Genomic DNA, 111,529 nt, shown 5'->3' with positions numbered 1-111,529 from the left:
TCGTGAACGTCCTAACTCCCGAGCAAGGGTAGCGATTGAACTTTTACTTTTCAAAGTAGCATAAATTTCGTATCTTTCATCTTGAGAAAGTTGGGTGTATTTCTTCATTGTGTGCTTTCCAATTGCGAGTTGAAAAAGTCTAATGATTCTATGAATACACCTAACTTTTTCAACTAACTACAAATGTGTTGCACTTGGGATTTGAATCTGCGTTTTTGTAAATAGCAATTTGGAATAACTTATCGTTATTTTTACTTCAAATTTTAAAATTATTGCGACTACAAAAAATTAAAAGCACTCCATCTAAATCACTCAAATCAGATGGAGTGCTTTTTACGTTTATTCTTTATTCTGGTACATTTATTCTTCGTTCAGCCAAAGCTTGCTGAATCACATGATACCCCGCTGTTAAGCCCAAACTCGCCATAATCACGGCTACCACAAGATCTGGAATCAAACTACCCGTACCAAATACACCCACTGCCGCCAAAATAACTGCTAAATTACCAATCGCATCATTACGGCTACATAACCACACCGATTTCATATTCGAATCACCATCTCGAAATGCATATAAAATCAATACAGTAACCACATTGGCTAATAAGGCGATGATCCCAATAATACCCATGGTTATGGCTTCAGGTGGAATACCCTGTATATAGGCATAGATAACCTTGCCCATCACCACCACACCAAACAAGGCCATCGTGATGCCTTTGACCAAAGCCACAGTAGCACGCCAATACAAACTTGCACTTAACACCGCAAGTGAAATCCCGTAATTGACAGCATCTCCAAAGAAATCCAGTGAATCTGCCCATAGGGATGATGAATGGGCATAGGCACCACCTATCAACTCGATAAAAAACATGCTGAGATTGATCACCAATGCAATCCATAACGCGGTTCTAAATTTACTATTCGGTTTGATTGGCGCAGGTTCATGACTACACGTACATGCCATAGACACACCTTCTTTCAAAATGAAACTGTTTCGATTATGCTCATTTAAAACTATAGACTTAGTCCAAGGTCAAGTATGGCACAATATTTAATTCATGAATTAGCTAAAAAAGTTGGAGTCAGCACAGATACAATTCGTTTTTATGAAAAGAAACACTTACTCACCCCAAGCTTTCGTGCCGAAAATAATTATCGCTATTACAACGATGAGGCACTCAAGCGTTTGATTTTTATTAAGCGTTGCCGTGCTTTAGATATGAACTTAAAAGAAATTGAAGCCTTAATTGAATTAGAAAAACAGCCGAAACAAAACTGCTGCGCTGTGAATGAATTGATTGATGAACATTTAAGGCATGTAGAAGATAAAATTGCCGAGTTGCAGCATTTTCAGCTACAACTTCAGCAACTTAGACAAGCCTGCACCACGCAAACAACCATTGATGATTGTCAGATTTTAAAGCGACTTGAAGCCGAATAATCGCTCTCTAAGCCTTTTGTAATGCAGTATTTACGTATCTAAAATTGGATTATAAACACTTCTGATTAACACGCTTCGATAGCTGCTCGGCAGTTTCCACACGTTCAGAATAACGATCTACCAAATATGCTGCTTGCCCGCGAGTCAGCAAAGTAAATTTATATAACTCTTCCATCACATCGACAATACGGTCGTAATAGCTAGACGCTTTCATGCGGCCATCTTCCTCAAACTCTAAAAAGGCTTTAGGAATAGAAGACTGATTGGGAATGGTGATCATCCGCATCCAACGTCCTAAAATACGCAATTGATTGACGCTGTTAAATGACTGCGACCCGCCACACACTTGCATTAAAGCAAGCGTTTTACCTTGTGTGGCACGAATTGCGCCCGCGGCAAGCGGAATCCAGTCAATTTGTGCTTTGAAAATCGAACTCATTGAACCATGACGTTCTGGGCTACACCAAACCATACCTTCTGCCCACGCCAACAATTCATGCAGCTCTTGAACTTTGGGATGTGAAGCATCGCCATCTTCAGGTAAAGGCAAACCTTTGGGATGGAAAATTTTTACCTCAGCGCCAAAGTGCTCCAAAATTCTGCCCGCTTCCTGTACCGCCAAACGACTATAAGAACGCTCACGGTTTGAACCGTACATCAATAAAATACGTGGCGGATGGTTCAACGGCTTTGCCTGCACCTGTTCAAAACTTGGTGTAGGCAATAAATCTAAATCAATATTGGGTAATACCATGCTGCATACTCTTAAAACTAAAATGGGCAACGCATGCCCATGTTTTTATCTTAAACCTCAAAATGAAGAAAATTACTTTGAACTGACAATCGACTCATTTTGATAAAACTTTTTACGCAGCCATAAAGACACACTCACCAAAGCAATCAACACAGGCACTTCAACCAAAGGGCCAATAATCGTGGTAAATGCAACGGGAGAAGCCAAGCCAAACGTTGCAATGGCAACAGCAAGTGCTAATTCAAAATTATTCCCTGCTGCGGTAAAGGAAATGGCGGTCGTCCGTGGATAATCATTGCCCATCCATTTGCTCATAAAGAAGCTAATAAAGAACATGGCAGCGAAGTAAATAATCAATGGAATGGAAATGCGTAAAACATCCATCGGCAAGCTCAGTACTTCTGCGCCTTTTAGTGCGAACATCGCCACAATGGTAAATAGCAATGCCAACAGACTAAATGGGCTAATTTTGGGTAAAAAAGACGTTTGATACCAATCTAAGCCTTTGCTTTTCACTAAAATCAAGCGTGTTAAAAAGCCCATCAAAAAAGGAATACCCAAATAGATTAAAACAGCTTGGGTGATTGTCCAAAAACCAACATCAATCACTTGTCCTGCCACGCCAAAATACGGCGGCAAGAAACTCAGAAACAGCCATGCATAAGTACTAAAGAATATAATCTGAAAAATACTGTTAAACGCAACTAATGCAGCCACGTATTGGTTATCACCACAAGCCAAGTTGTTCCAGACCAAGACCATCGCGATACAGCGTGCCAGACCAATTAAAATCAAACCTGTCATATATTCAGGATAGTTTTGCAAGAAAATAATCGCCAAAGCGAACATCAAACACGGAGCAATCAACCAGTTTTGTACCAAAGACAACAACAAGGTTCGGCGGTCTTTAAACACTTCTGGCAAAGCTGCGTAATCGACTTTTGCCAATGGTGGATACATCATCAAAATCAAACCAATCGCAATGGGAAGATTGACTGTTCCCACACTCATTTGATCTAAGCTTGCCGATACTGCAGGAAATACCACGCCAATCGCAACACCTAGCCCCATGGCAATAAAAATCCATAAGGTCAGATTACGATCTAAAAAAGAAAGTTTGGACTGTGCCATGTGCTTACTCGCAATGTGTTGCAATTGTAGGGTTGATGTGCTTCATCGGGCTGACATCTTGCTGCGCGATAATATTTAAAACAGCAAACGCCCATTCGGGTAAATCTGGGTTCAAACGGTAATACACCCACTGCCCCTGACGTTGATCTAGCAAAATAGATAAATTCCGTAACAACGCCAAATGACGTGATATTTTCGGTTGATTTAACTGCAATTGTTCTGTCAATTCGCATACACAAATATTGTGTTGAGCCATCACCAATTTCAGAATGTCCAGTCGGGTTGGGTCTGACAAACATTTAAAAAAATCAGTTTGATTCATTTTTTATCTGCACTTCAATATTAACTATTGCGAATATACGCATATCCATATATAAATGCAATATTGAATTTTTATCGGACTAAAACGGGTCACTACACATGAGCAACAGCATCAAAATTTTTCATAACCCTGCCTGTGGAACGTCACGCAATACTTTAGAATTAATTCGTAATACAGGACAAGAACCTGAAATTATTGAATATTTAAAAACCCCACCTACACAAGCTGAACTTACTAGCATGATTCAACAAGCAGGTTTAAGCGTGCGCGATGCAATCCGCAAAAATGTAGAACCATACGAACAGTTGCAACTTGAAGGTAGTTCACACAGCGATGCGGAATTAATTGCATTGATGGTCGAGCATCCGATTTTAATTAATCGTCCATTTGTCGTGACCGAGTTAGGTGTGAAATTGTGCCGCCCTTCTGAACTGGTCTTAGACTTGCTCACTCAACCACAACTAAAAAGCTTCAGCAAAGAAGATGGTGAGGTGGTCATTGATGAACATGGGCAACGAGTACGTTAACACGCTTTTATCCATCAGAAATTGATTATAGGCAATGAGTCAAATTGGTATGAAAGTCCCTTCTCTTAGATTCTGTATGGCTCAGGATGAGGAACTTTCTATATCAAGATCATTTACAACAGATGCTCTCCATGTGATGGATAAAACATGCTTTCTAATTTCAGATCAAAACGACCTTGCAAAACCACTGATTGAATTTTTATCTCCCTTCCCAAGCAGCACGAGTTTTCTTCTGAATCCCGAGCTATTTACTAGGTTGAATCCTAAATTTAGATTCATACAATAAAGCCATATTTCTGCTATTGCTTTTTGATCATGACCATTTCCCACGTCACCGAACTTCTCTCTCCTGCTGGTTCTTTAAAAAACATGCGCTATGCCTTTGCTTATGGTGCAGATGCAGTCTATGCAGGTCAGCCGCGTTATAGTTTGCGCGTGCGTAATAACGAATTTGATCATGACAATTTGGCAATTGGTATTCAAGAAGCGCATGAATTAGGCAAAAAGTTTTATGTGGTGGTGAACATCCAGCCGCATAACAGCAAACTCAAAAACTTTATTCGTGACCTAGAGCCAGTGGTTGCTATGCAACCCGATGCACTGATCATGTCTGACCCTGGTCTGATTATGATGGTGCGTGAAAACTTCCCCGATATGCCTGTACATTTATCGGTACAAGCCAATGCAGTGAACTGGGCAACGGTGAAATTCTGGCAAAATATGGGTTTAACCCGTGTCATTCTTTCGCGTGAATTGTCGATTGATGAAATTGAAGAAATTAAAAACAACGTGCCTGGCATGGAAATTGAAGTATTTGTGCATGGTGCGCTGTGCATGGCCTATTCAGGTCGTTGCATGCTTTCAGGCTATATGAATAAACGTGATGCCAACCAAGGCGCATGTACCAATGCCTGCCGTTGGGAATATAAAATTCACGATGCAAAAGAAGATGAAACAGGTGACGTAATTCCTGTCAAAAATCTTTCTGAAACTGCCGATGCAGATGAACAACACATGCAGGCACAGCATCAATTTAACGAGCCTGTGTTATTACAACGTAATGACGAAGATATGTTTGCTGCCGAAGAAGATGAACACGGCACTTACTTTATGAATTCTAAAGATTTACGTGCAGTGCAGCACGTTGACCGTTTAACTAAAATGGGCATCCATTCACTAAAAATTGAAGGTCGCACCAAATCTTATTTCTACTGCGCACGTACTGCACAAATTTACCGTAAAGCCATTGATGATGCACTTGCAGGCAAACCATTTGACCCTGCATTAATGACTCAATTAGAAGGCCTAGCTAACCGTGGTTATACCGAAGGTTTCTTACGTCGTCATGTGCACAGCGAATACCAAAACTACGAAACAGGTTCATCAAGTTTTGATCATCAGCAATTTTGTGGTGAAGTCTTAGAACGCAATGGTGACTACATTAAAATTGATGTAAAAAACCGTTTTGTAGTGGGCGATTCTCTAGAATTGATGACGCCACAAGGCAATATCTATTTCACTTTAACTGAAATTAAAGATAAAAAAGGCAATCTGATTGAAGATGCCAAAGGTTCAGGGCATATTGTAGAAATCCCTATACCTGCAGATGTCGATATGCGTTATGCCCTGCTGATTCGCAACTTACCAAATTCGACTGCAGATATTTCTGCCTCATCGTTGGCTTATCAAGCCAACTAAGTGGCAATAAACTAAGCGAGTATTGCGATGGCACTCCTGATTACCGACCAATGCATCAATTGCGATATGTGCTTACCCGAATGCCCGAATGAAGCAATTTATGAGGGTGAAAAGGTGTATGAAATTGATGTGGCGCGTTGCACAGAATGTGTTGGGTTTTATGACTATCAAACCTGCGTTTCAGTCTGCCCAATTGAATGTATTATTCCGCATCCTGAGCATGTCGAAACCAAAGAGCAGCTACAGGAAAAGTTTAATCAGTTGAATTTATTTGGACAAAATAATAAGGCTAATTAGACTGAAATGAATCTAACTGCTGTAAATCAAACTGGATGTTAAAAATAAAAAAAGAACTGAGTTGTTAGCCGACTCAGTTCTTAAAACCAAAAATAGAATAAATAAACTTTTAATACTGTGCGATAACGCACTTTACTGAACATAGCGCCTGAGTATTGGGGAACTCAGGCGCTATCTTTTTAGCGAATACAATTTAAGGATGGTTAATCCGCGTATTCAGATGTATTCGTTCAGACTTATTGACCTGAACGGATGATGTAATCAAATGCTGAAAGTGATGCTTTCGCGCCTTCACCTGTTGCAATGATGATTTGCTTGTACGGTACAGTTGTACAGTCACCTGCCGCAAATACACCTTTTACATTGGTTTCATTGCGCTCATTTATCACAATCTCACCACGATTCGTCAGCTCTACTTTTGACTCTTTTAAGAAGTCCGTATTTGGTAATAAACCAATTTGTACGAAAATTCCTGCAAGTTCAACAGTATGCTCAACATCTGTCGCACGGTCTTTATATTTCAATGCAGTCACTTGTGCGCCATCACCAATCACCTCAGTCGATAATGCATTGGTAATTACAGTAGTATTTGGCAAGCTGTTCAATTTGTTTTGCAAGACTTGGTCTGCACGTAATTTAGTATCAAACTCTACCAAAGTCACATGCTCTACAATCCCTGCAAGGTCAATCGCTGCTTCTACACCTGAGTTACCACCACCAATCACTGCAACACGTTTGCCTTTAAACAACGGGCCATCACAGTGTGGGCAGTATGCCACGCCGCGGGTACGGTATTCTGCTTCACCAGGTACATTCATCTCTCTCCAACGTGCACCTGTAGACAAGATCACCGTTTTCGATTCAAGTGTTGCGCCATTTTCCAAAGTCACTTCGACCAAACCATTGGCAGTTTCATCAGCACCTTTAATGGCAGATACTTTTTGTAGATTCATAATATCGACATCGTATTCACGCACATGCGCTTCCATTTCTGCCGCAAACTTTGGACCTTGTGTTTTTTGGATAGAAGTGAAGTTTTCAATATCCATGGTATCCATCACCTGACCGCCCATACGCTCAGCCACAATACCTGTACGAATACCTTTACGTGCTGCATAGATTGCAGATGTATTCCCTGCAGGGCCGCCACCAATTACCAAGACATCAAACGCCTCTTTGGCATTCAGTTTCGCTGCATCTTTGCTCGCAGAATCTGTATCTAATTTAGCTACAATTTCTTCCAAAGTCATACGACCTTGACCAATGTGGTTGCCATCTTGGAATACCATCGGCACAGCCATAATTTTGCGCTGCTCAACTTCTTCTTGGAAGAATGCACCATCAATCATGGTTGCTGTTGTGCCAGGGTTGTAAATCGCAATGAGGTTCAAAGCTTGTACTACATCTGGACAGTTGTGGCAGCTCAACGATACAAACACATCAAAGTGAGATGAAAGATTCAATTCTTTGATTTGCGTTAATACTTCATCCGATACTTTTGGTGCATAACCAGAAGTTTGCAATAAAGCCAAAATTAATGAAGTGAACTCGTGCCCCATTGGTAAACCTGCGAAGAATACGCGCGGTTGCTCACCTACTTTTGCAATCCCAAAACTTGGTGCACGTGCGTTGTTACCGTCAAAACGTGCAGTAACTTGTGGCGAAAGTGCTGCAATTTCTTCAACCAATTCTTTAATTTTGGCAGATTTATCAGAACCATCTAAAGTCGCGACAAGCTCGATTGGGCTTTCAAGACGTTCTAATAAAGTTTTAAGTTGTGTAGAAGTATTTTGGTCTAACATGGCTAACGTCTCCAAGGGAGTAAATTTATTTGTTGATGTCATCTTACGAAAAATAGTTACATAGGGGAAACGGTTTATTTTTATATTTATGATCGTTTTTTTAAATGATAGTGAGTTTCAAGCTTACTATTTCATTTAAAATACCTAAAGCTATTCAATTTAGACATTAACATAAAAACTGAATGTCTGCCTTAAGCAATTGAGCCTAATCATTTTTTATTCAAGTTGTTGTTGAATCCGCAGAATACGCTGCTGTAAATGTCGCGATAAAAACCAGAGTACCGCAGACAGTATTAACATAAGCGCCATAACCGCGAGATTCATATAATAAACCAGCGTATTTAATTGCTGTGCTTGCTGCACTTGCTTATGTACGCTTTGCGCCATAGGCGTTAAAGCTTTGCCATAAACTTGCTGCTGCATCGTCCATAATTGTTCAGGTTTAAATCCATAATGTAAAAATTGCGGATCTTGCTGCTCTGCTTTGACCAAGGTCAACACTTGCGGAATGGCTGCATCTTTATCTGCGGGATGATGCATCAATGCCGTTTGCGCCAACAAATAGGCTTTAACAGGCGCTGCCATTTCTGCATTTTGTAAATAACGCGCCAATTCACTTTCTTGAATGTGCTTTTCATAATGCACAATTTTGGCATATACCTGCTGCGTATCATCTTGTCGGTCATGCTGAACATAACTCAATGCCGACCAAAGTAAAATAAAACTCAGCAACCAAGCTACAAATTTCAAGACAAAGGACTGAAAGCGAATATAAAAAAAACGAATTTTCTTGAGTAGATGAACTAGTACGAATGCACCAATAAATGACACCGACAGTTTTAAAATCAACCAACCCAACCAGTTCAACAAACTGAAAAAATAATCAGGTTGCTGCCCTAAATTTGCCAAAGTCGCATCGACACTTGCAGGCATGTGTAATTGCTGAACTTCAGTGCTTAAACCAAAGAAGCTATAAATCACATCTTGCTGAATAAAAAAGCCAATTGCCGATATAAGCACCACCGTCATAGACAGCACAGCCAAAAAACTGAGCTTTTTTTGACGCTGCTGTAATGCCACAACACCTGTTTTTAGCTGCTGTGGCTGAATGGCATATTCATCAAGTGGGGGCAAATCCGACTCCTTATCAGGTAAATTTCAGATTAAATGAAGTCATTGTCAAAATGCATTTATTGACCAGACTGTTGACTTGAACCAATCACCAATTGATTCAGATTCTCCTGTAAGGCTCGCAAACGCGTAGTCGCTTCTGCACGTTTTTGCATGCCTTCTTTTTGTACCTGGATCACATCGTTCACTGTTTTAATGAGGGTATTTTGTACGTGTTCAAGGGTTTCAATATCAATCACCGAACGCTGATTGGCTTTGGCAGTATCAACCGAGTTTTGATGCAATAAATCTGCATTACGGCGCAGCAATTCATTGGTGGCATCATCAATACTGTTGGCCAGTTGCACACTGTTTTTCTGCTCATTTAAAGAAATCGCCAAACTAATCTGGTTTTTCCACGCAGGTAAGGTAATGTTTTTAATCGCATAAAATTTATCGACCAACATTAAATTATTGGACTGGATAATCCGAATCATCGGCAAAGTTTGCATGGCAGATTGTTGCAACACCTGCAAATCACTCACCCGCTTTTCTAAATTATTAGCAAGATGATTGAGATCATAAATTTTTTGAGTCGTGGTCTGATCCTGCGGCTGCGCGGAAAATTCAGAAATTTGCTGCTGAATTTGCTGCTGTTTTAACTTACCTGCTGCAATATAAATCCCCAATTGTTTATATTCATCTTGCACACCATGAAACATTTTATCCAGTGTATCTACACGGTTTTTTAAACCATTTTGTGAGCTTTCAATTTCTGTGACCAGACTATCAATTTGCGCTTTGGTGCTGTTAAAGTTTTGATCAAAACTTTGTTTAGCGCCTTTTAACTTATTGAATAAACCACCCAAAAAGCCACTGCTTTTGTTTGGATTTAAAATACTGTTGGTATTTAACTGCTGTGCAACCTGCACCACCTGATTCAGCTTTTGCCCTGTGACATCCAAATCCTTATTTTGCACCAAACCTAAAAGCTCATCGGTATAACTTGACGTTTTAGTGGCGATATTTTTGCCATATTCTGCAACCGAATGATGGCTAAGATCGCTTAATTCTTTACGCGCAGCCAGCACCTCCTGAAAGTCATCAGGCTGTAAGCCAATTTCCTGCAAATTGAGTTGCTGAAATTGTTGCTGAGTCTGTTCATCACTCACTTGCACAGCGACGTTGCGTTGTTCAGAAGTTGTCATATTTCGCCTCTATCTAATCAAAACCATGCCTTATGATTGCGCAGGTTTTTCTAAGGATTTTCTTAATGTCTTAATTAAATGCTCACGACTTTGATCCAGCTTTTCTAGCTGACTGTGTGAGCCACTTTGCTGACTTTGTTTGACATGATATTGCCATGCAGGAATGAGTACCTGCTGCGCTTCTTTAAAGCGATCTAACAAACTAAAAGAGAGTTGCTGTGAAAGTTGCATTTGAGTAATCGCAATATCATTACTACTTTGCAAAGTCTTTAAACTATAAATTTTCTTGGCCAGTCGTTCGCTAAAATTATCCAAAGGATGCTGATTGCGCACAAATCGTGGATATTCCACTAAAAACTCATCGGCAGCTTGAATGTATTTCGCCATTTGCTCACGCAAACCAACCAACTGCTGAAAACGTGATTGTGATTTCTGAATTTCGATTTGCAGCTTTTGGCTTAAACGATCTGCTTGTCCTAATAAATGATCTAGGTTTTTATAATATTGCACTTGCCCCGCGCCATATTCCAAATCTATGCCTAGCCACTTTTGTAGTGCATTAAACTTACGTTGCTTTAACACTTTTTTAGATTTGCCAAGCGCCTGAATCAACTGCTCAATGGTCACACTCAATTGCTGAGTTAAATGTGGATCCACCCCATCCAATAAAACTGACTGCGCTTGAATCACCTGATCTGCATAATGATTTAGACGATATTGATCATTCAACAACGGAACTAAATCATTGCGTTGAATCGCCAAAAGCTCTGCACGATCCACCGTAATCTCTTGCAAAGGCAGTAACACTTCAAACTGAGCCATAGACCATCACAACCCTCTTTACATGATTTTATAGTACGTGTTTTTCGGCTAAGGTCATGTAATATTTTGCAATTTTTTATTTCGATCTGCTTAAATGCTTTTTTATAGATTCGCATAACATCAGTCACAAGATGCCTGATTCAAAACACCAGTGCTTGACATCCTCACCCCCTTAAAAGAGGGTGATTCCTACAGCTAGACGCTTATGCCCAAGCGCAAGAATGTTTAGAGCTGAGTTTATATCTCGATCATGAACTGTACCACAGCTCATGTACTCCCATTCTCTTATTCCAAGATCTGTCCTACCTTTGGGACTACTTGAGGTGATCTCACCGCAGCACGAACAGATTTGGGTGGTATAGGCTTCTTGGACTTCTTCAAACAATACGCCTGCGTTCTCGCATTTATACTTGAGCATTGTTTTTAGTGCCGAAAATCCTGTATCCAAAACAGATTTTGCCATTTTGGTTTTTACTAATTTTTTAGCACTCAAGTCACCTACAATAATCAATGCATTTTCATTCACAAGCTTGGTGCTTGCTTTATGCAAATGATCTTTTCGACTATTTGCAATCTTGGCGTGTAATGCACGAACACGCTTCTTATTCCTGGCTCTCTGAGCAATACATAATTTCTGCTCATATTTTCGATAGAATTTTGGATTTGAAATTACAGTGCCATCAGAACAGGTGGCAATATCTTTTAAGCCTAGATCAATACCAATCGATTTGGTTGCTGTCGATTTATCTTGCTTAGGCGATTCAACAACAAGACATACATACCAACGCCCACGGCTATCCTCTACAAATGAACCTGTTTTTAACGTGTATTTGCTTAAACCGTAGCTATCCCAAAGCTTAAATTGGTGTTTTCCATACTGGACATATCCATTGGCATATTTGATAGCCAACTTTTTAAAGGGAACCCATCCCAAAGAGCGCCTTGCTGATTTTTTATTGCTGACACGCCATTTCAGCTTTGCCTTTTTAAATTGCTTTCTTCGGGTGACTAATTCTTCAGTTACAGCCTGAATGGTTTGACTATGTAAATTACATTCTTTGGATGTGCCTTTCGTATATTTGGCAATATCAAAAGCAGAGAGAAATTCACCTTTCCGCTTCAAATGCCTAAACCCTAAATCATTGACATAATTCCAGACGAAGTTCACTTCTGATGCTAGTTAGTCTAACACCTTGCAATGTTTGTCTTTTATACGTAATTTAAGGGTTTTCATGTACTTATATTAACAATCAAAACTCAAGGAAAATAGTCCTTAGTTAAATCAAACGACACTTCATGTCGTGTCGCTTATATCTCTGACCTGAAGGACAGAGTTTTACGCTCCATTTGATAAAAAAGCCATGATCAACATGGCTTTCAATGTTCCTAACGCAGGATGATAAACAGATTATAAATAATCGCCTTCACGCTCTGGCTGATACAAAATCTTCTCAATTTTGACTTTCATCATATGACCATCGGGCTGTGGCCATTCAATTTCCTGACCTTCAGCTAAACCTAAAATGGCAGTCCCGACAGGTGCAACCACATTCACCTGCCCTTTCTCACCTTTAAAGTCATGCGGATAAACCAAGGTAATTTCAGTCGGTTCTTTTGCAGGTGCAATGGTAATCAATGCGCGGGCATTCATGCTCACCACATTATTCGGTACATCTTGTGGCGCAACCACTTCAGCACGTGCCAATTCATCTTCTAGATGTTGCATCGTTGGCGTCAATTTAGGTTGATGCTCAAGCATCGTTTCCAAACGGTGCAAATCTTGTTCTGAAATAATAATCTTTGGTCTAATCATTTACTTTTATTCCTGTCATTCCGACAATACTGTCATCATCAGCTTGCCTACAATCATATTCAATACGCTTAAGTTATAACAGAAATTCAGCTTATTGAACGAAAAATCAATTTTTTACATCCATAAAAAAAGCCCCCTTGAGGGGCTTTTCTCAAGGCTGTGCTTATTTTGCGTAAACTGGGAATTTCGCGCAAACAGCTTCAACTTTTGCTTTTACAGTATTAATTACAGCTTCGTCACCTTTGCTGTCAAGAATGTCTGCAATCCAACCTGCAAGATCACGTACTTCTGCTTCACCAAAACCACGTGTAGTTACCGCTGGAGTACCGATACGGATACCAGAAGTTACAAATGGAGAACGTGGATCGTTCGGTACAGAGTTTTTGTTTACAGTAATGTGCGCAGCACCTAACCATGCATCTGCATCTTTACCTGTAATATCTTGCTTGATTAAAGAAAGCAAGAACAAGTGGTTTTTCGTACCACCAGATACTACATCATAACCACGTTCAATAAGAACTTCAGCCATCGCTTGCGCATTTTTAACAACTTGTTGTTGATACGCTTTGTATTCAGGCGCCATTGCTTCTTTAAAACAAATTGCTTTTGCTGCAACTGCGTGTACCAATGGACCACCTTGGTTACCAGGGAACACAGCAGATTGTAATTTTTTCTCGATCTCTTCGTTTGCTTTCGCAAGAATTAGACCAGAACGTGGACCACGCAATGTTTTGTGTGTAGTAGTAGTCGTTACGTCAGCAATTTGCACAGGGTTCGGATATACACCAGCAGCCACTAGACCTGCTACGTGTGCCATATCTACAAATAAATAAGCACCAACTTTGTCTGCGATGTCGCGGAAACGCTGCCAATCTACAATTTGGCTATACGCAGAGAAACCCGCAACAATCATGCGTGGTTTGTGTTCAAGCGCTAAACGCTCAACTTCTTCGTAATCAATTTCGCCAGTTTCTGGGTTTAAACCATATTGGATAGCGTTATATGTTTTACCTGAGAAGCTTACTTTTGCACCATGAGTCAAGTGACCACCATGTGCCAAGCTCATACCTAACACAGTGTCGCCTGGGTTAAGTAAAGCTAAGTAAACTGCAGAGTTTGCTTGTGAACCAGCGTGTGGTTGAACGTTAGCATAATCTGCACCAAAGAGTTCTTTAGCACGGTCAATCGCCAATTGTTCAATAATATCTACGTATTCGCAACCGCCGTAGTAGCGTTTGCCTGGGTAGCCTTCTGCATATTTATTGGTAAGTTTTGAACCTTGAGCTTCCATTACTGCAGGTGAGCAGTAGTTTTCAGAAGCAATTAACTCAATATGAGCTTCTTGGCGCGCATCTTCATTGGTGATCGCTTGAGCTAATTCTGGATCAAATTCGGCAATAGAAATATTGGCAAACATTAGCGAGGTCCTATTAATTTAGGGCTTTTAAGCCGTGCTAAGATTGGCGCGTATTGTAGCATAAAGTTTGTGAACTGAGAGAATGAACTTTGCTCAGTTTTACATAAAAATAGCTCATGTTTCAGATAAAACACGAGCTATTTTAGGTCAAATCAATCTTTATCGTAATTCAACAACTTATTGAATAGGCATTAGTGATTGAACATCTTTGACAATCTCATCCATATTATTCACATACACAGTACCATGGTTCCATTTTTGCTCTACAGGTAAATCCTGATCAGTGACGTAATGAATTTTAGTTCCCATCCCTTGAGCTGACTGAACCAAGTAATCCGTGACTTGTTTCGGTACAGTTGGGTCAGCCGTTCCTTGATAAATAAATATAGGCGTACTGATTTTCACTTTTAATGGCTGTGAATCATTGGTTAAGAAATCTTTAACTTCAGGGATGGTCGTCATGAAATTTGGTTGAGTACGTGGATAACCATCCAATGTTCCATACGTCTTTACATGCGTTAGCATTGACTGAGCCATACTCTCACCTAATGCCTCATAACAGATAGACTCTGCCTGAGCAGCAAGTTGATCTGTTGGTCACACAAATATTTCAGAATATTGCAAGGTTGGAGCAGTATTTCTTAGCCCCGCAGCAATTAGAGCAGTAAACGTATCTAGTGACACAAGTGTCTGTGCTTTCTTTATTACATCTGGCTCTTGAGCCGCTTTTTGTTCACCACCCGCCAATACCAACGCTAAATTTGATGCAGGTGCGATAGCTATGGCACCCTTATAATTTAACTGCGCCCGCGATGCATACTGTGCTGCACCTAAAGCCGCATGTCCACCCTGTGAATGTCCAACTACACTCCATCGCGTTTCTGCAGTATTACCCAAAAGCTTGCTTGCAGCGACAACAGCATCTGTAATCGAATAAGCTGCACTTTTTAAATTCAAGAATGGATGTAATTCTTTACCACTCGGTTCGCCTAAACCTTCGTAGTCGGGTGCAACAACGGCATAACCTGCTGCCAATAGTTTAGCAATGAAGTACTCATTTCCATTTAAACCTTGACGACTTGGTGCACACGCATCTGCCACGCCTGTTGTGCCATGTGCCCAAACTACAAGTGGCCATCCGCCCGTAGGTTTAACTGTTTGAGGGGTAAAAACAAGTGCAGTTGCTTGAGTTTCCCGTCCATTTACACCTAACATTTTATATGTCATCAATGTTTTAGATGAACTCACTGCATTTAAAAGATTATTCGCATTTTCACCCTGATCCCGATAAAGCTCTGTTTTCACGACTGAGGCACTAAAATTATATTTCGGAATACCATCCTCAACAACCACAACACTCGTATCGTCATGATCATCATTACAGGCGGTTAAAAACAAACTGCTGCTGGCCAAAGCCACGCTTAACCATATTTTTTTCATTTGCTTACCCTTGTCTTCATATTCTTATTAATTGCATCCTTCGCAATCTTTATTTGTACGCTTTTTTATCGTATCAGGCAAGATTTCAACAATTAATATGCAAGTGTATTTTATTTAAAATTAAACACTTACGGTAAAAATCAGTAAATTGATCACATATACAAGTGCCTATTAAATTTCAATTCAATTTGTCATACGCAGCGGCTAATGTTAGATTGCATTTTTATTGAATGACGCAAGCGAATCAGGACATGCAGGCAATTATTCTCGACACTGAAACCCATACTTTAAATGGACAACCCATTGAGATTGCCTACGCCCCCATTCAAATTCAAGATGGCAAAATCAGTCTAGATAAAAGTCAAATTTTCGATCAGTTATATCAAGTCGATGAGCCAATTTCATTCGCAGCGATGGCGGTACATCATATTTTAGAATCAGATTTAATTGATCAACCGCATTACAGTAGTTTCGAATTACCTGCCGAAACCACCTATATTATTGGGCATAATATTGATTACGATATTCGCGCTTTAGAAAAATGTGGTGTGGATACTTCTAAAATTAAAGCCATTTGCACTTTAGCACTTGCACGTCGTGTATGGCCGAATGCTGAAGCACACAATATTTCAGCTTTAATTTATATGATTACCAAAGGCAGCGAAAAAGCGCGTGATATGATTAAAAAAGCGCATCGTGCCGATATGGATATTATTTTAACGGCCAATATTTTGATGCACGAAGTTCACCAATTACAAATTCAAAGTATTGAAGAACTCTACACTGCCTCAGAAGAAGCACGTATTCCACAAATTATCAATTTTGGTAAACATCGTGGTACGGCAATTGCTGACCTTCCTGCCGATTATGTGCAATGGTTATTAAGACAAGAAGATTTAGATCCTTACTTACGCAAGGCGCTCGAAAATACCAGTATTTTGACTTTATAAATGTTTCAAGTGAATCTTATTGCATTTACCTGTCATAAATTATTCATATTATTGTAATTTTCAAAGTCTATGCTTTGCCTTAATTTATTGGGGAAATAAATTAAGGCTCATGTTTAATTATCAAAAAACTCAACTCGGTCTAGATGCATTACAACAGCGCACACGTGATTTAAATGCACGTCAACGTCGTTTATTGGTACTGATTGGTACTGAAGATTTTGATTTACTCGGAGATCAGTTCAAGCAACGTCTTGCACCACCTGAATTGATTGAACAGCTATTAGATATGCACCTGATTGCCCCTGCTGCGCTTGAGCAAGACACTTTGCAACACCAAGAGCAAACGGCTGAGATTTTGCTGCAACAAGCGCCAGAGGCATCATCTACCACTTTACACACAGAAATTCATAGCCAACTTGCAAGCAGCACCCCGCAAGCGCATGCTGAAAGTTTGGCAGAACCAATCCACACCCAACATCTTCAAGTAAATTCAGTTCCTGCATATTTAGAAGCACGTGTTGCAGCTGCCATCAATACAGAACAGCCCGCTGAACAACCTGAACCCCAAGCAGAAATACAGCCTGAAATTACCGCTTTGAGTTTTGAAGATGTAAAATTTCTCATGATGGATACTTTGCAGCGTCATTGTGGATTAATGGCAAAACAACTGATTCAGCGAATTTTACAAGCTCAGGATATTCGCAGCTTAAAACTCTGCCAAATGCAATGGATTACCTCTTTACAAGAAACTCGTTTGCCGCCAAAAGCACTCAATCAGATTTTGCAGCAAATCAATCACTCCCTACAAAAGCTTAATCCGACTTAAAGCTTAGATTTTTTTACTTAGTTTTAAGTCTTTTTAACAATTAAAACCATGCTCAGGGATATATGGATTAATTTATTTTTATTACTTTTCAACACTTTAAAAACACATATAAATCCACATCTAAACCTTAGATTCATTATCCCTATAAAAGCTAAGACTTTAGCGGCATAGCCCCGACTCATAAAAATCAGCGATATAGTATTTTCCAGAATTGTTGAGGCACAGGGTCATGATGAATCATGCATTTTTTTTAGCGTTTGATGCTTATGACAATCCAATGCAACTCAGTAAAGTTGGCAATTGGGTGATTACCTTTTTAAGCCCAAAAGATCAGGAATGCCAAATACAGTTAGCGATTACCAATGTGTTGCCGCGTCAAATTTCAGCACATTTACAACCGCGACGCATAGTGATTCAACAAAGTACAGATGCCCAGCTCTGGCAAATCTTGCAAATTGAATGTTTTGATAGTCAAACCAATCAAGAGTTGAGTTTTCAACCCGATGATGACATTGGGCAAGCGGTCATTCAAAAAATTATTCAAGAGTTTGATAAATACGATGTAAATATCCAACTTGTAGAAGATCAGACGGTTTAAAGCGATATGTTTTACACTTAATGAGCACTTTATTTACGTGTGCTTTAAAAATCCTGCGCACAAAAAAGCTCATCGAAATGAGCTTTTCTAAAAATAAAGTAGTCTCACAAATATTTACTCCAACACACGGAAAATACTATCAGACTCGCGGCTTTCAAACAAAAGTTCGATGCTTGGTAAAATCACTTCACCTTCCACAATAATGTGTTCAATTTTGTGAAATAGTGCCAAACCCGCTGCCAATGAAGTTTCTGGGATATTACGTAGCAATGCTTTTGCTTCGTAAATATGGCTAAACTGGTCTTTAACTTTAATATCGATGATTTGCGTCATTGTTGTTCCCTTTTTCTTGACGGAAATTTTTTATACCATAGCTTATAAATTTTTTAAAAAAGTGAGTTGTTAGATTGTTTGACAATGTAGTATTTTTTTAAACTAAATTTAAATTATCTAATAAATTCAAACACATATTTTTTAAAATTTTATTTACAAATTACAAAACCACAGTAAATTTGCTTGTTTTTCATTCTAGCACAGAAAAAACTCGCATTGCTGCGAGTTTTTTATGTTGGAAGGCTAGTGCTGATTTTATTGTTTGAACAAGAGTTACAAACTCAACGAGCTGTCATTGATCCGTCCAACTGCATCGTAGCGTCTATTACATTGAATGACCTACTGTAGTTTTAATATAGTGAAACTTATTTTTTGCTGCAATAGCCCACTACATTTCAACACATTCACACAGCAAAATTTCAATTGATTTAATTTTCAGTTACGGCATAATTTTATGCGGTTAAAAGCTCCAGCTTTGCGATTAGCTTCTGCATAACTTGGCGATACTTTCAAATAATAAGAAGTCGACGATTATTCAATTAACTCAATTTCATAATCAACATCTTGCAGCATATCTTTATTGTATAGCTTTACCATTGCTGTTGCTTCAGCATAATCGTAGAACAAACCTTCTGCGACGGCTTTACTGCGAAATTCCGTGGTACCAATTTCATTATCATGCGGAACAAAATATAAGTTTTCTGGAATGAGTTTAACGATATAGCCCACGAAGCTGCCCTCAGATTTTTCAGTTTTAAAATATGTGAGTTTTATATGCTGAAAAACGTGATCAGGCTATGGCAAATAAGATCGAATGTTTATCTTAATTTTTTATATACTTTTCAACTATTTTTTATATTACAGTTCAATGCTTATATACTAATTTGGTGCGCTCAGCGGGACTCGAACCCACGCCACAGGCTTCGGAGACCTGTACTCTATCCAGTTGAGCTATGAGCGCGCGCTGCACATCATAACAAAAAATTGCTGAAGGTAAAGCAACTATATATAAGTTACGTATTTTTATGCTTATGCTTTAAACAATGTTCCAAACTTGCAACATAGAATTCCATCTAACTTACTTGGTTTATTGGCGCAGATCGCTCACAATAGTGGCTCTATTCCTCAAGTGAGAATTTCATGACTGATGCATTGACGTTAAGGGACGTGTCAAAGACCTATCGAAATGGTTTCCAAGCACTGAAAGGAATTAATTTGACCGTTCCTGAAGGCGAGTTTTATGCCCTACTTGGACCCAATGGTGCAGGTAAATCTACAACCATTAGCATCATCAGTTCTCTCACCAAAAAAACGGCAGGCACGGTAGAAATTTTTGGGCACAATCTGGATACACAACCATCTCAAGCCAAGCAGTGCTTAGGAGTTGTGCCGCAAGAATTTAACTTCGGTCAGTTTGAAAAGACGTTTGATATTTTGGTCACACAAGCAGGCTATTACGGTATCCCTAAAAAAATTGCCGAACAACGTGCCGAAGAATATTTAGAAAAACTGGGTTTGTGGGATAAACGTGCCACTCAATCGCGAATGCTGTCTGGCGGCATGAAGCGTCGTTTAATGATTGCACGTGCCATGATGCATGAACCGAAATTACTGATTTTAGATGAACCAACTGCAGGCGTTGACATCGAATTACGTCGTTCTATGTGGGATTTTCTCACAGAGATGAATGATAAAGGCACATCTATCATTCTAACCACACACTATTTAGAAGAAGCAGAAATGCTGTGTCGTCGCATTGCAATTATTGACCGTGGTGTGATTAAAGAAGACACCTCTATGAAAAACTTCCTCAATCAACTCAATGAAGAATCTTTTATTTTTGATTTAGCTGAACCAATTCAACCGATTGAACTGGACATTATTGGGGTTCGCTTCAATCTAATCGATGCAGTGACTTTAGAAGTGACTATGGATAAAGCCCATAGCCTAAACGATTTGTTCCAACTGTTAGAAGCACAAGGTATTCGGGTGCGCAGTATGCGAAACAAGTCGAACCGTCTAGAAGAGTTATTTGTCAAAATGGTCGAAAAGAATTTAGATGGAGCTGCGCAATGAATTTTACCCAACTGCGTATTGCACTCTACACCTTAGTTCATAAAGAAATTCGTCGTTTTATGCGGATTTGGCCGCAAACCTTATTACCACCTGCCATCACCATGAGTTTGTACTTCGTAATCTTTGGTAATTTGGTTGGCTCACGTATTGGTGAAATGGGCGGCTTTAGCTATATGCAATTTATTGTGCCTGGCTTAATTATGATGGCTGTCATCACCAACAGTTATGCCAACGTATCTTCAAGTTTTTTTAGTGCAAAATTCCAAAAAAGCATTGAAGAGCTGATTATGAGTCCTGTACCTTTACATGCCATTTTATGGGGCTATGTATTGGGTGGCGTCTGCCGTGGTGTATTGGTCGGCATTATTGTGACAGCAATGAGCCTTTTCTTTACAGACCTTTATATTACCAATTGGTTCGTGACTATTTATACTGTTTTAATCACCTCCTTTTTGTTTTCTTTAGGTGGCTTTATTAATGCAGTCTATGCCAAATCTTTTGATGATATTTCCATTATTCCAACGTTTGTTTTAACACCCCTGACGTATTTAGGCGGTGTGTTCTATGCAATTAGCGCTCTCAGTCCATTTTGGCAAAACTTATCTTTAATTAACCCAGTCGTGTATATGGTCAATGCGTTCCGTTACGGCATTCTAGGTCATAGCGATGTAAACGTGACGATTTCACTCACAGTGATTACACTATGCTGTGCCGCGCTGTATGGCATCGCCTATCATTTACTTTCTCGTGGCTCAGGAATGCGTGAATAATGAGTGTTGAACAATCTCTCCTTGGTAAAGACACCAACTACCCAACCGAATATCAACCCGATATTTTATTCCCTATTTCACGTGCGGCTGCACGTGAAAAATATGCTGACGTTGAAGGCATCCAACTCGGTCAGGACTGGTGGCACGTTTTTGAAATTTCTTGGCTAAATGCTGAAGGTGTCCCTCAGGTTGCGATTGGTCGTATTAGCTTACCTGCATCCTCGCCTAACCTGATTGAATCTAAATCGCTAAAGCTTTACTTCAACAGTATGAACTTTACCCGTTTTCAATCTCCTGCCAATTTTATTGAAACGGTAGAGCATGATTTAACTGCAGCAGCAGAAGCACCAGTTACGCTAACGCTATTTCAGGTTGATGATTTAGCCATCAGTCAGCCTGAGGGCATTTGCATAGATCAACTTAGTCCTGAACGCTTGGAGCAACATCCTGATCCAAGCTTATTACAGTTTGATTTAGAACAGGCAGAAGATGTAGAGGTACAACTTTACTCTCATTTATTGCGCAGTAATTGCCCAGTCACTGGACAACCTGACTGGGGTACAGTTTTTATCCGTTATCAAGGCAAAAAACCTTGTTATCGCAGTATTTTGGCTTATATTATTTCATATCGTCAGCATAATGGTTTTCACGAACAATGCGTGGAACAAATGTTTGCAGATATTTGGCAAAAATTTGCACCAGAAAAGTTGATGGTATATGCAACCTATACACGTCGTGGTGGTTTAGACATTAACCCATGTCGTGTATCGGACTTAACATGGATGCCTCGCCCTATTCGTTTAGCGCGACAATAAAAACATTGAGGTTTTACAATGCCATTTTTTGGATTTATTCCATCTGCAGAATTATTAAATACAATTGAAACTGCACAACAGAAAAAAAATTCAAGTGAACCGCTGTACCCGCTTCGTGACAAAACAGCACTCATGATTAATGATGAAATCATTGATGCAATTTTAACGGAGTTGGTACGCCGTTTTCCTGCCAGTGATAAGCGTGACACTGCCGAAAAACTTGCGGGTTATATCAAATCTACCGTTGCGGTATTGCTTAAACAATTATTAAGCAAAGCACCAAATGATGTCGTCAAACAATCGATTGAATTTTCTGAGCGTAGTAGCTTTAAAGATGCGGCAGGCAATGCACGCATCGGAGAAACACTAGATGCGAGTTTGGTGACCAGCCTTAAACACAACTATGCCGAAATTCAAGCAGGCAATGAAGTCAATAAAGCGGCTTTAACTGAACTGTATAAACAGTTCGCAGAAGCGACAGTACGTCACTTTATGAGCGACTTTAATAAAACCTTAGATTTAGGCATGATTAAACGTAAAGCTGCAGATATCGGTGCTGCTGCGGTAATTAAAGCCGTTCATATTGCTGTTGATAAAATCATTCCAAATCTTAACAAAGAAGAGCTGATGGTATTAGCGGAATATCACGACACTTTATTCCATCCTTAATATAGATACGTACATACATCTTAATCATGTAATGAACTGACAAAATGCCTGATTTCGATCAGGCATTTTTATTCGGAGAATAAATACTGTCAAATCTGTCCGTTTTTAGACAATTGCAGCAAGTTTTTGTGATGCGTTTTAACTTTGTTACAAATCCTGCGCGCTTTTTACACATTCTTTGTCTATTTTTGTATAAGTTTTTACAAAGCAAGCGCGCTTGAATGCTATCTTAGCCGCTGACTTCGCTTTAGCGCTTTAAGGTCAATCTAAGACCTCTTCTTCTATATAAGTACAAACTTATTTACTGCATATAAATAAGTTGTGCAAATCATCAATTTGGAATTTTGCCCAATATGTTCAAACTTGATTTTTATAACAAACTAAAACGTGTTTCTTTACTGATCGGTGCATTTTCTATCACCAGTTTCTGTCAGGCCAATGATTTTCAGCAACATCCGTCTTATGCCAGTTTTAAACAAAAAACGATGCAAACTTATGGCTTGAGCGAAGCGCAAGTTGACTGGGCAATGAATGGTTCTAAAAATTTACCCAATATCATCAATATTATGAACCGTCCAGGCGAAAGTAAGCCTTGGTATGCCTATAAAACGAATTTCCTTGCAGAAAGCACTATTCAGCGTGGTGTACGTTTTAAACAGCAGTATGCAGATACACTCAATCGTGCTGAGCAGCAGTTTGGTGTGCCACAAGCCATCATATTAGGTATATTGGGCGTAGAAACAGGCTTTGGCAGCAATAAAGGTTCATTTATTACTCGTGACGCTTTAGCAACGTTAGGTTTTGGCTACGAACGTCGTGCTGAATACTTCAAAGATGAACTCGCTGCACTCATTGCATGGTCATATAAAGATGGTATTCCAACCTCTTCTGTGGTCGGCTCTTATGCAGGTGCAGTCGGCTACCCTCAATTCATGCCAAGCAACATTCCAAAATTTGGGGTGGATTATGATGGCAACGGTCATATCGACCTTCGTAATTCAGCAGTAGATGCGATTGGCTCAATTGCAAATTACTTGGCACAGCATGGCTGGCAGCGAAATCAACCCATTGCATTTGCAGCACGTTATACAGGTAACAATCCTGACAGCGTGATTGCCAAAGATTTAACCTTACCTACACCTTATGGTGTCTTAAAATCGCAAGGCGTGATGCCAATGAATCCAATTGTGCAAATAGATGACCTCGACTTGGTCAATGTCATTCAATTACAAGAAAATTATGGTCATATCTACTATATAACCTACCCAAATTTTCAGGTGATTACGACCTATAACCGCAGCCGTATGTATGCAACTGCGTTATGGTTACTCGGTACTGAAATTGCCAGCCGATAAACCCCACACCCAAACCAAACAAGTAAAGTCAAGAAATATTTTTAACAATTTGATCACAAAATCATCTTTTTAAATATATTGTTACAATATTGATTATTTTTTAATCAAACAAAGTTGTTTTTTGGTACTTTTTGTCATTATTTTCGTATAAAGACTAGACACCTTTGGTAAGGGATGAATATTATCCATTTCGTCAAATGTAGTCAAAAAAGTGAAATTACAGACAGGATTACCACTATTTCAATCAGTTAAGAGCGAAATAAGTTAAAAATTCTGTCTTCAGGAGTTCAAACCATGCATAGTTCACTTAAATACTTACTTGCACTTTCTGCAGCTGTTGCCCTAAGTCAGTCGCAAGCTGAAATGGTGCAATCATCATTCAATAATGATAATGAGTCATCTAGCCTTGCTGCACGTGTACTCAATAAAGAAGCTCAAAGTTTTAATTCACATTTCTCAAATTTAAACAGCCTTTCAATCACCGAACGTTCAGGCGACCAAATTCGTCGTCAAACGATTGCAGCGAAAATTGAAATTCCTGCAGAAGAGCCTTCAGTGATTGAGAAGTTAAACACTGTGGCTTCAAATACTGTACGTAAATTTAGCCAAACAGGTATGGCGTCTTGGTATGGTCGTCAATTCCACGGTCGTAAAACTGCAAGCGGTGAAACGTTCGACATGAACGCAATGACTGCTGCACACCGTAGCCTGCCGCTAAACTGCTATATTCGCGTAACCAATAAAAACAATGGTAAAAGCGTTGTAGTTAAAGTAAATGACCGTGGTCCATTCCATGGCAACCGTGTACTCGATCTTTCTTATGGCGCTGCAAAACAATTGGGCATCACCAATGCAGGTACTGCCAAAGTAAGCATTGAGCGTATTGACGGTCCAAACTCTTAAGATTCGCTTACACGACTTCACATTTGACTTGAAAGCCACAGCAATGTGGCTTTTTTAATGCCTGTAAGATTTACAGTCATCCCATGCATGTCTGCACAAAGATGATCCACACAAATTTTGTTGCCACTTCATTTTGAAAATATGAATACTGTTTTGACCGCCTCACTGTTCTCAGTTATATTTTAGACAGTCAAACAATAACAACGGATGATCGGTCTACAGGAGTAGCACATGAAGACAGTAAGCGAGTGGCTAGATGAATACAGCGAGAGCCATCAAAATAAAACCAATAAATTAATTCACTGGGTGTGCGTACCTACGATCTTTTTTTCGATTGTCGGCATCTTGGCGCATTTCAGCGCTTTACTAACAACATTACTTCTGGTGCTCAGTTTTATTTTTTATGCACGTTTAGACTTGGTTCTTGCAGTTGCAATGGCAGCATTAATGCTGGTAATGGCATGGCTGATTTATGTTTTGCCTGTTGGAATGGGTTTTTATATCGCAATTTTTGTTTTGGCGTGGATTGGGCAGTTTTATGGTCACAAAGTTGAAGGGAAAAAGCCTTCATTCTTCAAAGACCTCCAATTCCTTCTCATTGGCCCAATTTGGTGCATGGATGCCTATTTAGGTAAAATCCTACCCTCTTGGAAAACACGTCGTAAAAACAGAATTATGAGCATTTAAACGCTATATCCTATTTTCGTTATCGGAAGAACCGTTATTGATAGGTTCTTCCTTGATGTTTTAACCATCCGCCCACGTGTTTATTTGCTGGATCATGATGCGTCCAGTGAATCACCCCACCCTTATCTGAGTATTCATATTCACCAAAAAACTCAACAGTATCACCTTTTGCAATATTGGTAATTCGTGGTGCAAGATCAATATTATGTGCAACCAATACAGTTTGCCCATTATTCAGTTTTAAAATAAATTTTTGATGACGTGAGCCTTCGTTGTCATCCGCTAACACTGCAATGACCTGCCCACTCGCACGGACTTGTAAATCGCTCTGTTTGCGCTCAAACGCACGTTCAATCAGCTGAACACCCTGAGCATCATCTTGCAGCGCATCTCGCTGTACGTCTAACTGCTCTTTTTCAGTTTGCGATGTGCGAGCAGTACTTGTAGATGGTGCATTTGATGTTTCAGACTGAAACTGCTGTAAATCTATGCCAAAAAATGCAGCAATTAGCACTACAATAATTGCGCCGATGCTTAAATTCTTTTTATTTGCCATATAACCTTCTTGTTCTGATTCCACCCTATACGATTAAGTCAATTATTCGTAACATACTGATTTAAAATTAATATCTTTAATCTTCATCTCAATATTTATGCCACGATTGCATATTGCCAAAATCTATATTCACAAAAAAGCCCCAAAATAAATTGGGGCTTTCCTTACAAAATATTTTACCTTAAGTAAAAATTATTTTGCAGCAGCTTGAGCAGCAGCAACTTCTTCAGCGAAGCTCATTTCTGCTTTTTTCTCAATACCTTCGCCTACTTCGAAACGAACGAATTGAGCAACAGTTGTACCAGTTGCTTTTAATACTTCAGCAACTTTCTTCTCGTTGTCAATTACGTACATTTGACGATCAAGCGCAACTTCGTTCAAGTATTTTTCAACTGAACCAGTTACCATCTTCTCTACGATGTTTGCAGGCTTACCAGATTCAACTGCTTTCGCTTCTGCAATTTCTTTCTCTTTAGCGATAAGATCAGCAGGAACTTGTTCAGCAGTAACAGCAACTGGGTTGAATGCAGCAACGTGCATTGCAATACCTTTACCAGTCGCAGCATCACCTGTGTAAGAAACAACAACACCGATTTTTAAACCGTGCTTGTACACAGCAAGGTTTTCACCTTCAACGATTTGTGCACGACGAACTTGGATGTTTTCACCAATTTTTTGAACAAGTGCAACACGTGTTTCTTCAACAGTTGCGCCATCTTCAAGTTTAAGTTCAGCAATTTTAGCAGCATCAGTTTCGTTTGCAGCAAGAGCAGCAGCAGCAACTTTCGCAGAGAAACCAGCAAAGTTTTCGTCTTTTGCAACGAAGTCAGTTTGACAGTTTACTTCTAAAAGAATCGCTTTGTTGCCTTCTTGAACGATTGTGATTGCACCGTCAGCAGCAATGTTACCTGCTTTTTTAGCAGCTTTTGCTTGACCAGATTTACGAAGGTTGTCAATCGCTAATTCGATGTCACCGCCCGCTTCTGTTAATGCTTTTTTACATTCCATCATTGCTAGACCAGTACGATCACGCAATTCTTTAACCATGCTTGCTGTAACTGCAGTCATGTTTATCTCCTAAAATCGGTAGAAAATGAATTCTTTTTTTAACAGAAACGGCCCAGAGGGTGTCTCTTGGGCCGTCTGCATACATGACGCTTACTTTGCCACCATCACATGTCGCAAAAATGACAAGCTTACGTCAAAACGCATTAAGCCTCAGAAGCAGGAGCTTCTTCGCCTTTTGCTTGAGCATTGGCTTGAGTTTGAGCGTATTCTTTACCAGCAATGATCGCATCAGCCATTGAAGAAGCGTAAAGTGTTACTGCACGGATCGCATCGTCGTTACCCGGAATAACGTAGTCTACGTTGTCTGGGTTAGAGTTTGTATCTACGATACCGATTACAGGAATACCTAAGTTTTTAGCTTCTTTAATTGCAATTGCTTCGTGATCAACGTCAATTACGAATAATGCGTCAGGTAAACCACCCATGTTTTTCACACCGCCTAAAGCGCGCTCAAGTTTTTCCATTTCACGGCTACGCTCTAAAGCTTCACGTTTAGTAAGCTTAGCAAAAGTACCGTCAGTAGACTGAACTTGAAGATCTTTTAAACGGCTGATAGATTGGCGAAGTGTTTTCCAGTTCGTCAACATACCACCTAACCAACGGTGATCTACATACGGTTGACCAGCGCGTTGAGCTTGTTCACGGATGATTGCAGAAGCAGCACGTTTTGTACCAACGAACAAAACTTTGTTCTTTTTGCTAGCCAATTGGTTTGCAAAGTTCAAAGCATCATTTAACGCAGGAACAGTGTGTTCAAGGTTGATGATGTGAATTTTGTTACGCGCACCAAAGATGTATTGACGCATCTTTGGGTTCCAGAAACGTGTTTGGTGACCAAAGTGTGCGCCAGCTTGAAGAAGGTCGCGCATGCTTACGTTGTAATCTGCCATTTTCTTTACCTTAAATGTTTGGGTTAGGCCTCCATATATCCGCATTCTCCACCCCAAAGGGCACCCAGAGTAATGTGACGATATATGTGCGGATTTTTAATTTCCCTTTTACCAAGCTCTTTGAAACATATTCATAAAAAGCATTTGATAAAATGGGCGGCTATTTATACCATAGTCACACACAAATTTCCAAAAGTTTTTAAAGATCATGAACACAACTTATCAAGCACCTCGTCGACTCATCAAAACCGCAGAAGATATTGAAAAAATGCGCGTGGCAGGACGACTGGCGGCAGAAGTTTTGGAGATGATCAAAGCACACGTTAAACCAGGCGTTACTACGCTCGAACTGGATACGATTTGCCATGACTATATTGTCAATCAACAACAAGCTATTCCTGCCTGTTTAGGTTATGGTGCTGCTCCGGGTCGTCCAGCATTCCAACACACCATTTGCACATCGGTTAACCATGTGGTTTGTCACGGTATTCCGTCAGAAAGTAAAGTGCTGAAGAAAGGCGATATTTTAAATATTGATGTCACAGTCATTAAAGATGGTTTCCACGGCGATACCAATATGATGTATATCGTGGGTGGTGAAACTTCCATTTTAGCCAATCGTTTATGCAAAGTTGCCCAAGAAGCGATGTATCGCGGTATGGCAACCGTTAAACCCGGTTCAACCATTGGTGATATTGGTCATGCGATTCAAAAATATGTTGAATCTGAACGCTTTAGCGTGGTACGTGAATATTGCGGTCATGGTATTGGGACGACCTTCCACGATGAGCCACAAGTATTGCACTATGGTCAAGCCAACACAGGCATGATTTTAGAAGAAGGTATGACTTTTACCATTGAACCAATGGTCAATGCAGGCGTATGGCAAACCAAATTACTTGGCGATAAATGGACAGTGGTGACCAAAGACCACAAATTATCGGCACAGTTTGAACACACCATTTTGGTCACCAAAGATGGCTTGGAAGTGCTGACTGCCCGCCCTGATGAAGATTTATCACGCTTTACTGCATAACGTGTTTGCAGCCAAAATCTGTCATTGGCTAAAAATTTAACCCGTATGTCAAAAAGATCAGTTCCGACTGGTCTTTTTTATTAATTTCAACGCATACAATTTCTATAAAATCTTTTTATTTCAAACCAATAGAACTTTAAAGCCATCCAATAAAACAAGCATTTTCACGTATTCAACAGTTTTGGATTTAACAAAACACCTGCACACTTTTCCAGTTATTCACAAAAGTTTAAAAAAATATCTTGTAAAAACAACAGTTTTATTTTTCCAGTCCATTTCATAATGCCTTGCATAACAATGCCGTAAATAACAACAAGCAAAATTGGACATGGAGTTCCACAATGAAAAAAACACTATGCTGTTTGGCACTGAGTAGTTTGCCAGTCATCAGTTATGCCAACTCACCTTATTTTAGTTTAAAAGATGGTGATGGTTTTAAACGCTTTTCTGTTTCGGTAGGTGCGCTGCACGTTATGCCACAAGGCAAAGCACAACCTTTTCGGGTCAATACAGCCATTCACAACGGCTACACAGCCGATGTCGGTGAGGTTCAATCTCAAACTGTAAGAGATAATTTACGTGACGGTTTTGAGCCACCCGTATTATTAAGCGGAGCATTAAATTTACTGCCTACCGTACCTGCCAACATGAGTGGACAAGCCACAATTTCAGGTTTGGAACAATGGGATAATCCCGGTACAGGTTTAGAAGCAGATGATGTCACTACACTGGGTATCATCAGTAACTATTTCTTTACCGATAATATTTCCTTTGAAGTTAAAGGCGGTATTCCACCTAAAGTTGATTTGCAAGGCAAAGGTAAAATTTATGCTCCCTTCTCCGCAATTGCACGTCCATTAGGCGGTGCGTTGGGTGAGCTAGAATTACAAAATGATATTCTCATTACCGATTTAGCAGCACATGGCCCTGCTGCTTCTGCCCGAGCATGGACACCTGCATTTGAGTTTCAATATCACTTTGGCAAAACAGGCGTAAATAAGTTCCGCCCCTATGTTGGCGTCGGTTTGATGTATGCCTATTTCAATGAGTTAGAAATTAATCCACGTACTGAGCAGCACTTGATTGCTGCGGGTCACATGATTGCCAATATTAAAGAAGGAAAATCGGGGGCATCTTTAGAAGGTACACCAAGTTCAGCCAATCCTAAAGTTGAGTTAGATGCGACCGATGCGTTTGCACCTGTTGCCAGCGTAGGTTTTACCTATGACTTCAATGAAAAATGGTTTGCAGTTGGCTCACTATCTTATGCACACCTTAAAAATGAAACCACCATTACGGTGACCGATGCCAAACACGGCGAATTAATTCACTCTAAAGCAGATATTGAAGTGAATCCAGTGATTGCCTATGCAGGTTTTGGTATGCGTTTTTAAGCATTAATAGCAGTCTTTGATCAGTCCTATTTAAGACGATAATCCCCTTCACTTAATCCTTCTCCCACAGGGAGAAGGATTTTTCAATATCCATTTGGCTTGTAGCTCATGATCATTTTTTGCTTAGAATATTCAAACTAATATCTATAACCAAATTTTATCATTTGATGAATTTTATTTTATCGCGATCTGCGGCTGAATCGACTACCATAACAAGCTGTTAGCCATACGTGGATGCCTTATGTCGAATGCTCAATTTTCCAAACCTCTAATTTATATGTTAATTGGAAGTGCCATTATTTTGGCATTATCGCTTGGGGTTCGGCATGCATTTGGTTTGTATTTGGTGCCTATGAGCCATGAATTTGGCTGGGGACATAATGTCTTTAGTTTAGCCATTGCCATGCAAAACCTAATTTGGGGTGCAGTCCAACCCATCACAGGTGCTTTTGCAGACAAATACGGTAGTAAAATTGTAGTTGCAGTTGGTGGCGCACTGTATGCACTCGGCTTATTGCTCATGGCCGTCAGCTCGACAGGCTTATTGCTAAATTTAAGTGTGGGTTTAATTTTAGGTTTGGCACTTTCTGCAACCTCTTTCCCTGTGCTACTTTCTGCAGTAGGTCGCGCTGCTCCTCCAGAAAAGCGTAGCCTTGCAATGGGTATTGCCAGTGCTGCAGGCTCGTTTGGGCAATTTATCATGTTGCCATCGACCTTATTGTTATTACAAAGTGTAGGTTGGTCGGGCGCATTAATTGTCAGTGCGATTTTAATTGTCTTGATTGTTCCTTTGGCATGGATGCTCAAAGCACCCATGTATCAAAACCCTAATGCAAGTTCAGTCAGCCAACCCGCTTTAGGCTTTAAACAAGTTTTGGTGATTGCCAAAAACCATAAACCCTTTTGGTTTTTAGCTTTGGGCTTTTTTGTCTGTGGTTTTCAAGTGGTGTTTATCGGGATTCACCTCCCTAGCTACTTAATTGATCATGGCTTTAATGCAACCACAGGCACAGTTTTTCTAGCACTCGTGGGTTTATTTAATATTGTAGGCACCTATACCGCAGGTTGGTTAGGCGGTCGCTATTCGAAACCGCACTTGCTGATGTGGCTTTACGGACTACGCGGTATTGCCATTATCGTCTTTTTAATCCTGCCTTTAAGCATCTGGACAATTTATGCATTCGGGATCATTATGGGTTTGTTGTGGTTATCTACAGTGCCTTTAACCAATGGTATTGTGGCAAATATGTTTGGGATTAAATACCTGACCATGCTCAGTGGCATTGTGTTTTTCACACACCAAGTCGGCTCTTTTTTTGGTGGATGGCTTGGCGGTTTAAATCACGACCTGACAGGTAACTATAATGTTATCTGGATTGTTTCTATTGCTTTAAGTGCGTTTGCGGTCTTGGTACATTTTTGGGTAGATGAGGAGCACGTCATTCATGATTAATTCTTTATTGAATTTTAAAGTATTGCTCACACTCGCAATCACTGCCCTTTTTGGCTTGTCGATTTTTTTATGGATGCAAACGCCACAACTGTTTGAATATTTTAATCAGGCGTTTTGTGCGCATTAAAACCCAATCTCTAAAATATTAAGTCTATTTTGCTATTCAAAATTCCGCTTTAGACATGGAGCGTCTTATGCAGATTCAATTGCATCGTGGAAGACTGATTGACCATATTCATCTTGTGGTGAGTGACCTTGAAGCAAGTCGAGCATTTTATACCGCCATCTTGGCAGTGTTGGATATTCCAGTTATGGGAACAGCCAAGGATCACTTTTGGGCAGATGAACTTTTTATCTCCTCAGTAAAAAGTCCTGCCGCACAAGGCATACTCACTGGGCGTCATCATCTCGCCTTTCAAGCTAAAAATCGTGAAATGGTCAATGCTTTCTATCTTGCAGCATTGGCACATGGCGGCAAGTGCAATGGCAAACCTGATGAACGTGCTTATCATCCTGGTTATTATGCAGCTTATGTACTTGATCCTGATGGTAACAATATTGAAGCTGTCTTTCATGGCGAAACGCCACGCAGTGCGGCATCAGTCATAATTGATATTTAACGCTCAATGTTCCACAAATCAACTTTCCCTCAATGCATAAATTTCCTTACAGCAAGTCAATAAAAAAACACCCCACAAGAATGATCTTATGAGGTGTTCTAAATTTTCTATTTTGCAGTCAGCAGAATCTGCTTAAAACAAACGATTCATCCCATTCAAGGTCGCCACACGATACGCTTCCGCCATGGTTGGATAGTTGAATGTGGTTTCCACAAAATACTTAATGGTATTGTTCGGGCTGTTCATCACCGCCTGACCAATGTGGATAATCTCTGCCGCATTATTACCAAAGCAATGCACACCCAATACTTCTAAAGTGTCACGGTGGAATAAAATCTTCAATTCACCCACTGTATCACCCGTAATTTGCGCACGCGCTAAATGACGGAAAGATGCCTGACCAACTTCATAAGGAATTTTTTCTTCCGTCAATTCCTGCTCAGTTTTACCAATCGAAGAAATTTCTGGAATGGTATAAATACCTGTTGGAATATCGGTCACAGGCGCAACATTTTCTTCGCCACTCATATTTGCACCCGCGCAACGACCTTGGTCATAGGCAGCTGATGCCAACGAAGGCCAACCAATTACATCGCCCGCAGCATAAATATTCTCTACTTCGGTTTGATATTGATCATTGACTGTTAACTGACCACGGCTGTTTGGCTTAAGTTCGACATTTTCAAGACCTAAACCATCGGTATTACCCGAACGACCGTTACACCACAAAATCGCATCGGCTTTGATTTTCTTGCCACTTTGCAAATATAAAACCACGTGATCATCAAAAGTTTCTAAATGATCAATTTGCTCATTGTGGCGAATCAGCACCCCTTGCGCACGCAAGTGATATGACAAGGCATCTGAAATTTCATCATCCAAATAGCTGAGCAATTTGTGCTGAGTATTAATCAAATCAACTTTATGATCTAAACCAATGAAGATGGATGCATATTCACAACCAATCACACCCGCGCCATAAATAATAATTTTTTGAATCGAGAAATCCAAATCCAAAATTTTGTCTGAATCAAATACACGTGGATGGTTGAAATCCAACATTTCTGGACGATATGGACGGCTACCTGTCGCAATCACAATTTGCTGACACATAATGGTTTCTTTAATGCCATCTGCACCAAATACCAAGACCGTATTTTTATCTTGGATATAAGCACGACCATGATAAATCGCAATTTCATTACGGTCATAAAAGCGAGAGTGCGTTTCAACTTGCTGCTGAATAACTTTATGCGCACTTTGCAACACTTGCTTCATGGTGAACTGACGCCAATCGCCCATTTTTTTAAACATTGGGTCACGGCGATAACGGATAATATTCGACACTGTCTGACGCAATGCTTTACTTGGAATGGTACCCACATGGGTACAGTTACCGCCAAGCTGCTCACGAACATCTACAATCGCAACACGCTTACCAGATTTGGCAAGTTTCATTGCCGCGCCTTCACCCGCAGGGCCTGAACCGAGAACAACCGCATCGTACTTCACGAAAGTTCCACTAACGACCTCTTTTTTACGTGGCATTCAACGCTCCTTTTCTTTAAATCTGTCTTTTCAATGGGCTATATTATGACGTAAATCTTTTGAATTTTCTGTATTTACTGTGCATATATTACGTGATAACCACATTTTTTATATGAATATCGTTTTTACCCAATTTAAGCACAATTTCGTTATAATAACCGTCTTATGATGAAGTTAAGGTGACATTTTACTTTTGCACTTAGATTCGGTTTAATCAGACTCTATTTCACGTAAAATCTAGCCTACACTAAATCTCTCCCCTTTCAAAAACAGTGGAAAAGTTGAATATGTCTGCAAACCGTAAACCAGAACAGGGTGTCAAACTTCGTGGTGCTGAAAAAGTCGCACGTATTCCTGTAAAAGTTGTTCCTACGGTTGAAACGCCTCGTAAACCTGACTGGATTCGGGTCAAAATGACGGCACCAGAAGAAGTTCAACGTATTAAAACCACTTTGCGTCAGCAAAAATTGCACACCGTTTGTGAAGAAGCCGCTTGTCCAAACCTTCCAGAATGCTTTGGTGGTGGTACAGCAACCTTTATGATCATGGGTGATATTTGTACCCGTCGCTGCCCGTTTTGTGATGTTGCGCATGGTCGTCCAAATGCACTAGATCCTGAAGAACCTCGTCACATGGCAGAAACCATTGCCAACTTAGGCTTAAAATATGCCGTGATCACCTCTGTAGACCGTGATGACTTGTTAGATGGTGGTGCACAACATTTTGTCGATTGTATTAAAGAAGCCCGCTCTTTAAGCCCAAATACGTTGTTAGAAATTTTGGTGCCAGACTTCCGTGGTCGTATGGATATTGCACTACGCATTATGACCGAATGTCCGCCAGATGTTTTTAACCACAACATTGAAACTGTGCCACGCTTATATAAAGCCATGCGTCCGGGTTCAGACTATCAGCACTCTTTGAACTTGCTGAAAATGTTTAAAGAATATTGCCCAGATATTCCAACCAAATGCGGTTTGATGGTAGGTATTGGAGAATCTGAAGAAGAAGTTATTGCACTGTTAGATGATCTTAAAGCGCACGATGTAGATTATGTGACCATTGGTCAATATTTACAGCCATCTAAAGAACATGCGCCAATTGACCGCTTTGTAACACCTGAAGAATTTGAGCGTTATACAGCGCATGGTCAAAAGTTAGGTTTTAAAAATATTTGGGCTGCGCCAATGGTACGTTCAAGTTATTTTGCAGACCGTCAATATTATGGTGAACCTGTACCAACAGTACGTCGTAAAGCCGACCCTGCTAAAAAAATTAGCGTGCAAACCATTGAAGCTTAACACTCGCTTATTTCAAAATTTGCGATAAAGCTAAAACAGCCCCGACTTTATGTTCGGGGTTTTTTATACCTTGTGGATATATTAAAAATAGATAGATGTGAATATTTTTTGATGGTCTACGACCAAGTGCGCATGGTGTCATCGCCATAAATTGTTAATCTATGCACTTAATCTATACACCGAGCTCAAACAATAAAACAGGGATAGTAAAATGTCACAACAAGACTATGACAATGGCTTAAAAGTTCGCACTGAAGTCATGGGCGAAAGCTTTGTAAAACGCGCACAGGACAACACTGTACCATTTACCCAACCTTTGCAGGACTGGATTAATGAACATGCATGGGGTTCAACTTGGCAACGTGAAGGTGTGTTACCACGCAAATATCGTTCCTTAATTACTATCGCCTTTTTAACTGCTTTAAAAAGCCCGACCGAGCTTAAAGGACATATTCGTGGTGCGCTAAATAACGGGGCAAGTGTCGAAGAAATTCAGGAAGTCTTGTTACACAGCTTGCCTTATTGTGGCGCACCTGCAACTCAGGAAGCTTTTCGCGCAGCTTTGGAAGTTTTGGCAGAACATACTGCAAATACTTAAACGCAATCTAAATCAAAAAATATAAACGCTCGACATTTCACTAAAACTATTTGGTGAAATGTCGGTAGAGTTGAGTTTTAAATCCAATACACATTAAAGCTATAAAAGAACTCATTTAACTCAAAGCGCACCTGATAACCCAAATCAGTCAGCTGTGCCGATAAATTTCGAATATCTTCTAAAGGTAAATGTTTTGGCAGCACAGTAAAAACTGCGGTATTGCCCTGCTTGGCATTCTCTTCGATTAAAGACGCCAAACGCTGCTTATATAATTCAATATCTAGCTTGGCATGATCTGAATAAACTTTTGCTTGTTCAGCAGTTAAAAAATTTGCCATCTTATTGTTCTCATTATGACCATGTTTAACATTCAGCATATTGAAACTTGACGATATGGCTCAAGTGATTTTTTGTTATTGTCTGCATAAACGCATGATCAATTAACCCTAATTTTTTAAAAAAAATCACACCGAAGATGGCTTTTTCCCAGCAGACCTTTTAGGCTATCGCACAATCTTATGTTGTAATTTTGCTGGATGACATTATGTCAGAATCTGTTTCAATCTCCCCTGCGCTAATGAACCGCGCCATTGCAGGACAAGCCGATGCCCAATTTGAAGTGGCGGTGCTGTATATGCAAAGCGATTTTAATGAAGATATTGAACTTGCCGAACAATGGGCGCTCAAAGCTGCCGCAAACGGACATATCGAAGCCATGTATTGGCTTGGTGAAGGCTATACCGTATATGCCAAAGATGTTCTAGAAGATGACCCTGAAGATGCCAAACAACATTTTGAAGATGCTTTTGTCTGGCTCAAAAAAGCCAGTGATGCACAACACCCTGCCGCTATTTTAGAGTTGGCAGGCTACTACCGTCGTGGTGATGTGGTTGAACAAGATGTCGCTCGCTCTGTGGCATTGGTACAGCAAGCAGCAGAATTGGGCGAAGTACAAGCCATGCGAGACCTTGCTTTTATTTATGCAAATGCTTTGGGTGTAGATGCTGACGAAAATAAAGCTGAATATTGGACACAAAAAGCAGACGCAGCGGAGTAATCCCTTTGTCTAGCCAATCAATTGATGGGCTAGACAATTTTTTGCATGACTCGAATCGTCATTGAATAAAGCTTAGACTTTGAATAACACTTAGACTTCGACCACAATTACTTGTCTGCAAATGCCCTCTTGCTGACGCTGTTGTTCAAACACAGCCGCAGGCATCGGCTCAAAACTGTCAAAGAAACAAATTTCAGCATCATCAATTGAATATAGCAATGAGTGATTGCCCACGCCTTCTAAAGTGTCGTAATAGACAATTATAAATTTATTTTCATCAAATGCGTGCTGAATTTGCTGATAGCCGATTGCCGCCAATACAGGCAATTTAAGCTGTTTAGCTTCGGCATAACTTAACTTTTCTGCATCTTGTAAATCTGGGTCAGGGTCAGTATAAAACTGCACATTAAAGCCAAACTTTTTCAGTCCAACAGCCAAGCCAATTGTGGTTGTGCCCTGCTCTGGCATATAACCACACACTTCAATCAATTGTTGAATATCGGCATCAATTCCTAAGTGTCGTAGCAACATCCACACTGCGTAAATCCCGCCGTTGGCTTCTAAATTTGCCAACTCTTGAGGAAGCTCTAAAGCCATCATTCAATCTCAAAAATATGTTTGTAGTGATAATAAACAAAACATGATTGGAACTGAATCAATTTCCAAGTACAATATCGCGCTAGTCGAGGGATGCTGCGACGTTTTACAGGCACGAAATGTAAAATCGCCAGGCTCGACCAGCATAGCAACGCGTTTGCTATGCAAGAAACGGCATCCGCGAACTGAATGATCAATTGTTTTTTATAAGGAGATCGTGATGAACGCGGTTAATGCTTCATTTACAGATTATAAAGTTGCCGATATCACACTAGCTGATTTTGGTCGTAAAGAAATCAAACTTGCAGAAGCAGAAATGCCAGCCCTTATGGGTTTGCGTAAGCGCTACTCAGCTGCAAAACCTCTTGCAGGCGCGAAAATTCTCGGCTGTATCCACATGACCATTCAAACTGCTGTTTTAATTGAAACGCTAGTTGAATTGGGCGCAGAAGTTCGTTGGACTTCTTGTAACATCTTCTCTACTCAAGACCACGCTGCTGCAGCAATTGCTGCTTCAGGTGTGCCTGTTTTTGCTTGGAAAGGCGAAACTGAAGAAGAATATGTATGGTGTCTTGAACAACAAATTAATGTAAATGGCACACCATGGGATGCCAACATGATTTTGGACGATGGCGGTGACTTAACTGCACTTGTTCACGAGAAATATCCTGCATTATTAGAGCGCATTCACGGCATTACTGAAGAAACCACTACGGGCGTACAACGTCTAATTGAAATGTGGAAAGATGGTTCTTTAAAAGTGCCTGCAATTAACGTCAACGACTCTGTGACTAAATCTAAAAACGACAATAAATACGGTTGCCGTCACTCACTCAACGATGCGATTAAACGTGGTACAGACATGTTATTGTCTGGTCGTCGTGCATTGGTTATTGGTTATGGTGATGTAGGTAAAGGTTCTGCACAATCTTTACGTCAAGAAGGCATGATTGTTCGTGTTTCTGAAATTGACCCAATTTGTGCAATGCAAGCATGTATGGATGGTTACGAAGTTGTATCTCCGTACAAGAATGGCGTACAAACAGGCAATAAAGCAGACGTCAACCTAGAGCTTTTAGAAAATACTGACTTGATTGTGACTACAACAGGTAACTATCACGTGTGCGACGCAGCAATGCTAGATACACTTAAAGCAGGCGCTGTTGTATGTAACATTGGTCACTTCGATACTGAAATCGACACCAACTACTTACGTGGTTATAAGTGGGTTGAAGTGAAGCCACAAGTACACCAAGTGTATCGTTCAGAAAACGAAAACGATTATTTAATCTTGCTTTCTGAAGGTCGTTTAGTGAACTTGGGTAACGCAACAGGTCACCCATCACGTATTATGGATGGTTCATTTGCTAACCAAGTATTGGCACAAATGCACTTATTTGCAGAGAAATTTGCCGATCTTCCTGCCGATCAAAAACAAGCGGCAATTCGTGTTGAAATCTTACCGAAAAAACTAGACGAAGAAGTTGCTGCTGCAATGGTTGCTGGTTTTGGTGGTGTATTAACACAATTGACTCAAGTACAAGCGGACTACTTAGGTGTAGCTGTTGAAGGTCCGTTTAAATCGGATGCTTATAAATACTAAGTTTTTAATCCTTCTCCCTAACCCTCTCTCATAGGGAGAGGGAATGATTCATTGTTTAATGAATGTATTCGAGGGTAAGTCCTCTCCTGAGCAAGTTTAAAGCACTGCTTTTAAACCCAGCGCAAGAGAGGATTTAGGAGAGGTGAAAAAATATAAATAAGTATTTATAACAAGGATTTAATCATGACCAAACAAGTTCCTATTTCATTTGAATTTTTCCCATCTAAAACCGATGTAGGTGCAGAAAAACTCAAAGTTGTGCATCAAGAATTACAACTTTTAAATCCAGAGTTTTTTTCTATCACTTATGGTGCAGGTGGTTCTACTCGTGAACGTACTTTATCGACCATTAGCGACTTCAATGGCAAAGGCACACCTGTAGCGCCGCACCTGTCTTGTATTGGTGATGACAAAGCGCGTATTGCTGAATTGCTTGATATTTATAAAGCACAAGGCATTGACCGCATTGTGGCTTTGCGTGGTGATTTACCTTCAGGTCAAGTTGGTTTAGGCGAATTGCCGTATGCGTCTGACTTGGTGCGTTTTATTCGTGAACATTCAGGTGATCATTTTCACATTGAAGTTGCGGCTTATCCTGAAATGCATCCACAAGCAGACCACTTTGATCAAGACATTAAAAACTTTGTCACCAAAGTAAATGCTGGTGCCAATGCTGCCATCACCCAGTTCTTTTTTAATCCAGATGCGTACTTTTACTTTGTAGAACGTATTCAAAAGCAAGGTGTGAATATTCCTGTTGCGCCTGGCATTATGCCGATTACCAATGCCAGCAATTTAATTCGCTTTGCAGATGGTACAGGTGCAGAAATTCCACGCTGGATTCGTAAGCAATTAGCAACCTATGGTGATGACACAGCTTCAATCAAAGCCTTTGGTCATGAAGTGATTATTAAACTGTGCGAACGCCTGATTGCAGGTGGTGCACCAAGTTTGCATTTTTACACCATGAACAACACCGAACCGACTCGTCAATTAGTGACAGATCTTGGTTTGGCTTAAGCTGTATTTTTCATATTTATTGACTTGAACGAGTAATCCCTATGCCCCGTTTTTATATTGAGGCTGAATTAGCAGTAGATACGCAAGTTGAACTGACTGAAACAGTATTTCATCACTGGGTGAAAGTACTACGCGCACAAGTCGGTGAAACCGCCACCTTGTTCAATGGGCAAGGTGGTGAATATGAAGTGGAACTGGTTGAAGTTACCAAAAAAACAGCGCAAGTGCAGATTAAAAGTTTTAATCCAGACAATCGCATCCCAAGCTTTAGCGCCTTATTAGGACAAGTAATGAGCAAAGGCGATCGTATGGATTATGCGATTCAAAAAGCGGTAGAGCTTGGCGTGACTAACATTCAGTTGCTCACCTCTGAACGCTGTGAAATGCGCTTAAAATATGACCGCGATCAAAAAAAATTAGATCATTGGCAAGGCATTGCCATTGCAGCCTGTGAACAATGTGGCATGAATATCGTACCGAAAATTTTAGCCCCACTACGTTTAGAGGACTGGCTGAATAGTGACCTTCCTACCACCAAATTAGTGTTAGCACCGAATAAAGATCAAGTAGATGTGCTAAACAATGTCAGTAAAGATTTGGCTTTATTAATTGGGCCTGAAGGTGGTTTAAGCGAAACAGAAATTAGCGCTGCCAATGCGGTTGGCTTTCAAAACTGGTGTATTGGTACTCGGGTATTACGCACTGAAACCGCACCTGTGGTTGCTTTAGCTCTCTTAAATTATCGCTTGGCTGAGTAATTTATCCGTTTTTACAGAAATCGATTGCCAATAACATTGCAATTTATAAAGTACAGGATTAATCTCGAACAATATATTAAAAAATTTGCATAAAATTTAAACACAAAACAGCAATATTTTATGCATGAAAGTGATGTTATTTAAAAATATAAATGATGGAATCATTTAACTAGATTTTGGGGAAGTATGTCAGACGCTCAAGATGAATTGTTGCAGCAATACTTAGATGCTGCGCAAATCACCAATACCATTCGGCTTATTCGATTCTTTTTGGTCAGCATCCTGATTGTTTGCCTGTATGTGTTTTTTATTTATCAAATTTCTTTCTCACATTCATCACCTTACTTCAATATCTGGTTTATTCTCACTGAACTGACCATTGGTTCGTGTTTACTGCTCACAGCAGTTCACTTTAAAGCGGGACAATATCAACTCCAACAAGCACATCGTTGGTTAAAATTGGTGTGTTTCTTGATCGGAACAGCAATCGCGGTTGGGGTAAGTTTACTGTATTACTTTTTACCTCAGCAAAACCCTGAACTGAGCAACTATGAAGCGATTATTTTAGCGACCTTATTAATTATTGTGAGTCAAACCTTTGCCCTCACCTTTTTAACGCAGCGCTTGAGTTATTTTTGCTGGGTATTCATTCCAGTGATTACACCCTATATTGCCGCACAGTTTTTAGTTCACTCCGAAACTTCCGCTTTCTTTTTTCTCGCGACAAATTTTGCCTTAATTACCTTACTGATTTGTGCCAATACTTCAATGCACATGCATCGTCGTTTATCGAGCGTCTATTTTAAGAACGACCAACTCAAAAAAGCCGCAGAGCAACAAGTCGGCTGGACAGATCAACTCTGCCAACAATTACAAGTTGAAATGAACAAGTCCAAAGATATTGAACTTCAACTGCAATTTAACAATCAAATGCTAGAACAAAAAGTAAGAGAACGTACCTTTGACTTAGAACAAACGCACCAAGATTTAATCAATCAACAACATAGTTTAATTTTGGCACATGAAGCCGCAGGTCTAAAAGCATGGGACTGGAATATACGGCAACGCAGTATTGTCTTTGGTAGTGGCGCACAGCAAACTCCTTTAGAGAATACTAAACAGCATCGGAATAAATTACAGCAACTGATTCACCCTGATGATATTCCGCACTTTCACCAAACCATGAAACAACATTTACGGGGTCTAACTGAACGCTATCAAGCCACATATCGCGTACAACATAGTTCAGGTCAATGGTATTGGGTGCATGATATTGGGCGGGTGATTGAGCGTGATCCTGTCACCAATAAACCTTTACGCATGGTGGGGATTCGCCGTGACATTCACCAAGAACGGATTGGGCAAGAACGCTTAAAACTCACTGCCAGCGTACTTGAACAGGCAGCCGAAGGTATTTTTATTTTAGATGAAAACCTACGCTATATTGAAGCCAATCCATTCTATGCACAAATGAGCGGATTTAAACGCGACCATATTTTAGGTAAATATCTGTTTGATTTAGTCAAATCCAACAAAGCAAATCCACGCATGACACAAGAGGAAATTGTTCAACAATTGCTCAACAAGGGTGAATATCATACTGAAAAGAGTATAAAATTCCGCTCAGGAAAAGAATTAGAAGTTCGTTTGCATATCAATGCAGTCAAAGATGAGCAAAACCGCATTATTAATTATATTGGGATTGTGTCTGATTTAACCGAACATAAATTACAAGAACAGCGTCTATCCTATTTAGAAAATTATGATGCGCTGACCGATCTCCCCAATCGTTTTTATTATAATTATCAACTACATCAATATCTTATTTCACAGCAAGATTCATTGCAGCAATTGGCGGTCATTCGACTCAATATTGACCGTTTCAGACCTTTAAACGAATATTTAAGCAATAATGGTGGCGATGAATTACTCCGCCAAGTGGCGCAGCGTTTACGTATCACCAATGCCGAAGCGCTGTTTGTTGCACACTTAAATGGCGATGATTTTGCAATTGTTTATGAAATTTCTCATATTCGCCCTTCAATCGAAGAGCACTGTGAACGTATCACCAAAGCCTTTAATTTGCCGTTTAATGTACAGGGACAAGAACATATTATTACCCTATCGATGGGGGTTTCCCTCTATCCTGAACATGGACGCCAGTTGGATTATCTAAATAATTGTGCTGAACAAGCCTTGTCTGAGGCTAAGCGTTTAGGTGGCAATACCATTAAATATTACACTTTAGACAACACCAAACTGCTAGAGCAGGATGTACATTTAGAGCGTGACTTACGCCAAGCCATTAAAAATGATGAATTAATTGTATATTATCAACCTAAAATTGATTTCCATAATTATCAGGTGATCGGGTTTGAAGCATTGGTGCGCTGGCAGCATCCAACCAAAGGCATTATTCCACCCAACCTATTTATTCCTATTGCAGAACAAACCAGTTTAATTTCCGATATTGGTCGGGTTGTAATTCAACAAACTGCCAAGCAAATTCGTGAATGGAATCTGTTAGGTTTTGATCATATCCAAGTATCGGTTAATGTAGTTGCACAACAACTGCAACGTGGTCAATTGCTGCAAGATTTAGATGATGCGATTAATACCTATCAAATTTCAGGTGCAAGCTTAGAATTAGAAATTACCGAATCCTCTTTAGTGGAAAACTCCACAACCGTTAAGTCTTTATTAGATGAAATTAAACAACGTGATATTCATATCGCCTTAGATGATTTTGGTACAGGCTATTCTTCACTTTCTTACTTAACAGACTTCCCAATTGACAGTTTAAAAATAGACCGTAGCTTTGTTTCTAAAATTGGAAATACCAAACAAGAAGCCATTGTTAGTGCCATGATTGCTATGGGCAAAGCCATGGGCATGAGCGTGGTGGCTGAGGGGATTGAAACTGAGCAACAACTGCAATATTTGCAGAATTTAAATTGTGATATTGCGCAGGGGTATTTATTCTCTAGGCCTTTGCCTGAAAGTGAAGCGACCCAATTTCTAAAAGCCAATTTAGTATCGCGCGCTTATCGCTCCTTAATCTGAAACTAGACCCAAAAGCTCTAAGTTTGTTCTAAAAATAAACAGTGACGTCTGTGCTAAGGGGGCAAGTAATGGTATATTCGATAAGATTCATAAAAAAACCACCAGCATCGCTGGCCAACTTGTCACACACGAGATTCAGATGGACGATCAATCATTAAAACAGCAGGCACTTTACTATCACGAATTTCCAACACCAGGAAAAATCAGCGTTACTCCAAGTAAGCAGCTGGTCAACCAACGTGACTTAGCGCTCGCTTACTCACCAGGTGTCGCAGCACCATGTTTAGAGATTGAACGTGATCCTTCAACAGCTGCACTTTATACCGCTCGCGGTAACTTGGTTGCTGTCGTTAGTAACGGTACAGCAGTATTAGGTTTAGGTAATATCGGTCCTTTGGCGTCTAAACCTGTGATGGAAGGTAAAGGCGTACTCTTTAAAAAGTTTGCTGGTGTCGATGTATTTGACATCGAAATTGCTGAAAATGATCCAGACAAAATTGTAGATATTGTTGCAGCATTAGAACCAACTTTTGGTGGTATTAACCTTGAAGACATCAAGGCACCAGAATGTTTCTACATTGAGCAAAAACTTCGTGAACGCATGAATATTCCTGTGTTCCACGATGACCAACACGGTACGTCAATCATTGTAGGTTCTGCCCTACTCAATGCCTTGTTACTTAACGGCAAGAAAATTGAAGAAATCAAAATCGTTGCTTCAGGTGCAGGTGCAGCCGCACTGTCTTGTTTAGACCTGTTATGTGCATTGGGCGCGAAAAAAGAAAATATCATTGTTGCGGATTCGCGTGGTCTAATCACCACCAAACGTGAAGGTTTGGATGACTCGAAAAAACGCTATATGCAAGACATTGAAGGAACGCAACTTGCTGATGTAATTAGCGGTGCGGATATGTTCCTTGGTCTTTCTGCAGCGGGTATCTTGACCAAAGCTATGGTCAAAGAAATGGCTGAAAATCCAATTATCTTTGCTTTGGCTAACCCAGATCCAGAAATCTTACCTGAACATGCGCATGAAGTACGTCCAGATGTGATTATGGCGACTGGTCGTTCGGACTACCCGAACCAAGTTAACAACGCACTTTGCTTCCCGTATATTTTCCGTGGTGCATTAGACGTTGGCGCAACTACCATCAACGAAGAAATGAAAATTGCTTGTGTACACGCAATTGCACGCATGGCACACATTGAAGCAGATGCTGCGACTTATGGTGAAAAATCTGCATCATTCGGTCGTGACTATTTAATTCCACGTCCACTTGATCAGCGTTTAATTCTTGAAATTGCACCTGCAGTTGCTCAAGCGGCAATGGATTCAGGTGTAGCAAGTCGTCCAATTCAAGACTTCTCTGCATACCGTCAGCGTTTGTCTGAGTTTGTATATAACTCGGCATTTATGATGAAGCCTATTTTTGCTCAAGCAAAAACTGACCCTAAGCGTATTGCTTATGCAGAAGGTGAAGACTTACGCGTACTTCGTGCAGTACAAATTGCAGTGGATGAAGGCTTGGCTAAACCAATCCTTGTAGGTCGTACCTCAGTGATTGAAGCGAACATTAAAAAGCTAGGTTTACGTCTGGAACATGGCGTGAATATGGAAATTGTAGATCAGGAAAACAACCCGAACTACGAAAAATTTGCAGATGATTACTACACCATCATGCAGCGTAAAGGCGTTACACCTGAATACGCGCAGCGTGAAGCACGTCGTCGCTCTACCCTCATTGCAGCAATGTTAGTGAAGCATGGTTTAGCCGATGGTATGTTATGTGGTACTTATTCAAGCTACGACATTCACCTTGATTTCGTAAAAAATGTGATTGGTCTAAAAGAAGGTCGTACTAACTTCTTTACCCTTAACGCATTGATGCTTGAAGATCGCAACTTGTTCATTGCCGACACTTATGTCAACACAAACCCAACTGCTGAACAGTTGGCTGAAATGACACTTTTAGCGGCTGAAGAAGTACGCCGTTTTGGTATGACACCACGCGTTGCTCTACTTTCTCACTCAAGTTTTGGTTCTGACCAACAAGACTCTAGCGCACAAAAAATGCGTAAAGTCTTTGAAATCTTGAGTGAGATTGCACCTGAGCTTGAAGTTGAAGGTGAAATGCACGGTGATGCAGCATTAGACGAAAATATCCGTCATTTTGCTTTCCCGAACTCACGCTTCAAAGGTTCTGCAAACTTGTTGATTATGCCGAACTTAGATGCTGCCAATATTTCATTTAACTTGTTGAAATCGACTTCAGGTAACAATGTTACGATTGGCCCTATCTTGTTAGGTGCAGCAAAACCTGTACATATTTTGACTCCGACTGCAACGACACGTCGTGTTGTGAATATGACTGCCCTCACTGTTGCTGAAATTCAACAAACAGCACAAGTTAAAGCATAAACCTATATTTCTGAGTGACTGACTCAGAATTATAGACTTGAGAAAACCTCTATTCTGTAGCATGATTGCTTGAAGAATAGAGGTTTTTTCATGCAAGTTTATTTAGTAGGCGGTGCAGTTCGAGATCACTTACTCGGGCATCCCTATCACGAAAAAGATTATGTTGTCGTTGGCGCAACGCCCGAACAACTTTTGGCTCAAGGCTTTCAACCTGTGGGCAAAGACTTCCCTGTTTTTCTTCATCCTGAAACCAAAGATGAATATGCACTTGCTCGCACTGAGCGCAAATCTGGACACGGTTATCACGGTTTTGAATTTCATACCGACCCAAGCGTGACCTTAGAAGAAGATTTAATCCGTCGTGATTTAACCATTAACGCCATGGCAATGGATAGTGATGGCAATGTCTACGACCCTTACGGTGGACAGCAAGATCTGTGCAATAAAGTGCTGCGCCATGTTTCCAATGCTTTTGTAGAAGACCCGTTACGGGTGCTGCGTATTGCTCGTTTTGCAGCACGTTATCATGCTTTAGGCTTTGTGGTTGCACCTGAAACCTTGTTATTAATGCAAGAGTTGGCAGAATCTGGTGAGTTACATGCGCTGACACCTGAACGCGTATGGAAAGAAACTTCACGTGCCTTAATGGAAGCACGTGCCGATGTTTATTTTGAAACATTGCGTGCCTGTGGTGCTTTAAAAGTTTTATTTCCTGAATTAGATGCTTTATTCGGTATTCCACAGCGTCCTGAATATCACCCTGAAATTGACAGTGGTGTGCACACCATGATGTCACTACAACAAGCCTGTCGTGCCAATTACTCACTCGATGTACGCTTTGCAGTGTTATTGCATGATTTAGGCAAGGCCTTGACCCCTGCCGATGAATTACCACGGCACATTATGCATGAAGAACGTGGGATTCGACCTGTAACGGAAGTGTGTGAACGCCTGCGCGTACCGACCAATACCAAACAACTTGCACTTGCTGTATGTAAAGAGCATTTAAAATGCCACCAAGCATTGAGCTTAAAGCCTGGCACGTTATGGCGCTTATTACAGCGTTTGGATGTCTTGCGTCGTCCTGAGCGTGTAGAAGCCTTTGTACAAGCCTGTGAATGTGACTCTCGTGGGCGTTTAGGTTTGGAAGATCGTGACTATCCGCAAGCGAGCTATATTTTGGAAGCGATTCAAGTGGTACGCAGCATTAAGGCGCAAGACTTACCTGCCGATGTCCAAGGCCCCGATATTGGTGAAATGCTGATTGAACGACGCATTAAAGCGATTGAGCAATTAAAGGCACGTCACTTGGCTGCTACTGCTTAGGCTATTTAAGTCTATAGAACGTCATTACATGCGTTCTTTGATCTATCATTCTTAACCTATTTAAGTCAGCCTAAATTTCTGATCGAAAAGCCGTAATCTTCTAAAATATAGAAGCTACGGCTTTTTAGCTCAAATAAATCCTTCTTGAAATAAGAAACTGTCTTTTGCTTTTAGGCAAGCTGCGCAGGAAAGCTAATCACTTGCTCTAAACGCATCTGCTCAGTTGCAATCATCAATAAGCGATCTATGCCCAAGGCGATACCTGAACATTCAGGCATGTTCGGCAACGCAGCCAATAAATATTCATCAATTGGCATCACATGTAAACCAAGTTGTGCGCGTTCTGCATTATCGGCTTCAAAACGAGAACGCAGCACAGTAGCATCAATCAATTCATCATAGGCATTGGCAAGCTCTAAACCTTCGATATATAGCTCAAAACGGGCTGCGACCAATTCCCCATCATCATCTGTTCTGGTTTTAGCCAAAGATGCTAATTCAGGTGGAAAATCGGTTAAAAATACAGGAGCATCAAAGCCCAAACTTGGTTCTACAAAATGTGAAAACAATAGGTCGATGTAGCCTAGACGGTCATCACCCAAATCCAGATGCAAACCCACACGATGACAGCAGTCTTTCAATTGTTGCAGACTTGCCTGTAAAGGATTTAAATCCAAACGATCCATAAATGCGTGTTTATAACTCAACACTGTTGGACGTACTTCGCCAAAGCGTTGTTTTAACGTCAGATTAAGTAAATCTGTCACCTCAAACATAAGCTCTTTCAGGCTAAATTCGGGACGATACCATTCCAACATGGTAAATTCGCTGTTGTGTTTACGTCCATGCTCATCATCACGAAAGACTTTGCAAATTTGATAAATAGCACCACTACCACTGGCCAATAAACGCTTCATGGCAAATTCAGGTGAGGTCTGTAAATAGTGCGTATGCAATTTGCCCTGCACATGGCGCTGTGCTTGCACTGAAGCCAAATGCACATCTGTCACTCCTGCCTGTGACAAAATTGGCGTTTCAACTTCAAGTACTTCACGTTCCGCAAAAAAATGGCGTATTTGTGCATACAATTGTGCACGTGCGCGCATGCTGTTTAAGTCGCAAGTTGGTTGATATTGGAGATTTGAACTCATGCTTGCGGGCCTCCGTGTGCTGCCCATTCACGACGCAGAGGATAGGTTTTTCTTAAATGATCAAAAGCCTGCTGCTCAACTTTGCCCGCTTTGACACAGGCACGTAAATTGGCATCATCCTGTGCAATATCATAAATTTGACTTAAATGTGCATGCAGACTATTTTTCAAATCTTGGGTTTTGAAATATTGCGCGCAGCTTGGCAATTGAGTTTCAAATTGTTTTGTGGCATCTAAACCAAAATTTTCACAAAAAGCCTGATAAATCATTTGTGTGCCGCGTGCCTTGCCTTCTAGGCTATACCCTGCAATATGCGGGGTTGCCAAAGCAAGCAAATCTAATAATTCTGCAGAGATTTCAGGTTCATATTCAAAAACATCTAATACCACTAAACGCTGAGTATGTTGAATATCCTGCATTAAAGCCGCTTCTTCTACCACTGGCCCACGCGCTGAATTAATCAGAATGGCTTGAGGCTTCATACATGCCAAACGCGCTGCATTAATTAAATGATGAGTAGGATGTTCACCAGTTTCTGTTAATGGCACATGAATGGAAATTGCATCTGCCTGTTGTAATAGTGCATCTAAGTCACATTGCTGCACATTGGGCAACTGCACAAATGGATCGTATGCGATGACATCCCAACCTAATAATTGTGCCATTTTGACCAAGCGCGAGCCGACATTGCCCAGTCCAATAATGCCAAGTTTAAAGTTTTGATTGGCATGTAGTAATTCAGGCTCGAGATGAAGCAATGCGGTAATCACATACTCACTCACCGCCTGCGCATTACAACCTGCCGCATTTGACCATGCAATGCCCTGCTGCTCGATGGCTGGGATATCAAGGTGGTCTGTGCCAATGGTCGCGCTGCCAATAAATTGAAGCGCGGTCTGTTGAATCAATGCTGCATTCACTTGGGTGACGGAACGAACTAGCAGCGCATCAGCATCTTGCACATCTTGATGCGTTAGACGGCGTCCAGCCTTGTGCTCTATTTCTGCCAAATCTGCAAAGAAATAATCGGTATATGCCAGATTTTCATCTGCAATGATTTTCATAACGCCATCCCATGTGTGTTTGCTTGTTTATGATAGCTTGAGTTGTCTAGGATGACTATGATTGTTGAGATTAATGCAGAATTGTTGAACAGCAAGCCGACGATTCATTTAGGTGGAAACATGCACGTCTATATAAAAGTTGCATATTCACAGCAAAAAAATCAGCCACCCGAAGGTGGCTGACTGCTATAGATTAAGCGAGTTAAATCTTAACCAATAAATTTACGCGCATTGCGGAACATACGTAACCATGCACCATCTTCAGTCCATTCTTCAGGTTTCCAAGAATGTTGAAGCGCACGGAAATTACGTTCAGGGTGCGGCATCATAATTGTTGCACGACCATCTTTTGAAGTTACGCCTGAAATACCTTCTGGCGAACCATTCGGGTTCATTGGATAATGTTGAGTCGCATTTCCGTGGCTATCGACATAACGTAAAATCACTTGGTTGCCTGCGTTCAAGGCTGCCAAATTAGCTTCTGGTGCAACGACGCGACCTTCACCATGTGCCACTGCGATTGGTAAAATCGAGCCTTCCATATCTTGCAATAATACAGAGTTTGATTTTTCCACACGGACGTTAACGCTACGCGCTTCAAACACTTCTGAAGTATTGCGATGGAAACGTGGCCACGCTTCTGCACCTGGAATGAGTGGTGCTAATTGTGACAACATTTGACAACCGTTACAGATACCCAGTGAGAACGTTTCTTGACGGTTAAAGAATTTCTCAAACTGGTCGCGTAATTTCGGGTTGAACAAGACTGACTTCGCCCAGCCACCGCCAGCACCTAATACGTCACCGTAAGAGAAACCACCACACGCCACTAAGCCTTCAAAGTCGTCTAAATCGACACGCCCTGCAAGCAAGTCACTCATGTGTACGTCAACGGTGTTAAAGCCGACTTTGTCAAATGCTGCCGCCATTTCTACATGACCGTTTACGCCTTGTTCACGTAAAATCACCATGTTAGGACGACGTGTGTTGATGTATGGCGCTTCAACTGGCTCATTTAAGTCAAATGTCGGTTGAGCAATTAAGCCTTTGTGGTTTTTTTCTGTGATCAAAGCAAATTCTTGATCAGCAGTTTCTGAGTTGTCACGTAAACGCTGGATTTGGTGTGATACTTCACTCCAAGCCGCTTGCAAATCGGCACGTTCAAGCACCAAGCCATTTACAGCAAGTTGGTCTGTGCTATTAACTGTACCGACTACCGAAATCGCATCTTTCAAAGTAGATGCAGCAACTTCAGCAGCTAAGTTAGCCCAGTCTGCTTTAGAGATTTGTAGTACTGCACCAATTTCTTCAGCAAACAATGCCGCAACAGATTGATCTTCTAACGCCACACCTAAACGTGAAGCGAACATCATTTCTGTTACAGTTGCCAATAAACCACCATCACCAATGTCGTGATAAGCTTGAATCAAGCCACGGTTATTCCAGTCTTGTACCAAAGCAAAGAATGCTTTGAATTCGTCAAAGTTATCGACATCTGGTGTTACTGAACCAATAGCTTTATACACTTGCGCTAAAATTGAACCGCCTAAACGGAACTGACCTTTAGACAAGTCAATACGTACCAATACTGAATCGGTATTTTTCAATTCAGGGGTTAGTGTTTTACGTACATCGGTCACTGGTGCAAATGCAGTAATTACACCTGACATTGGTGAAGTTACAGATTTATCAACACCTTCGTCATTCCAAGTGGTACGCATAGACAATGAGTCTTTACCTACTGGAATTGCAATTCCTAGCGCAGGACACATTTCCATACCAATGGCTTTTACACCTTCAAACAAAGCTTGGTCTTCGCCTTTTTGACCTGCTGCTGCCATCCAGTTTGCAGATAATTTAATGTCGCTGATCTGGTCAATTTTGGCTGACATGATATTGGAAATAGATTCTGCCACTGCCAAACGCGCAGATGCTGCAGGGTTTAATAAAGCTACAGGTGGACGTTCACCCATCGCCATTGCTTCACCTGTAAAGCCTTGCAAGCTGGTAGTGGTTACTGCTGCATCTGCAACAGGCACCTGCCATGGGCCAACCAACTGATCACGTGCAACCATACCTGTAATTGAACGGTCACCAATCGTGATTAGGAATGATTTAGAAGCAACAGTTGGATTCTTGATGACACGGTAAATCGCATCTTTCAGATCAGTAACTTGAGCTGCATCAAAATCATCACCTTGACGCTCAATGCTTTCATAAGAACGGCTCATGCGTGGCGTACCACCTAACAAGACCTGCATTGGCATATCTACAGCTTTGTTATTGAACAGTGGATCTTCAACCGTTAAATGACGCGCTTCTGTCGCTTCACCCAATACTGCAAACGGACAACGCTCACGCGCACAGATTGATTCAAATAATTCTAAAGAACTTGGACGGATGGCCAATACATAACGCTCTTGCGCTTCGTTTGACCAAATTTCCATTGGTGACATGCCTGGTTCTAAAGATGGAATCTTACGCAAATCAAGTACAGCACCTAGTTCGTGATCATTCACCAACTCAGGCATTGCGTTCGAAATACCACCTGCACCCACGTCATGCACTGATACGATTGGGTTAGCATCTTCCAAACGCCAGCATGTATCAATCACTTCTTGGCAACGGCGTTCCATTTCTGGGTTTTCACGTTGTACTGAAGCGAAGTCAAGATTTTCACCCATGGTTCCGCTATCTACAGAAGATGCAGCGCCACCGCCTAAACCGATCAACATCGCAGGGCCGCCTAAAACGATTAATAAATCGCCTGGCTGAATTGGGTCTTTTTCGACATGGTCTGGACGAATGTTGCCGTAACCACCTGCAATCATGATTGGTTTATGGAAGCCTTTTACTTCACCATTCACGTTTTGCTCGAAAGTACGGAAGTAACCATTTAACGCAGGACGACCAAATTCGTTGTTAAACGCTGCACCGCCCAATGGGCCTTCAATCATAATTTGTAATGGCGATGCCATACGTGAAGGCTTGCCATAGTTTTCTTCCCAAGGCTGTTCAAAACCAGGAATATTTAAATTCGATACTGTAAAGCCTGTTAAACCTGCTTTTGGTTTACCACCACGACCTGTCGCGCCTTCATCACGGATTTCACCACCCGAACCTGTCGCAGCACCTGCAAATGGTGCAATTGCAGTTGGGTGGTTGTGTGTTTCCACTTTCATAAGAATGTGGGCAGCTTGGCTCTTATATTTATAAACGTAGTGACCTGTTGCAGCATCTTTTTTCGGATAGAAACGCTGCGTATCAAAACCAACAATCACCGAAGCGTTGTCTTTGTAAGCCGACAATACGTCTGTTGGTGATTCTTTATAAGTATTTTTGATCATTTGGAACAATGACAATGGCTGTACTTCGCCATCAATTGTCCATTCAGAACCAAAGATTTTGTGACGGCAGTGCTCAGAGTTGGCTTGTGCAAACATCATCAATTCAATGTCATGCGGATTACGGCCTAACTTGATAAATGCTTCGGTTAAATAATCAATTTCTTCATCAGACAAGGCAAAACCAAACTCACTGTTGGCTTTTACCAATGCCGCTTTGCCTTCACCCAAAATATCAATGCTATTTAAAGGTTTTGGTTCAGTTTCAACAAATAACGCTGCAGCATCGTTAATGTGGTTAAACACACTTTCGGTCATGCGGTCATGCAATACTTGTTTTACTTCGTTTGAAACGTCTGTAATACCTTTTAAGGTAAACAAAACACCGCGTTCTAGGCGGTGTACAGGCGTATTACAGTTGGCAAAAATATCGGTTGCTTTTGATGACCAAGGAGAAATTGTGCCCACACGTGGTGTCACTAAAATTTGAACTTCATCACTTGCAGCTTGGCGTAATTCAAAAGATGCACCATCGTTTAAAAGCTGTAAAGCAGATTGCTGTTGTTGCTCGTCGAGCGCTTGGTCAAATAAATAAACCCATTGGCTATCGAAAGATTGAACAGAACTCATTGACGCTAAACGGTTTAAGAGTTGAGTTTTCTTAAAAGATGAATGTGCAGGTGCACCGGCAACGATAAACATGCTGATTTTGGCTCCACGGGCTGATCTTTTGGACCATGCCACAATGTGACTTGAAGAGAGCGCATATTCTACTGTGAAATGCCATAATCAGCTAGATGGAAAATGGTTTTCTTGGCGCGTTTCGGCAGTAAAACTTCCGAATGTTGATTTAAAGCCTCTATTTCAGATCAATGTATTCAAGATTCGTGCTTTAAATTGCACAAAGCACTCTCACTGTGGAAATTACTGAATGATTGATGCTGTTTTTATTTTCTATGCCATCTGTTTACACACAGATGCTCTAAAGATCAGGACATGACGCTCAACTTCCGCCTTGCTCAATATCAACTAATCAAAGCACCTCAAATTCAATACGTCGATTTTTCTTACGTCCTTGTGGCGTTGTATTGTCTGCGACAGGCTGATTAGAACCTTGACCTTCGGTGCTTAAATGCGTTATCGCAATACCTTTATCGATCAAATAATTTTTTACCGCGCCTGCACGTGATTGGCTTAACACTATATTTTTATGCGCATCGCCCGAACTGTCTGTATGTCCAACAATTTTCACTTTTTTGGTGCCAACTTGCTTCAATGCCACAACCATTTCATCCAGAATTTTTTGACCTGCATCAGTTAAAATCGCACTACCCGATTCAAACTCAATAATCCTGTTTTTGAGCGTAGCATCCAGCATCTTTTGTTCATACTGATTCCCTGAAAGCTGCGTGTTTAAACGATAAGGCTGCTGTACCAAAGCCTGAAAGTTTGCTGTCGTAGCTTGAATTTGATGAGCAGCACTCACCTTTCCTATCAAATCAATTTGAGTCCCTTTCACACGTAACTGCCCTTGCGAAATCTTTTTTAAATCCGCTGTAATCATACGCGAAACTGAGTCATCCCAACCATTCGGTGCAACAACTGCACGGACTTGAATTTTATCTAGTACCTGCGTTTCACCATACACAGCTTGCATTTTCGCCAAAATAGCTTGTTTACTTGCTTCGTTTGGCACCACACCTTCTATAACAATGGGCGCTGCATAGATCAAATGACTTTGGACTAAAAAACACAAGCCAATAAGTAGACTTACGCGAATACGTTTTTGATTATTTTTCATATTTATTTATCTAAAAAAGTTTGCCTAAACAGCTTCAAGGCTTGGTTAAGATTTAACTGCCGCTGACAAAGTAATTGTTCCAATGTTGCAAGACCTGCATTTTGTTCTAAATAAGCATCAATCCAAGTGGCTTGAATTAAAGAAACCCAATGTTCACCCTGCATATTTTGAATAAATAGATCGCGCAGCGTCATGACATCAGCCCCCTGAAAATCAATGATCAAAATGGGTGCCTCAAAATGTAGTATCCCCAGCAAAATTTCAGTATGATGCGCGCCTAAAAATCGCCCGATCATGCCCATCCAAAATGCTGCGATTTCAAAGCAATATCGCGGATGATTCAGCGGTAAAATCATCACTTTGTTTAAACGACGAGTGCCATTTTTGAGGACGGGTTGCAGTAAAAGTCCCAACCCAATCATACTCTGAGCCAAGTCATTGACACTGATTTTCAATAATTGTGCCAATGAATGCGTGCTGTGTTTTTCATAAAAGTCTTGGTATTCTTCTGCACTCAAAAGTTGAACCCTATTCGGCAATTGATTCAACAGTTCAAATGACATATTGGGATCACGGATATTGCTTAAGACCTGATTGCGTTGCAATAAATCAGTCCAAATAGCTTTGTAAAAAAACGGCACAAATAATAACTTTTGACTCGGCTGTTCGACCTCAAACAACTGCCCCAGTAGCATTGGAAATGCCCGCCCCGAGCTATCTTGGCTCGCCTTTAAATTAACAGCTAAAAACATTGGTTCTGCTGGATGGGCAATCAAAAAATCTAAAGCAGGCAAAGTTGCATAACGCTGTTTAAAATCTGCGCTCTGCATGGCATGTTCCAGTGCATTACTAATCCACTGATCGAGCTGCTGAATGAGTTCCGATTGCCCTTTAGACTTTATAAAATCACCACGGGCAGGTATTTTTCCATAATATAAAGGTACGGTTTTTACTGCTTGCATACCCACCACGCCTTTTGCCAAGTGTTATTTCTCTTGATCATTGCGGAACGCCTCCCACTTGTGCAGACATTGTAGTTTTAGACTGCGTAGCCGCTGTTTGTGCGGGACTCATTGCTGTCGTTTGTGCAGCAACCACAAGAAGTGCTTTGGTCGTGGTGACTTGATCGACCAACTGCAACCCCACATAACCACGACTTGAACCAATATTGCCCGAGCTATGTCCGCTAATGAGTCGGAAATTCACTTTTAAAGATAAAGATGGTTCCGTTTTACTGACCCAAGTCATTTCAAAGTGACCGTTTTGCTCTTTGCGCTGTGCAGCATCAATTAAACGGTTAATGCCATATTCGCCCGGTGCTTCAAAAATAGTATGCGACTGACCGTTTAAATCGACTGCACTAATACGCACGCCGGGAATTGCGCCTGGATTGGGCCACACAAAGTTGACCCATTGTTGAATTCCATTTTCAAACTGCATTCGCTGACCATCAATATCGATGCTATACGATAAAAATTGTGGGTGCTGTAATGGATAAAATTGGAAATTGGATTGATTTGAAACAGCAGATGTTGCAGGCTGATCTAAACGTCCTGTTGCCATACCATGAATTGGCGCAACATATTGCGGAAATGCCATCACAAACTGAGGATTTAAATTTAAGCCTAAATCTTTCCATGTTTTTGAAGTTAAGACATAACCACGACGAATCAACAACGGATCTAAAGTGTCTTTGACAAAGCCAGCAATACTTCCTGTTTCACCAAAAATTTGTCCCATTTCCTGACTGGTTGCCTGTAAAGTCCCCCCTGAATGAAATGGATATTTCTGACCTAAATGTGTTGCAAACGGTTGATAGGCTTGAATACGCCCTAATTTATTAATTTCATCTTGTGTCGGTACAATTAAACTTGCAAAAGATTGAGTTAGCGGTGTCATCAACAGTTTTTGTAATAATTGTTGGTCAGCCTCTTTTAAACCCACCATCATTTTTTCATCGACATATTTTTGCGTTGTATTAAAGACCGAGTTTTGATCATGGATGGTTTGTTTGAACAATGCCATTGCACTTGGTCCAATTTCCCCTGCCGTTTGAAGATCATTTAACTTGCTGTGCACCTGTGCAAGGTTGTTCATATACACATCAAACAGAGATTGATCCTGTAAATCGTCACGTTTACGCAGCAGTTGATAAAACATTTGGTATTCTTGAGAAATCGCACCTTGCGCTTTTAGAGCTGCCTGCGCTGCAGCTTTGTCATTAGATTGACGCAGCACTTTGTCTTTAAACCACGCCATAAATCCTTGTTCAGGCACAGCAAGTTCAGCTTGCACAATTGGATTATCCCAATTGGTTTCCACTGCAATACGTTGCAATAACTTGCGAATTGGCGAGTTTTGCGGCTCTCCCAACAAATCAAGCTGTTTCACTTGCTGGCTGAACTGATCTGTTTTGGCATAGTGAATACCATTTAGGAATTTCTTCCATTCACTTACATATTCTTGCTGATACAAGCTCAGCAATTGTTTACGGATTTGTTCAGGACTTCCTGAAAAAGTCAGATCATCTGACTGACGGCTATTGAGTACCCAATCTTTGCTGTCCGTTGGCTGATTGGCTGCCTGATCAATTGCTTGTTCGACATATTCACTCCACGCCTGCTGCGTAAAAATGCCAGGCAAAGCATGACTGCCTAAAACAATGCGACTGTGTTGCTCCCCCACAATTTGACTGACTGTTAGCGCAGGAAAACGTACTGCTGCACGCATTTTTATTTCGTTATATACCCGATCTCGTGCAGGCATTCCCTGAATGACCGACAACAGCACTTGACGAGTTTGATCGACCATTTGTGCATCACTTTCCAGTACAGGAAAATCGTCCTGATGAGCGAGTGTCATGGCATAAGACAGGATTTTTTCTGCCTGCTGAATCATGTCAGTACGTGGCATTTCCCCAAGATGAGCATCCAACCAAGTGCGCCAAAAACGTGAAATCTGATCACTTAAATGACTGTTCTCCCGATATTCAGGATTCGTCAGCATTAAATAAGCCTTTAACGCATTATAAGCATCTTGCGGATTTTGCACGGAAGGCTCTAAATATGGTTGAGTTTTCGCAACTTGCTGCGTTTTTGCATGTATATGATGCGCTTTGAGTGTTGCCGCATCTTGTTGGACACGCTGTAAATATTGCGCGATATTTTGCTGCGTTGGCAACAATACAATCTGCTGAACACCTTTTAGATATTCAACTTTGAGCTGTTCGCGTAACTGCTTGCCCTGATATAAGCCAAAACTGAACTTAAGTGGACGTTGTTCGGAAAATCCATCCAACTGTTGCAGTCGCGCTTGTAAAATTAATAAGCTTTCCAATTGCGTGGATAAAACCTGCCCAGAAGTTTTTTCCAAACGTACAACTTGATCTAAATCTGCCTGAACATCGGCAATGAGTTGTTGATTATGGCGATATGACCATACCCAAACACTGAGCAACAATCCAACACCAAGCAATGCAGCAGTAAATGCCATATAACGCTGACGTTTTTTCGCAGGATTAATATGTTGTTTCACCAAATGCTGATCTCGCAAAATCACATTGGAAAACAGACCTTGTAAAAAATAGCCATGATTTGGGGCAATCGAACTTTTTTCTTCGTCCTGAAAAGGACTTGCAATCTGCTGCAGTTGAAATTCTTGTGCGATACTTTCTGTCATCGGGCTTTCGATGCTGCCTTCCTGTAACGCACTGGTAAAGTAAAAACCTCGAAAAACAGGTTGGAATTGATACGGATTATCTTCAAATAAAGTCCCAATAAAACTTTTTAATGCTGGCTTTAAGGTTTTAAATTCCATCGGGTGAGAGTTATCGTTTGAAGGATAAAAAAAGAATAGGGATTCAGCCACAGGTTGAAACTTAATACGAGATCAAAGGGGTCAGTTTTAAATTGCCGTTGACAGAGTTCTTGAAAGGCTGGCAGGGCTATCTAGTCTGTGATGATTACAGTGGTTATAAAGCACGCTTCAAATCAGGCCAGGTCATTGAGGTGGGCTGCATGGCCCATGCACGTCGTAAATTCCATGAACTGCATGTAACTGGGAAAAGTCAGGTCGCTGAACAGGCCTTAGTGCTGATTCAGAAACTGTATGCGATAGAAGCAGAACTCAGGAAAAAGACCGATGGTACAGCGGAAGACCGCCGCGAATACCGACAACAGCATAGTCAACCAGTGATGCAACAACTATATGAATGGCTCAACCAACATCATCTGACAGTGCCATCGAGTTCTCCCACCGCCAAGGCCATCAATTACACTCTGAAGCGTTGGCCAGCTTTAAGCCGCTATTTGGGTGATGGCAATCTACCGATATGCAACAATTGGGTAGAGGTGCGACACGAAGTCGCTTAATGAAGTTGTTCCCCCTGCGGGAACCACCCGTGTCACCGGGTGAATCTAGAAGGCTGAATAAAGAGCGCCTTCGACAATGTAACGAGGCACCGTAAGGTGCGGGGTATCAATCGTGAGAGGCGTACTCTTCTGGCAGCCATAGCCGGACAAGGGCTAGATAATCGGTATGGTGAACACATGTGAATCTGCGCAACGATCGTTAAATTGAACGAGCGGAAATGGCTAATACGCTCGAACCAAAACGGTAATGGAGGTGGGAATCGCGTCTTTCTACTACGCATTCGTGACCCATACGCCTCCCGGTCGATAGCAGGCACCTAAGCCGATGTACTTCAGTAAGCGGAACGTGGAAATCCCGTATTACCCCCATTGGGAAAGCAGTTTGCAAAAACTGCCCATGGTGATGCGGGCGAAGGAACGAGGAAAAAGCGAATGCCAGTCTGTAATGGGTTGGATAGAGGTTGAAACATTACCTCACGCGAAAGCGGGCTGACGTCCTTATGGTCTCTCATCACAAGAGAGTGTGTAGAACCCTTTTAATGGAGGGAGAGCAAATGAACGCAGCAGTATCAGCGTGTGCGCCTTCCAGCACATCGTGGGACAGCATCGATTGGATTGCTGTACAGCGTCATGTCAGAGGGCTGCAAGCGCGTATTGTGAAGGCGGTACAAGACGGCAGGTATAACAAGGCGAAAGCTCTGCAATGGCTGCTGACTCACTCGTTTAGTGGCAAAGCATTGGCCGTAAAACGAGTGTCTGAAAACAAAGGCAAAAACACGGCTGGGGTCGACAAGGTGACTTGGAATACACCCAAGGCCAAGACCGGTGCGATGATGTCGTTGAAGAGGCGAGGTTACACGCCCCTTCCGCTTCGGAGAGTCCTTATTCCGAAGAAAAATGGCAAGATGAGACCTCTCGGGATACCCACGATGAAATGCCGGGCCATGCAGGCGCTCCATCTGCTGGCTTTGGAACCCATCGCGGAGACCACCGCTGATCGGAACTCTTATGGATTCAGACCACAACGCTCAACCGCGGATGCTGCAGCACAGTGCTTTGGTGTGCTGTCAAGAAAAGTAAGTGCGGAGTGGGTGCTAGAGGGTGACATTCAAGGCTGTTTCGACAATATCAGCCATGACTGGATGATCGCCAACCTCCCAATGGACAAGGTGATTCTACGGAAATGGCTCAAAGCCGGTTACGTCTACCAAAGCAAGCTGTTTCCCAGTCTTTCCGGAACACCGCAAGGAGGTATTATCTCCCCGGTGTTGGCCAACATGACCTTGGACGGACTGGAAACGATGCTGGCGAAGAGGTTCCCTAACGCCAAATGGACAGGCAAAAAGCTGCAACTGGTACGGTATGCGGATGATTTCATCATCACGGGGTATTCTAAAGAGTGGCTCGAAAATGAAGTTCGCCCTGCCGTGGTTGAATTTCTGGCGGAGCGCGGTCTCGTGCTCTCTCAGGAAAAGACCAAAATCACGCACATAGGGAACGGGTTCGATTTTCTTGGGTGGAACGTACGCAAGTACAATGGCAAGCTACTGATCAAGCCGTCAAAGGCAAACATCAGTGCTCATCTCGATAAGCTGCGAGCATTAATCAATGCAAACAAAGCGACACGACAGGCCACTTTGATCGGTTTGCTCAACCCTATTCTAAGGGGTTGGGCCAACTATCATAGTTATGTCGTTGCCAAGAAGGTTTTCAACCAGGTAGACAGCGCAGTGTGGGAAATGCTCTGGCGATGGGCGGTACGTCGCCACCCTCGCAAAACACTCCGATGGGTCAAAGATCGGTATTTCAAAGTACAAGGAGCGCGTCGATGGGTGTTCTCATGTGATGAACAGTCCGCTGATGGTCGGAAGCGACAATACACATTAGTGTCTGCCTCGGACACGCCAATTGTGCGACATATCAAGATCAAGGCTGCTGCTAACCCTCATGACCCCGCATGGGATGAGTACTTCGAATCCCGATGGGGTAAAAGAATGCTGGTCTCCGCAAAGGGGCGAGCCAAGCTGTATCGGGTGTGGCTAAAACAAGGTGGTCGCTGCTGCGCCTGTCTTAAACCAGTCACCAAAGATACACCATGGCACAGCCGTCATATTGTGAAGCTAAGTCATGGTGGAACGGATGCAGTTGCTAATCTTGAGATTTACCATCTGTATTGTCCAAGGAGTGTTCAATTTGCCAATGTCAACGATGTATAACCGGGTGCCGAATGGCGCCTTAGCAGAGGCTTGAGCCGTGTGCTGGGAAACTCGCATGCACGGTTCTTAGGGGGTTGGACGTAGGTAACTGCGTCTGACTACCCGACAATCAGATGCGTCCCTGGGCGTTGGGGCGCAAGAACTGGCTGTTTGCAGGTTCGCTGCGCAGTGGTCAGCGAGCGGCGAATATCATGACTTTAATCCAGTCAGCAAAGCTGAATGGCTTGGATCCGTATGCCTATTTAAGTGATGTGCTGAAAAGGCTGCCGACACATAAAGTGACCCAAATTGAAGAATTGCTGCCGCACCGCTGGAAACCTGAATCGAATTAAAAAAAGCTATGGGGTTCAGCGGATGCTTACTGTACTGAAAAGGCTGCCGACGCATAAAGCGACCCAAATAGAAGAATTACTGCCACATCGCTGGAAATCCAACTCAAATTAAAAAATAGGCATGGGGTTCAGCGGACGCTTACATTTAATTTTTCTAGCCCGTTGAAAAGCATTACAATTGATCGCCATTTGTTCAATATTTGAAGGAAGTACTTGTAATAACTGTTGAAAATGAATCATGATACGCCACGGTAGTTGTGTTTTGTGTTAGCGCATTAATAAATACAACCACCTTTTTTATTTTTCAAGCGATAATTATAATATATTTCAACAATTTAAGCCTTAAGTTGGCGCGTATGCCATCATGGGTCTTATGCACCTTGTTCTTCATATCATAAAATTTTTCATCGGTGCCATAGAGATCAATAGCTACATACTTCAAAAGCCCTTCCCAATTAAAAGAGTTATTTAAATATCGAAGACTTAGACCAGTACCCACAAATAAAACTGGGTGATTCTTGTAACTACTAACAAACTCAAAAATGTCCATAACTTAACTTCTAAATTGTTGTTCTGAAGATAAGCACATCTTATATATTAGAAACAATTCAAGCAATTTGATAATTAGTATTTCAAAATTAAATATTTTTTGCTTACTACAGGCTTACGTTGCATAACCCTAGAAACAACAAAGCCCTGAATATGTCAGGGCTAAGTCATTGATATTTGGCGGAAGCGGTGAGATTCGAACTCACGGAGGACTCGCGCCCTCGTCGGTTTTCAAGACCGGTGCATTAAACCGCTCTGCCACGCTTCCATGTGGGCCATGATACGAAGCTTTTGATTTGATGACAAGTAAAAAATACCACTCAAGCACTCAAGTGAATATTGTTTCACCAAATCAGCGCTAAAGTTCATCAAAACAACAGCATAGCCACCTCACTTTTTAAAGTTTAGCAGCCAATTCAGCCCCTTCACGAATCGCACGTTTTGCATCTAACTCTGCAGCAAGCTTTGCACCACCAATAATATGATAGTTAGCCAAAGTATTTTCATCTGCCGCAGGCATTAAATCTTTAACCGACTCCTGCCCTGCACAGACTACAATGCTATCTACACGTAACAATTGGTCTTGACCTGCCATTTCAATCCACAAGCCTTCATTGCTGATGGCTTTATATTGCACACCACGTAGCATACGCACCGCATGTTTTTTCAACTGTGCACGATGTACCCATCCTGAAGTTTTACCCAAACCTGCACCTAAAGCTGTCGTCTTACGTTGCAATAAATAAATTTCACGGACTGGGGGATGAACTTCTGGAGCAAGCATACCACCTTCAGTCACATAGTTAGGATTCGGATCGACTCCCCACTCACGCTGCCAATCTGCCAAAGGCTGCGGTTGTGGCTGATGTTCAGGTTTCAGTAAAAACTCCGACACATCAAAACCGATACCGCCTGCACCAATCACAGCGACTTTTTGTCCAACAGGTGCACCACGTAATACTTCTGCATAAGACAATACTTGCGGTGCATCGCTGCCTTCAATTTTTAAAGCACGTGGTACTACACCTGTTGCAATGACCACTTCATCAAAACCTTCACGTTCGAGTTGCTCGCGGTTGACTTTGGTATTTAAACGCAAATCGACCCCAGTTTTTTCAATTTGCACTTTAAAGTAGCGAATGGTTTCGTGAAATTCTTCTTTGCCCGGCACGACTTTTGCCAAGTTGAATTGACCGCCCACTTCGTTGCTGGCTTCAAATAAAGTCACATGGTGCCCACGACTAGCAGCAACTGTAGCAGCAGACATTCCCGCAACACCACCACCGACAACTGCAATACGCTTCGGTTGCTTGGTTTTTTCATAGACCAATTCAGTTTCATAGGCTGCACGCGGATTGACCAAACAAGTCGCACGCTGATTTTTAAAGGTATGATCTAAACACGCTTGGTTACAGGCAATACAGGTGTTAATTTCATTGACACGATTGGTCGCAGTTTTATTGACCCAAAACGCATCTGCCAACAATGGTCGTGCCATTTGAATCATATCAGCTTTACCCGCTGCCAATATTTCTTCTGCAGTATCAGGCATATTAATACGGTTGGATGCAATTACAGGAATCTCAACGTGTTTTTTCACTTCTGCGGTGTAATCAACAAAAGCTGCGCGTGGCACAGAAGTCACGATGGTTGGAATGCGCGCTTCATGCCAGCCAATCCCTGTATTGAGCAAGTTCACACCCGCATGCTCTAAGGCTTTGGCAACGGTAATCACTTCGTGCATGGTATTGCCATCGTGGACTAAATCCAGCATCGACAAGCGGAAGCAGATAATAAATTTTTCACCCACTTCGGCGCGAATGGCTTTGACTACTTTTAAAGCAAAACGCATACGGTTTTCAATCGTACCGCCCCATTGGTCTTCACGCTGATTCACATGACGGCTTAAAAACTGATTCAGTAAATAGCCTTCCGAACCCATAATTTCGACACCATCGTAGCCTGCCATTTTGGCTAAACTAGCTGTTTTCGCATAATCTTCAATGGTATTTAAAATTTGTCTTTCACTCATTTTACGTGGTTTAAATGGTGAAATTGGAGATTTAATCGGACTTGCAGACACCACAAATGGTTGATAACCATAGCGTCCTGAATGCAGAATTTGCATTAAAATTTTCGCACCATGCTTATGTACGGCATGTGTCACTAATCGATGTGGTGCAACATCGCCCAATGTATTCATAGTACCGCCCGCAGGCAATAACCAGCCTTGACGGTTAGGTGAAATACCACCTGTAATAATTAAACCCACGCCACCTTTGGCACGTTCGCCAAAATAAGCAGCCAGTTTTGGATAATTATAAAAACGATCTTCCAAACCCGTGTGCATTGAACCCATCACGACACGGTTTTTAATGGTGGTAAATCCTAAATGTAATGGTTTTAGAATATTTGCATAGCGAGTTGTCATGATGAGTCCTTATATAATGAGCTTTGCAACTTGTTGCATGAATACTTTAACCGATTTTTATAAACTGTTTATGACTCTAAAGTTCGACTGTGTGGCGCAAACGTCAATTTATAGGGTCTGTTGACACTTCTTCTATGTTTGCGACGTGAGAGATATATCTCGCAAGGTTTTTTAGCTGATATAAGGCATGAGGCAGGAAATTTAATCATTCTAAATGACTGACTCATAACGCAATAGCAGCAAAAAATATGCTTGTCCCCTTGCGCAGCAAACAAAGCAGTGCTTTGTTCTTGCTCATGTGGCTAAAACTTTCTCAGATTGCGTTATGAAACTTGGCAATAGACCCTAACTATTCTTGATATAAACTTGATATAAATCCGCCCAAAAGTAAAAGTGATTTTATTCTGCACCATCCCAATTGCAGGTTTTGATCTTCAACATCTATACCAAGTTTGCCATTTCTAAATGAAAATTTAAGCCTGAACCTGATTTTTTTATCAAATGCGCTTTTTTAACGAAAACAAGCATTTTAAAGAGTGCTATAATTTGCAGTTTAGAATTCTCCTTGGCCACCAAATGTGGTGCCTATTTTAAAAAAGTTAGGACTAGCAATGACTGATAATGCAACTATCTTGCAGAATGTACCAGTAGGCAAAAAAGTCGGTATCGCCTTTTCTGGTGGTCTAGATACTTCAGCTGCTTTATTGTGGATGAAGCAAAAAGGCGCTGAACCATATGCGTATACCGCAAACTTGGGTCAGCCAGATGAAGATGACTATGATGCCATTCCAAAGAAAGCCGAAGAATACGGTGCGGTAAAAGCAGTCTTGGTTGACTGCCGTATGCAGTTGGCTTTGGAAGGTATTGCTGCCATTCAATGTGGTGCATTCCATATCAGCACAGGCGGTATACCTTACTTTAACACCACCCCGCTTGGTCGTGCAGTAACAGGTACAATGCTAGTGACTGCCATGAAAGAAGATGACGTAAACATCTGGGGTGATGGTTCAACCTATAAAGGTAACGATATTGAGCGTTTCTATCGTTATGGTTTATTGACTAATCCTGCGCTTAAAATTTATAAGCCGTGGTTAGACCAAACCTTTATTGATGAATTAGGCGGTCGTGCGGAAATGTCACAATTCCTTATCGACAATGGTTTTGACTATAAAATGTCAAAAGAAAAAGCTTATTCAACTGACTCAAACATGCTAGGTGCAACACACGAAGCGAAAGACCTTGAGTACCTAGATGCTGGCATCAAAATCGTTGATCCAATCATGGGCGTGGCGTTCTGGAAAGATGACGTTGAAGTTAAAGCCGAAGAAGTGTCGGTTACCTTTGAAGAAGGTATGCCAGTTGCATTGAACGGTCAGCGTATTGAAAACCCTGTTGAGCTGATTCTTGAAGCGAACCGTATTGGTGGTCGTCATGGTTTGGGGATGTCTGACCAAATCGAAAACCGTATTATTGAAGCAAAATCTCGCGGTATTTATGAAGCACCAGGCATGGCGTTATTGCACATTGCTTATGAGCGTTTGGTTACGGGTATTCACAACGAAGATACGATTGAACAATACCGCATTAACGGTTTACGTTTAGGTCGTTTATTGTATCAAGGTCGTTGGTTCGATTCTCAAGCGTTAATGTTACGTGAAACTGCGCAGCGTTGGGTGGCTAAAGCAATTACTGGTACAGTGACTTTAGAATTACGTCGTGGTAATGACTATACCATTATGAACACTGAATCTCCGAACCTCACTTATGAAGCTGAGCGTTTAACTATGGAGAAAGGTGATTCAATGTTTACGCCAATGGATCGTATTGGTCAGTTAACTATGCGTAACCTAGACATTACCGATACACGCGCTAAATTGGGTCTTTATACCAATTCTGGCTTATTGTCGATTGGTTCAGGTTCTGCAGTGCCACAATTGAAAGACAAAAACAAATAATCACTTGGTGATGATTTTGTGAAATCGAAAGCCGCTCAAATTGAGCGGCTTTTTTATGTTTGTTTAAACATGAGGACTAAACAATTCATACTAAATGAAAGCTGCAATAGAAAAATTTACAGCACTTCTTCCACCTGCAAAGTGTGGTAATAAATTTGATTACGTCCCAACTGTTTCGCACGGTACAAGGCTTGGTCTGCACGTTGTAAGAAATCGCTTTTAAAAATGTCCGCCTCACCTTTATAGACGGTAAAGCCCAAACTGATGGTGACATTACTGTCAACCAAAGATTGACTATGTGGAATCGCTAAACGCTCAACCGCTTTAAAAATATTGGAAGCCACAGCATACGCACCATGCGCATCGGTTTCTGGCAATAACACCACAAATTCTTCACCACCATAACGCGCAACAAAATCCATGTGACGAATTGAGTCTTTAATGGATTTGGCAATCGCTGAAATGACTTCATCTCCCTTTTGATGCCCATAATGATCGTTATATTTTTTAAAAAAATCGACATCGATAAAGAGTAAAGACAATGGCACTTCATCATGCCGTGCCTGTTCGAAATAGCTGTCCAGCATTTCATCAAAAGTACGTCTGTTGGATACTTTAGTCAGCGCGTCATGCTGACTTAAATGCAACAATTCTTCAGCATGAATACGGTTAATTTTTTCACTAAGTCGGGCTTGGTGCATGACCAAAAAAATCATCCGCTCACGGGTACACAGCATTTTACTGATTAAAAAACCCACTACCGTACTGCCAACCAACACCCGCCCCATCACCATCACATCAATTGGAATATACAAGGTTAATAGCATAATCATGGCAACCACAGCCGCCATTAACCCAGTCAGCAGCATGTGAAACGGCTTCACCCCCGTCAGTACAAAACCCATAATATAAATCATGCTGATGATCATCATGGCTTGGTGTCTAAACACTTCGGTATGCACCGTCATGGTCAGCCAGGTCATCGACACAATGGCCCAAAAAATCATAGCCATGGCGGCATAGGCATAATACGGGCGCAAAATTTTATAATGGGCAAAAAAGAACAGGGTCAGTAAGCAAAACGCGCCATTGACCAAGCCTAGTAAAGAGTGGATAAAATCGTGTTTAAAAAAATTACGATCAATAATCCAATAATCCCCAGTAATCATCAGCACGGTGATAATAAAGTAGATGAGTACGCCCGACCAAAAATATTGGTTAATGTTGTGCCGAGCTTGTTCAAGATGCTGTTGCCAAAACTCAACTTCCAGTTGTTTCGGAAAAACCTGCCCCGCACGTTTACGTTGACGTTTAATCAACTCTTCATTTTTTTCTTTGTCGTACTGTAGCTTGGCTAACTTATATTTGTATTCCATGGATGCTTTAAATTCCATTTAATCACGATTGTTGCACAGCAAAACTGTAACAACCTGAATATAATTTTTTTAGTGGTTTAAAAATAACACAATGTCGAAACAATTAATTCAGGCATTTCTATTTTTTATGGCTTTCGACGTTACCATTTTAACATTTATAGATTATCATCTGTTTTATTTTTCAGACTGGCAGCGCCTTGAATACGATTACTCTTATCCAGCCAGATGACTGGCATGCTCATTTACGTGATGGTTTAGCACTACAACGTACTGTTCCCGATCTTGCCAAGCAATTTTCACGCGCAATTTGTATGCCTAACCTTGTTCCACCAGTAAAAACGGTAGAAGAAGCGGAAGCGTATCGTGAACGCATCATGGCACACGTCCCTGAAGGTGTAAATTTTGATCCGCGTATGGTGTTGTATTTTACCGATCAAACCTCTCCCGAAGAAGTCAAGAAAATTAAAGCCTCTGCGCATGTGAATGCCATTAAACTTTACCCTGCTGGCGCGACCACCAATTCAGACAATGGGGTGAGCGACATTCGTAAAGTATATGCGGTGATTGAGCAACTTGAAGAACAACAAGTGCCATTATTACTGCACGGCGAAGTCACGCACAATCATGTCGATATTTTTGACCGTGAAAAACGTTTCTTAGATGAAGTGCTTTCACCATTATTACAACAATTTCCAAACTTAAAATTGGTGCTTGAACACATTACGACCTCTGAAGCAGCGCAATTTGTTTTAGAACAAGGCCGTAATGTCGCAGCAACCATTACCCCACAACATTTATTATTTAACCGTAATGATATGTTAGTAGGTGGCGTAAAACCGCATTTCTATTGTTTGCCTATTTTAAAGCGTCAAACCCATCAACAAACCTTATTAGAAGTCGCAACTAGCGGAAATCCTAAATTTTTCTTAGGGACAGATAGCGCACCGCACTCAAAAAATGCCAAAGAAAATGCATGTGGCTGTGCAGGCTGCTATAGTGCGCCTACGGCAATTGAGCTTTATGCACAAGCTTTTGATCAAGTTGGACGTATTGACCGCTTAGAAGGCTTTGCAAGCTTCTTTGGTGCAGATTTTTATGGTTTGCCGCGTAATACCAACACCATTACTTTGGTGAAAGAAGAGCAAATCATTCCAACCAGTTTAGACTACTTGGATGGTGAACAAATTATTCCGTTATATGCGGGTAAAACCATTCAATGGAGAAAAGTGTGACAGATACAACTTTGCCCGTGATGGGGCAACGTTTTCGTGGTTTTTTGCCTGTGGTGGTCGATGTGGAAACCGCAGGCTTTAATGCCCAAACCGATGCTTTGTTGGAAATTGCTGCCATTCCAATTATTTATGATGCGGATGGCAAATTTGTACCAGGTGAAGCGTATCATGCGCATATCAACCCGTTTGAAGGGGCAAATTTAGACCGTCGTTCGTTGGACTTTATTGGGATTGATCCTTTCAACCCTATGCGTATGGCTATGGCTGAAGATGAAAAAACCGCATTAAAACGGATTTTCAAATCAGTCAATGAAGTGCGTCGCCAACAGAATTGTACCCATGCCATTTTGGTCGGTCACAATGCGCATTTCGATTTAGGCTTTGTACAAGCAGCCATTGCCCGCACAGGCACGAAAAACCAAAACCCATTCCACAGCTTTTCAGTGTTTGATACAGTGACTTTAAGTGCGGTGATGTTTGGTCAAACGGTGCTGGCAAAATCATGCATTCAGGCAGGTATTGAGTTTGATGGCAAAGAAGCTCATTCAGCTTTATACGATACGCAAAAAACTGCAGAGCTGTTTTGTTTTATTCTAAATAAACTTGCGCCGCACATGGTAGAGAACTTACTCAACACAGATCAATAATACGATTTGTACTCGAACATTGAGATGTTTACAGGATGACAGACTGCGTTTGTCGTCCTGTTTTCTTTTTAGTGTTGTGGTTTTGATTCGTGCTTTTCAACCACAAGACTGAGCATCAAAATGATTTTTACTGCGAATCAGCTTTTATGCATGCAGTCTTTTGAGCTGGCTTTGGTTATAATGGCAATATTCCAATTTGTGTTATTGATTCTGCCATGTTGAAAAAAATTGTCTTGGTTTTGGTCATTCTCGCGCCTTCTGCGTTGTATCTTTATATTGTGAATCGTGAGCCTGCTCAACCTAAACCAAGCACTCAACCCGCAGCCACACAAACAACAACCACTGAAAAGCAATATCAAACCCCTGATCATTAAAATGATGCACCGTATTCAAATTTACATGCACTGATTTATTTTTAAAGATGTATTATTTTTTAAGCAAATAACAAATCGTGCGGCAGTTTTTTTAGATTCAGGTTTGACACTGTCGCTAAAAATTCATAATATACGCATCACCTCGCAACGTCCCTATCGTCTAGAGGCCTAGGACATCGCCCTTTCACGGCGGTAACCGGGGTTCGAATCCCCGTAGGGACGCCATTTATCGTGCTATACGATCATTTCTAATCCAAATTTATTATTTCAAGATTGCAGATTTGTAGTTTTTCTCTACAATACTTCGCTTCATTTCATTTTTTCTCCTATCACTTATGCCGTCATCGAATCATCAAAATGATGCTGTGCATCAAGGCAATACTATGCCTTTAAAACGTGCGATGAGCACTCGACATTTGGTTATGATTTCACTGGGCGGTGCTATTGGCACAGGTCTATTTTTAGGCTCAGGTGAAGTCATTGCACAAACAGGCCCCGTTGGCGCCATCATCGCTTATATTTTTGGTGGTTTAATTGCCTATATGGTGATGCTGTGTTTGGGCGAGCTTGCCGTACACATGCCTGTTTCAGGTTCATTTGGGGCATACGCCAAACGGTATATTGGACCTGGCACGGGCTATACCATCACTTGGTTATATTGGCTCACGTGGTCGGTCACTTTAGGCACAGAATTTACCGCCGCTGCGTTGCTAATGCAGGAATGGTTCCCGCATATTTCCATGTGGATTTGGACACTGATTTTTGGTGGCGTTGTATTTGGTTTGAATATGATTTCCACGCGCTTGTTTGCAGAATCTGAGTTTTGGCTATCTTTGGTCAAAGTCGTGACTGTCATTGCCTTTATCGTTTTGGGTTTAATGGCAATTTTAGGTGCTGTGTCTTATCAAGGTTATACCTCTGCACCTTTATTTAGCAATTTAACCGCACAAGGTTGGTTTCCTGAAGGGCTATTCCCTATTTTTGCCACCATGTTAATTGTTAATTTCGCCTTTTCAGGTACAGAGTTGATTGGTGTTGCCGCAGGTGAAACCAAAGACCCTGCCAAAAACGTGCCTAAAGCAATCAATACCGCAATTTTCCGTCTGTTGATTTTCTTTGTAGGTACCATTGTGGTGATTAGTGCCTTGCTACCACATCAGGCTGCAGGTTTGGCTGCAGAAGGTGTAAGCAGCAGTCCTTTTGTAACGGTGTTTAATCAGATTGGTATTCCTTATGCGGAAGATATTATTCGTTTTGTGATTATCACAGCGTTACTCTCTGCAGCGAACTCAGGTTTATTTGCAGCTTCACGAATGATGTGGTCGCTCTCACACCAAAAGCAATTACCACAGATTTTTTCTAAGGTGAATGCGCGTGGTATTCCTTATATTGCAGTCATGGTCACCATGCTCGGTGCAATGCCAGGTTTATTGTCTGAACAATTTGCGCCTGAAACCATCTTTAAAAACCTCTTGGGTGTGGCTGCATTTACCATGGTCGTGGTCTGGATGAGCATTTGTTTAAGCCAGTTTAACTTCCGTCGCCAATGGTATAAACAAGGTAAAACCGTGCAGGACTTAGGTTTTGCTGCACCGCTATTTCCAATAGTGCCTATTTTAGGTTTTGTGTTCTGTTTTATTACTTGCTTAAGTATGGTGTTTGACCCTGAAATGCTGGCAGGTTTTATTGGCTGTATGATTTTTATTGTGTTGTGCTATCTCAGTTATTACATGATTTATCACAAAAAATCATAATGCTTTTTTAGCGATGATGTAAAACAATAGGGGCGATCTTCGGATTGCCTTGTTTTTTGAGTTGTGTTGATTAGCAATGAATACTGCAAAATACAAAGAAAATCATGCTGCTCTAATAAATGTGTCCATTTAAAAATAACTTGAAAAGCATGATTTTTACCGCTTCAAACGTATCACGACAGCAGAATAGTTTTAATTTTATTCAGTTGAACATTTTTTTCAGAATTATTGCAGAAAAGCGTTTGACACCCCCCCTTATACGCCCTATTATACGCCCACCTCTGAAACGTCCCTATCGTCTAGAGGCCTAGGACATCGCCCTTTCACGGCGGTAACCGGGGTTCGAATCCCCGTAGGGACGCCAATTTCAGAAGTAGATATTTTTTTAAGTCCCTATCGTCTAGAGGCCTAGGACATCGCCCTTTCACGGCGGTAACCGGGGTTCGAATCCCCGTAGGGACGCCAATATTCTCAACAACTGCATTGGTTGTTACATGGTTTAAAAATATAAACTTCTATTTGTCCCTATCGTCTAGAGGCCTAGGACATCGCCCTTTCACGGCGGTAACCGGGGTTCGAATCCCCGTAGGGACGCCATATTCGAGATGTTTACATCTCAACAAAAAGCCCAATCAATATGACTTGGGCTTTTTGCTATCTAACGCATTAGTTTTATATTTCAATCTGTGCGGACTGATTCAAAAACCATAGTTTAAGCTTTGAATCCGTCCACTGAGGTTTGAAAAATACGAATCAAGCTGATTTACGTGAGTTGACCTGTCCTTTAATCACCGCAGTTAAATTGCCTTTTAAATATTTGAAAAAGACTTTTAAAGGCGAGAGTTTCGGGTTTGGACGCTTGCCTTGTGCAATTGCTTTGAACTGCGCGGCATACCAAATAATTTCCATAATTGCCATTTTATCAATCATCGGGATACCAGTTTTAATTTTATCGACCCCGTAACGTACATCTTGACCCGCCAACAAACGGTTGGCTAAATCGGTTTCTACCGCAAATGGTCGGGCGATCCCAATAAAGTCACATGCACCACTGTCCAAAGCAGCATTCATGGCAACTACCGTTCTAAAACCACCTGTCACCATTAAGTGGCATTTCACCTGACTGCGAATCAATTCCGCAAAAGATAAAAAATAGGCTTCACGGGCAATGGTACTTGGTTTACGTTTATCAGCTTTAGAGCCTGCCATCGCGGGTGCTTCATAAGTACCACCTGAAATTTCAATCATATCTATACCTGCTTCATCCATGGCTTTAAACACGCTAATCACTTCTTCTTCAGTGATGCCGCCACGTTGAAAATCTGCAGAGTTTAGTTTGACTGATACAATAAAATTGTCTGAGGTCGCTGCACGTACCGCTTGATAAATTTGCATCAAAAAGCGCATACGGTTTTCAATATTGCCGCCCCATTGGTCTTGGCGTTTATTGGTCAGTGGCGATAAAAACTGGCTGATCAAATAGCCATGCGCACCATGCAGTTGAATCCCTTCAAAGCCCGCTTGCTCACAAATCTGTGCAGCTTTGGCAAAACGCTGAATAATATCGAGGATTTCATCTTCATGTAGTTCACGTGGTGTACCAAAACTCAAAGCTAAACTTGGACTAAAAGGCACAGCCGAAGGTGCAACCGTTTCTTTATTCAAACCTTTCGGACATTGCCGCCCAGGATGTGACAACTGTACCAATTGCACCATGCCATAACGTTTACCAACTTCTGCCCACTGTTTGAGCTTTTCTATATCTCGGTCTGATTCAATTCCCACAACACCCGGTTCATTTTTGGCACGTAAATCGACCATTACGTTGCCAGTGATGGCACAGCCCAAACCACCTTTTGCCCATGCTTCATATAGACCTAAATGCAGGCTATTCGGCTGCCCTGCCGTGTTGGCAAGCGCCTCACTCATCGCGCCTTTAATGATGCGATTTTTAAACATGGTATTACGAATCTGAATTGTTTCGGCAAGATGGCTCATACACTGTTCCGTATTGTGTTTTATTGGTCTTTTTTACTCTAAAGATTTTTCGGAACAGGTCAATGCCATTTTGACAAATCTTATTGTCAAAATGGTAAAACAAGTCAGCCAGCCGAAATAGCTGTTTAAAAATATTGAAGGTTTAATACTCACTGGCAGCAATCAATTGACGGGTATATTCTGTTTGCGGATGGCTAAATAACTGTACAGTATCTTGAAATTCCATGACTTTCGCTTGATGCAGCACCAACACTTTTTGACACAGTGCTTTCACCACTTGCAAATCGTGGCTAATAAACAAATAGCTCATCTGTTCTTGCTGCTGCAAACGGCGTAACAGCTGCACGACAGCACGTTGCGTGGTACGGTCTAAGGCAGAAGTCGGCTCATCCATAATTAACAGTTTAGGACGCAGCACCAACGCGCGTGCTAATGCAATCCGTTGACGTTGCCCACCCGACAATTCATGCGGATAGCGTTGTTTAAAACTCACAGGCAATTCCACTTTGCTTAGAGCTTCATCAATGCGCTGGATGATTTCAGGCTTGGACAATTGTTGCAATGCCAAACCCTCACCAATGGTTTGCTCCACATTTAAACGTGGATTTAAGCTGCTAAACGGGTCTTGAAATACAATTTGAAACTGCTGACGTAAGGGACGCAATTGGCGTTCATTCAGTTGATTCAGATCTTGCCCAAGTAGTTCAATTTTTCCCTCACTTTCAATCAGTCTTGCAATGGAAAGTGCCAATGAACTTTTACCCGAACCGCTTTCACCAACAATACCAATCGATTGACCTTGCGGAAGTTCGAAGCTTAACGGTTCAACCGCAACCACATAATCTTTAACCCGATTCAGCAAGCCTTGTTTAATCGGGAATTTCACAGCAACCTGATCTAACGCCAAAACAGTCGGCAACTCATCAATTTGCAAAGCTTCGCCAAAATCATGGTTTAACAAATTTTGAGTATAGGCTTGCTGCGGTCTATTAAAAATATCTGCCACACTGCCCTGTTCTTCGACCCGTCCCTGATTCATGACAATGACCTGATCTGCATAGTGTTTGACCAAGTTCAAATCGTGGCTGATCAAAATCATAGCCATATTATGACGCACTTGCAGGCTTTTTAGTAAATCCAAAATCTGCGCCTGCAAAGTGACATCTAAAGCAGTGGTTGGTTCATCGGCAATTAAAATATCGGGATCAAGTGCCAACGCCATTGCGATCATCACTCGCTGACGTTGCCCCCCAGATAATTCATGTGGGTAACGCTTTAGTTTTTCTTCAGGCTGAGGAATGCCAACATCCTCAAGTAATTGCAATACCCGAGCACGCGTTTTTTCCTTGCTCCAACCTTGGAGCAACAAACTTTCACCAATAATTTTTTCCACGCGATGCAACGGATTTAAAGCCGTCATCGGTTCCTGAAAAATCATGGCAATTTTTTGACCACGAACTTGCCGCAATTGTTGCGGTTTAAGGCGAAGTAAATCCTGTTCTGCAAAGATTGCCTGACCTTGCACCTGTAAATGTTCGGGCAATAAACCTAGCAACGCCAAACTGCTAATAGATTTTCCAGAACCACTTTCACCGACTAACGCAATAGTTTCGCCTGCATGCAGCTCAAAGTTTAAATCGTGCAGCAAAACCTGTTCCTGCTGCCGAATATGCAGATGACTGACTGTTAGCAATACTGCAGGCTGTGACGCATTTGAAGGTTTAACGTCTTGGATCGAATGCATCACGGGTCGCTTCTCCAATATAAATCAACAAGGACAGCACAATCGCTAAGGTAAAAAAGCCTGACAACGCTAACCACGGTGCATTTAAATTATTTTTGCCTTGTAACAGCAACTCACCTAAAGATGCTGCATCGGGCGGTAAGCCATAACCTAAAAAATCCAGTGCAGTTAAAGCTGTAATATTGGCGGTTAGCATTAATGGCAACTGCGACAAACTCGAACTCATGGCATTGGGTAAAATATGCCGAAACATAATGGTACGATCGGTTACGCCTAAACTTCGCGCTGCACGGACATAGTCAAAATTTCGGGCGCGTAAAAATTCTGCTCGAACCAAGCCGACCAGTGTCGTCCAGCCAAATAACAGCATAATCACAAATAGCCAATACACACTTGGGGTAAACATGCTGACCAAAATCATCACCATGAACAGCATCGGTAAACCACCCCACACCTCTAAAACGCGCTGACCAATTAAATCGACCCAGCCGCCATAGTAGCCCTGAATTGCCCCGACCAAAATGCCCAAAGCTGCCGATGCAAAAGTCAATGCAAAGCCAAATAACAACGATACACGCAAGCCATATAAAATTCGCGCCAACACATCGCGCCCTTGGTCATCTGTACCTAGCCAATTTTGTGCAGTTGGTGCAGAAGGTACAGGAACGGCCAAATCTAAATTCGGGGTCTGGTAAGAAAACTCAATGAGCGGCCAAACTGCCCATCCTCGGTCTGCAATCAGTTGTTGCACCACTGGGTCTTTATAATCTGCTTCGGTTTCAAATACACCGCCAAAGGTCGTTTCAGGATAAGCCTTGAACACTGGCAGATATAAAGATTGCTCATATTTGACCAATAACGGTTTATCATTGGCAATCAGTTCTGCCGCCAAAGACAACACAAAAATAATGATAAAGACAATGAAACAACCCAAACCCAATTTATTCTGTTTAAAACGCTGCACACGCGCCTGCATGATCGGTGACATTATTTTGCCCCTCGCGATTCAAAACTAATACGTGGGTCAATCACCTGATATAACACATCGCTGATTAAGCGTAGAATTAAGCCCAATAAGGTAAAAATAAACAAAGTGCCAAAAATTACAGGATAATCACGCTGTACAATCGCCTCAAAACCAAGCAGGCCTAATCCATCCAAATTAAAAATAATTTCGATGAACAAGTTCCCGACAAAGAAAATACCCACCAACGCTTCGGGCAAACCTGCAATTACAATTAGCATGGCATTACGAAACACATGCCCATATAACACACGCGATTCGGTTAGACCTTTAGAACGTGCCGCCAACACATACTGCTTGTTTAATTCTTCCATAAACGAGTATTTGGTGAGATAAGTCAGCCCTGCAAAACCACCAATCACCATCGCCAATAAAGGCAAAGTTATGTGCCAAAAATAATCGGTAATTTTTCCCCACAGACTTAATTGTGCAAAGTTCTCAGACACCAAACCCTGTAAGGGGAACCACTGAAAATATGAACCACCCGCAAAAAATACAATCAGCAAAATAGCAAAGGCAAACGCAGGAATGGCATAACCGACTGCCAACAAAATAGAAGTGGCTTTATCAAACAACAAGCCATGCTGACGGGCTTTTTTAATGCCTAAAGGAATAGAAATTAAATAAATCAGCAAGGTGCTCCATAAACCTAAAGATAGCGATACAGGTAATTTTTCCCATAACAATTGGGTCACAGGTTTATCTTTAAAAAAGCTGGTGCCAAAATCGAACTGCACATAGCTGGTGAGCATTTGCCAAAAGCGTTCATGTGCAGGTTTATCGAATCCATATTGCGCTTCGATTTTTGCAACCATTTCATCACTTAAACCTTTAGCACCTTGATAATTGCTGCTATTGGAGGTTGCAGCAGTTTCACCGCCTGTCGCCCCCATGCCCTGAAAGGCTTCGGCTTGCTGAATCGCCTGTTCGACTGGACCGCCCGGTGCAATTTGAATCACCACAAAGTTAATCAATAAAACGAAAAACAAGGTTGGAATAATCAGGAGCAATCTTTTGAGTATGTATGTGCCCATGTACTTACCTTTTGGCAATGTTCTGGTTTATCGCAAACACTGTCATGCTTGAGTTTTAAAATCGTTATTGTTGACGTAAATAATGTGCAACTTTCTTGGCTTGGGCAGCATCACTCCACCAATAATCAATTCCTGCCGATAGTTTAGGTTTGATGGCGGGCTGACGATACATATTCCAATAGGCATACCAGTTTTCACCTTTGCCATAGGTTGGAATTTGATAATACCCCGCACGCAATAAACGATCCAAAACTTTGGTACGCACAATCAATTGTTCACGATTAGGCGCACGAATCAACTGTTGTACCACTTCATCAATTACTGGGTTTTTAATGCCTGCGTAATTATAGTTTCCTGGTTGATCTGCGGCAGCACCACTCCAAAGCTGTGCTTGCTCATTGCCTGGACTTAAAGATTGCGGCATGACACTGGTGGTCATATCAAAATCGGCACGGCGCATGCGTTCAATATATTGCGGCACATCGACATGCCGAATATTTACCGTAACGCCCAGACGTTTCATATTGCGCACAAAAGGCACTAATGTGCGTTGCAAACCATCCTGATGAATTAAAAATTCAATTTGAATGGCTTTGCCTTTGGCATCGACCAATTTACCTTGCTGAAAACGATAACCCGCTTTCAAAAGCAATTCACGGGCTTTAAGCAAGCCGTTACGGTTAAAGCCACTGGCATCAGTCACAGGATACTGCCAATTTTGCAATACGCCTTGGCGTTGAATAGGATGCAGCTTGGCCAAATAGGGTTTTAAAACAGACAATTCTGCGGCTGAAGGTGTGCCTTTGGCTTCTAATTCACTGTTAGAAAAATAACTTTGCAAACGGCGATATTGCCCATAAAACAAGGCTTTGTTTTGCCATTCAAAATCATAAGCGTAGGTTAAAGCCTGCCTAAAACGAATATCCTGAAACGCATGTCTGCGGGTATTAAAAACAAAACTTTGGGTCGGAATTGGGTTTTGGTGCTGAAATTTATGCTTGACCACCATGCCCGCATTCACAGCAGGAAAACGATATTCAGTGACCCATTTTCGTGCGGTATATTCTTCATGCAACGTGTATTGCCCCGACTTAAACCCTTCGAAGGCAATATCCAGATTGCGATAATAAACATACTTCAGGCGGTCAAAATTATAGCGCCCTTTATTTACGGGTAAATCTTTGCCCCAATAATTTGGATTACGCTTATAAGTAATGCTGCGCCCTGCATCAATCCGCTCAATAAGATACGGCCCTGAACCTAAAATCGGTTCTAGTGTGATGCGGGTAAAGTCACGCTTTTGCCAGTCTTTTTTAGAATAGATTGGCATTTGCGACAAAATCAGCGGCATTTCTGCATTGTTAGTGGATTTAAAACTGACTTTAACCTGACGCTTAGACAAGACCGTGGTTTTATCTAAATCGGATAAATACATTTGCAAACCTGGATTAGACTTGGTCTGAAAAGCATCAAAACTGAATTTCACATCATCTGCTGTAACTGGGCTGCCATCACTAAATTTAGCTTTAGGATTTAAATGAAAAATGACAAATGCAGTTTGCTTGGGGTCATAGCTGACTTTTTCTGCCAATAAGGGATACATCACCCCCGGCTCATCTAAAGAACTGCTCATGAGTGAATCGAATATAAAACTCACCCCATCGGTTGAGCTGCCCTTGCCATTCATGTCATTTAAATTATCAAAAGTGCCATTACTGGCACGAATTAAATCGCCACCTTTGGGCGCTTGCGGGTTGGCATAAGGCATAGCCGAGCGCCCCACATACTGAGGCTGGCTATGTACGGCAATATAGGGCGTGGTTTGTAACGCAGCCCATCCAAACTGCGGCAAGACCACACAACCTAAAATACAGCCCAGATATTGATGTGTCTTTTTTATGGCAAATGACATGCACACAGCTCCTTGTGCAGTATTCCTGAGGATGCCGTCAAAACATGACATCCTCAGGATTAAACTTTACAGATTCGGGACTTTAATCACATCGCCAATACGCAATTGAGTATTTGGCTGCATATCATTTAAATCTGCCAATGCTTTGGTGTCGATGCCATAACGACTGGATAAGCCAATCAGCGTATCCCCACGTTTCACTTTATATTCAGTTACGGTTTTGGGAACTTGAATATTTTGTCCAATGCGTAAACCTGAACGTGGCGTTAAGTTATTTAAACTCGCCAATTCTGCAACCGACACACCCACACGGCTGGCAATCGAATTTAAAGACTCACCACTTTTAACGGTATAAGTTTCGGTGGCTTTACTACTGCTGCTTTTCGCAGCACTTACGACCTCTGTTTTTACTTCATTTTTTGCAGCGCTGGCATCGACTTTTAAGCGTTGTCCAATGCGGACATTGGCAGTACGTGAAAGATCATTCAGCTCTGCCAAATAATTCAATTGCAATTTATATTGGCGCGCAATACTGCTTAAAGTTTCCCCTGCTTTGACCACGTGAATATCATTGGTGGTTTCAGCCACCGCTTCAACTTGGGCTTTTTTCTCAGGAACATCCCCCGTGAGTTTAAGAATTTGTCCTGCTCTTAAACCACTGTTACGGCTTAGATTGTTTAAGTCTGCAATATAGTCTTGGCTGAGATTATATTTTGTCGAAATCGCCGATAAGGTATCGCCACGTTGTACCGTATAACGCTCAGGCACATTGACACCTGCAGGCACTTTGAGGGTTTGACCAATGCGCACACCGCTTTGCGTGCTTATATTATTTAAACTGGCGAGCTCTGCCAAAGAAATTTTGGCTTGGTTGGCAATGCTCGATAAAGTATCACCACGCTGTACTTGGTAGTTTTCAGTCGGATAGTTTGGCTCTGCTGCTTTTGTTTCTGACTTACTGGCTTCAGCTTTGCTCGCTTCCGTTTTTTGTGCAGTCACTTCATTTACAGGCACATTAATGCGTTGCCCAACCAATAAGCTACTGTTCGCTTTTAAACCTGGAGTTAAATCAGCCAATTCCTGATTTGACAAGGCATAACGGTCTGCAATCAGTTTTAAGTATTCGCCACGCTTCACTACGTAAGTTTTGGTTGCGATTTTTGCAGCCTGTTCTGCGGCTTTTTTGTCGGCTTCTGCTTTGGCTTTAGATGCAGCCGTTTCTTTTAAACTTAGACGCTGCCCTACAAATAAGCCACTGGTGGTGCTTAAGTTATTAAAATCTGCCAATTGTTTTACAGTTAAACCAAACTGACTGGCGACACCTGTTAAGGTATCATTGGCTTGCACCACGTATTGCTCAGGCATGGTTTTTGGCTTAGCAGGCTCTGCCTGTACTTGTGGCTTGGCGTCGTATAAATAAATACTGGTGCCCACATACAAAGTTGCATCTGGAGCAATTTGGTTCCACTTGGCAATATCACGCCAGTTCAAGCCATTTTTCATGGCAATACTGGCCAAGGTGTCCCCCGCTAACACGGTGTACGTGGTACGTTTGCCTTTTGGTGGTACGACCACCACTTCAGACTCCGTACGCACATAATTCTTACCTTGGTTACGCTTTGCTTCTTCTGAATCTAGGCGCGTATTTTCTGCCACACTTTTCGGGTAAGCAAAACCTTTGGTTAATTCTTTACCTTGCTGCTCTGCAACAGACAGACTGGTCTGAATAGCGGTCAGCTTAATTTTTCCATCGTATGGATCAACAATTTCAGTGCCTTGAGGCGCAATTTGTTTCAACTCAGCCACAAGTTGTTCTTGTTCTGCTTTAGAAGCCACAGGCTGCAACACTTCTTCTACAGTTTTATTGCTACCTTCTGCCTGCACTGCTGCAAGAATTTGCTCACGCTCAGTATTGGAAATTGGTGGTTCAATCCGCACAGGCTGAATATTGGCAGCAGGTGTAACAGCAACAGGAATACGCGGCGCACTTGGAATATCGCTACCCGCAGCAAATGCTGCCAAAGCGTCCGAACCTTGTGGCGTACGTGACAAACGTGTAGGCGTAGTCGTTGCTGGTTTTGAAACACTGGCTGTAGTCGATGCTGTGCTTGGTGTAGTGGTAGTTGTGACTGCCGTAGAGGCAGCAGGCTTGCCTGTAGTCGTTCTGGTTGTTGTACTGGTCGTTAACGCAGGTGGCTCAGATTTAGATGGTGTAATGGTCACACCAGAAGATGAAAACGATGGTGTGTTGCTGCTATTGCTTGCCCATAAACCGCCACCACCTTGTAGTTTTTTCAATAGTGCATCGACTGTTGGGCTTAAATCTGCAGGAATCAAAATACGCATTGGACTTTGGGTGTCAATCCGATCCCCACGATGTCCAGGGTTAAGCGAATACAGTTCGGCACGGCTGAGACCGGTAATATTGGCCACATCATTTAAATTCACCGCGCCCACATTAATTTCACGGAAGTGTGGACGGTTGGCAATTGGGGGTAAAGACACGCCATAAGCATGCGGGCTTTTAATAATTTGTGCTACCGCCAAGAAACGCGGCACATAGTTCATGGTTTCTTGCGGCAGTTTTAAAGACCAATAATCGGTTGGTAAACCTGCAGCTTTATTGCGGTTAATGGCTTGTTGAATACGACCCGGGCCTGCGTTATAAGCCGCCAATGCCAATTCCCAAGAACCAAACTGATTATACAAACTGCCCAAAAACTCATAGGCAGCACGAGTCGACTCCACGACATCTCGGCGACCATCGTACATCGAAGTTTGTTTTAAGCCGTAAATACGCCCTGTACTTGGAATGAACTGCCATAAACCTGCGGCAGCTGCGCTACTGGTTGCTGCAGGGTCATAGGAACTTTCAATCACAGGTAACAACGCCAATTCAGTTGGCATACCACGACGTTCAGCTTCTTTAACCGTGTGATACAAATAACGTGACGCACGCGCACTTAAACGATCCAAATACGGTTGACGTGAAATAAACCAGCCTCGCTGCGCTTCAATACGTGGGTTCCAATGGTTTAAATCCATTTTGAAACCAACGGTCATACGCTTCCAGACATCACCGTGTTTTAAAATTAATAAACGGTCACCTTCTACCGCGCGCATATCGGTTGCAGAGAGTAAATCTTCCAGACCATCTAAAGTACTGGCATCTAAATAACCCGAACCGACCTGACTTGAAGTGAGTGGCTTGCTCGCACCCTGCGTCGAGCTACAGCCCGTCATCAAGCCAAGGGCAGCCAATGCTGAACCTAAAACTGTAATTTTTAAAAATGAAGGTAAAGTCGGCTGCCACATGCGCGTGGTTGGTTTATACATAAAAAAATCCAAACAACTCGTATATAAATTATTTTTTAGACTTGCCATTGTAGTAGAGCTAGACAACGACACAAGGCATTAATTTAGCGCGTTTCGTCTATAAATGTTACAAGAAATTAAAAAATAGACAGGATTTACACGTCTAAACCGAATTTGCGATATACAATAGCTTTTCATTTTGATTTATTTTGCACAACCTGCGGATCTGATTTATGTCTCAAACAATCACTTTATATGTTGATGGTGCTTGTCGTGGTAATCCTGGCTTGGGTGGCTGGGGTGCGTATATTGTTACCGAACAAGAAGAACATAAATTATATGGTGGCGAAGCTCAAACCACCAATAACCGTATGGAATTGACTGCAGCGATTGAAGGCATTTTATTTTGCCCAATGGATGCCAAGCTGATTATTTGGACTGACTCCAATTACGTCAAACAAGGCATTACCGAGTGGATTCACGGCTGGAAAAAGAAAAACTGGAAAGATGTCAAAAACCCTGACCTTTGGCAAAAATTAGATGCCACCTGTCAAGGGCGTGAAATTGAATGGCACTGGATTAAAGGTCATGCAGGACATGTAGGCAATGAAATGGCAGATCAGCTTGCCAATTTAGGTGCAGATCAAATTCAGAAAACCTTAACTACAAATACGGCTCAACACATTCGCCCTGCGCTCGAGCTTACCCCAAATGATAAAAAAAAAGCGGAATCTGATTGGTTGCTCGACGATCCTTTCGGTTTTGACTTGATCGAAGAAGATGTAGAAATTGAAACAAGTACGCTGCATCGTCCTGTAGAAATCGACGTACACAACAATCATCAGGTCAAGGTCGATCTTGAAATAATGCAGACGCCAACCACACGCCTAGCCACAGAAACAGAAACAGAAACAGAAACAGAAACAGAAACAGAAACAGAAACAGAAACAGAAACAGAAACAGAAACAGAAACAGAAACAGAAACAACAATTGAAACTGCAATCAATGCCGTTGAAGCCGATACAGCAGCAGTAAATGATCTTTCCAATCATCCACACATTGTGATTACCCCTGCCACGCTAAGCTTACATGGTCCACGCCAATTGATTCTAGATACTGAAACCACAGGTTTTTACTATCAAGATGGTGACCGAATTATTGAAGTCGGTGCGCTGGAAATGATTAACCGTAAACTCACGGGCAGTTCCATCCACATTTATATTCAGCCTGAAAAACTGGTCGGTGAATCAGAAAACATTCACGGTATTTCAGATGAGTTCTTAAAAGACAAACCCAAGTTTGCCGAAATTGCCGATGTGCTGTATCAATATCTTAAAGGTGCAGAAATTATTGCGCATAACGCCACCTTCGATATGAACTTCTTAGATATGGAGTTCAGTCGTGCGGGGTTGGGCAATTTGTCCGAAGTATGCGAAGTGACCGACTCACTGCTCATGGCAAAAAGTAAGCATCCTGGGCAAAAAAACTCACTCGATGCGCTCGTCAGACGCTATGAAATTCCTGCGCGTGACCGTACGTTCCACGGCGCATTACTAGATGCTGAAATTCTAGCCGATGTTTACTTGGCAATGACTGGCGGACAAGTCGCCTTTGATATGGATGCTCTGTCTGCAAGCGAAGAACAGCAACGTCAAAGTGATCGTTTAAGTATTGATATTGATCTTGCTGTGATTCTGCCATCAGAAGAAGAATTGGCTGCACATGAGAATTGGGTCAAACAATTTGAAGAAAAACACGGTAAACCTTGCTTTTTTGCCAAATAAAATCTACGAGTTTTGTAATTTTATGTATTTAAAGATTTGCCAGTTCAGTTATAGTTAAAGCAAATAGGACTTTGTGTATTTTGCAAAGAACCAACAAACAGATAAAACACTAGGAAAGGTGCAGATCCATGTCTTACCAAACCTCTATACATTTTGATCCAACTGCCTTACTGATAATAAAAAATGAGGTTGATAATTCTATCAAACTGGTTGAATCCGCAGTAAGCACCTTAGCAGAAGATCAAACTTTGCCTTTTGGGATTGATGATGCACTGAATCAGTTTGAACAGTGTGCTCAGGTTTTAGCCTTAATTGATATGGAAAGCTTGGCAAAAATTGCGCAATACTCAGCAGAGCTGATGCGTAAAATTATGGGGAATCCAAGCAATATCAACACGCTGGAAGTCATTGCACTTAGCGAAGGCACCACCATGCTCAAGCGTTATATTGAGTTTATTTGCCTACGTGAAGTTAAAATTCCACAATTCCTACTCGACACTTTAAACCGTTTAGAATTGGCATTGGGTAAACCATTGACTCAGGAAGGTCAGCATATTGAAACTTTATTGGACTGCATCACTCCAAGTTTCCAATTGCCGCAAGTGCCTTCTTTAGAAAAGTCGGCTTATGTGCATCGCTTATATAAACTGTCATTACATAAGCTGCTCAAGCAAGAAGAATCTGCCATGGATCTTCAAGCGATTAAACTGGTAGGAACGTATTTGGCAGGTTTGGCAGAACAACATCCGAGTCAGCAATATTGGGGCTTAGTACACGTTGCCTTTAACCATATTGATAACTTGTTGTTGAATGAGCCACGTTTGCGTACTTTTATTAGTATTGAGCACAATATGCGTCAATACTTTGCTACGCCAGAAAGCTTTACCGCCAGCTTGTCTGATCTTGCGAATGTGTTGAGCCTGTGTATTAGTCAAGAAGATGAAATTTCTCAACATATTCGCAGTCAAATGAATATTGGTGAAGACTTACTCACCGACATGCAGCTCCAAGTATTCAGCCGTCATTTATATGGTCCAGATTTTGACACCATGCATACCATTAGCGATTTGGTCACCACAGAAATGACACAAATTCGCAATGATATTGAATACAACTATCAAAACATGAGTCCTGAAAAAACGCTGGAATTACAAGGCAAATTAACAGAGTTAGCAAACTTGTTTAAAGTCTTGAACTTAAATGAAGCGCATTTGGACTTACAACGCCAAGCTGAATCATTAAGCCGTCCTGAATTACTCAAAGATGAAAACTTTGCCCAGCAATTAATGAACGTGATTTTATCGGCCATGAACTCAATCGGTGTGCTTGAACGTCACCACACCTCTAGCCGTTTGCAGTTACGTGTAAATAACATGAACATTTCGCTAGATCGTTTAGATGAAGCACACGAAGCCTTGCTGACTGAAACCAAGTTACTGATTGACTTAATCACGCAAACACTGACACAGCACCTACAAACTCAAAGTGTTGCAGATTTAGAGCATACTTCAGCGCAAATTCGTGAAGTTGCAGGGGCAATGTTGTTCTTGAATGCTGAAAGTGGTCAAAAAGCACTGAAAGTATCTGCAGATTTTGTGCATGCACAAGTCGAAGCAGGACAAAACTTAACTGCTGAACAAGTCAACAATATCTTAGATACGCTTGCCAGTGCAGACATGCTGATTGACAATTTAAAGAACAAACAACCTGTTCTACAAAGCATGTTTAAGGTAGCATTGGACAGTAGTGAAAAATTGAAAACTGTAGCCTAATGACTGAACTCTCACTTGCATATATTTTTCAGCAACAACAACTTTTGGTCGATGAAAACTTCCAATTACCACGTGTGGAAAAGTTGGCAAGTGATTTAAGTTTTAGCTCGGGTGATCAAGTGATTGCCCGAGATCTGCTTGAAGATGAATCCATTCCTGAAGGCTTTCAACTGGTGCCTATCCGACAACTTTTACAAGTCTGGAACACCCAACAGTTTGAACAAGCCAGCCGTGCTATTCAGTTACTCGAATGGCGTCGCAACCACAAATTCTGCAGCCATTGCGGTCATAAAACCGAAGTCCATGCGACTCAATATGCCATGGTCTGCCCAGCTTGTGGCTATCACCAATATCCGCGCGTAAATCCATGTGTCATTACCGTGATTACTCGTGGTGAAGATGAAGTCTTATTGGCGCGTAATGCACGCAATAAACTGCCCATTTACGGTTTAATCGCAGGCTTTGTTGAAGTGGGTGAAACACTCGAAGAAGCAGTACGTCGTGAAACTTTTGAAGAAGTTGGCGTACAACTTAAAAATATTCAGTATCTTGCCAGCCAGCCGTGGCCTTTTCCAAGTAACTTAATGATCGCCTTTAAAGCTGAATATGCAGGCGGTGAAATTCAGTTACAGGAAGAAGAAATTCGTGATGCACAGTTCTTTAAGTTTGATCAACTGCCTGATATTCCATTTAAAGGCAGTATCGCCCATGCCATGATTATGCATGTGACCCAAGGCACGCCTGTGGCAGATGACACCAAAGCTTGGCTATAAGTCTAATTCGCAATCTTGCATTTAAAAAACCGTTGCACCCCATAAGCTGCAACGGTTTTTTTAATTACCATTTTCCACAGAAGATCAATCAACATCACGCATCTTTAAGTGCCTGATCTAAAGCACGCATAATTTGGCGTTTGGTCGCAAAGAAACGACTAAACAAACTCGACACCGATGCCATAACACTGACATGCCCTGTTTTTGGAATGACAATAATTTCACTATGATTGCCATATTTCTTTAATACGTGGTCGAAGTCTGTGGCATTACTTGCCCCCACAATTTGATCTTTTTCTGCCACCAATAAATAGTGTTTGACTGAATTCGGCTCCACAAAATAATACGGCATCACATCCTGATACGGCACCTCTTGATCAAAGGCATCGGCACATAGCGGATCATCCTTATAATCAAAATGATAAGGCCCTGCCAAACCAATAATCGCACGAATGTGATCTTTACAGCTTAAAGCATAGGGCTGGGGATGGTACAACAAGGACATCACATTAAATGCCCCAGCCGAATGTCCCATCAATACCACCTGTGCCGTAGAAATACCCAGTTTGTGTTGCTGCTGAGTCAAGTAATTCAGTGCAAGAGTTAAATCATCAATATAGGTGGGAAAAATATGCTGTGGCGCGAGTTGATAGTTCATCACCGCAACATCAAAGCCTTCTTTTGCAAAAGCTTCGCCCACAAAACGATAATCCTGCTTATCGCCACGTGACCATGCCCCACCATGCACAAACACCATGAGTGGACGCTGCGGGCGTGGTGTTATGGTGCGGTACAAATCCAAACGATGCCGTGCGCGTAAACCATAAGCAATATTGCTTTGAACGGTATAACCCTGACGTGGCGTTAAACGGTTCAGCGCATAGCTGCCCAAATCATACAGGCGAAATTCTTCATAAATACGTTTCGCCTGTTCTAAAGTTTTATTCAGTTGTTTAAACCAGTGTTCCACATTATTGAACATGTGTCGGTTCAACCTGATCTGGGTCAATCGCGACTGGCGTTTGTGTTTCTGGAGCAACCATTGGGCTGACAAAGTTCGCATTGTTGCTCGGTTGTAGCTCAATATTATCAATCAGGGTAATAATTTTAGTGACATTGCCCACTTGTTGTAGCACTTGGTTTAAATCCTGCAATTCTGCATTGTTTAAACGTCCCATCACATACAACACACCATCTTCGGTATGAACACGCACTTTGCTGTCTGACACCACAGGTGCTTTCATAATCAAACCACGGGTATTTGCAGTAACCGTGGTGTCCTGCATAATGGTGCTATAGCTGATTTGATTACCCACTGTAATATAATTGTGGATGGTTTTTACATCACTCATGGCACGCACATTGTCTTCTGCCAACTGTTTTAAATGCGCGTCAGGCACTTGCCCTGTCAACAACACATTGCCATGAAAACTTTCTATATTGACACGTGATTGTTTAAAACGTGAATCCAGTTTATATAAATTAATTTTTGCAGTACGTTCAATAGAGTTATCTATAAACACTTGCCCAAGTGAGCGTGCACCACTTTCTGTACCCACTGGCGCAGTGCCTGTGCCACTTGAAATAAAACTTGCACAACCCGATAAACTTGCTACACACAGCAAGGTCACTGCAATACGCTTGAACACTCAGCAAGACTCCTATTATTTTCTTTCAATTCTGGCTTGTGCTGTGCATTTCATCCTTAGATTTGCACAATCAACAATACACCGACTGATGCTTTTGCTTTAAATTTCACTCAAAGATTAATCAAGTCTGCATCAAAAGTAAAAGCATTTTCAATCCATTGCAAATCATACGGGAATTTGGAAAAGTCTTGCTGTACTGTTTTTGCAAATTGCTGAGAAAAATCAAAGCAAATCACATCAAAACGACAATAATATTCTGAATAGTGTGGATATTCTGTTAAAAACTGCATGGCGGTTTTCATAATTTTACGCTGCTTAGATGCAGACACCACTTCGTAGGCTTTGCCATAGCCAGTTTGCGAACGCGCTTTAACTTCTACAAAAATCAGTTGTTCTGCTTGAATAAAAATACCATCTATTTCACCAAAAACACTGTGATAATTCTGCTCCAGCATACGCCAACCGTGTTGATGTAAATATTGCCAAGCCGTCTGCTCTGCCCATGTGCCAATGCTTTGCTGCAGTGTTTTTTGATTCATGCTATATCCGATTTTTTTTATTTTGTTATGGTGCGCAATCGTAGTATTCGCTGAAGTGCGATGACGCGAGTTTCACACGCCAGACTGCAATTCAGGTAGAATAAGCGCTTGGTCTGTAACTTGTATCAGACGCAAGCCAATACTGCTGTTGTTTCGTGTTCCATCATTTTTATTTTAGTTTGCTATTTCCCACGGAGAAAACTCAATGAGTGCCCAGTTATTTGTTGTTGCTACCCCAATTGGTCACTTAGATGATATGAGCTACCGTTCAATTGATGTGCTCAAATCGGTCAGCCTAATTGCCGCTGAAGATACCCGCACCTCTGCACAATTAATGAAACATTTTAATATTTCAACTCCGCTTACAGCCTGCCATGAACACAACGAAAGCAACAAGATTGATATTTTAGTCCAAAAATTACTCAATGGCGAAGATATTGCGCTCATTAGCGATGCAGGTACACCACTGATTAGCGACCCAGGTTTTAAACTGGTTCGTGCAGCACAAGCCAATGGTATTCGTGTGATTCCTGTGCCGGGTGCATGTGCAGCCATTGCAGCGCTCAGTGCGGTTGGCTTACCAAGTGATCGCTTTAGTTTTCAGGGATTTCTCGCTTCTAAACAGTCACAGCGATTACAACAACTTGAAAAGCTAAAAGATGAAACCCAAACCCTGATTTTTTATGAAGCACCACATCGAATTTTAGATTCAGTCAAAGATATGGCTGCCGTGTTTGGTGCAGATCGCCCTGTTGGCTTTGCCCGTGAAATCACCAAAACCTTTGAAACCATTAAAAAAATGACTTTAGGTGAATTGGCTGAATTTATCGCAGCAGATCATCATCAACAAAAAGGTGAAATTGTATTGGTGGTGGGGGGAGCGAGCGAAGAAAAAGACATGGAACAAGAAAAATTAGATCAATTATTGCAGCGTTTGTTGCAAGATTTATCGGTAAAAGCAGCATCACAATTGGCGGCTGATCTAACAGGGATTAAAAAGAAAATTGCCTATCAACGTGCGTTGGAATTAAGCCAAGCAGCTGAATAAGCCGATTGAGCAATAACAGTGATGACGATCATCGCGCATAAAAAAAAGCATCACCCTTTATACAAGGTGATGCTTTTTTATGTTGAAGGTATAAGCATTAGAGCAGCCTGCATAGTAAGCATCCCGCCCTAACTCACTCAACAGTTCAACGAATAAATTCAATCAACAAGTTCAGCAAGCACGTTCAACAGATTAGTCGCGCGCAGACTCATCTGGTGGCACTTCGGTAATTTTTCCGCCACGCGCCAAGAATGCAGCCACTTCATCTTCCAATGCCTGACGCTGTTTTAGTTTGGCAGTTACAGTGAGAGTTTCTGCTTCTGCAAGATCACCATCTACAGCACCTTCTTCTGATTCTGCTGCACCTTTTTCAGCCGCTTTCGCTTCATCTTCGTCTACAGTTGAATCTTCTACATCATCGTAATCGTTCATGTCCGTCATCTTAATCTCCCCACAAATGACTTCAATTTAGTCCAAGTGAAAACTGGTTATGAATTACGATGAAATTTAGCAATCTCTTGGCCTTTCGCATAGAGTCTAGATTAAAAAAAACGTATCTTTTTTAACCAAATTCGTAATCAGGTATGTATGACCGTACAAAAAACGACTGTTTTGCTTTAAACCGCGTAGCGTGTGTCTTTAAGCAGGCTTAATCCACTGGCTTGTGACATAAAGGCATCTTTTAACGCAGGCAGCTGCTCCACCTGTTTTAAACCAAAGTTACGTGCCCACACCACAGGGAATAAAGTGGTGGTTTCCATCCAGCCAATCGCAGACATACTATGCATCATGGCATCATTTTGTCCTTTACGACGATGCTCGTAACGCTTTAAAGTTTGCTCATGCGCCCAAACACCACGTTTGAAATCATGCAACAACACATCGCACAGTACGGCTGCATCCAGACAACCAATATTCACGCCCTGCCCTGCAAGCGGATGAATTACATGCGCGGCATCACCAATAAGTGCCAAACCATCTTGCACATAACGCTGCGCTGCACGTGCTTTCAGTGGGAAAATAGCACGTGGGGTTGCCTCTAAGACTTCCCCAAGCATGTGATGACTTTCACGAGTCAAAAGTTGGGTAAAGTCGTCATCATTCAGTTTGGCATATTCTTCGGCATAGTCATCAGGCAAAGTCCAAACAATCGACTGCCAATGCCCTTCCTGCTCGGCGTGTAAACTTGCCATCGGTAAATAGGCCAAAGGACCAGTTTCTAAGAAAATTTGACGTGCAACATGCTGATGCGGCTGCGCAGTACGAATTGCACAGGTTAGACCTGCCTGACGATAATCCAACACATCAAAATCAATAAAGGCTTGTTCGCGCACAAAGGAGTTAGCACCATCTGCGCCAATGACTAGCTTAGTCTGTAATTGTGTACCATCGGCCAAATAAATGTGCCAAACGCCAACACCACGCTCTAAACGGGTCACTTTGACTTGCGTTCGATAATCTTGCACTTGTTGCAACATTTGCTGCTGAATCGCTAGATTTAAAATGCTTGGCTCGACCATTGAACCCAGAGCCTGCTCAATAGCGGGTGTACGTTCGTTACTTGCCCCAAAGTTAATTTCGCCATAGCCATTTTTATTCCAAACCTGCATGCCGCTATACGGCATATGTCGCGCCAGTTTAGACCAGACATTGACTGTTTTTAACAGGTGGATGGTGGCCTGACTTAAAGCCAATACACGCGGATTGGCAACTGCAAGGGTTTTCTCTGCATCTAAAATAGGTGCGGCATCTAAAACTGTAGCCTGCACACCCCCTTGTGCCAATAAAAGTGCAGTTAAGCCTCCCACCAAGCCGCCACCAATAATGACGACATCTAACACTTGCGTTTGTTGATTTGCTGTGATCATGCTTTTAACCCCATGGCATAATTGGCGACCAAAGGTTTAATGCCTGGAATGGTATCAAACGCGACTAAGCCTGTATTACGCATAAATTTCAGGATTGGGTTTTGATTGCTAAATCCACGTACCACGCTGTCACAGAATTTAATGACTCGCTGTTGATCTTTCAAACGCGATTGTTCATAGTCACGCAGCATTGCAGCATCGCCTAAATCTGCTGACTGTGCCGCCTGTTCGGTGAGATAACGCAATAATACGTAAGCATCTCGCATACACAAGTTAAAGCCCTGCCCTGCGACTGGGTGAATGGTATGCGCTGCATTACCCATCAGTACAACGCGACCAACCGCCTGTTTTTCTGCCAGAACTTGTGACAATGGAAAACTAAAACGACGTCCTGTTTTTTCAAACTTCCCTGCACGATCACCATAGGCTTGTTGCAAGGCATTTAAAAAGTGTTGATCATTTTCATCGCCAATCCATTCATGTTCTGTACCTTTTGGCACAGGCCACACCACAGAACGGCGATATTCACCTGGCAGGGGCAGCAACGCCAAAGGCCCTAAATGACTAAAACGCTCAAAACCCACATGCGCATGCGGCTTGGAGGTTTGCACTGTGGTCACAATCGCTACTTGGTCATAATCATGTTCCGATGCACCAATGCCCAAGGCTTTACGGCAGAAAGAATCACGACCATCGGCAGCAATCAGTAGTTTGGCAGCAAGCTGTAATTGTTCCTGACCACGTACCGCTTCAATATAGGCAAAATCTGCATCTTGTTTAAGACTGGTGACCTGCACACCATCAATCAATTCAATCAAAGGTTGTTTACGTACTTCGGTCAACAACACTCGACCTAACCATGCATTTTCAATCACCTGACCAAAGCTTTCGACTTTTTCTTGTTCGGCCAATAAACGTGCCTTGCCAAAACTATCTTGTTCGGTAATTTGAACTTCTAAAATAGGCGTAGCATGTTCTTGCAAGGCATCCCATAAACCTAGCTCTTGGTAAATTTGTACGCTGCGACGCGACAAGGCACTGTTACGTGCATCAAAACTGGAATGATACGGCGCAAGGCTGGCATCGTCATAATTGGGGTATTGAATCGCTTCTAGCAACTTCACTGCAATGTTTGACTTAGCCAACATCAAGGCTAAGCTTAGCCCGACCATACCACCGCCTACAATGATCACTTCTTGTTGCATGCCTTGATCCTTTTTATGAGGTATTCGACTTCAAAAGATTCAATCGAAATACGTATAATCTGTAATGGATTTTATCTTACCGCAAAGTCATTTATTTTTATAATGAATTAGTGTTGAAGCTATGGAAGATGATTAGACTTCTTGCAAATGTCCAATTCAAACTATAATTATTAGTCCCTCATCTTCTTGCTCCGAGCCATGTATGACACAAGAGAAGATAAATTCAATACTTAGTATTATTGATGGCTGATGATTGATTTTAGAATAAGCTCAACGATAAAAATGATCTCACATAATGGTTATTATACAAACTATCTTTGTAATGCATATTGCATTACAATATTTCCATACATTCAATAACTGAGAGAAGTGATGGCTACTGTTAATTTCAGGGTCGATGAAGCCCTTAAAGAAAAATCTTATTCAATCCTTAAAGAACAAGGTATCTCACCTACCGATTTCTTTACCAATATTCTTGAATATGTGGCAACGACTGGAAAGCTTCCAGTACAGAAAGCGTTGCTTTCAGAAGAAGATGCTGAACTATTGGCACTTGTCCGTAAACGCATGAATGATCCTAAAGAGATGTTCGAGGAAGTCACATTAGATGACTTATAATCTTTTACGTCATAAGGACTTCACTGCAGAATGGGAAAAGCTTCCGAGTGCTATCCGCGACCAATTCAAGAAAAAATTAGCCAAAGTCATTGAGCAGCCACATATTCCAAAGAACATGCTTAAAGGTGATCTTGCTGGCTGCTATAAAATCAAATTATTAAAAGCGGGTGTCCGACTTATTTATCAGGTCAAAGATGATCAGGTCGTTATTTTGCTCATTACCGTTGGAAAGCGTGCTGATAACATTGTTTATGATGAAGCAAAAAAGCGGATCAAAGACTAAAAATTATTTACATACTCAAAATTTACACGCGCTTTCTAATAAAAAAGCTGATCACTTGACCAGCTTTGATTAGACCCAATTAAGCAGATTTAGCTTTTGCCATCAATGCTTCAATCTCTTCTACGGTTTTCACCACTTTTGAAGTCAGATTCAATGGCCCGTTCGCAGTCGCAACAATATCATCTTCAATACGGATACCTATACCACGCCATTTAGCATCTACCGTTTCATCATCGGGTGCAATGTATAGACCCGGTTCAACGGTCACCACCATACCTTCTTCATAAACACGCCAGTCTTCACCGTGTTTATAGCTGCCGACATCATGCACATCCATGCCCAACCAATGCCCTGTACCGTGCATATAAAACTGGCGATAACTTTCCGAAGCAATAATTTCTTCTAAATTGCCCTGCATAATGCCTAGATCAAGCAAACCTTGCACCAAAATACGCACCGCAACATGGTGTGGTTCTTTATAGGAGTTACCAATTTGTACAGCTTCAATTGCTGCAATTTGCGCATCCAATACAATGTTATACAGTGCTTTTTGTTCTGGACTGAATTGACCATTCACGGGAAAAGTACGGGTAATATCTGAGGCATAGCACTGATATTCACAGGCTGCATCAATCAGGACTAAATCGCCATCTTTAAGCACTTTGTCATTTTCGACATAATGCAAAATGCAGGCATTTTCACCACCACCGACAATACTGTTATAGGCAGGTACGCAGCCATTTTTACCAAAAATATAATTCAGTTCAGCTTCTAGCTCATATTCCATCATGCCTGCTTTTACTGTTTGCATGGCACGAGTATGTGCTTCTGCACTAATATTTGAAGCAATTTGCATCAGTTCCAATTCAGACTCAGTTTTATGCAAACGCATTTCATCCAGCAAACGATCTAACTGAACAATTTTGGCAGGTGCAGTATTGCCTTGACGATGTTGTGCATCAGCTTGTTGGTTCCATGCCGCAACACGTACATCAAATTCAGTCTGATGCCCCAAGCGATAGTACAACGTGTCTTTATTGACAATTTTGGCGATGATTTCTGCATCTAATTGCGCAATTGCAAAAGACTCATCTGCCTCAAACAGCTCAATTGCACCTTCTAAACCTGCGCGATAACCATTCCAGATTTCCATTTCACGGTTACGTTCACGGCAGAACAACGTGTAGGTATAACCTTCATCAATTGATTCATAGGTTTCAATCACCGCAACTGCTTCAGGTTCAGCAAAACCTGTTAAATAGAAAAAACTGCTGTCGGCACGATATTTATAATCTGCATCACGATTACGCATTGCCACAGGACTGGTTGCAATAATTGCGACACTATTGGGTCCCATCAGTTCTGCAAGTTGATCACGACGTTCTTTAAATTCGACTTGAGTCAGTTTTTTCATAAATACGGTCTACATATATAAAATGATGAAAATATGATTGTTGTAATGACTTAAAGCACCTTACACCGACTTAACTTAGGCACACAACGCCCGATTAACTCGGACGGTGTGGCGTAAACATTTCAACAACAGCACTTGCGTTTTGTGTTGTTTGTACGGTTTGTTGACGCGACTTAGCATGTAAGTTTTGCAATAAAGAGCTTTCTTCTACAGGCACTTTTTTACGTCCTACAGATAAACTCACAGGAATCAAACGTACAAATTCATACAATTCCTGATAGCTTTCTTCGCCTTCTTCATCATTGTCTGAATCTTCAAATTCAACCGCAGCGACATCTTGTAAATGCTCAATCAGTTCGATTTCATCTGAACGAATATGCCCAGAAGCTAAACCAAACCCAAGCACGACGCCTGCACACCAATCCGCCAAAGCTTGCACACGTTCTTGTAAAAGATGTTCATCATCTGGCAACAACGGCAAATGATCCAACTCATCTTCAGACAAGGCATGTGCGACATCTTCTGATTCATCGGTTAAAAGTGAGAGTGCGGCTGGCTCTAATTCTGGCACATTTAAAGTTTCTAAAATCTGCTGCCATTCGGTTTCGGTTGGTGCATTTGTCACACAAACTATACCTGTCAGCAAGCCATGTAACTCACTTGGGCTTGAAATTTCTTCAATGTTAGAAAAATTGCGGAACCATTCCGACCAACCTGAAATATCGTCTTGCATTCGTTTATCCAATCTCTATACTTCGTATATATTACCTTTGTTTGCAATACTGTGCGACCACGATATGTTAGAAGAATTACAGCGTCTACAAGCGTATATTGGTGTTTTAAAAACACGAATTAATCATTATGAAAGTGAAAATGCCGCCCTCAGCACAGCCAAGCAAACTGCTGAGGAACAGCATCATGCTCAAATTGTTCAAAGAAACGGCATCATTACTGCCAAGCAAGATGAAATTGAGAATCTGACTGAGCAATTAAGCAGCACGCAAGCGCAATTACAGCAGTTAAATCAAGATGCGACAGCATTGGCAGATCGTTACAGTCGTTTGGAAAAAAGCTGTACTGATTTGAAAAACCGCTTTCAGGAAATTTTGGCTGAACGCAATGAATTACGCATTTTAAAAGAAAAAATGCTGAATGATCAGCGTTTAAATCAGCACGAAATTCAGACACTCAAACAAGAACGTGAAAGATTGTTACAAAAAAATGAGCATGCAAAAGCCAAAGTGGAAGCCATTATTCAGCGTCTTGCAATTTTAGGTACAGCTCAAGATCATCATGCGCAAGAAATTCAACAACTTGCCCACCCTGCCGAAGTGAGTGAGGAAGGTTAATATGTCAGTTCAAATTCCAATTGATTTACGTGTTTTAGGACATAGTTTCCGTTTAGCCACAACTGAAGAAAAAAGAGAAGATTTAGAGCGTGCAGCACAATTATTGAATGAACGCTATGATGAGTTTCGTCGTAAAGCGCCCAATATGGAACCGAGCAAACTGATTATTGTGGTGGCTTTAGAGTTGATGCAAGAGGTTCTTTCTATGAATAAATCTTTGCAGCATTATGAGCATTGTGAGCGTTTACTCAGCACCATTTTGCAAGAAGTTGAAGCCCTTACTTAAGTGGTGTTTTTTTGACTTAAGTTTGCATAAAGGCTATGCAAACAAGCTCTATCTTTATAGTTAATTCGTGAACATGAGTTGCCAAGCAACTGAGATGGGTTATACTAATTCTAACTCTGAGGTGTTCGCCAGCGAGTCTATATCCCTGCCGATACTTTAATCTTAGGATTGTGTTCTGCATATTTAGAGCGTATGCCCATCTCGTATGGGAAACCCAGCAAGTATGCGTCGCGTCCGCCTTGAACTTTTTCGGGTTCAGGGTAACGACATGCAGCGGCATCTTCGGAGCTATTTATTTTTAAATATCTAAAAATAAAATGTCTAAAAAATATAAAATCGTTTAGAAAAATGTATCAGCAGAAACCTTAAACCGCTCAGACAGCGCTTTAATATGACGAACATTCAACTGGCGTTTGCCGCTTAAAATCTCCGAAATCACAGATTGAGTTGCAACCTCTGCCAAGTCAGATTGACCTAATCCATGTTGCGCCATCAAAAAAGCTAAAGCAGCACGACCATCTCCATGAGGAATAGGCAGGTGTTCATTTTCATAAACAGAAACCAAGTCACCGAGTTGATGAATCAGCCCCATTAAAGGATGCGTTTCATCATCACCAACAATATCTAAAAGCTCATCTAAAGCCTCGACAAGTGCATGAAAATCTTTTTCATTTTCTGGTTTACTCAGCAAAGGAGCAACGTAGTGCCAGTGATCTACAGCCTGTTTAATCATTGCGTTCATACTAATCCTCCTTCCAATGACCTTTGTCATATTCTTTATGGGATAACACATGACGAATATACACACGCTTTGCCTGATACATCACAACAGCAATAAGTCGAATCTTATTCCCACCAATATCGAATACATGAAACTTTCCAACTTTATCAACTGCTGGAAATAACTGCTTCATTTCGGCAAAGTCTTTCGGATCATTTGCCTTAATAATTCGATACCAACCATCGAGTGCTGTTTCAGCCTGTGGCCACTTGTGCATTGCCTCTATAATTCTAGCGTGGGTGATCACATGCATAATATTTTATCGCATTTTGCTATAAATCAAGTATAAACTGATTATCGCATATTGCAATATTTTATAGCGAATTAAACAAACTCAGTTTCACCAACTTGATGATAGTGACGATTAAAATAAACCAACGCCTGATCTTGTTGATTTTTTTGAATAGCAACAATTGGGCAAATAAAAATAGTATGCGTCCCCACTTCTTGAATTTGTGAAATTTCACAATCAAAACTGACCAATGCATTTTTTAATATAGGAGCACCTGTTTCCAAAGCTGCCCATTCAGCCTGCTTAAAACGCTCATCGGAACTCAATTTTGATGAGGCAAATGCATTAGAAAGATGTTCTTGTTCTGCATTTAGCACATTCACACACAGCACTTTATTCTCTAAAAAACTGAGATGAGAACGCGATGATTTGTTCATACACACCAATAATGTTGGCGGTGTATCTGTCACGCTACATACCGCAGATGCAGTAAAACCATGACGTCCTGCATCTCCCATTGTCGTCACTACATTGACTGCACTTGATAAGAAAGACATTGCATTTTTGAAGTCTGTTGCTTTAACCATCACCGTATTCCAACACTCAACTTTTTTAGAAAGTTCAAAGGATGCTTTTTGCCTGAAAAAGCATCCCTGATTCACTTAACTTAAATTCACTTGGCTTGAATTCACTTCGCCTGATCGAACGCTTAACTAGATAATTCTTGGCGAATAATCTTCGTACCAGCAGCCAAAGCCTGTAACTTGCCTCGTGCAACCTGACGACTCAATGGTGCCATTCCACAGTTAGTCGATGGGTACAACTTGTTAGCATCGACAAATTGCAATGCTTTGCGCAATGTATCTGCAACTTCATCGGCTGTTTCAATCGTATTCGTTGCGACATCAATCGCACCCACCATCACCTTTTTACCACGGATAAGTTCAAGCAAATCCATCGGAACACGTGAGTTGTGACATTCCAGTGAGATAATATCCAAATTAGACTGCTGTAGTTTTGGGAAAACTGCTTCGTATTGACGCCATTCTGAGCCGAGTGTTTTTTTCCAATCGGTATTGGCTTTAATGCCATAGCCATAGCAAATATGCACGGCTGTTTCACATTTCAAACCTTCTAACGCGCGCTCTAATGTTGCCACGCCCCAGTCATTCACCTCATCAAAAAACACATTAAACGCAGGTTCATCAAACTGGATGATATCCACGCCTGCTGCTTCAAGTTCACGCGCTTCCTGATTCAGGATTTTGGCAAATTCCCACGCCAGTTTTTCACGGCTCTTGTAGTGCGCATCGTATAAAGTATCAATCATGGTCATAGGACCAGGCAGCGCCCATTTGATGGGTTGATCTGTCAGTGAACGCAGGAATTTGGCATCTTCAACAAAGACTGGTTTTTGCCTAGAAACTGCACCCACCACAGAAGGGACACTGGCATCATAACGATCACGAATTTTGACTGTTTCACGTTTTTCAAAATCGACACCTTCAAGGTGTTCAATAAAGGTGGTGACAAAATGCTGACGGGTTTGCTCCCCATCACTCACAATATCAATCTCTGCTTGCTGTTGTTCATGCAGTGATAGACGTAGCGCATCTTGTTTTGCGTCCAGTAATTCTTGCCCTGTTAATTTCCAAGCTGACCAAAGCTTTTCAGGTTCTGCGAGCCACGAAGGTTTAGGTAAACTGCCAGCCGTTGAGGTCGGTAATAAAATAGCCATTTTGAATCTTCTATCTGTATTTTAAGTTAAGCAACACGTTCTTGATTGGCAGCATGTAGCGGCACGAACTTGGCAGCCCATTGTTCAAGAATATCTTGATAAGGCTTGATAAAGTTTTCTTCAGTCCATTTGCCCTGCTTGACTGCCAACTGACCTCGCTCAACACGGTCATATACAACTTGGGTTAATGAATAATCCTGATAATTCAAACTTGGCTGATAGACCTCGCCTGCAGGTGAGTTGGTGTTATAAATTTCAGGACGATAAATTTTCTGGAAACTTTCCATAGTACTGATGGCACTGATCAACTCAAAATCTGTGTAATCATGCAGTAAATCGCCAGAAAAATAGAACGCAAGCGGTGCATTGCTATTTTCAGGTTTGAAGTAACGCACGGTTAAACCCATTTTTTCAAAATAGTCATCGGTTCGTGAATATTCATCATTTTTATATTCTGTACCTAAGACAGGATGCACATTGGTCGTACGATAATAAGTTTTTGTGGTTGATACGCTCAGGCAAATCACAGGTTGTTTTTGAAACTCAGCTTGGAACACTGCTGAACTGACCAAATGCTGATAAAGCTTGCCATGTAAATCACCAAAACTTTCAGGCTTTTCATTTACTTTGCAGCCTAATGCTGGCAAGACCACACTAAAATCATAATCACGAACATACGATGAAAAACTGTTGCCAATCATGCCTTCAATACGTTCATTTGTTTGATGATCTGTGATCGTACTTTTTAGCATTTCAATGAATGGAAAAGTTTTGCCATTTCCTTCAATATCAATTTCTGCAGAAATAATGTCGATTTCAAGCGAATAACGATCACCTTTTGGGTTATCGCAAGATGCCAGCGAGTTAAAACGATTATTGATCATCGCTAAAGTTCTGCGTAAATTTTCCTGACGGCTTTCACCACGCGCCAAATTTGCAAAATTGGTGGTTAAACGCGTGTTGTTAGCAGGTTCATAGTTTTCGTCAAAACGAATACGTTTAATTGAACAGGTGAATGGCTTTGTCATGATGATCTACTACCCAAATTTAAAAAGTTAAAATTTCTGAATGAGGGTATTTATACTGGAACGACAAAGTGAATAAAAATGATTTAACCTCAGTCCAAAGTGAATTTTATTCACCTTAATTTAAAATATGCAGCAAAACATCTAAAAATGATGGTTTTTCTGTTATCCCTTAAATTTAAAAATTAAAATAAATATTTCAATAACAACAAGTTAAAACCAAAAAATATTTTTATTCCGATAAATATTGAAGAGTATATTTTAGAGGACAGCACATAGTTCATTCAGCAGATTTCAGCCCTGAATGAATGAAACTCAGCTTGAAGTTAGAAAATCTCAGCTTCTGATTGGCTTGGTTTAGCATCTTCGTGATCAAAATGTATTCAGTTGGTCACATCAAAAAACAACGAGAAAAAATCGGCAGGCAAAAAAATAGGTCAATTCGTCAGTTGACCAATTGACCTTACGATAAGCTCACACATTGGAGCTTCTTAGATGATGCAGTTTTATTGAACTTGTGCAGGAAAATCATCTTCTGCCAATGCAGCCGTAATTTGATCTACAGTTGCAGTGCTTTCCACGGTCACAATTTTAGTCGCTAAATCGACTTCAACTTTTGCAGCAGGATCAACATCTTGAATGGTTGCCGTGACACCACGTGCACAACCGCCACAAGTCATATTTTCAATCAATAGTTTCATTGCGAACTCCACACTTCTGCATTTATTGAACTGTAGTTTAAAGCTTACCATGCAGGCAAGGTCAAGCCTATTTTGGGCTAAAATTTACTTGACCTTACCATCGTGTCAATCTATATGCTAAACACATCCTCCAAATTATAGAGACGACCATGGACGCAAAACACCCAAATGCCTCTCCCTATCAGGAAACTTTGTCTATAGAAGGCATGACCTGTGCCTCATGTGTCGGGCGTGTCGAAAAAGCCTTAAAAAAAGTCGATGGTGTAGAAAAAGCTGAAGTGAATCTTGCAACAGAAAAAGCACTGATTCATGCATCGCAACCTTTAGACCGTGCACTGCTCATTAAGGCAGTGCAACGTGCAGGTTTTGATGTAGCTGCCATTCAACCAATCGAACTGTCTATTGATGGCATGACTTGTGCTTCGTGTGTAACACGTGTCGAAAAAGCCTTAAAGAAAGTGCCTGGTGTAGAACAAGCCAATGTCAATTTGGCGACTGAACATGCATGGATTCAGCCGAATGCCACTGTTTCTAGCCAAGACCTGATTCGAGCGATTCAAAAAGCAGGTTATGACGCCAAACTGCTGCAACACGACTCTAACGAACAACACGATAAAAAGAATCTGGAACAGCAACAACTGAAACGTGATTTAGTAATTTCACTGATTTTAGCCTTGCCTGTGTTTATTCTGGAAATGGGATCACACATGATTCCTGCCTTTCACATGTGGGTGATGCACAATATTGGGCAACAACAAAGTTGGTTGATTCAATTTGCTTTAACCACATTGGTGCTGCTGTTACCAGGACGTCGTTTTTATCAAAAAGGGATTCCAGCGCTGTTACATTTTGCGCCTGATATGAACTCTTTGGTGGCGGTAGGAACTTTGGCTGCATACAGTTTTTCATTGGTGGCAACGTTTATGCCGCAGCTTTTACCCGAAGGCACAGTGCATGTTTATTATGAAGCTGCGGCAGTGATTGTCAGTTTGATTTTGCTGGGTCGTTATTTTGAAGCCAAAGCCAAAGGTCGCACCTCGCAAGCCATTCAGCATTTAATTGGCATGCAAGCTAAAACTGCACGTATTCATCGGGATGGTCAAATCATTGAAGTGCCAGTGGAGGAAGTCAGCTCCAATACCATTGTCGAAATCCGCCCAGGTGAGCGCATTCCTGTAGATGGTGAAGTGATCGAAGGTCATAGTTATATAGATGAGTCAATGATTACAGGTGAGCCTGTTCCTGTAGCCAAACAAATAGGCAATCAAGTCGTAGGTGGCACCATCAACCAAAATGGCACACTAAATATTCGTGCCACTGCCATTGGTGAAGCTTCGGTGTTGGCGCAAATTATTCGCATGGTCGAGCAGGCGCAAGGGTCTAAATTACCCATTCAAGCCTTGGTGGATAAAGTAACCATGTGGTTTGTACCTGCCGTGATGTTATTGGCTGCACTTACTTTTATTGTGTGGTTTATTTTTGGCCCAGAACCTGCCCTGACCTTTGGTTTGGTCAATGCAGTCGCTGTTCTAATTATTGCCTGCCCATGTGCGATGGGTTTAGCCACACCGACTTCAATTATGGTGGGAACAGGTCGTGGCGCTGAAATGGGCGTGCTGTTTCGTAAAGGCGAAGCTTTGCAGCTTTTGCAAGATGTTAAAGTGGTCGCGGTGGATAAAACAGGAACGCTCACCGAAGGCAAACCGATATTAACCGATTTTCATGTGCAATCGGGTTTTGATGCAGATCAGGTCTTTGTACTTTTAGCATCGGTAGAAGCGAAATCTGAGCATCCCATTGCATTGGCGATTGTGCAAGCTGCAACAGAAAAGCAAGTCAGTTTACTGCCTGTTACCGAATTTGACAGCATCACAGGTTCAGGTATTGAAGCACTGGTGAATGGTCAACGTATTCAGATTGGTGCAGACCGTTATATGCAACAAATTGGGCTAGATGTTAGCGCTTTTAATGCAGAAGCTGCACGTTTAGGACAAGAAGGCAAAACACCAATTTATATGGCGATTGATCAACAACTGGCAGCCATTGTTGCCGTTGCAGACCCAATTAAAGACACGACTTTTGCTGCTATTGCAGCGTTGCATCAACTGGGTTTAAAAGTGGCGATGATTACGGGAGATAACCGACATACGGCTCAGGCAATTGCTGCACGTTTACAGATTGATCATGTGGTGGCCGAGGTTTTACCTGAAGGCAAGGTCGATGTTGTACGTGAATTACAACAGCAATTTGGACGTGTGGCTTTTGTGGGTGATGGTATTAATGATGCCCCTGCTTTGGCACAAGCCGATGTTGGAATTGCGATTGGTACAGGTACAGATGTTGCGATTGAAGCAGCCGAAGTTGTATTGATGTCGGGCAATTTACAAGGTGTGCCCAATGCAATTGCTTTGAGTAAAGCCACTATCCGCAATATTCGTCAAAATCTGTTTTGGGCATTTATTTATAATATTGCCTTGATTCCAATTGCTGCAGGCGTGCTATACCCGTTTGCAGGTATTTTGCTCTCGCCTATTTTTGCTGCGGGCGCGATGGCATTATCTTCAGTGTTTGTATTGGGTAATGCGCTCCGTTTAAAATATTTCCAAGCAGCACAGATTTAAATGCAACATACAAAAGGGTTTAGAAGATTGCTCTACGCCCTTTTTATGAGAGAAGTCACATGAATATTGGTCAAGCCTCTAAGCTATCGGGTATTTCCAGCAAAATGATTCGTTATTATGAGCAAATTGGTTTACTGGATACCGCCAAACGCTCTGCTTCGGGTTATCGGATTTATTCTGAGCAAGATTTAAAAACTTTGTCTTTTATTAAGCATGCACGGGATTTGGGGTTTTCTTCTGAGCAAATGAAAGAATTGCTAGGTTTATGGAAAAATGCTGACCGACAAAGTGCAGAAGTGAAGCAACTCACGCTTAAACATATTGAAACCTTAAAACAGAAGATTACGCAATTACAGGAAATGGCGAACTGGTTGCAAAGCTCTGCAGATCATTGCTCTGGCGATGAACAGGCAGATTGTGTGATTTTGAAAGATATTGAATTGGGGAAGTGATTTGGAATTAAGCTTCCCCCATTCAAACAAGACCTGACAGTTATCCACTTGTTAGAAACCATTGTTGTATCTGTCAGCTTAAATTTAACTTAGGAAATCTACATCCCTATCTTTTTAATACATAGCATAAAAAAACTCACACTTTGGGGAAGTGTGGGGGGAAACTTGGAATATCTGTTACTTTATGGGAGCGTATTATATATAAACACAATTTGAATTGATAGATATTCTAAACAATTTACGAGATAAATTTAACACTTTTTAAGAATCTCTCCGATAAACTGCACAACAATCAAGTTTTAGCACTATTCATTACGCATATTTTAGCGCGGTAATTCATACCCTTTTTCATTAATTAAACGAACCGCAGCATCACAGACTTCTGCATCATAAATTGTACCGTGTCCACGTATGACTTCTGCAAGTGCGACATCTACCCCTAATGCGAGGAGAAATAAATGACTTTAAGTCAAATACGTCTGGCGATACTAAGTCACGAGATAATTTAGGCATACTTTACCCTGCACCCAACCGATGAATGGTTTTTAGACTGACTTCGCTCACTACAGGTACCACAATATTCTGAAAAGACATCACGATATTTCCTATTTACTTGCAAGCCTGATTGAATCAATCTCTTTTATCATCTTACAAGCTATTGATCATTTTTTAAGGCATTTAAAGGTTGAAATTTAAGGAAATTTTATAAAAAACTCCAAGCTCAAACTCAAAAACCACATTACGACTTCATCTATTTTGTGAAATACCTCTCATTTTTAAACGATAAATTTTTTAGAATGATTTATGCTATATCACACATCAATAAACGAAAATTGAATAACAAGAGAGTTTGATCTATGCCACATTCTTACCACCTCGAAAAACACTATATTGAACGGTCTGGATGGTTACGTGCTGCAGTATTGGGTGCGAACGATGGGATCATTTCTGTGACCAGTTTGGTCGTGGGGATGGCAGCCAGTGGTGCATCTTCTCAAACATTGTTAATTACCTGTATTGCAGGCTTAATTTCGGGCGCTGCTTCTATGGCAGCAGGTGAATATATTTCGGTGAAATCTCAACAAGACATTGAACAAAATGACCTTGCGATGGAAGCACGCGAATTAAAACTCAATCCAGAGCATGAGCTAAAAGAACTCACCAATATTTATATGATTCGCGGTTTAGATGCCGAATTGGCAGAACAAGTCGCCATACAACTGACTGCACACAATGCTTTAGATGCCCATGCCCGTGACGAAATTGGTATTTTAGAACACACCTCAGCGCAGCCATTTATGGCAGCTTTTTCGTCGGCATTGGCATTTACTGTAGGTTCATTATTCCCGTTGGTGTCTATTTTACTCTTACCTGAACATCTGTTAGACAAAGGCGTAATGTTGGTTGGTGTAATTAGTCTAGGGGTTATGGGTGCGCTTGCCAGCTATGTCGGTGGTGCAAGTATGTGGAAAGGCGCATTGCGTGTCATGATCTGGGGTATTGTCGCCATGGTATTCAGTGCGTGGATTGGTTCAATGTTCCATGTCGCTGTGGCTTAAAAAATCTAGGAAATTCAGTGTAAATCTCTGCCCTATCTTTGGATAAAAATATATTCAGAGATAGGGGGAAACTTCAGAAATAGCGTGAATGAGCAGCTTGCCCATACAAAGTTTACATCTCTAAAATTTCTTCTATCTTCAAAATTATTCCAATAAACCCCACAACATATTTAGCCCACAATTTTAAGTCCGTTTTAAGTTTCAAATTTTAAGCTAAAGCATCTTAAGGTCTTTTGAATCATTGACGATGTCTAAACAGCCCCAATCACCACTTGCTCCGTCTTTCTTTGCTCGACTGCGCTTTTGGCAAAAACCGATTTCTTTATTCTATTTCAATCTACTGCTTGCCCTATGGTTAGGCTTGGTATTGAACTATGGATTTTATGAGAAAATTCAACAATTCACACCTTATCAGGGCATTAAAGCCATAGGCTTATTGATTGCAACTGTGATCGTCATCGTATCGGCGTATCATCTGTTGCTGCAATGGCTAAACTGGCGTTGGAATGCCAAAATATTAGCCAGTATTTTGATTGTAGTCGGTGGATTCAGCGCTTATTTTGTTAATAGCTTGGGCGTAGTGATTACCGCAGACCAAATTCAAAATATGCTGCAAACCGATGTACGTGAAGTACGTGATCTTTTGTCTGTACGCTTAGTGGTTTGGAGTGTGCTGTTTGTACTATTGCCATTGGTCTTGGTGTGGTCTGTTAAAATTCAGCCGACTCATTTTGCCCGTCAATTACTGCAAAAGACTTTAGGCAGTGTAGTTTCGATTGTGCTGATTTTGGGTTTATTGTTCTGTTTTTATGTGGATTATGCTGCAATCTTCCGCGAGCATCGTGATTTAAAAGGCATGCTTTCTCCACAAAATGCGATTGCCTCTAGTCTATCGTATTATAAAAAGAAAGCACCCAAACAGAATTTGCCGCTGCTGCGCTATGGTGAAGATGCACATTTAATTCAACGTGCGCAAACAGGCACAGCACCCAAAATTATGCTGTTGGTGGTTGGTGAAACTGCACGTGCTGAAAGCTTCTCGCTGAATGGCTACGCAAAAAATACCAACCCTGAACTCTCTAAGCTGCCTGTGATTAATTTCACTCAAGTCAGCTCTTGTGGTACAGCCACGGCTGTTTCTGTGCCGTGCATGTTCTCGGGGATGCCACGCCAAAATTATGATGAACAACTGGCAAGTCACCGTGAAGGATTACTGGATATTGCTCAGCGTGCAGGTTATCAAGTCACTTGGATTGATAACAATTCAGGCTGTAAAGGTGCCTGTGATCGGGTGCAGCAATATCAAATTCCTGCAGCGCTAAAACAAAAATGGTGTGATGCCAGCGGTGAATGTTTAGATGAAATTTTAGTGGACAGTTTGCAGGCTTATCTTGCTCAACTGGACCCGAAAGACACGCGCTCACATTTAATTGTATTGCACCAAATGGGCAGTCATGGACCTGCTTATTTCAAACGCTCAACCGCAGCTTATCAACCCTTCCAACCGACGTGTAACAGCAATGCGATTCAGGGGTGCAGTGCCGATGCCTTACGCAATACCTATGACAACTCGATTGTCTATACCGACCATGTTTTAAGTCAGTTGATTCAAACTTTAGAGCAACAAAAAAACTATCAAACAAGTTTTTGGTATTTGTCTGATCATGGAGAATCGACAGGCGAGCATGGTTTATATTTACACGGCGCACCGTATTCTATGGCACCGACTCAACAAACTCATGTACCGATGCTGATGTGGTTTTCAGAAGCTTGGCAACAACAAAATTCCGCGCAAGTGAATTGCTTAAAAGCACAACGCCAAGCAGCATTGAGTCAGGACAATCTTTTCCCAAGTTTATTGAGCTTACTAGATGTAAAAAGCCAAGTGATTGATCCGAAAAATGATATGCTGAATCAATGTTCTGCCCCATCTACCACTCAACCGCAGCACGAGTCATCACATGCCTAAAATATTAATCATTGAAGATGATTTTATGATTGCCGAATCGACCCAAACCTTGCTCAAGTTACAGCAATTTGATGTTACTTGGGGGAACAACGGGATTGATGGCTTAAAGCAATTAGAGCAGCAAGATATCCAGTTGGTGTTGCTGGACTTAGGCTTACCCATGATGGACGGCATGCAGGTATTAAAAAACATTCGCCAGTTACATCCACAATTGCCCGTGCTGATTATTTCTGCGCGTGATCAATTGCAACAACGGGTGGATGGTTTAAATCAGGGTGCAGATGATTATTTAATTAAACCCTATGAATTTGATGAATTACTGGCGCGAATTTATGCCCTGCTCAGACGTAGCGGCGCACAAAATCCTGTAAACGATACCGCACATATTTTAAGTTATGGCGATTTAGTCTTAGATACCGAACAACATTTGGCAAAATTCAAAGGTGAATATATCGAATTGTCGAATCGTGAATGGGCAATTTTAATGGCTTTGGTCAGCCACCCTAATAAAATTTTCTCTAAAAGTAATTTAGAAGATAAATTATATGATTTTGACAGTGAAGTCAGCAGCAACACCATTGAAGTCTATATTCACCATTTACGCGCCAAACTTGGCAAGGACTTTATTCGTACCATTCGTGGTTTGGGCTACCGTTTAGGGCAAATTTAATGCAATCCTACTCTTTGCAAAAACGTCTGATTGTTTATGTTTCTATCTTTAGTGTCATGTTGGGCTGCGTTTTGGTATTTGCAGCGTATCGAATTGCCCTAGAAGAAATGAATGAAATTTTAGATGCACAAATGCAAAGTTTGGCAGAACGCATTGCAGCGAACCATCCTGAACCTACACAGAGCCAAATCGATTTAAATCAGAGATATAGCGAAGAAGACTTATTTGTCGATATTTGGTCATATGACGATGCTACAACACAATTACACCCTCAAGATGTGTTGCTACAACCCGTAGAAAAACCAGGGTTTTATAATCATCAAACTGAAGTTGGACTGTGGCATACCTATATTTTGCCGCAAGAAACCCTACAGATTCAAATTAGCCAGCAAAACTCTGTGCGCCAATATTTAGCTTTAGAATTAGCGGCAAATATGTTTATTCCCTATGCAATATTTTTACCCTTTGCCCTTTTGGCTTTGGGTTGGCTGATTCGTCATAATTTTCAACCACTAAATAACTTTAAAAGCGAATTGGCACGTCGTAAAGCGCAGGATCTCAGCCCGATTCACATGTTGGATTATCCTGTCGAGCTTGCACCCACGATTCAGGAAATGAATCAGTTATTTACGCGAATTTCTGCCGCACAGCAGGAACAGCGCCAGTTCGTTGCCGATGCTGCACATGAATTACGTACCCCACTCACTGCACTCAATTTACAAGTACAAATTTTATTGCAGCAATTTCCACATAGTGATGCCCTCAATAATTTAAGCCAAGGGGTTTTGCGTTTACAGCATTTAGTCAATCAGTTATTAAGCTTAGCCAAGCAAGATGCCTCAGATAGTCTAATTGAAAACGATCAAACCCTATCTTTAAATCAAATGACCATTGCCTGTGTGGAACAGCTCATTCAATTGGCATTGCAAAAAGATATTGATTTAGGTGTCGAACAACGCCAAGAGTTGAATATTCATGGACAAAGTTCTGCTTTACTTCCATTATTTATAATTTAATTGATAATGCGATTAAATATACCCCCAAACAAGGCATGATTAATGTGACTATTTTTCAGCAAGAACAACATGCAATTTTGCAAATTGAAGACAGTGGTGCAGGCATTGACCCCGCACTATTCAATCAAATTCGACAGCGTTTTTACCGTATTCATAACCATGCGGAAATTGGTAGTGGTTTAGGTTTATCTATTGTAGATAAAGCCACCCAACGCTTAGGTGCAAGTTTAGAGTTTTCTAAAAGTGCCAGTTTAGGTGGTTTATGTGTGCAGGTTAAATTTCCGATGCGTTAAGATCGGGTTTTAAGTTAGATTTTGAGTGTGCAATTTATGCGCCAAGAATGCATAGGCAACCACATTCAAACACCAAGTAATCCAGCCTGTCCAAAGATTATGACTAAAAAAATGTGCCCCGCGCATCATTTGCGCCCAGCCCATCCCCATGCCTAAAATACATGCTGCAATTAAGAAAAAATAAGCA

At 41.4% G+C, this 111,529-nt stretch carries 95 protein-coding genes, 6 tRNA genes, 1 other RNA gene and 6 pseudogenes (1 of these 108 only partly in view); 56 read left to right on the top strand and 52 right to left on the bottom strand.

Annotated features, from left to right (window positions below):
- Window positions 1–108 (bottom strand): helix-turn-helix domain-containing protein (locus tag FTU35_RS03025; RefSeq protein ID WP_178319009.1); only part of this gene is annotated, 108 nt, incomplete at its 3' end.
- Window positions 109–346: 238 nt separating this feature from the next.
- A complete protein-coding gene (locus FTU35_RS03020) occupies window positions 347–967 on the bottom strand; it encodes a cation transporter (RefSeq protein WP_180064485.1) in 621 nt (206 codons plus the stop codon).
- A gap of 75 nt (window positions 968–1,042) precedes the next feature.
- On the opposite strand from FTU35_RS03020, the gene cadR reads away from it, so the two are divergent.
- Window positions 1,043–1,444, top strand: a complete 402-nt coding sequence (gene cadR / locus FTU35_RS03015) for a Cd(II)/Pb(II)-responsive transcriptional regulator (protein WP_004972941.1) — start codon at window positions 1,043–1,045, stop codon at window positions 1,442–1,444.
- Window positions 1,445–1,493: 49 nt separating this feature from the next.
- On the opposite strand, the gene arsH is transcribed toward cadR, so the two are convergent.
- The 3 genes from arsH to FTU35_RS03000 all read right to left on the bottom strand — a co-directional run bounded on the left by arsH (window position 1,494) and on the right by FTU35_RS03000 (window position 3,651).
- Entirely contained in the window at window positions 1,494–2,198 is a 705-nt protein-coding gene (gene arsH, locus FTU35_RS03010; protein ID WP_004972939.1) for an arsenical resistance protein ArsH, read from the bottom strand.
- Between the two features lie 72 nt (window positions 2,199–2,270).
- Entirely contained in the window at window positions 2,271–3,329 is a 1,059-nt protein-coding gene (gene arsB / locus FTU35_RS03005) for an ACR3 family arsenite efflux transporter (RefSeq protein WP_136144349.1), read from the bottom strand.
- Window positions 3,330–3,333: 4 nt separating this feature from the next.
- Window positions 3,334–3,651, bottom strand: coding sequence for a metalloregulator ArsR/SmtB family transcription factor (locus FTU35_RS03000; protein WP_136144348.1), 318 nt, complete (start codon window positions 3,649–3,651; stop codon window positions 3,334–3,336).
- A 98-nt stretch (window positions 3,652–3,749) separates the two neighbouring features.
- Here FTU35_RS03000 and arsC point away from each other — a divergent pair, with 98 nt between their 5' ends.
- The 3 genes from arsC (at window position 3,750) to FTU35_RS02985 (ending at window position 6,173) form a co-directional block, all read left to right on the top strand.
- A complete protein-coding gene (arsC, locus tag FTU35_RS02995; RefSeq protein WP_154320582.1) occupies window positions 3,750–4,178 on the top strand; it encodes an arsenate reductase (glutaredoxin) in 429 nt (142 codons plus the stop codon).
- A gap of 315 nt (window positions 4,179–4,493) precedes the next feature.
- Window positions 4,494–5,876 (top strand): tRNA 5-hydroxyuridine modification protein YegQ, encoded by a 1,383-nt coding sequence (gene yegQ / locus FTU35_RS02990; protein ID WP_136144203.1) that lies wholly within the window; start codon window positions 4,494–4,496, stop codon window positions 5,874–5,876.
- A gap of 27 nt (window positions 5,877–5,903) precedes the next feature.
- The gene (locus FTU35_RS02985; protein ID WP_004972931.1) at window positions 5,904–6,173 is read left to right on the top strand and encodes a YfhL family 4Fe-4S dicluster ferredoxin; all 270 of its coding nucleotides are present in this window, start codon (window positions 5,904–5,906) and stop codon (window positions 6,171–6,173) included.
- A gap of 236 nt (window positions 6,174–6,409) precedes the next feature.
- Here the strand turns inward: FTU35_RS02985 and ahpF are convergent, their stop codons facing one another.
- From ahpF to FTU35_RS02945, 8 genes and pseudogenes are all read right to left on the bottom strand, one after another.
- On the bottom strand, window positions 6,410–7,975 hold the full coding sequence (ahpF, locus tag FTU35_RS02980; RefSeq protein WP_096901839.1) for an alkyl hydroperoxide reductase subunit F: 1,566 nt from the start codon (window positions 7,973–7,975) through the stop codon (window positions 6,410–6,412).
- A 216-nt stretch (window positions 7,976–8,191) separates the two neighbouring features.
- Window positions 8,192–9,109: a hypothetical protein gene (locus FTU35_RS02975; protein WP_131261786.1), complete on the bottom strand. Its 918-nt coding sequence runs from the start codon at window positions 9,107–9,109 to the stop codon at window positions 8,192–8,194.
- 56 nt (window positions 9,110–9,165) lie between these two features.
- Window positions 9,166–10,293, bottom strand: a complete 1,128-nt coding sequence (locus FTU35_RS02970) for a toxic anion resistance protein (protein WP_180064484.1) — start codon at window positions 10,291–10,293, stop codon at window positions 9,166–9,168.
- 30 nt (window positions 10,294–10,323) lie between these two features.
- The gene (locus tag FTU35_RS02965; RefSeq protein ID WP_004972923.1) at window positions 10,324–11,115 is read right to left on the bottom strand and encodes a hypothetical protein; all 792 of its coding nucleotides are present in this window, start codon (window positions 11,113–11,115) and stop codon (window positions 10,324–10,326) included.
- Between the two features lie 172 nt (window positions 11,116–11,287).
- Window positions 11,288–12,349 (bottom strand): annotated as a pseudogene (locus tag FTU35_RS02960) (RNA-guided endonuclease InsQ/TnpB family protein).
- 174 nt (window positions 12,350–12,523) lie between these two features.
- On the bottom strand, window positions 12,524–12,928 hold the full coding sequence (gene rnk, locus FTU35_RS02955; RefSeq protein ID WP_004972920.1) for a nucleoside diphosphate kinase regulator: 405 nt from the start codon (window positions 12,926–12,928) through the stop codon (window positions 12,524–12,526).
- Window positions 12,929–13,091: 163 nt separating this feature from the next.
- A complete protein-coding gene (gene glyA / locus FTU35_RS02950; RefSeq protein ID WP_019836649.1) occupies window positions 13,092–14,345 on the bottom strand; it encodes a serine hydroxymethyltransferase in 1,254 nt (417 codons plus the stop codon).
- 177 nt (window positions 14,346–14,522) lie between these two features.
- Window positions 14,523–15,785, bottom strand: a pseudogene (locus FTU35_RS02945) (alpha/beta fold hydrolase).
- Between the two features lie 251 nt (window positions 15,786–16,036).
- Between FTU35_RS02945 and FTU35_RS02940 the strand changes: the two are divergent.
- The 3 genes from FTU35_RS02940 to FTU35_RS02930 all read left to right on the top strand — a co-directional run bounded on the left by FTU35_RS02940 (window position 16,037) and on the right by FTU35_RS02930 (window position 18,159).
- Window positions 16,037–16,735, top strand: coding sequence for an exonuclease domain-containing protein (locus tag FTU35_RS02940; protein WP_026438378.1), 699 nt, complete (start codon window positions 16,037–16,039; stop codon window positions 16,733–16,735).
- A 109-nt stretch (window positions 16,736–16,844) separates the two neighbouring features.
- A complete protein-coding gene (locus FTU35_RS02935; RefSeq protein WP_179991609.1) occupies window positions 16,845–17,561 on the top strand; it encodes a hypothetical protein in 717 nt (238 codons plus the stop codon).
- Window positions 17,562–17,790: 229 nt separating this feature from the next.
- Window positions 17,791–18,159: a hypothetical protein gene (locus FTU35_RS02930; RefSeq protein ID WP_373686807.1), complete on the top strand. Its 369-nt coding sequence runs from the start codon at window positions 17,791–17,793 to the stop codon at window positions 18,157–18,159.
- A 114-nt stretch (window positions 18,160–18,273) separates the two neighbouring features.
- Here the strand turns inward: FTU35_RS02930 and FTU35_RS02925 are convergent, their stop codons facing one another.
- From FTU35_RS02925 to FTU35_RS02915, 3 genes are all read right to left on the bottom strand, one after another.
- Complete coding sequence (locus FTU35_RS02925) at window positions 18,274–18,492, bottom strand: hypothetical protein (RefSeq protein WP_004972907.1); 219 nt, start codon at window positions 18,490–18,492, stop codon at window positions 18,274–18,276.
- A gap of 531 nt (window positions 18,493–19,023) precedes the next feature.
- Window positions 19,024–19,221: a hypothetical protein gene (locus tag FTU35_RS02920; RefSeq protein WP_004972905.1), complete on the bottom strand. Its 198-nt coding sequence runs from the start codon at window positions 19,219–19,221 to the stop codon at window positions 19,024–19,026.
- Window positions 19,222–19,377: 156 nt separating this feature from the next.
- A tRNA-Arg gene (locus tag FTU35_RS02915) sits at window positions 19,378–19,453 on the bottom strand.
- A 179-nt stretch (window positions 19,454–19,632) separates the two neighbouring features.
- Between FTU35_RS02915 and FTU35_RS02910 the strand changes: the two genes are divergently transcribed.
- The 7 genes from FTU35_RS02910 to FTU35_RS02880 all read left to right on the top strand — a co-directional run bounded on the left by FTU35_RS02910 (window position 19,633) and on the right by FTU35_RS02880 (window position 25,767).
- Window positions 19,633–20,568, top strand: a complete 936-nt coding sequence (locus FTU35_RS02910) for an ABC transporter ATP-binding protein (protein ID WP_180064483.1) — start codon at window positions 19,633–19,635, stop codon at window positions 20,566–20,568.
- On the top strand, window positions 20,565–21,338 hold the full coding sequence (locus FTU35_RS02905; protein ID WP_168418074.1) for an ABC transporter permease: 774 nt from the start codon (window positions 20,565–20,567) through the stop codon (window positions 21,336–21,338). The genes FTU35_RS02910 and FTU35_RS02905 overlap by 4 nt, the downstream gene beginning before the upstream one ends.
- Window positions 21,338–22,153, top strand: coding sequence for an NADPH-dependent 7-cyano-7-deazaguanine reductase QueF (gene queF, locus FTU35_RS02900; protein ID WP_168418073.1), 816 nt, complete (start codon window positions 21,338–21,340; stop codon window positions 22,151–22,153). Before FTU35_RS02905 ends, queF begins: the two co-directional genes overlap by 1 nt.
- 18 nt (window positions 22,154–22,171) lie before the next feature.
- A complete protein-coding gene (locus tag FTU35_RS02895) occupies window positions 22,172–22,822 on the top strand; it encodes a hypothetical protein (protein WP_168461179.1) in 651 nt (216 codons plus the stop codon).
- Window positions 22,823–23,175: 353 nt separating this feature from the next.
- Window positions 23,176–24,177: a lytic murein transglycosylase B gene (gene mltB / locus FTU35_RS02890; RefSeq protein ID WP_180064482.1), complete on the top strand. Its 1,002-nt coding sequence runs from the start codon at window positions 23,176–23,178 to the stop codon at window positions 24,175–24,177.
- Between the two features lie 294 nt (window positions 24,178–24,471).
- Window positions 24,472–25,080, top strand: coding sequence for a septal ring lytic transglycosylase RlpA family protein (locus FTU35_RS02885; protein WP_004972798.1), 609 nt, complete (start codon window positions 24,472–24,474; stop codon window positions 25,078–25,080).
- Between the two features lie 231 nt (window positions 25,081–25,311).
- Complete coding sequence (locus tag FTU35_RS02880; protein WP_180064481.1) at window positions 25,312–25,767, top strand: DUF962 domain-containing protein; 456 nt, start codon at window positions 25,312–25,314, stop codon at window positions 25,765–25,767.
- Window positions 25,768–25,801: 34 nt separating this feature from the next.
- On the opposite strand, the gene FTU35_RS02875 is transcribed toward FTU35_RS02880, so the two are convergent.
- From FTU35_RS02875 to rpsB, 3 genes are all read right to left on the bottom strand, one after another.
- On the bottom strand, window positions 25,802–26,323 hold the full coding sequence (locus FTU35_RS02875; protein WP_004972795.1) for a DUF3465 domain-containing protein: 522 nt from the start codon (window positions 26,321–26,323) through the stop codon (window positions 25,802–25,804).
- Between the two features lie 192 nt (window positions 26,324–26,515).
- Window positions 26,516–27,391: a translation elongation factor Ts gene (gene tsf, locus FTU35_RS02870; RefSeq protein WP_004972793.1), complete on the bottom strand. Its 876-nt coding sequence runs from the start codon at window positions 27,389–27,391 to the stop codon at window positions 26,516–26,518.
- Window positions 27,392–27,534: 143 nt separating this feature from the next.
- Complete coding sequence (gene rpsB, locus FTU35_RS02865; RefSeq protein WP_004972791.1) at window positions 27,535–28,281, bottom strand: 30S ribosomal protein S2; 747 nt, start codon at window positions 28,279–28,281, stop codon at window positions 27,535–27,537.
- 208 nt (window positions 28,282–28,489) lie between these two features.
- Between rpsB and map the strand changes: the two genes are divergently transcribed.
- The 5 genes from map (at window position 28,490) to FTU35_RS02845 (ending at window position 32,784) form a co-directional block, all read left to right on the top strand.
- Window positions 28,490–29,317, top strand: coding sequence for a type I methionyl aminopeptidase (gene map / locus FTU35_RS02860; protein WP_004972787.1), 828 nt, complete (start codon window positions 28,490–28,492; stop codon window positions 29,315–29,317).
- Window positions 29,318–29,658: 341 nt separating this feature from the next.
- Window positions 29,659–30,711, top strand: a complete 1,053-nt coding sequence (locus tag FTU35_RS02855) for an OmpW family protein (RefSeq protein ID WP_180064480.1) — start codon at window positions 29,659–29,661, stop codon at window positions 30,709–30,711.
- A 241-nt stretch (window positions 30,712–30,952) separates the two neighbouring features.
- Complete coding sequence (locus FTU35_RS02850; protein ID WP_136144687.1) at window positions 30,953–32,164, top strand: MFS transporter; 1,212 nt, start codon at window positions 30,953–30,955, stop codon at window positions 32,162–32,164.
- Entirely contained in the window at window positions 32,157–32,291 is a 135-nt protein-coding gene (locus FTU35_RS13455; protein ID WP_019836563.1) for a hypothetical protein, read from the top strand. The genes FTU35_RS02850 and FTU35_RS13455 overlap by 8 nt, the downstream gene beginning before the upstream one ends.
- Window positions 32,292–32,358: 67 nt before the next feature.
- A complete protein-coding gene (locus tag FTU35_RS02845; RefSeq protein ID WP_136144686.1) occupies window positions 32,359–32,784 on the top strand; it encodes a VOC family protein in 426 nt (141 codons plus the stop codon).
- A 132-nt stretch (window positions 32,785–32,916) separates the two neighbouring features.
- On the opposite strand, the gene sthA is transcribed toward FTU35_RS02845, so the two are convergent.
- A complete protein-coding gene (gene sthA, locus FTU35_RS02840; protein WP_042068765.1) occupies window positions 32,917–34,332 on the bottom strand; it encodes a Si-specific NAD(P)(+) transhydrogenase in 1,416 nt (471 codons plus the stop codon).
- 287 nt (window positions 34,333–34,619) lie between these two features.
- Here sthA and lipA point away from each other — a divergent pair, with 287 nt between their 5' ends.
- Both lipA and FTU35_RS02830 read left to right on the top strand, forming a co-directional pair.
- Window positions 34,620–35,633 carry a lipoyl synthase gene (lipA, locus tag FTU35_RS02835; protein WP_096902386.1) on the top strand — a complete coding sequence of 338 codons (1,014 nt, stop codon included), beginning with the start codon at window positions 34,620–34,622 and terminating at the stop codon, window positions 35,631–35,633.
- Between the two features lie 211 nt (window positions 35,634–35,844).
- A complete protein-coding gene (locus tag FTU35_RS02830) occupies window positions 35,845–36,231 on the top strand; it encodes a carboxymuconolactone decarboxylase family protein (RefSeq protein WP_004972770.1) in 387 nt (128 codons plus the stop codon).
- A gap of 77 nt (window positions 36,232–36,308) precedes the next feature.
- On the opposite strand, the gene FTU35_RS02825 is transcribed toward FTU35_RS02830, so the two are convergent.
- On the bottom strand, window positions 36,309–36,569 hold the full coding sequence (locus tag FTU35_RS02825; protein ID WP_004972768.1) for a hypothetical protein: 261 nt from the start codon (window positions 36,567–36,569) through the stop codon (window positions 36,309–36,311).
- A gap of 206 nt (window positions 36,570–36,775) precedes the next feature.
- Here FTU35_RS02825 and FTU35_RS02820 point away from each other — a divergent pair, with 206 nt between their 5' ends.
- Window positions 36,776–37,288 carry a tetratricopeptide repeat protein gene (locus tag FTU35_RS02820; RefSeq protein ID WP_131261573.1) on the top strand — a complete coding sequence of 171 codons (513 nt, stop codon included), beginning with the start codon at window positions 36,776–36,778 and terminating at the stop codon, window positions 37,286–37,288.
- A 90-nt stretch (window positions 37,289–37,378) separates the two neighbouring features.
- Here FTU35_RS02820 and FTU35_RS02815 read toward each other — a convergent pair whose 3' ends face one another.
- A complete protein-coding gene (locus tag FTU35_RS02815) occupies window positions 37,379–37,885 on the bottom strand; it encodes a cysteine peptidase family C39 domain-containing protein (RefSeq protein WP_180005987.1) in 507 nt (168 codons plus the stop codon).
- A gap of 220 nt (window positions 37,886–38,105) precedes the next feature.
- On the opposite strand from FTU35_RS02815, the gene ahcY reads away from it, so the two are divergent.
- The 6 genes from ahcY to FTU35_RS02785 all read left to right on the top strand — a co-directional run bounded on the left by ahcY (window position 38,106) and on the right by FTU35_RS02785 (window position 48,074).
- Window positions 38,106–39,488 (top strand): adenosylhomocysteinase, encoded by a 1,383-nt coding sequence (gene ahcY / locus FTU35_RS02810; protein ID WP_004972762.1) that lies wholly within the window; start codon window positions 38,106–38,108, stop codon window positions 39,486–39,488.
- A gap of 183 nt (window positions 39,489–39,671) precedes the next feature.
- Window positions 39,672–40,508, top strand: coding sequence for a methylenetetrahydrofolate reductase [NAD(P)H] (gene metF, locus FTU35_RS02805; RefSeq protein ID WP_004972760.1), 837 nt, complete (start codon window positions 39,672–39,674; stop codon window positions 40,506–40,508).
- 41 nt (window positions 40,509–40,549) lie between these two features.
- On the top strand, window positions 40,550–41,266 hold the full coding sequence (locus tag FTU35_RS02800; RefSeq protein ID WP_004972758.1) for a 16S rRNA (uracil(1498)-N(3))-methyltransferase: 717 nt from the start codon (window positions 40,550–40,552) through the stop codon (window positions 41,264–41,266).
- A gap of 186 nt (window positions 41,267–41,452) precedes the next feature.
- Window positions 41,453–44,329: an EAL domain-containing protein gene (locus FTU35_RS02795; RefSeq protein WP_180064479.1), complete on the top strand. Its 2,877-nt coding sequence runs from the start codon at window positions 41,453–41,455 to the stop codon at window positions 44,327–44,329.
- 139 nt (window positions 44,330–44,468) lie between these two features.
- Window positions 44,469–46,748 carry an NADP-dependent malic enzyme gene (locus FTU35_RS02790; protein ID WP_004972754.1) on the top strand — a complete coding sequence of 760 codons (2,280 nt, stop codon included), beginning with the start codon at window positions 44,469–44,471 and terminating at the stop codon, window positions 46,746–46,748.
- Window positions 46,749–46,838: 90 nt separating this feature from the next.
- Entirely contained in the window at window positions 46,839–48,074 is a 1,236-nt protein-coding gene (locus FTU35_RS02785; RefSeq protein ID WP_004972751.1) for a multifunctional CCA addition/repair protein, read from the top strand.
- A gap of 170 nt (window positions 48,075–48,244) precedes the next feature.
- On the opposite strand, the gene epmA is transcribed toward FTU35_RS02785, so the two are convergent.
- Together epmA and FTU35_RS02775 are read right to left on the bottom strand one after the other, a co-directional pair.
- Complete coding sequence (gene epmA, locus FTU35_RS02780) at window positions 48,245–49,225, bottom strand: EF-P lysine aminoacylase EpmA (protein WP_167846121.1); 981 nt, start codon at window positions 49,223–49,225, stop codon at window positions 48,245–48,247.
- Window positions 49,222–50,289: a 4-phosphoerythronate dehydrogenase gene (locus tag FTU35_RS02775; RefSeq protein WP_004972744.1), complete on the bottom strand. Its 1,068-nt coding sequence runs from the start codon at window positions 50,287–50,289 to the stop codon at window positions 49,222–49,224. The genes epmA and FTU35_RS02775 overlap by 4 nt, the downstream gene beginning before the upstream one ends.
- A gap of 57 nt (window positions 50,290–50,346) precedes the next feature.
- Between FTU35_RS02775 and FTU35_RS13450 the strand changes: the two genes are divergently transcribed.
- The gene (locus tag FTU35_RS13450) at window positions 50,347–50,472 is read left to right on the top strand and encodes a hypothetical protein (RefSeq protein ID WP_004972740.1); all 126 of its coding nucleotides are present in this window, start codon (window positions 50,347–50,349) and stop codon (window positions 50,470–50,472) included.
- A gap of 26 nt (window positions 50,473–50,498) precedes the next feature.
- Here the strand turns inward: FTU35_RS13450 and purL are convergent, their stop codons facing one another.
- The 4 genes and pseudogenes from purL to FTU35_RS02755 form a co-directional block, all read right to left on the bottom strand.
- Window positions 50,499–54,335: a phosphoribosylformylglycinamidine synthase gene (purL, locus tag FTU35_RS02770; protein WP_180064478.1), complete on the bottom strand. Its 3,837-nt coding sequence runs from the start codon at window positions 54,333–54,335 to the stop codon at window positions 50,499–50,501.
- A gap of 331 nt (window positions 54,336–54,666) precedes the next feature.
- Window positions 54,667–55,434, bottom strand: coding sequence for an OmpA family protein (locus FTU35_RS02765; RefSeq protein ID WP_180064477.1), 768 nt, complete (start codon window positions 55,432–55,434; stop codon window positions 54,667–54,669).
- A gap of 2 nt (window positions 55,435–55,436) precedes the next feature.
- The gene (tagF, locus tag FTU35_RS02760) at window positions 55,437–56,396 is read right to left on the bottom strand and encodes a type VI secretion system-associated protein TagF (protein WP_180064476.1); all 960 of its coding nucleotides are present in this window, start codon (window positions 56,394–56,396) and stop codon (window positions 55,437–55,439) included.
- 37 nt (window positions 56,397–56,433) lie between these two features.
- Window positions 56,434–59,253: pseudogene (locus FTU35_RS02755) on the bottom strand (ImcF-related family protein); the annotation flags it as partial.
- A gap of 101 nt (window positions 59,254–59,354) precedes the next feature.
- Between FTU35_RS02755 and FTU35_RS02745 the strand changes: the two are divergent.
- The 3 genes and pseudogenes from FTU35_RS02745 to FTU35_RS02735 form a co-directional block, all read left to right on the top strand.
- Window positions 59,355–59,783, top strand: a pseudogene (locus FTU35_RS02745) (IS66 family transposase); the annotation flags it as partial.
- A gap of 575 nt (window positions 59,784–60,358) precedes the next feature.
- Window positions 60,359–62,020: a group II intron reverse transcriptase/maturase gene (ltrA, locus tag FTU35_RS02740; RefSeq protein WP_096902630.1), complete on the top strand. Its 1,662-nt coding sequence runs from the start codon at window positions 60,359–60,361 to the stop codon at window positions 62,018–62,020.
- 104 nt (window positions 62,021–62,124) lie between these two features.
- Window positions 62,125–62,352: pseudogene (locus FTU35_RS02735) on the top strand (transposase domain-containing protein); the annotation flags it as partial.
- 727 nt (window positions 62,353–63,079) lie between these two features.
- Here the strand turns inward: FTU35_RS02735 and FTU35_RS02730 are convergent.
- Window positions 63,080–63,169: transfer RNA gene (locus FTU35_RS02730), tRNA-Ser, on the bottom strand.
- Between the two features lie 129 nt (window positions 63,170–63,298).
- On the bottom strand, window positions 63,299–65,332 hold the full coding sequence (locus tag FTU35_RS02725; RefSeq protein WP_180064475.1) for an NADPH-dependent 2,4-dienoyl-CoA reductase: 2,034 nt from the start codon (window positions 65,330–65,332) through the stop codon (window positions 63,299–63,301).
- Window positions 65,333–65,943: 611 nt separating this feature from the next.
- Between FTU35_RS02725 and argG the strand changes: the two genes are divergently transcribed.
- A complete protein-coding gene (argG, locus tag FTU35_RS02720; RefSeq protein WP_179988925.1) occupies window positions 65,944–67,287 on the top strand; it encodes an argininosuccinate synthase in 1,344 nt (447 codons plus the stop codon).
- Window positions 67,288–67,403: 116 nt separating this feature from the next.
- Here argG and FTU35_RS02715 read toward each other — a convergent pair whose 3' ends face one another.
- Window positions 67,404–68,663 (bottom strand): GGDEF domain-containing protein, encoded by a 1,260-nt coding sequence (locus FTU35_RS02715; RefSeq protein WP_096902183.1) that lies wholly within the window; start codon window positions 68,661–68,663, stop codon window positions 67,404–67,406.
- Between the two features lie 197 nt (window positions 68,664–68,860).
- Between FTU35_RS02715 and pyrC the strand changes: the two genes are divergently transcribed.
- The 8 genes from pyrC to FTU35_RS02675 all read left to right on the top strand — a co-directional run bounded on the left by pyrC (window position 68,861) and on the right by FTU35_RS02675 (window position 73,267).
- Complete coding sequence (gene pyrC / locus FTU35_RS02710) at window positions 68,861–69,895, top strand: dihydroorotase (protein WP_004972678.1); 1,035 nt, start codon at window positions 68,861–68,863, stop codon at window positions 69,893–69,895.
- Entirely contained in the window at window positions 69,880–70,542 is a 663-nt protein-coding gene (gene rnt, locus FTU35_RS02705) for a ribonuclease T (RefSeq protein ID WP_096902181.1), read from the top strand. The genes pyrC and rnt overlap by 16 nt, the downstream gene beginning before the upstream one ends.
- Before the next feature lie 215 nt (window positions 70,543–70,757).
- Window positions 70,758–70,916 (top strand): hypothetical protein, encoded by a 159-nt coding sequence (locus FTU35_RS02700; protein ID WP_004972674.1) that lies wholly within the window; start codon window positions 70,758–70,760, stop codon window positions 70,914–70,916.
- Between the two features lie 149 nt (window positions 70,917–71,065).
- Window positions 71,066–71,141, top strand: a tRNA-Glu gene (locus FTU35_RS02695).
- 110 nt (window positions 71,142–71,251) lie between these two features.
- Window positions 71,252–72,670 carry an amino acid permease gene (locus tag FTU35_RS02690; RefSeq protein ID WP_180064474.1) on the top strand — a complete coding sequence of 473 codons (1,419 nt, stop codon included), beginning with the start codon at window positions 71,252–71,254 and terminating at the stop codon, window positions 72,668–72,670.
- A gap of 288 nt (window positions 72,671–72,958) precedes the next feature.
- Window positions 72,959–73,034 (top strand) — tRNA-Glu (locus tag FTU35_RS02685).
- 25 nt (window positions 73,035–73,059) lie between these two features.
- Window positions 73,060–73,135, top strand: a tRNA-Glu gene (locus FTU35_RS02680).
- A gap of 56 nt (window positions 73,136–73,191) precedes the next feature.
- A tRNA-Glu gene (locus FTU35_RS02675) sits at window positions 73,192–73,267 on the top strand.
- A 156-nt stretch (window positions 73,268–73,423) separates the two neighbouring features.
- Here FTU35_RS02675 and FTU35_RS02670 read toward each other — a convergent pair.
- From FTU35_RS02670 to FTU35_RS02645, 6 genes are all read right to left on the bottom strand, one after another.
- Window positions 73,424–74,668, bottom strand: coding sequence for an NADH:flavin oxidoreductase/NADH oxidase family protein (locus FTU35_RS02670; protein ID WP_004972669.1), 1,245 nt, complete (start codon window positions 74,666–74,668; stop codon window positions 73,424–73,426).
- Window positions 74,669–74,810: 142 nt separating this feature from the next.
- The gene (locus FTU35_RS02665) at window positions 74,811–76,412 is read right to left on the bottom strand and encodes an ABC transporter ATP-binding protein (RefSeq protein WP_180064489.1); all 1,602 of its coding nucleotides are present in this window, start codon (window positions 76,410–76,412) and stop codon (window positions 74,811–74,813) included.
- Complete coding sequence (locus tag FTU35_RS02660; protein ID WP_180064473.1) at window positions 76,390–77,400, bottom strand: ABC transporter permease; 1,011 nt, start codon at window positions 77,398–77,400, stop codon at window positions 76,390–76,392. The genes FTU35_RS02665 and FTU35_RS02660 overlap by 23 nt, the downstream gene beginning before the upstream one ends.
- Window positions 77,400–78,470 carry a microcin C ABC transporter permease YejB gene (locus tag FTU35_RS02655; protein ID WP_180064472.1) on the bottom strand — a complete coding sequence of 357 codons (1,071 nt, stop codon included), beginning with the start codon at window positions 78,468–78,470 and terminating at the stop codon, window positions 77,400–77,402. The genes FTU35_RS02660 and FTU35_RS02655 overlap by 1 nt, the downstream gene beginning before the upstream one ends.
- Window positions 78,471–78,534: 64 nt before the next feature.
- The gene (locus FTU35_RS02650) at window positions 78,535–80,382 is read right to left on the bottom strand and encodes an extracellular solute-binding protein (RefSeq protein ID WP_180064471.1); all 1,848 of its coding nucleotides are present in this window, start codon (window positions 80,380–80,382) and stop codon (window positions 78,535–78,537) included.
- A 66-nt stretch (window positions 80,383–80,448) separates the two neighbouring features.
- Window positions 80,449–83,718 carry a LysM peptidoglycan-binding domain-containing protein gene (locus tag FTU35_RS02645; protein WP_180064470.1) on the bottom strand — a complete coding sequence of 1,090 codons (3,270 nt, stop codon included), beginning with the start codon at window positions 83,716–83,718 and terminating at the stop codon, window positions 80,449–80,451.
- Between the two features lie 212 nt (window positions 83,719–83,930).
- On the opposite strand from FTU35_RS02645, the gene dnaQ reads away from it, so the two are divergent.
- The 3 genes from dnaQ to nudC all read left to right on the top strand — a co-directional run bounded on the left by dnaQ (window position 83,931) and on the right by nudC (window position 88,026).
- Window positions 83,931–85,481, top strand: coding sequence for a DNA polymerase III subunit epsilon (gene dnaQ, locus FTU35_RS02640; RefSeq protein WP_131261739.1), 1,551 nt, complete (start codon window positions 83,931–83,933; stop codon window positions 85,479–85,481).
- Between the two features lie 128 nt (window positions 85,482–85,609).
- A complete protein-coding gene (locus FTU35_RS02635; RefSeq protein ID WP_096902171.1) occupies window positions 85,610–87,253 on the top strand; it encodes a chemotaxis protein in 1,644 nt (547 codons plus the stop codon).
- On the top strand, window positions 87,253–88,026 hold the full coding sequence (nudC, locus tag FTU35_RS02630) for an NAD(+) diphosphatase (RefSeq protein ID WP_096902169.1): 774 nt from the start codon (window positions 87,253–87,255) through the stop codon (window positions 88,024–88,026). The genes FTU35_RS02635 and nudC overlap by 1 nt, the downstream gene beginning before the upstream one ends.
- Window positions 88,027–88,120: 94 nt before the next feature.
- On the opposite strand, the gene FTU35_RS02625 is transcribed toward nudC, so the two are convergent.
- The 3 genes from FTU35_RS02625 to FTU35_RS02615 form a co-directional block, all read right to left on the bottom strand.
- Window positions 88,121–89,008, bottom strand: coding sequence for an alpha/beta hydrolase (locus tag FTU35_RS02625; RefSeq protein ID WP_096902167.1), 888 nt, complete (start codon window positions 89,006–89,008; stop codon window positions 88,121–88,123).
- Window positions 88,998–89,675 (bottom strand): BON domain-containing protein, encoded by a 678-nt coding sequence (locus FTU35_RS02620; protein ID WP_136143977.1) that lies wholly within the window; start codon window positions 89,673–89,675, stop codon window positions 88,998–89,000. Before FTU35_RS02620 ends, FTU35_RS02625 begins: the two co-directional genes overlap by 11 nt.
- A gap of 110 nt (window positions 89,676–89,785) precedes the next feature.
- Window positions 89,786–90,214, bottom strand: coding sequence for a YraN family protein (locus tag FTU35_RS02615; protein WP_004972647.1), 429 nt, complete (start codon window positions 90,212–90,214; stop codon window positions 89,786–89,788).
- A gap of 205 nt (window positions 90,215–90,419) precedes the next feature.
- On the opposite strand from FTU35_RS02615, the gene rsmI reads away from it, so the two are divergent.
- On the top strand, window positions 90,420–91,262 hold the full coding sequence (gene rsmI, locus FTU35_RS02610) for a 16S rRNA (cytidine(1402)-2'-O)-methyltransferase (RefSeq protein ID WP_179991266.1): 843 nt from the start codon (window positions 90,420–90,422) through the stop codon (window positions 91,260–91,262).
- 192 nt (window positions 91,263–91,454) lie between these two features.
- Here rsmI and FTU35_RS02605 read toward each other — a convergent pair whose 3' ends face one another.
- The 3 genes from FTU35_RS02605 to ubiH all read right to left on the bottom strand — a co-directional run bounded on the left by FTU35_RS02605 (window position 91,455) and on the right by ubiH (window position 94,335).
- On the bottom strand, window positions 91,455–91,703 hold the full coding sequence (locus FTU35_RS02605; protein WP_004972644.1) for a hypothetical protein: 249 nt from the start codon (window positions 91,701–91,703) through the stop codon (window positions 91,455–91,457).
- Window positions 91,704–91,879: 176 nt separating this feature from the next.
- The gene (locus tag FTU35_RS02600; protein ID WP_154320491.1) at window positions 91,880–93,130 is read right to left on the bottom strand and encodes an FAD-dependent monooxygenase; all 1,251 of its coding nucleotides are present in this window, start codon (window positions 93,128–93,130) and stop codon (window positions 91,880–91,882) included.
- Window positions 93,127–94,335 (bottom strand): 2-octaprenyl-6-methoxyphenyl hydroxylase, encoded by a 1,209-nt coding sequence (ubiH, locus tag FTU35_RS02595; RefSeq protein WP_179991267.1) that lies wholly within the window; start codon window positions 94,333–94,335, stop codon window positions 93,127–93,129. The genes FTU35_RS02600 and ubiH overlap by 4 nt, the downstream gene beginning before the upstream one ends.
- A gap of 372 nt (window positions 94,336–94,707) precedes the next feature.
- On the opposite strand from ubiH, the gene FTU35_RS02590 reads away from it, so the two are divergent.
- Window positions 94,708–94,953: a type II toxin-antitoxin system RelB/DinJ family antitoxin gene (locus FTU35_RS02590; protein WP_004970507.1), complete on the top strand. Its 246-nt coding sequence runs from the start codon at window positions 94,708–94,710 to the stop codon at window positions 94,951–94,953.
- Window positions 94,943–95,236, top strand: a complete 294-nt coding sequence (locus tag FTU35_RS02585) for a type II toxin-antitoxin system RelE/ParE family toxin (protein WP_004970510.1) — start codon at window positions 94,943–94,945, stop codon at window positions 95,234–95,236. Before FTU35_RS02590 ends, FTU35_RS02585 begins: the two co-directional genes overlap by 11 nt.
- 79 nt (window positions 95,237–95,315) lie before the next feature.
- Here the strand turns inward: FTU35_RS02585 and pepP are convergent, their stop codons facing one another.
- Window positions 95,316–96,650, bottom strand: coding sequence for a Xaa-Pro aminopeptidase (gene pepP / locus FTU35_RS02580; protein WP_154320488.1), 1,335 nt, complete (start codon window positions 96,648–96,650; stop codon window positions 95,316–95,318).
- Between the two features lie 94 nt (window positions 96,651–96,744).
- Window positions 96,745–97,383 (bottom strand): UPF0149 family protein, encoded by a 639-nt coding sequence (locus FTU35_RS02575; RefSeq protein ID WP_179990344.1) that lies wholly within the window; start codon window positions 97,381–97,383, stop codon window positions 96,745–96,747.
- A 64-nt stretch (window positions 97,384–97,447) separates the two neighbouring features.
- Between FTU35_RS02575 and FTU35_RS02570 the strand changes: the two genes are divergently transcribed.
- The 3 genes from FTU35_RS02570 to ssrS all read left to right on the top strand — a co-directional run bounded on the left by FTU35_RS02570 (window position 97,448) and on the right by ssrS (window position 98,578).
- Window positions 97,448–97,999 (top strand): hypothetical protein, encoded by a 552-nt coding sequence (locus FTU35_RS02570; RefSeq protein ID WP_154320487.1) that lies wholly within the window; start codon window positions 97,448–97,450, stop codon window positions 97,997–97,999.
- A 1-nt stretch (window position 98,000) separates the two neighbouring features.
- Window positions 98,001–98,285 (top strand): cell division protein ZapA, encoded by a 285-nt coding sequence (locus FTU35_RS02565; protein WP_004970518.1) that lies wholly within the window; start codon window positions 98,001–98,003, stop codon window positions 98,283–98,285.
- Window positions 98,286–98,395: 110 nt separating this feature from the next.
- A non-coding RNA gene (ssrS, locus tag FTU35_RS02560) (6S RNA) lies at window positions 98,396–98,578 on the top strand.
- A gap of 47 nt (window positions 98,579–98,625) precedes the next feature.
- On the opposite strand, the gene FTU35_RS02555 is transcribed toward ssrS, so the two are convergent.
- From FTU35_RS02555 to FTU35_RS02530, 6 genes are all read right to left on the bottom strand, one after another.
- On the bottom strand, window positions 98,626–99,027 hold the full coding sequence (locus FTU35_RS02555) for a type II toxin-antitoxin system HigA family antitoxin (protein WP_180064469.1): 402 nt from the start codon (window positions 99,025–99,027) through the stop codon (window positions 98,626–98,628).
- Window position 99,028: 1 nt separating this feature from the next.
- On the bottom strand, window positions 99,029–99,319 hold the full coding sequence (locus tag FTU35_RS02550; RefSeq protein ID WP_019836372.1) for a type II toxin-antitoxin system HigB family toxin: 291 nt from the start codon (window positions 99,317–99,319) through the stop codon (window positions 99,029–99,031).
- Between the two features lie 71 nt (window positions 99,320–99,390).
- Window positions 99,391–99,885, bottom strand: coding sequence for a flavin reductase (locus tag FTU35_RS02545; protein WP_004970523.1), 495 nt, complete (start codon window positions 99,883–99,885; stop codon window positions 99,391–99,393).
- 122 nt (window positions 99,886–100,007) lie between these two features.
- Window positions 100,008–101,036, bottom strand: a complete 1,029-nt coding sequence (locus FTU35_RS02540) for a methionine synthase (RefSeq protein ID WP_179988915.1) — start codon at window positions 101,034–101,036, stop codon at window positions 100,008–100,010.
- Between the two features lie 26 nt (window positions 101,037–101,062).
- Window positions 101,063–102,064, bottom strand: coding sequence for a putative oxygenase MesX (locus tag FTU35_RS02535; RefSeq protein WP_154320486.1), 1,002 nt, complete (start codon window positions 102,062–102,064; stop codon window positions 101,063–101,065).
- Window positions 102,065–102,567: 503 nt separating this feature from the next.
- Window positions 102,568–102,762, bottom strand: coding sequence for a heavy-metal-associated domain-containing protein (locus FTU35_RS02530; RefSeq protein ID WP_004970528.1), 195 nt, complete (start codon window positions 102,760–102,762; stop codon window positions 102,568–102,570).
- Window positions 102,763–102,911: 149 nt separating this feature from the next.
- Here FTU35_RS02530 and FTU35_RS02525 point away from each other — a divergent pair, with 149 nt between their 5' ends.
- The 6 genes and pseudogenes from FTU35_RS02525 to FTU35_RS02500 all read left to right on the top strand — a co-directional run bounded on the left by FTU35_RS02525 (window position 102,912) and on the right by FTU35_RS02500 (window position 111,342).
- On the top strand, window positions 102,912–105,383 hold the full coding sequence (locus tag FTU35_RS02525) for a heavy metal translocating P-type ATPase (RefSeq protein WP_179991268.1): 2,472 nt from the start codon (window positions 102,912–102,914) through the stop codon (window positions 105,381–105,383).
- A 59-nt stretch (window positions 105,384–105,442) separates the two neighbouring features.
- The gene (cueR, locus tag FTU35_RS02520) at window positions 105,443–105,835 is read left to right on the top strand and encodes a Cu(I)-responsive transcriptional regulator (protein ID WP_004970532.1); all 393 of its coding nucleotides are present in this window, start codon (window positions 105,443–105,445) and stop codon (window positions 105,833–105,835) included.
- A gap of 857 nt (window positions 105,836–106,692) precedes the next feature.
- Entirely contained in the window at window positions 106,693–107,394 is a 702-nt protein-coding gene (locus FTU35_RS02515; RefSeq protein WP_096902719.1) for a VIT family protein, read from the top strand.
- 247 nt (window positions 107,395–107,641) lie between these two features.
- Window positions 107,642–109,363 (top strand): phosphoethanolamine transferase, encoded by a 1,722-nt coding sequence (locus FTU35_RS02510; RefSeq protein ID WP_257224284.1) that lies wholly within the window; start codon window positions 107,642–107,644, stop codon window positions 109,361–109,363.
- Complete coding sequence (locus FTU35_RS02505; protein WP_179988912.1) at window positions 109,356–110,033, top strand: response regulator transcription factor; 678 nt, start codon at window positions 109,356–109,358, stop codon at window positions 110,031–110,033. Before FTU35_RS02510 ends, FTU35_RS02505 begins: the two co-directional genes overlap by 8 nt.
- Window positions 110,033–111,342: pseudogene (locus FTU35_RS02500) on the top strand (ATP-binding protein). Before FTU35_RS02505 ends, FTU35_RS02500 begins: the two are co-directional and overlap by 1 nt.
- Before the next feature lie 9 nt (window positions 111,343–111,351).
- On the opposite strand, the gene FTU35_RS02495 reads toward FTU35_RS02500, so the two are convergent.
- Window positions 111,352–111,529 carry the 3' portion of a phosphatase PAP2 family protein gene (locus FTU35_RS02495; protein WP_179994041.1) on the bottom strand. Its footprint extends 506 nt past the window's final position, so 178 of the gene's 684 nt are visible here — the last part of the coding sequence; its start codon lies off the right edge, out of view — the gene reads right to left on this strand; its stop codon occupies window positions 111,352–111,354.

It is taken from the genome of Acinetobacter sp. YH12095, assembly GCF_013419245.1.
Classification (GTDB): Bacteria; Pseudomonadota; Gammaproteobacteria; order Pseudomonadales; family Moraxellaceae; genus Acinetobacter; species Acinetobacter towneri.
This window is presented reverse-complemented; position numbering and strand designations above follow the sequence as displayed.

Coding starts and splice junctions, on each gene's coding strand:
- FTU35_RS03020 (WP_180064485.1), bottom strand. CDS start 967: ATGGCATGTACGTGTAGTCATGAACCTGCGCCAATCAAACCGAATAGT.
- cadR (WP_004972941.1), top strand. CDS start 1,043: ATGGCACAATATTTAATTCATGAATTAGCTAAAAAAGTTGGAGTCAGC.
- arsH (WP_004972939.1), bottom strand. CDS start 2,198: ATGGTATTACCCAATATTGATTTAGATTTATTGCCTACACCAAGTTTT.
- arsB (WP_136144349.1), bottom strand. CDS start 3,329: ATGGCACAGTCCAAACTTTCTTTTTTAGATCGTAATCTGACCTTATGG.
- FTU35_RS03000 (WP_136144348.1), bottom strand. CDS start 3,651: ATGAATCAAACTGATTTTTTTAAATGTTTGTCAGACCCAACCCGACTG.
- arsC (WP_154320582.1), top strand. CDS start 3,750: ATGAGCAACAGCATCAAAATTTTTCATAACCCTGCCTGTGGAACGTCA.
- yegQ (WP_136144203.1), top strand. CDS start 4,494: ATGACCATTTCCCACGTCACCGAACTTCTCTCTCCTGCTGGTTCTTTA.
- FTU35_RS02985 (WP_004972931.1), top strand. CDS start 5,904: ATGGCACTCCTGATTACCGACCAATGCATCAATTGCGATATGTGCTTA.
- ahpF (WP_096901839.1), bottom strand. CDS start 7,975: ATGTTAGACCAAAATACTTCTACACAACTTAAAACTTTATTAGAACGT.
- FTU35_RS02970 (WP_180064484.1), bottom strand. CDS start 10,293: ATGACAACTTCTGAACAACGCAACGTCGCTGTGCAAGTGAGTGATGAA.
- FTU35_RS02965 (WP_004972923.1), bottom strand. CDS start 11,115: ATGGCTCAGTTTGAAGTGTTACTGCCTTTGCAAGAGATTACGGTGGAT.
- rnk (WP_004972920.1), bottom strand. CDS start 12,928: ATGATTAGACCAAAGATTATTATTTCAGAACAAGATTTGCACCGTTTG.
- glyA (WP_019836649.1), bottom strand. CDS start 14,345: ATGTTTGCCAATATTTCTATTGCCGAATTTGATCCAGAATTAGCTCAA.
- FTU35_RS02940 (WP_026438378.1), top strand. CDS start 16,037: ATGCAGGCAATTATTCTCGACACTGAAACCCATACTTTAAATGGACAA.
- FTU35_RS02935 (WP_179991609.1), top strand. CDS start 16,845: ATGTTTAATTATCAAAAAACTCAACTCGGTCTAGATGCATTACAACAG.
- FTU35_RS02930 (WP_373686807.1), top strand. CDS start 17,791: ATGATGAATCATGCATTTTTTTTAGCGTTTGATGCTTATGACAATCCA.
- FTU35_RS02925 (WP_004972907.1), bottom strand. CDS start 18,492: ATGACGCAAATCATCGATATTAAAGTTAAAGACCAGTTTAGCCATATT.
- FTU35_RS02910 (WP_180064483.1), top strand. CDS start 19,633: ATGACTGATGCATTGACGTTAAGGGACGTGTCAAAGACCTATCGAAAT.
- FTU35_RS02905 (WP_168418074.1), top strand. CDS start 20,565: ATGAATTTTACCCAACTGCGTATTGCACTCTACACCTTAGTTCATAAA.
- queF (WP_168418073.1), top strand. CDS start 21,338: ATGAGTGTTGAACAATCTCTCCTTGGTAAAGACACCAACTACCCAACC.
- FTU35_RS02895 (WP_168461179.1), top strand. CDS start 22,172: ATGCCATTTTTTGGATTTATTCCATCTGCAGAATTATTAAATACAATT.
- mltB (WP_180064482.1), top strand. CDS start 23,176: ATGTTCAAACTTGATTTTTATAACAAACTAAAACGTGTTTCTTTACTG.
- FTU35_RS02885 (WP_004972798.1), top strand. CDS start 24,472: ATGCATAGTTCACTTAAATACTTACTTGCACTTTCTGCAGCTGTTGCC.
- FTU35_RS02880 (WP_180064481.1), top strand. CDS start 25,312: ATGAAGACAGTAAGCGAGTGGCTAGATGAATACAGCGAGAGCCATCAA.
- FTU35_RS02875 (WP_004972795.1), bottom strand. CDS start 26,323: ATGGCAAATAAAAAGAATTTAAGCATCGGCGCAATTATTGTAGTGCTA.
- tsf (WP_004972793.1), bottom strand. CDS start 27,391: ATGACTGCAGTTACAGCAAGCATGGTTAAAGAATTGCGTGATCGTACT.
- rpsB (WP_004972791.1), bottom strand. CDS start 28,281: ATGGCAGATTACAACGTAAGCATGCGCGACCTTCTTCAAGCTGGCGCA.
- map (WP_004972787.1), top strand. CDS start 28,490: ATGAACACAACTTATCAAGCACCTCGTCGACTCATCAAAACCGCAGAA.
- FTU35_RS02855 (WP_180064480.1), top strand. CDS start 29,659: ATGAAAAAAACACTATGCTGTTTGGCACTGAGTAGTTTGCCAGTCATC.
- FTU35_RS02850 (WP_136144687.1), top strand. CDS start 30,953: ATGTCGAATGCTCAATTTTCCAAACCTCTAATTTATATGTTAATTGGA.
- FTU35_RS13455 (WP_019836563.1), top strand. CDS start 32,157: ATGATTAATTCTTTATTGAATTTTAAAGTATTGCTCACACTCGCAATC.
- FTU35_RS02845 (WP_136144686.1), top strand. CDS start 32,359: ATGCAGATTCAATTGCATCGTGGAAGACTGATTGACCATATTCATCTT.
- sthA (WP_042068765.1), bottom strand. CDS start 34,332: ATGCCACGTAAAAAAGAGGTCGTTAGTGGAACTTTCGTGAAGTACGAT.
- lipA (WP_096902386.1), top strand. CDS start 34,620: ATGTCTGCAAACCGTAAACCAGAACAGGGTGTCAAACTTCGTGGTGCT.
- FTU35_RS02830 (WP_004972770.1), top strand. CDS start 35,845: ATGTCACAACAAGACTATGACAATGGCTTAAAAGTTCGCACTGAAGTC.
- FTU35_RS02825 (WP_004972768.1), bottom strand. CDS start 36,569: ATGGCAAATTTTTTAACTGCTGAACAAGCAAAAGTTTATTCAGATCAT.
- FTU35_RS02820 (WP_131261573.1), top strand. CDS start 36,776: ATGTCAGAATCTGTTTCAATCTCCCCTGCGCTAATGAACCGCGCCATT.
- FTU35_RS02815 (WP_180005987.1), bottom strand. CDS start 37,885: ATGGCTTTAGAGCTTCCTCAAGAGTTGGCAAATTTAGAAGCCAACGGC.
- ahcY (WP_004972762.1), top strand. CDS start 38,106: ATGAACGCGGTTAATGCTTCATTTACAGATTATAAAGTTGCCGATATC.
- metF (WP_004972760.1), top strand. CDS start 39,672: ATGACCAAACAAGTTCCTATTTCATTTGAATTTTTCCCATCTAAAACC.
- FTU35_RS02800 (WP_004972758.1), top strand. CDS start 40,550: ATGCCCCGTTTTTATATTGAGGCTGAATTAGCAGTAGATACGCAAGTT.
- FTU35_RS02795 (WP_180064479.1), top strand. CDS start 41,453: ATGTCAGACGCTCAAGATGAATTGTTGCAGCAATACTTAGATGCTGCG.
- FTU35_RS02790 (WP_004972754.1), top strand. CDS start 44,469: ATGGACGATCAATCATTAAAACAGCAGGCACTTTACTATCACGAATTT.
- FTU35_RS02785 (WP_004972751.1), top strand. CDS start 46,839: ATGCAAGTTTATTTAGTAGGCGGTGCAGTTCGAGATCACTTACTCGGG.
- epmA (WP_167846121.1), bottom strand. CDS start 49,225: ATGAGTTCAAATCTCCAATATCAACCAACTTGCGACTTAAACAGCATG.
- FTU35_RS02775 (WP_004972744.1), bottom strand. CDS start 50,289: ATGAAAATCATTGCAGATGAAAATCTGGCATATACCGATTATTTCTTT.
- FTU35_RS13450 (WP_004972740.1), top strand. CDS start 50,347: ATGATTGTTGAGATTAATGCAGAATTGTTGAACAGCAAGCCGACGATT.
- purL (WP_180064478.1), bottom strand. CDS start 54,335: ATGTTTATCGTTGCCGGTGCACCTGCACATTCATCTTTTAAGAAAACT.
- FTU35_RS02765 (WP_180064477.1), bottom strand. CDS start 55,434: ATGAAAAATAATCAAAAACGTATTCGCGTAAGTCTACTTATTGGCTTG.
- tagF (WP_180064476.1), bottom strand. CDS start 56,396: ATGCAAGCAGTAAAAACCGTACCTTTATATTATGGAAAAATACCTGCC.
- ltrA (WP_096902630.1), top strand. CDS start 60,359: ATGAACGCAGCAGTATCAGCGTGTGCGCCTTCCAGCACATCGTGGGAC.
- FTU35_RS02725 (WP_180064475.1), bottom strand. CDS start 65,332: ATGACAACTCGCTATGCAAATATTCTAAAACCATTACATTTAGGATTT.
- argG (WP_179988925.1), top strand. CDS start 65,944: ATGACTGATAATGCAACTATCTTGCAGAATGTACCAGTAGGCAAAAAA.
- FTU35_RS02715 (WP_096902183.1), bottom strand. CDS start 68,663: ATGGAATACAAATATAAGTTAGCCAAGCTACAGTACGACAAAGAAAAA.
- rnt (WP_096902181.1), top strand. CDS start 69,880: ATGGAGAAAAGTGTGACAGATACAACTTTGCCCGTGATGGGGCAACGT.
- FTU35_RS02700 (WP_004972674.1), top strand. CDS start 70,758: ATGTTGAAAAAAATTGTCTTGGTTTTGGTCATTCTCGCGCCTTCTGCG.
- FTU35_RS02690 (WP_180064474.1), top strand. CDS start 71,252: ATGCCGTCATCGAATCATCAAAATGATGCTGTGCATCAAGGCAATACT.
- FTU35_RS02670 (WP_004972669.1), bottom strand. CDS start 74,668: ATGAGCCATCTTGCCGAAACAATTCAGATTCGTAATACCATGTTTAAA.
- FTU35_RS02665 (WP_180064489.1), bottom strand. CDS start 76,412: ATGCATTCGATCCAAGACGTTAAACCTTCAAATGCGTCACAGCCTGCA.
- FTU35_RS02660 (WP_180064473.1), bottom strand. CDS start 77,400: ATGTCACCGATCATGCAGGCGCGTGTGCAGCGTTTTAAACAGAATAAA.
- FTU35_RS02655 (WP_180064472.1), bottom strand. CDS start 78,470: ATGGGCACATACATACTCAAAAGATTGCTCCTGATTATTCCAACCTTG.
- FTU35_RS02650 (WP_180064471.1), bottom strand. CDS start 80,382: ATGTCATTTGCCATAAAAAAGACACATCAATATCTGGGCTGTATTTTA.
- FTU35_RS02645 (WP_180064470.1), bottom strand. CDS start 83,718: ATGTATAAACCAACCACGCGCATGTGGCAGCCGACTTTACCTTCATTT.
- dnaQ (WP_131261739.1), top strand. CDS start 83,931: ATGTCTCAAACAATCACTTTATATGTTGATGGTGCTTGTCGTGGTAAT.
- FTU35_RS02635 (WP_096902171.1), top strand. CDS start 85,610: ATGTCTTACCAAACCTCTATACATTTTGATCCAACTGCCTTACTGATA.
- nudC (WP_096902169.1), top strand. CDS start 87,253: ATGACTGAACTCTCACTTGCATATATTTTTCAGCAACAACAACTTTTG.
- FTU35_RS02625 (WP_096902167.1), bottom strand. CDS start 89,008: ATGTTCAATAATGTGGAACACTGGTTTAAACAACTGAATAAAACTTTA.
- FTU35_RS02615 (WP_004972647.1), bottom strand. CDS start 90,214: ATGAATCAAAAAACACTGCAGCAAAGCATTGGCACATGGGCAGAGCAG.
- rsmI (WP_179991266.1), top strand. CDS start 90,420: ATGAGTGCCCAGTTATTTGTTGTTGCTACCCCAATTGGTCACTTAGAT.
- FTU35_RS02605 (WP_004972644.1), bottom strand. CDS start 91,703: ATGACGGACATGAACGATTACGATGATGTAGAAGATTCAACTGTAGAC.
- FTU35_RS02600 (WP_154320491.1), bottom strand. CDS start 93,130: ATGATCACAGCAAATCAACAAACGCAAGTGTTAGATGTCGTCATTATT.
- ubiH (WP_179991267.1), bottom strand. CDS start 94,335: ATGCAACAAGAAGTGATCATTGTAGGCGGTGGTATGGTCGGGCTAAGC.
- FTU35_RS02590 (WP_004970507.1), top strand. CDS start 94,708: ATGGCTACTGTTAATTTCAGGGTCGATGAAGCCCTTAAAGAAAAATCT.
- FTU35_RS02585 (WP_004970510.1), top strand. CDS start 94,943: ATGACTTATAATCTTTTACGTCATAAGGACTTCACTGCAGAATGGGAA.
- pepP (WP_154320488.1), bottom strand. CDS start 96,650: ATGAAAAAACTGACTCAAGTCGAATTTAAAGAACGTCGTGATCAACTT.
- FTU35_RS02575 (WP_179990344.1), bottom strand. CDS start 97,383: ATGCAAGACGATATTTCAGGTTGGTCGGAATGGTTCCGCAATTTTTCT.
- FTU35_RS02570 (WP_154320487.1), top strand. CDS start 97,448: ATGTTAGAAGAATTACAGCGTCTACAAGCGTATATTGGTGTTTTAAAA.
- FTU35_RS02565 (WP_004970518.1), top strand. CDS start 98,001: ATGTCAGTTCAAATTCCAATTGATTTACGTGTTTTAGGACATAGTTTC.
- FTU35_RS02555 (WP_180064469.1), bottom strand. CDS start 99,027: ATGAACGCAATGATTAAACAGGCTGTAGATCACTGGCACTACGTTGCT.
- FTU35_RS02550 (WP_019836372.1), bottom strand. CDS start 99,319: ATGCATGTGATCACCCACGCTAGAATTATAGAGGCAATGCACAAGTGG.
- FTU35_RS02545 (WP_004970523.1), bottom strand. CDS start 99,885: ATGGTTAAAGCAACAGACTTCAAAAATGCAATGTCTTTCTTATCAAGT.
- FTU35_RS02540 (WP_179988915.1), bottom strand. CDS start 101,036: ATGGCTATTTTATTACCGACCTCAACGGCTGGCAGTTTACCTAAACCT.
- FTU35_RS02535 (WP_154320486.1), bottom strand. CDS start 102,064: ATGACAAAGCCATTCACCTGTTCAATTAAACGTATTCGTTTTGACGAA.
- FTU35_RS02530 (WP_004970528.1), bottom strand. CDS start 102,762: ATGAAACTATTGATTGAAAATATGACTTGTGGCGGTTGTGCACGTGGT.
- FTU35_RS02525 (WP_179991268.1), top strand. CDS start 102,912: ATGGACGCAAAACACCCAAATGCCTCTCCCTATCAGGAAACTTTGTCT.
- cueR (WP_004970532.1), top strand. CDS start 105,443: ATGAATATTGGTCAAGCCTCTAAGCTATCGGGTATTTCCAGCAAAATG.
- FTU35_RS02515 (WP_096902719.1), top strand. CDS start 106,693: ATGCCACATTCTTACCACCTCGAAAAACACTATATTGAACGGTCTGGA.
- FTU35_RS02510 (WP_257224284.1), top strand. CDS start 107,642: ATGTCTAAACAGCCCCAATCACCACTTGCTCCGTCTTTCTTTGCTCGA.
- FTU35_RS02505 (WP_179988912.1), top strand. CDS start 109,356: ATGCCTAAAATATTAATCATTGAAGATGATTTTATGATTGCCGAATCG.